Raw genomic sequence first — 115,343 nt, 5'->3', positions numbered from 1 at the left:
TGCGCGCGGTGCTGCCGACCGGTGACACCTTCCTCGCGCTGCTCGGGATCGCGGCGGTCGCGGCGGTGCTGTCCAACGTCGTCAACAACCTTCCCGCCGTGCTGGTCTTGCTGCCACTCGTCTCGGTATCAGGACCTGCCGGCATCCTCGCCGTCCTGATCGGCGTCAACATCGGCCCCAACTTGACCTACGCCGGTTCGCTGGCGAACCTGCTGTGGCGGCGGGTGGTGCGGCAGCACGAATTACCGGCTCCGATGGGCGAATTCAGCCGCATCGGGCTATGCACGACGCCGGTGACGGTGTTCGTCGCGGTGGCCGGGCTCTGGGCCGGGCTGCGGTTGTTCGGGGTGTGACCTTCAGCGCCTTCGCTGGCGGGCGATCTCGGCCAGCACCACACCCGCGGCCACCGAGGCGTTGAGCGACTCCGTCTTGCCTGCCATCGGAATCGACACGATCGCATCGCAGTTCTCCCGGACCAGGCGGGACAGGCCCTTGCCCTCCGACCCGACCACCACGACCATCGGCTGCGTGCCGTCGATCTCGTCGAGCTCGGTGTCACCCTCGGCGTCAAGGCCGACCACCTGCAACCCCGCGTCGGCCCAACTCTTCAGCGTCCGAGTCAGATTCGTCGCGCGCGCCACCCGCAGCCGGGCCGCCGCACCCGCGCTGGTGCGCCACGCGACCGCGGTGACCGAGGCCGACCGGCGCTGCGGTATCAGCACCCCGTGCCCGCCGAACGCCGCGACGGACCGGACGATCGCACCCAGATTGCGCGGATCGGAGATGTTGTCCAACGCCACCAGCAGTGCGGGCGCGTCCTCGGACTTTGCCGATCTCAGCATGTCGTCCGGGTGCGCATAGTCGTAGGGCGGCACCTGCAACGCGATGCCCTGATGCAGACCGTTGGTGCTCATCCGGTCCAGGTCGACGCGGGGCACCTCGAGGATCGCGATCCCGGAATCGGCTGCGCGGGTGACCGCTTCGGTCATCCGCTCGTCGGTCTCGGCGCCGAGCGCAACGTAGAGGGCGGTGGCGGGCACCCCTGCGCGCAGGCATTCCACCACCGGGTTGCGACCGAGAACCATCTCGGTCTCGTCGGTCTTGCGGACCTGCCTGCCGCGCGCCTGCTTGGCTGCCTTCGCCGCGCGCTTGGCGGCCGGGTGATGGGGCCGGGCGGCAGCGGGCGGCGTGGCGCCCTTGCCCTCCAGCCCGCGACGACGGACACCACCCGATCCGACGACCGGCCCCTTCTTGCTGCCGTCCTTGCGTACAGCGCCCCGGCGCTGAGAGTTGCCAGCCATCTATATGTCCCGTCGCTTCGCTCGCCCGATCATTTGGTGCCACCATCCAGCAGCGACCACTGTGGGCCATCCGCGGTATCAGTGACCTCGATGCCCGCTCGTTTGAGGCGGTCCCGGATCTGGTCGGCCTGTGCCCAGTCCCGCTGTTCGCGCGCCTCTGCGCGGCGGTCGATCTCGGCGTGTACCAGCACGTCGACGGCGGCCAGCGCTGCCGACGTCTCGTCGCGCGACACCCAGCGCTCGTCGAGCGGATCGCACCCGAGGATCGCCATCATGGCCCGGATCGACCGGGCGTGCAGCATCGCCGTCTCGTGGTCGCCCGCATCGAGCGCCCGGTTGCCCTCCGCCCTGGCGGCGTGCACCTCGGCCAGTGCCATCGGCACGGCGAGATCGTCGTCCAGCGCGGCGGCGAACTTCGGCGTCCACTCGCCGGGCACCACGGTGCCTACGCGGCTGCGCACCCGGTGCAGGAAGTCCTCGATTCCGGTGTACGCCTTCACGGCATCCTGCAGTGCCGTCTCGGAGAACTCGAGCATCGACCGGTAGTGCGCACTGCCCAGGTAGTAGCGCAGCTCCGCCGCCCTGACCCTGCCGAGCACGGCCGGAATCGCCAGCACGTTGCCGAGCGACTTGCTCATCTTCTCGCCGCCCATGGTGACCCAGCCGTTGTGCATCCAGTAGCGCGCGAAGCCGTCTCCAACGGCTTTCGCCTGGGCGATCTCGTTCTCGTGGTGTGGGAAGACGAGGTCCATGCCGCCGGCGTGGATGTCGAACTCCGCGCCGAGGTAGGCCTCGCACATCGCGACGCATTCGGTGTGCCAGCCCGGACGACCGGGACCCCATGGCGTCGGCCATGACGGCTCGCCGGGTTTGGCGCCCTTCCACAACGTGAAGTCACGCTGATCGCGCTTACCGGTGGCAACACCCTCGCCCTGGTGCACGTCGTCGACGCGGTGGCCGGAGAGTTGGCCGTATTGCGCGTAGCTCAGCACGTCGAAGTAGACGTCTCCGCCGCTGGCGTAGGCGTGCCCCGCGGCGATCAGCCGTTCGATGAGCTCGACGATCTGGGTGATGTGCCCGGTGGCCCGCGGCTCGGCCGACGGCGGCAGCACGCCAAGGGCGTCGTAGGCCTCCACGAATGCCCGCTCGAAGGTGGCAGCCCACTCCCACCACGGTCTGCCTGCGTCGGCGGCCTTGTTGAGGATCTTGTCGTCGATGTCGGTGACGTTGCGGACGAATGCGACGTCGTAGCCCTTTGCGGCGAGCCAGCGCCGCAGCACGTCGAACGCGACGCCGCTGCGCACATGGCCGATGTGGGGTAGCCCCTGAACGGTCGCCCCACACAGGTAGATCGACGCGTGGCCCTCGCGCAGCGGGACGAATTCGCGCACGGCACCGCTCATGGTGTCGTGCAGCCGCAGTCCGGCGCCGCGGCTGGATGTCGCCGCCAGCGCGGCTCCGTCGGTCACGACGGGCCAGCTTACCGGCCTATTCGCGCTCAACCGCCAACACCGGGCACATCCTCGATCACGAGAGCGGTCGCGATGGCCGCCAGACCCTCTCCGCGGCCGGTCAGCCCGAGGCCGTCGGTCGTGGTCGCCGAGACCGAAACCGGCGCGTCCAGCAGACCGGAGAGCACCTCTTGCGCCTCGGCGCGGCGCGGCCCGATCTTGGGTCGATTGCCGATCACCTGGACAGCGGCGTTGCCCACCCGGTAGCCCTCGGCGACCAGCAACGAATGGACGTGGCGCAACATGTCGGCGCCGCTGACACCGGCCCACTCGTCGCGGTCGGTGCCGAACACCGCGCCGAGATCACCGAGACCCGCTGCGCTCAGCAATGCATCGCACAACGCGTGTGCCGCGACGTCGCCGTCGGAATGACCGGCGCAGCCGTCAGCGTCGTCGAAAGACAGGCACAGCAACCAGCACGGACGTCCTGGTTCGATGGGATGTACGTCGGTACCAAGACCGATGCGGGGTACTGCACCCACGTCAGGAAGCGGCGGCAAGAACCTCGTCGAGAATGATCGAAGCCTTCTCGTCGTCGGTGTTCTCGGCCAGTGCCAATTCGCCGACCAGGATCTGCCGAGCCTTGGCCAGCATCCGCTTCTCGCCTGCAGACAGGCCACGCTCTTGATCACGGCGCCACAGGTCGCGGACGACCTCGGCCACCTTGTTCACATCGCCCGACGCCAGCTTCTCGAGGTTCGCCTTGTAGCGGCGCGACCAGTTGGTCGGCTCCTCGGTGTGTGGGGCGCGCAGAACCTGGAAGACCTTGTCCAGGCCCTCTTGACCAACCACGTCACGCACGCCGACGTATTCTGCGTTATCAGCGGGGACTCGAACGGTCAGATCGCCCTGGGCGACCTTGAGGACGAGATACTCTCGTTGCTCGCCCTTGATGGTTCGGGTTTCGATCGCCTCGATCAATGCGGCACCGTGGTGTGGATAGACAACGGTGTCTCCGACCTTGAAAATCATCAGATTAGAGCCCCTTTCACTGTTCAATCTTAGCACGGTGCCCTGACACGTGTAGAACAACAATGCAGGTCAGGGGCACTGCGGGTGAAGACCAGGGGTTGACATGGTGACGAATCCGTGCAACGCCCACGTGTGCCAGCGAACCCCGGCGGGCCTTTTCACAGGTGCCTTCGACCGCCGTTCGACACGCCGACGACACGCTCAGCAAGGCTCGCCGACGCACCATGCGTACGGGTTTCGGCCGCCGCGCGCCCTCGGCTACCGCGGCGAACCGTCACCTACTACTCTGCATAGTCGAACCACCCCGACGATGCCCCTGTCGTCGCGTGGGCCGAGCAGGAGGCTTTGAGTGAACCGCCAAAGATCGCGCGCCTTCGCCGTCACCTCGGGCCTGTCCGCCTGCGGACTGGCCGTAGCCGTCGTCCTGACCGGCTGCAGCGCGGGCCAGGTTTCTCAGATGGCCATCCAGGAACCCGCGGTCAACGGCACCAACGTCGTGGCAGGCGACCCCGTGACCGGAGTGGCGCTGCGGAACGTCCACCTGCGCGCTCCCCAGACCTCCGACTACGTCCAGCCCGGCAGCAAAGCCGAGCTGTTGTTCGTGGCGGTCAACGAGTCGCCTGCCGACTCCGATCGCCTGGTGTCCATCACCTCCGACGTCGGCTCGGTGGCGATCACCGGGAACGCGACCGTGCGTCCCTCGGGCACCCTCGTCGTCGGCACGCCCGACGGTCAGCTCAGCCCACTGGATGCGAGCGAGGACGCCAACACCGTCGAGGCCGCGGTAACGCTGACCAAGCCGATCAGCAACGGCCTCAACTACAACTTCACGTTCACGTTCGAACGGTCCGGTTCGGCCACCGTCGCGGTGCCGATCTCGGCGGGTGAGACTCCGCGGCGCGACAAGGAAGGTGCGTCCGAGGGCGACACCGCGGGTGCCGTCGAAGCCGAAGGCGGACACGGCTAGCTCGAGGCGGCTTTCTGTCGGCCACGACGGATAACGTCACGGTGTGGCTCGATCTGGTTCCAAGGCGCGTTCGCAGTATCGATGCTCGGAATGCGGCCACATCGCGGCCAAGTGGGTGGGCCGCTGCCCGGATTGCAACACCTGGGGCACGGTCAACGAGGTCGCAGTCCTCACATCGTTGAGCTCCGCACCCGGTCGTGCGCTCGCCCCCACCTCCCCCGCCGTCCCGATCAGCTCCATCGATCCAGGCGCGACGCGCCACTTTCACACGGGGATCAGCGAATTGGATCGCGTGTTGGGCGGCGGCCTCGTCCCCGGTTCGGTGACCCTTCTGGCCGGTGATCCGGGGGTCGGCAAGTCGACGCTGCTCCTCGAGGTCGCCCACCGCTGGGCAGAATCGGGCCGACGCGCGCTGTACCTGTCCGGTGAGGAGTCGGCCGGGCAGATCCGACTACGGGCCGAACGCACCGGATGCACCAACGACGAGGTGTTCCTTGCCGCCGAATCCGACCTTCAGACCGCGCTCGGCCACATCGAGGCGGTCAAGCCCACGCTCGTCGTGGTCGACTCGGTGCAGACCATGTCCACTGCCGAAGCCGACGGCGTCAGCGGCGGCGTCACCCAGGTGCGAGCAGTGACGACGGCGCTCACGATGGCGGCCAAGACCACCGGCATCGCGATGATCCTCGTCGGCCACGTCACCAAGGACGGAGCCATCGCTGGACCACGCTCGCTCGAGCACCTCGTCGACGTCGTACTGCACTTCGAGGGTGACCGCTCGTCGGCGTTGCGCATGGTCCGCGGCGTCAAGAACCGTTTCGGCGCTGCCGACGAGGTCGGCTGTTTCCTGTTGCACGACAACGGAATCGAGTGCGTTGCAGACCCTTCCGGACTGTTCCTGGATCAGCGCCCCGCCCCGGTCTCCGGCACCGCGGTCACGGTGACGCTCGACGGCAAGCGACCGATGCTCGGCGAGGTGCAGGCGCTGATCGGCACGGCGGCGACGGGTTCGCCACGGCGGGCAGTGAGTGGCATCGACTCCGCCCGCGCCGCGATGATCACCGCCGTGCTGGAGAAGCGCGCCCACCTGTCGGTCGGCACGCACGACATCTACCTGTCGACGGTCGGCGGCATGCGGCTGACCGACCCGTCGTCGGATCTGGCGGTGGCGATGGCCATCGCCTCGGCCTACGTCGACCTGCCGATGCCTGCCACCGTCGTGGCGATCGGCGAGGTGGGTCTTGCGGGCGATCTGCGTCGGGTCACCGGCATGGATCGCCGGCTCGCCGAGGCCGCCAGGTTGGGCTTCACGCGCGCCGTCGTGCCGCCTGGAGTGCCGTCAGGGCCTGCCGGGTTGCAGGTGATCAACGCGGACAATATCGGCGGGGCATTGCGGGTTCTGCGCAACATCGCGGACAATGGCGGCCGATCCTAGGAGACGAGATGGCCGTGAAGTCCACAGGTAGGACGGCCCGCAGCAATGTGGTGCAACTGTCGCGGCCCACGCTGCGCGAGACGCTGGGGCGGCTGGCCCCCGGCACCGCGCTGCGCGACGGCCTTGAGCGCATCCTGCGCGGGCGTACGGGGGCACTCATCCTGCTCGGCTACGACGACAGCGTCGAGTCCATCTGCGACGGCGGTTTCTCGCTTGACGTCGCCTACGCCCCGACCCGGCTGAGGGAACTGTCGAAGATGGACGGCGCCGTCGTGTTGTCCACCGACGGCACCCGCATCCTGCGGGCCAACGTCCAACTGGTGCCCGATGCGTCGATCCCCACCGAGGAGTCAGGTACCCGGCACCGCTCAGCCGAGCGCACTGCCGTACAGACCGGCTATCCGGTGGTGTCGGTGAGCCACTCGATGAGCATCGTCACGGTCTACGTCGCAGGTGAGCGCCATGTGGTACCCGATTCGGCGACCATCCTGTCGCGGACCAACCAGACCATCGCCACGCTGGAGCGCTACACGTCCCGGCTCGACGAGGTCAACCGGCAGTTGTCCACCGCAGAGATCGAAGACTTCGTGACGCTACGCGACGTGATGACGGTGGTGCAGCGCCTCGAGATGGTGCGCCGGATCAGCCTGGAGATCGACGCCGACGTAGTGGAGCTCGGCACCGACGGGCGTCAGCTCAAACTGCAGCTCGAGGAGCTGGTCGGCGACAACGACACGGCCCGCGAGCTGGTCGTGCGCGACTATCACGCCAACCCAGACCCGCCGGACACCACACAGGTGACGGTCACGCTCGATGAGCTCGACGGGCTTTCCGACAACGAGCTGCTCGACTTCACCGCGCTGGCGCGCGTGTTCGGCTACCCCTCCACGCTGGAGGCGCAGGACTCGGCGATGAGCTCGCGGGGTTACCGCGCGATGGCAGGCATTCCGCGGTTGCAGTTCGCGCACGTCGACCTCTTGGTGCGGTCCTTCGGATCGCTGCAGGGCGTCCTGGCGGCCAGCGCGAGCGACCTGCAGTCGGTGGACGGCATCGGGTCGATGTGGGCACGCCACATCCGGGAGGGACTGTCTGCGCTGGCTGAGTCGACGCTCTCCGACCAGCTGGCCTGAGCTCCTACGCTCCTGCATCGAGACGTACGTTTTGCAGGGGCGCTCTCGCACTTCCTCTGCAAAAGGTGCACTTCAAGAAATGTCGGAGGGTCCTGCCACAGTCGGCCAATGGGGGAAGTCTTCATTGGAAGCGAAGCGGTCTCGGCTGCCCGCTTGACGCGGTACGAGTTGCAGCGGTGGTATCGCCCGATCTTCCGCGGCGTGTACGTGCCCAAGAGCTCGACGCCGTCGCTGCGAGACCGCACCGTTGGCGCCTGGTTGGCGTCAGATCGTCAGGCAGTGATCGCAGGTGCAGCCGCATCCGCGTTGCATGACGCCCAATGGGTCGACGATGACATCCCAATCGAATTGATATCGAGGCGAGCTCGGCCACAACGCGGCCTGTTGGTACGGAACGAAACCCTCGGGGATGGCGAGATCACCAAGATCGCGGGCCTTCCCGTCACAACCCGTGCGCGCACGGCATTCGACCTGGGACGACACCTGCCGCGCGGGAAGGCTCTTGCGCGGCTCGACGCGCTGATGCGCGCACAGGTCTTCTCAATCGAGGACGTCCTCTTGCTTGCCAAACACCATCAGAGTCAGCGCGGATTGCGGCAACTGCGTGAGCTCCTTCCGCTCGTCGACGGCGGCGCCGCATCACCGAAGGAGACCTGGCTCCGGTTGTTGTTCATCGACGCCGGATTTCCCAGGCCCACCACCCAAATTCCTGTGGTAGACGAGCGCGGACGCCTCCTTCGCATACTCGACATGGGATGGGAGGAATTCATGGTCGGTACCGAGTACGACGGAGATCAGCATCGAACGAACCGCGTGCAGTACCTCAAGGATCTCCGCGTCTGGCCGAAGCTCGAGCGTTTGAGGTGGAAAGTCACCCGCGTGATCAAAGAGGACAGCGAGGACGACATCATCAGCCGCACGTGGTCAGCGATGGTGTCCAGAGGCTGGAAACCGTAGGCGCACGCGGTCTGCGCCGAAACGCACGTTTGCAGGGGCACTCTCGCACTTCTTCTGCAAAAGGTTCACTTGGGCGCAGGTGCGCCCTGAATCAGTTGCCGGGAGCCGGCGGTTCGCCCTCGGGTGGGGGCGGTGCGTCACCCGGCGCCGGTGCGGTGGGCTCTGCGAGGACGAACGGCACCGCAGCGGACCGCAGGTTGCCCAGCTGGACGACCAGGTTGTAGGTGCCAGGGCCGATCGGCTGGCGAGGCAGCGGGCAGTTCGGCGCGGAACCCATACCGGTCCAGGTGACCTCGGTGGTGACCTGCTCACCGGGGTTGAAGGTCTTGACCAGGGTCTCGTTGGACGGGGCGCAGTCCAGGTTCGACCACAGCCGGTCGTTGTTCAGCGAGTAGACGTAGGCCGCCAGCACGGCGGCACCGACGTCCCGCTTGCAGGCCACGAGGCCGATGTTGGTGACGACCATCGTGAACTTCGGCTGATCACCGACGACGAAGTCAGGCTGGTTGGTGATGCCCTTGACCGCGAGCGTGGAATCGGGGCAGTCGTCGCCCTCCTTCAGCACGGGAGGCGGCGTCACAGCTGCGGACGGCGTTGGCGTCGGCGGGGGCGCTAGTTGCGCCGGAGGCTGCACCGGGGTCTTGACCTCGGGGTTCTCCCCTGGCAGCGGGGTCGGAGCCGCCGCGCTCGACGTAGGCGTCTTGGTGTCACCCGTGCTGTTGCTCACCACCAGGATGGCGATTGCTGCGACGATGGCCACGACGACCACACCGATGCCGATCGCCAGCGCCCTACGCCGCCAGTAGATCTGGGTGGGCAGCGGGCCCTTCGGTTCGAGATCCAGCACGAGTCCACGGTAAGGCCAGGTCACGCCGAGTCGTCCGAGGTGACTCGGCGTGTCGCGGGCTATTCGCCGATATCGCCCACGTGATCGCGTAGCACCACGCGCCCGTCGGCCAGGTGGTAGGTGACCCCGGCGATCGCCACTTTGCCCTCGATGATCCGCTGAGCGATCGGCGCGGAGCGCACCCTCAGCTGCACGACCGTCTCGTTGACGTGGCGGGTCTCGAACTCGTCGACCCTGGTCAGCCCCGCATGACGACCCAACAGGATCGACGGCGTGACGCGTTCGACGATGTCACGGACGTAACCGCCGGGCACTTCGCCGTCCTCGAGTGCCGACAGCGTGGCCTTGACGGCGCCGCAGTTGTCGTGCCCGAGCACCACGATCAGCGGCACGTCGAGCACCGTGACGGCGTACTCGATGGACCCCAATACGGCCGAGTCGGCGACGTGACCGGCGGTGCGCACCACGAACATGTCACCGAGGCCCTGATCGAAGATGATCTCGGCGGCCACCCGGCTGTCCGAGCAGCCGAACAGCACCGCAGTGGGTTTCTGTCCGCGAGTCAGCCTGGCCCGGTCGGCGACACTCTGGCTGGGATGTTGCACCTGGCCGGAGACGAAGCGCTCGTTACCCTCCTTGAGTGCTTTCCATGCAGTCACTGGGCTGGTCCGAGGCATGGCGCCCATTGTGCAGGACCGGCGCTCGATGATCGATTCGGGAGAGCTGTTGACGTGGTACGCCCGCGAGCAACGCGACCTGCCGTGGCGACGCAAGGGCGTCACGGCATGGCAGATCCTGGTGAGCGAGTTCATGTTGCAGCAGACGCCGGTGGCGCGGGTCGAGCCGATCTGGCGCGAATGGGTGGCCCGGTGGCCGACGCCATCTGCCACCGCCGCCGCCAGCGCCGCCGACGTGTTGCGGGCCTGGGGCAAACTCGGCTATCCACGACGCGCCAAGCGGCTGCACGAGTGCGCCATCGAGATCGCGACCGAACACGGCGACGAGGTGCCCGACGACGTGGACACACTGCTGACGCTGCCGGGGATCGGCAGCTACACGGCGCGGGCCGTGGCCTGCTTCGCCTACGGCCGGCGGGTTCCCGTCGTCGACACGAACGTGCGTCGGGTGGTGGCAAGGGCGGTGCACGGTCGGGCGGATTCACCCGCCAGCGTCCGTGACCTCGTCGACGTGGCCGCGCTGTTGCCCAACGACCCTGACGCGCCGCGCTTTTCGGTGGCGTTGATGGAGCTCGGCGCGACGGTGTGCACGGCGCGGTCGCCGCGCTGCGGCCTGTGTCCGCTGAGCGTCTGCGCCTGGCGGTCGGCGGGCTACCCGCCAGGGACCGCTCCCGCCCGCAAGCCGCAACGTTATGCGGGAACCGATCGCCAGGTTCGGGGTCGACTTCTGGATGTGTTGCGCGACAACACGACTCCCGTCACCCGTAACCAGTTGGACCTGGCGTGGATGTCGGACACCGCGCAGCGCGACCGCGCCTTGGACTCGCTTCTGACCGACGGCCTCGTCGAGCAGACCCCGGACGGCCGGTTTGCGCTCGCGGGCGAGGGCGGCTGACTAGGCTGGTCGCCGTGGCGCAGGCACCGCGAACTCGCTACGCATCGCGTGGCGACTTGGACATCGCCTACCAGGTCATCGGCGACGGCCCGGTGGATCTGGTCGTAATGCCGGGCCCGTTCATCCCGATCGACTCGATCGACGACGAGCCGTCGATGTCCAGGTTCTATCGCCGTCTGGCGTCGTTCAGCCGGGTGATCCGATTCGACCATCGCGGCATGGGCATGTCGTCCAAGATCGCATCGGCCGACACCATCACCATGTCGTGCTGGGCTGAGGACGCCATTTCGGTGATGAACGCGCTCGGCTGCGAACGCGCGACCATCTTCGGCTCCGGGTTCTCAGCGATGAGTGCGCTGCTGCTGGCGGCCGACCACCCCGAGCGGGTGTCCAGTCTGGTGCTCGTCAACGCCTCGGCCCGCGCCTTGTGGGCACCCGACTACGACGCCGGTGTGCAGGTCAACGGGGCCAGTCCTTACACGACGGTGGCCCTCGAACCGGATGCAATCGACCGGGGTCTCGACGTTCTCGAGGCCGTTGCGCCGTCCGTCGCCACCGATCGCGCGTTCCGTACGTGGTGGGACGTCGCGGGCAACCGCGCCGCGTCGCCGAGCATGGCCCGCATGTCGAACCAAGTCCTTGCCGATGCGGACATGCGCGACAGGCTGCCTCACATCTCCGCGCCGACCCTGATCCTGCACCGTGCTGACTCCCAGTTCGTGACCGTCGGACACGGCCGATACCTGGCCAAGAACGTCGTGGGAGCCCGCTACGTCGAGTTGCCAGGGGCCGACACGCTGTACTGGGTCGGCGACACCACGGCAATCCTCGAGGAGGTCGAGGAGTTCGTCACCGGGGTGCGCGGCGGTTCGGACGCCGAACGCGTGCTCATCACCATTCTGTTCACCGACATCGTCGGCTCGACGGCGCGTGCCGCCACGCTCGGCGACGACCGTTGGCGCGACCTGCTCGACAACCACGACGCCGTCGTCCGCCATGAGCTCGCGCGGTTTCAGGGACTCGAGGTGAACACCGCGGGCGACGGCTTCGTCGCGACCTTCATCAGCCCCAGCGTCGCGCTGCGCTGCGCGGAGGCCATCGTCGACGCGGTCGCCGCACTCGGCATCGAGGTGCGGGTCGGAGTGCATTCGGGCGAGGTCGAGGTGCGCGGCGACGACATCGCGGGCATGGCCGTGCACATCGGCGCGCGCGTCTCCGGGTTGGCCGGGCCGAGCGAGGTCCTGGTCTCGTCAACCGTTCGCGAAATCGTCACCGGATCCCGGCGGGTCTTCGAAGATCGTGGCGAGCACGACCTCAAGGGCGTCCCTGGCCGCTGGCGGATCTACGCGTTGCAGCGCCAGAACCCGCGTTAAGCCGTTGCCGCGACACCGGAGTCGTCGCATGCGAACCGCCTGCGATAGTCCGACGGAGTGACGCCGATGACCCGACGGAAGTGATGTCGCAGCAGCGTGGCGGTGCCGAAACCGGACTTGTCGGCGACATGGTCGATGTCGAGGTCTGACTCCTCGAGCAGCCTGCGCGCATACAGCACCCGTTGGTCGGTCACCCACTGCATGGGCGTACGGCCGGTCTCCTCGACGAATCTGCGCGCAAAAGTGCGGGCCGACATGTTCGCCAGCTTGGCCAGGGTCGCGACGGTGTGCGGCTTGTCCAGGTTGGTCAGGATCCAATCCAGGTGGGGCGCAAACCCGTCCGAACATCGGACCGGGATCGGCTGGTCGATGTACTGGCGCTGCCCGCCGTCGCGCTGCGGCGGCACGACCATGCGGCGAGCGATCGTGTTCGTCACCTCGCTGCCGAGTTCCCGGCGGACCAGGTGCAGGCACGCGTCGATGCCCGCCGCTGTGCCCGCGCTGGTGATCAGGTTGCCGTCGTCGACGAAGAGCACGTTGCGGTCCACCTGCGCGGTGGGATACATCCGCGCCAATTCGTCGGCGTGCATCCAATGCGTGGTGCACGGCCGCCCGTCGAGCAGTCCGGCAGCGCCCGCGACGAACGCACCCGAGCAGACCGTCAGGACGATCGCGCCTGCGTCGACGGCCGCCCGGATGGCCTCGAGCGCCTCGGGCATGTAGCTGGCGCCAGAGATCGCGGGAATCGCCACCAGGTCCGCACCGACCAGCGAATCGAGGCCGTGATCGGGCGTGATGAACGCCCCGACCGACGTCCGTAGCGGACGCCCCGGTTCGGGGCCGCAGACCTTGAAGTCGAAGTTGGGCACCCCCTCGGCGGAACGGTCGACGCCGAACACCTCGCAGATGACGCCGAACTCGAACACCGCGAGCCCGTCGAGCACCAACACGGAGACACTTTTGATCATGGCAGTATCTTATCGTATGGGGGCACTTCTGCCACTGTTGGCGGAATATATTTCATCGAACAATTGCTGCCATGAGCGTGATACTTACCTTCCTGATCCTCATCGCACCGTTCGCACTTGCCGCGGCGTTGAGCTGGGCCGCCCACCGTGGGCAGCCCATGCGCACCTACCTGGCGGGCGTGAGCGAAGACCGTGACGACTACCGCGTCGAGCACGACATCGACGCCGTCCGGACGCGCTTCGAGCGGAACCCCATGTGGCCCGCTTCAGGCGCGATGGGTGAACGTCGCTAAAAACGCCTCGACGGCGCACCGATATTCCCGTGGCGCGTCGTCATGAACGAGATGACCGGCCCCAGGTACGCGTAAATACGTTGCCCGGCGGCCGGTCTCGTTCATTTGGTGCATCTGTCCCTGCGGGGTGACGGTGTTGCCCGCCTCGATGAGAAGCGCCGGCGCCCACACCGAACGCCACTGCGCCCAATAGTCCCTGGTGCCCCACTCCGCTGCGATCTCGATCCAGCGCTCGGGATGGCCGTGCAGCCGCCAACCCGTCTCGGTACGGTCGAACGCCTCCAGGAAGTACTGTCCGGCCACCTCACCGAATTCATCGAAAACCTCTTGCGCCGAGGCGAACTCGGCGGGTAGCGCATGCAGCCACGGCTCCCACGGACCCGTCGTGCGCCCGCGGAAATCCGGTGCCATGTCCTCAACCACCAAGGCCGTCACCAGCTCGGGCCGCTCCGCAGCCAGGCACCACGCGTGCAGGCCACCCATCGAATGCCCGATCAGCGTGGCGGGCCCACCGAGACCGGCCACCGCGTCGGCCAGATCGGATACGAACCGCTCGGTGCTGATCGGCTGGGCGTCTGCGACGTCCCGGCCGCGATGCCACGGCGCGTCGTAGGTGTACACCCGCCCGGCCTCAGTCAGCCACGGCAGCTGGCGCGACCACGTGCTGCCCCGCCCCATCAGACCGTGAACCAGCACGATGGGCTCTCCACGGCCGCCCCGGCTGGTCAACAGTTCGGTGCGCATCACGCCATCCTGCCTCGCCGAGGCGGTGTGGCCGGGCGGTAGCCTGATGCTCATGCCAGTGGTGAAGATCAACGCGATCGAGGTTCCAGCCGACGCAGGCCCGGAGTTGGAGAAGCGGTTCGCGAACCGTGCGCACGCCGTCGACAACCAGCCCGGTTTCCTGGGGTTCCAATTACTGCGCCCCGTCAAGGGCGAAGACCGCTACTTCGTGGTGACGCAGTGGGAGACCGAAGAGGCGTTCCAGGCCTGGGCGAGTGGCCCGGCCGTCGAGGCGCACGCAGGCCAGCGAGCCAACCCGGTGGCCACCGGAGCCTCGCTTCTGGAGTTCGAAGTTGTGTTGGACGTTCAGCGGGCTTGAGCGTAGCGACGCATAGCGCAAGCCGGGGGCGACGCCGCGCGGTCGGCTCGTGGGTCGCCGTCGCGCTCGTCGTCTCCCTGGCTTGCGGCTGCGCCCCTGCAGGCCCGCCTCCGGCGGACGCCGCGACCTACGGGGTGCACATCGACATCAACACCCCGCAGGGCCTGCACGCCAAGCAGACCCTGGACATGGTCAACTCCGACTGGCCCATCGGCCCCATCGGGGTACGCACGCTGGCCGTCCCGGCCCAGGTCGACAACGTCGTGGCTGCCCTTGACCGGCTGTGGTGGGACCGGCCCATCACCGTGGCGAGCATCGACGTCGGCGCAGGCGAGGCGACGCTGCACACGCTGACGTCATACGGGGCCGCTCAGGACATCGCACTGCGGACGAAGGACGGCGGTTTGGTGGACCGCTTCAAGGTCACCATCCAGCCGCCCCCCATTCACAAGTGGGCCGACATCGATGCGGAGCTGACGAAGTCCGGGGCCCGCTACTCGTACCAGGTGTCCAAGGTGACCGGCGGCAAGTGCACGACGTTGGCGGGCAGCAACCTCGACCAGTCGCTCCCGCTGGCGTCCATCTTCAAACTGTATGTGCTGCTTGCCGTTGCGGACGCCGTCAACGCAGGCACGTTGAGCTGGACCGATCGGTTGACCATCACCGCCGAGGACAAGGCCGTCGGTTCGGCGGGCTTCGATCACCTTGCGCCCGGTTCCTCGGTGTCGGTGCACGACGCCGCCCAGCAGATGATCTCGGCGAGCGACAACATGGCCACCGATCTGCTCATTGCCCGACTCGGTCCTGGCGCCGTCGATCGGGCCCTGGTCGCGGCAGGTCACCACGACCCCGCAAGCATGACGCCGTTCCCCACCGCGCACGAGTTGTTCGCCATCGGTTGGGGTGATCCCGACATCCGCGAGCAGTGGCAGACGGCCGTCGAGCACGGCGGGTCACAGGGCCGCGCGCGGATACTCGAGCTGACCAACAAGAACCCCTACGACCCCGACCCGTACCGAACCCACACGCCCGCTTCGGGATTCGGCGCCGAGTGGTACGGCAGCGCCGCCGACATCTGCCGGGTGCACGCCGCATTGCAGACGGCAGCGGTCGGGCCTGCGGCACCGGTCCGCGACATCCTCTCGGCAACGCCCGGCATCGATCTAAACCAATCGAACTGGCGCTACATCGGCGCCAAGGGCGGAAACCTGCCGGGAGACCTGACCTTCAGCTGGTACGCCGAGGACCGCACCGGACAGGCCTGGGTGGTGAGCTTTCAGCTGAACTGGCAGAAATACCGCAGCCTGGCGGCGGCCGAGTGGCTGCTGTCGATCGCGAAGCAGGCGTTCGGACTCGTCCCGGTCGGCTGATTCAGCCCGTTGACCGCAACGTCCACGCCTGCCCGCGGAAGTGCAGCACGGTGTGACTGGCCGGTCCAACGTCGATGCGCCAGAACGATCTTGGCGGCGCATCGAGCACCACCAGGATCGCCGCGCGGATAACCGAAGGGTGGGTGACGGCGACCAATCGGCCGCGGTGGCCGCTGACCGTGTCCAGCCAGCCGCGGACCCGACCGATCAGGTCGACCACCGACTCGCCGCCGTGCGGCGCCTGCGCGGGTTCGGTCAACCACACGGCAAGGTCGGCGGGCGGTACCCCGCCGAGGACGGCGCCGCGCCAGGCGCCGCAGTCGAGGTCCGCCAGCTGCGGATCGGTCCTGGCCCGCAGGCCGAGCAGTTCGGCGGTCTGGCGGGTCCGCTTCTCGGGTCCACACAGCGCCAAGTCGACGGGCCCGAGTTCGACGGTGGCGTCCACCTGGCGGTGGCCGACGGCGTTCACGGACTCGTCGATGGGAAATCGTCCAGCCGCCATGGCGTCCGTCATGGCATGCGACACCAGGGTCAGCCTGACGACTTCACTCACGCAGTGACGGTAGCCTCCGCCGCGTTTCGCCTGCCGTCCAGCATCTTCGAGATCAGCGCAGCGAACACCAGGCCGATGGTCGTCCAGATGATCAACTGCGTGGTGAACGTGTAGAGGCGGAACTCGTACATGTCGATCGCCGGGAACCCCGGGAACACGATTACTCCTGCGCCGTCGACGATGGGGCCAGGGGTTTCGCTAATCGTCGGCAGGATCAACATCACGACGAACACCGCGACGAGGTACGCCGCGCCGCCGACGAGCGTCGCGTTCCACGCGCCGAGTTTCGCGGCCAGTTGGCGCCCGAGGTACACCGCGGCGACCATCAGGATCGCGGAGAGGCCCACCATCAGCAGGTAGAGCAGCGAGCGTTGAAAGATGGTCGCGTCGTCACTCGTCGCAGGAGGATTCGGGGGGTACTTCAGGGCAGGCACGATCCACAGTGAGATCAGCATGCCTGCGGCCACCAGCACCGAAAGAACCCGTGCCGACACGTTGCCGACCCGGCCGTAGGCGACCGCGAAGACCACCGCGAACAACGCGCTCACCGCGATGCTGAAGAGCACAACGCCGAAGCCCATGCCAATGGTCGACTGAATGCCACGGCTGAACAGCTCACCGCCCTCAGCGTGACTGTGGCCGCCTGCGGCCATCTCCATGGCCTGGTGTGCAGCGGCCGTGCCATCCTCGAAATCGATGGCACGACCGATGACCGGCTCCAGGAAGATCTTGGCGAAGACGAACGCCAGAACGCCTGCGACGGCGCCGGCCAAGAGGCCGCGCCCGATTATTTGCTTTTCCATTTCGTTGGCTCCTCCGGCCGTCAGTGGCAGGGGAAGCCGAGGAGGTGGCGGGCGTCGTGAACGAACTCGTGGATGTACATGTTGTCGCCGAACACCGAGGTTGCACCCTGGTCCACGCCGACGAAGTACAGCACCAGCAGTGCTAGGAAGGCGGTGCCTGCTAACCAGATCGCGGCCTTGGTGGCCGACAGATCGAGGGCAGGAGCGGCGCTCCGCTGAGCGTCAGAAGTGGTCATGTCGATTCCTTTCGGGAATTCGCGTCCCGTATCAGATGGTGACGCCGTCGGGTCTGACTATTCACAGTGGCGCGACCGTTCTGGATTTCCACCAGGATTCCTGCGTGCGTCGATAACGCAAGCATCATAGGCAGAGCGGATCGACGAAGGTTAGGTTCCGCCGCCGTAGCCCAGCTGCTGGGCGGTGTACTTGGCACCATCGGTCACCGGCACGGCCTGCACCGCGGTGCCGTAGGCGCAGATCTCAGTCCACACGTCACCCAGTTCGGTGGTGTCGAACCGCATCGCCACGATCGCGTTTCCGCCGCGGGCACGGGCTTCGGTGATGAGCCTGCCCATCGCCTCGTTGCGGCTCTCCGCGAGGTTCTTCGTCATGCCCTGCAGTTCGCCGCCGAACATGGACTTGAACCCGGCGCCCATCTGCGCGAAGGCATTTCGCGATCGAACGGTCAGACCGAACACCTCGCCGCACACGCGCTGGATCTCCCAGCCGGGAAGGTCGTTGGTGGTTACTACCAGCATGATGCGGGCCCTTCTAGGGATTCGATGGGTTGCTCGGTGAGGATATCGCCCACGCAAAGGGCCCCCGACGAATGTCGGGGGCCTTCGCGTGTACTGCTGTTATTCGGTGGCCTGTTATTCGGTGGCCGTGGCCGTCGTCGTGCCAGCCGAGCCGGGCGCGCCGGCGAGGGCTGGGTCGGCACCCGCTTCGGCGTCCGCGGAGACGCGCTTGTTGCCAACGAACGTGAACACCGCATCCTCGATGTTGGCGGCCTCGCCGTCCCAGTTGTCCACGTCGACGGTGATGAGCTGACCCGCTCCGATCTCGTCGAACAGGATCTTCTCCGAGAGCGCGTCCTCGATCTCGCGCTGGATGGTCCGCCGCAGCGGGCGGGCACCCAGCACCGGGTCGAAGCCGCGCTTGGCCAGCAGCGCCTTCGCCTTGTCCGTCAGCTCCATGGTCATGTCCTTGGCCTTGAGCTGCTTGGACACCCGGCCGATCATCAGATCGACCATCGTGATGATCTCTTCGCGCGTCAACTGGTGGAAGACGATGATGTCGTCGATGCGGTTGAGGAACTCCGGCCTGAAGTGTTTCTTCAGCTCGTCGTTGACCTTCTGCTTCATCCGCTCGTAGTTGTTCTCGCCGCCGCCCTGGGTGAAGCCGAGCCCGACCGCCTTGCTGATGTCGGAGGTACCCAGGTTCGACGTGAAGATCAGCACGGTGTTCTTGAAGTCGACCGTGCGACCCTGACCGTCGGTGAGACGGCCGTCCTCGAGCACCTGCAACAGGCTGTTGTAGATCTCCTGGTGCGCCTTCTCGATCTCGTCGAACAGGACGACCGAGAACGGCTTGCGCCGCACCTTCTCGGTGAGCTGGCCACCCTCTTCGTAGCCGACGTACCCGGGAGGGGCGCCGAACAGCCGCGAAGCGGTGAAGCGGTCGTGGAACTCACCCATGTCGATCTGGATGAGGGCGTCGTCGTCGCCGAACAGGAACTCGGCGAGCGCCTTGGACAGCTCAGTCTTACCGACACCGGACGGGCCGGCGAAGATGAACGAGCCCGACGGTCGCTTCGGATCCTTCAGGCCTGCGCGCGTACGCCGGATGGCCTTCGAGACCGCCTTGACCGCGTCCTCCTGGCCGATGATGCGCTTGTGCAGCTCATCCTCCATGCGGAGCAGGCGCGTGGTCTCGGCCTCGGTCAGCTTGAACACGGGGATGCCGGTCCAATTGCCGAGCACCTCGGCGATCTGCTCGTCGTCGACCTCGGCGACCACGTCGAGATCGCCTGAGCGCCACTGCTTCTCCCGCTCGGCGCGCTGACCGACGAGGGTCTTCTCGCGGTCCCGAAGGTTGGCCGCCTTCTCGAAGTCCTGCGCGTCGATCGCGGATTCCTTCTCCCTGCGCGCGTCGGCGATCTTCTCGTCGAACTCGCGCAGGTCTGGCGGTGCGGTCATGCGGCGGATCCGCATCCTGGCGCCGGCCTCGTCGATCAGGTCGATCGCCTTGTCCGGCAGGAACCGGTCGTTGATGTACCGGTCGGCCAGGGTGGCCGCGGCCACGATCGCGCCGTCGGTGATGGACACCCGGTGGTGCGCCTCGTAGCGGTCGCGCAGACCCTTGAGGATCTCGATGGTGTGCTCTACGGTCGGCTCACCCACCTGGACGGGCTGGAAGCGTCGTTCCAGGGCGGCGTCCTTCTCGATGTACTTGCGGTACTCGTCGAGGGTGGTGGCACCGATGGTCTGCAGTTCGCCACGGGCGAGCTTGGGCTTGAGGATCGAGGCCGCGTCGATGGCGCCCTCAGCGGCTCCCGCGCCGACGAGCGTGTGCAGCTCGTCGATGAACAGGATGATGTCGCCGCGGGTGTTGATCTCCTTGAGCACCTTCTTGAGGCGCTCCTCGAAGTCACCGCGGTACCTCGAGCCGGCAACCAGCGAACCGAGGTCGAGGGTGTAGAGCTGCTTGTCCTTCAGCGTCTCCGGGACGTCACCGTGGACGATTGCCTGAGCGAGACCCTCGACGACGGCGGTCTTGCCGACGCCGGGCTCGCCGATCAGCACCGGGTTGTTCTTGGTGCGCCGGCTGAGCACCTGCATGACCCGCTCGATTTCCTTCTCGCGGCCGATGACGGGGTCGAGCTTGCCCTCCATTGCCGCCGCGGTCAGGTTGCGGCCGAACTGGTCGAGCACCAGCGACGTCGACGGGTTGCCCGCCTCGCCGCCACGGCCGCCGGTTCCCGCCTCGGCAGTCTCCTTGCCCTGGTAACCGCTCAGCAGCTGGATGACCTGCTGGCGCACCCGGGTCAGCTCGGCGCCCAGCTTGACGAGGACCTGGGCGGCGACGCCCTCACCCTCGCGAATCAGGCCGAGCAGAATGTGCTCGGTGCCGATGTAGTTGTGGCCGAGCTGCAGCGCCTCGCGCAGGCTCAGCTCGAGGACCTTCTTGGCCCGCGGGGTGAAGGGGATGTGGCCCGACGGCGCCTGCTGGCCCTGGCCGATGATCTCCTCGACCTGGCTGCGGACACCTTCGAGAGAGATGCCCAGCGACTCCAGCGACTTGGCGGCTACGCCTTCACCTTCGTGGATCAGCCCAAGGAGGATGTGCTCGGTGCCGATGTAGTTGTGGTTCAGCATCCTGGCTTCTTCTTGCGCCAGGACGACGACGCGACGTGCGCGGTCCGTGAAGCGTTCGAACATCGGTGGTTACCTGCTCTCCATAGGTAGCGCAGCTCTTGGAACAGCCCCGTACGGCGTACCGTGCTCTGCACCTGCCGTCCACTCTAATGGGCGGCGGCCCGGGGTGCGGCGCCTGTCCCTGGCTGATCCAGGGCCTCGGCGCCACGCATCCCACGCTGCAAAGAGACCAACGCCTGGTAGGCGTCAAACGTTTCCGCTGTGGACGCCAATGAGTTCGCCGCTAGCGAAAGCGCGTACCGACCCGGATTCGAACGCCGGGTCCTTGGCAACGTTTGCCTACGTTGCCGCGTGAAAGGCGTCGATGACGTCGGCCGGAATGCGCCCGCGGGTGGACACATTGTGTCCATTACGGCGTGCCCAGTCCCGAATGGCGGCGCTCTGCTCCCGGTCGATGGAGGCCCGGCCACGGCCGGAACCGGCTGATCGGCCTCTCCGGCGGCCACCGACGCGGCGGCCTGCCTCGACCCATTGCTTCAGTTCGTTTCGGAGCTTTGCGGCATTCTTGGACGAAAGGTCGATCTCGTAGCTCACGCCGTCGATCGAAAATTCAACGGTCTCGTCGGCAGCACCTTCACCGTCGAAATCGTCGACCAAGGTGACGGTCACTTTTTTCGCCATTACTTCACACTGACCCTTCTGCCTGGGAACGCAGTCGTTTTGATCCCGAACCCACCACAATGCTGACATAGGAACGCAAGCCATTCAACAAGTGATGCAATCTCGGGAGATCAGTTGCCGTGTCTGCGTACTATCGGGAACAATACCGTCTCTCTAATCGACAGTCCCGTCAGGGCCATCAACAAGCGGTCGATACCCATTCCCGTGCCCGTGGTCGGTGGCATCGCATACTCCAATGCGGCGAGAAAATCGTCGTCGAGAAGCATTGCCTCGTCATCACCGGCGGCTGCCGCGCGGGCTTGGGCTTCGAATCGTTCCCGTTGAATCACGGGGTCGATCAGTTCGGAATAGCCGGTGGCCAACTCGAACCGTCGCACATACAGATCCCACTTCTCGGTGACGCCGGGAATGCTGCGGTGCGATCGTGTGAGAGGCGTGGTCTCGATGGGGAAGTCGCGGACGAAGGTCGGCGCCCAGAGCGTCTCCCCCACGGTGTGTTCCCAGAGTTCCTCGATCAATTTTCCATGGCCATAACCGCGGTCGCGCGGAATCTCGACGCCCAATCGGTCTGCAATCGACCACAAGTGGTCGGCAGGTGTGTCGGGGGTGATCTCCTCACCCAGTGCCTGCGACAGTGAGGGATACATTTCGACGGTGGCCCATTCTCCGTCGAGATCGTAGGTGCTGCCGTCGGGCAGTGGCACCTCTCGCGTGCCAATCGCCTCGTCGGCGACCTCCTGAATTATCTCGCGCGTGACGATGGCGGAATCGTCGTAGGTTCCGTACGCCTGATATGTCTCCAGCATCGCGAATTCCGGAGAATGCGTGGAATCCGAACCCTCGTTTCTAAACACCCGATTCAACTCGAAGACCCTCTCGAAACCGCCCACCAAGCACCGCTTGAGGAACAACTCCGGTGCGATCCGAAGGAAGAGATCGGCATCGAGGGCATTGGAGTGCGTCACGAATGGCCTGGCGGCAGCACCGCCGGCGAGTGTCTGCAACATCGGAGTTTCGACTTCGAGGAAGCCCCGCCGCTCGTATGCCGAACGCACCGCGCGCACGACTGCAATCCGTTGACGTGCGATGGTCCTGGCCTCCGGTCGCACGATCAGGTCGACATACCGTTGCCGGACGCGCGATTCCTCGGTCATCTCCTTGTGCGCGACGGGAAGTGGTCGCAGTGCTTTCGAGATGATTTGCCAGGAATCGGCAAGCACAGACAATTCTCCGCGCCGCGAACTGATCACCTCACCGTGCACGAACACGATGTCGCCCAGGTCGACGTCGGCCTTCCAGGCGTCGAGTGATTCGGCGCCAACCTTGTCGAAACTGACCATCGCCTGCAGCTGGGTGCCGTCACCTTCCTGCAGCGTCGCGAAGCAGAGCTTGCCCGAGTTTCTGGCAAACACGACGCGGCCCGCGAGACCGACGCTCTGCCCGGTCTCCGTGCCTGCAGGCAGATCGGGGTAGTTCTTGCGGATCTCTGCGAGGGTGTGCGTGCGCGCCACCTCGACGGGATACGGGTCCTTGCCGTCGGCCAGCAGCCGCTCACGCTTGGCCTGGCGGATCCGGAACTGCTCGGGAAGGTCGGGGTCGGATGTCGCGGCCGGGGCCGCTCCATCTGATGTCGCGGCCGGGGCCGCTCCGGCGGCGGACGGCGTATCTGCTGAGCTCACGACGTGCCAGCTTAAATGAAGTTCACGTGTGCCGAATTCGCCGCGTCGCGCATGGCCACGCTTCTAATTCCGCGAGCAGACGGAAATGGCCCTGATCCGTGCCAGTTGAGGGCATTTTGTGTCTGCTCGCGGAAGAAGTTAGCGGGCTTGTTTGAGCTTGCCGCGCTGAATGTCGCGGTTGCGCTCGAACACCAGGCGCAGGCCGTTGAGCGTGAGGTGCTTGTCGTAGTGCTCGACGGTGCGCAGGTCGGGCAGCACCAGCGGCGCGGTGTGCCCGGTGGCCACCACTGCGACGTCGTCACCGCCGAAGCCGTCGACGTCCTCGCGCACTCGGCTCACCAGTCCGTCGACGAGGCCCGCGAAGCCGAACACCGCGCCGGCTTGCATGCACTCGACGGTGTTCTTGCCGATGACCGACCGCGGCCGGGTCAGCTCGACACGGCGCAGCGCCGCCGAGCGCGCCGCTGCGGCGTCCGACGACACCTGCACGCCTGGGGCGATCGCACCGCCGAGGAACTCGCCCTTGTGCGACACGACGTCCACGCAGATGGACGACCCGAAGTCGACGACGATCGCCGCCGAGTGAAACCGCTGGAACGCCGCGAGACAGTTCACGATGCGGTCGGCGCCGACTTCCTTGGGGTTGTCGACGAGCAGCGGGATCCCAGTCCGCACGCCGGGTTCGATGAGGACGTGCGGCACCGATGGCCAATACTGTTCGAGCATCACGCGGATCTCGTGCAGCACCGACGGCACCGTGGACAGACCGGTGGCGCCGGTCAGCCGCTCGGCGTCGTCGCCGATCAGTCCGTCGATGGTGAGGGCCAATTCGTCTGCGGTGACCTCGGATTCGGTGCGGATCCGCCAGTTCTGCACGACCTTGGCGTGGTCGCCGGAGCCCTCGACCAAGCCGACGACGGTGTGGGTGTTGCGGACGTCGATGGCTAGCAGCACGGCGTTACCGCGGCGACATCAGGTCGGCTGCATCAGCAGGTACGAAGGCGAGATCGTGACCGAAGTCGATCTGCCGATTCTGCCCGTCCACGAAGACCACCCTCGGCTGGTAGGCGCGGGCCTCGGCGTCCTCCATCGATGCGTACGCGATGAGGATGACCAGATCTCCTGGATGCACCAGATGCGCTGCCGCGCCGTTGATCCCGATCACACCACTGCCCCGCGCACCGGTGATGGCGTAGGTCACCAACCGGTTGCCGTTGTCGATGTCGACGATGGTCACCTGCTCACCCTCGAGCAGATCGGCGGCGTCCATCAGATCTGCGTCGATGGTGACCGAGCCGACGTAGTGCAGATCGGCCTGCGTCACCGTGGCCCGGTGGATCTTGGACTTCAACATGGTTCGCAACATCAATTCCTCCAAGGTAATTCGTGGTTCTGGTCCGACTCGACCCGGGAGTGCCCGTCGATGCCGGCCGATGCGCCGATGTCTATTGCGATGTTGTCGAGAAGCCTGGTCCGACCCAGACGCGCCGCCACCAGCAGCCGGGCCACTCCCTCGACGGGCGCCGGGCCCAGCCAGGTATCGCGGACCTCTAGATAGTCCACGTCGATGGCGGGTACCTCGACGAGCACCGCGCGTGCGGCCTCCAAGGCCTCGGACGCTCCCCGCGACGCTCCGTACATGCCTGCGAGCAGAGCGGCCGATAGCGCGCCTGCCTGTTCCCTCTGCACCTCGTCGAGGTACCGATTGCGCGACGACATGGCCAGGCCATCCGGTTCACGCACGATCGGCACGGCGACGATCTTCACGTCGACGTCGAGGTCGTCGACCATCTGCCGCACCAGCACCAGTTGCTGGTAGTCCTTCTCGCCGAAGAACGCGCGGTCGGGCTGGACGATCTGGAGCAGCTTGAGAACGACCGTCAGCATTCCGGCGAAATGCGTTGGCCGGGAACCACCTTCGAGTTCGGCTCCGAGCGGCCCCGGCATGACGGTGGTTCTCTGGCCGTGCGGGTACATGTCGGCGACGGTCGGCGCGAACACGACCTCCACGCCTTCGGTGCGCAACAGGGCCAGGTCGTCGTCGAGCGGGCGCGGGTACGCAGTGAGGTCCTCGCCCGCGCCGAACTGCAAGGGGTTGACGAAGATCGACACCACCACGACCGCACCCTGAACGCGCTTGGCCGCCCGTACCAGCGTCAGGTGGCCTTCGTGCAGCGCACCCATCGTCGGCACCAACACGACGCGCCGTCCAGTGGTCCGCAGCGCGCGCGACACGTCGGACACGTCCTTGGGACGCGTGTAGACGTTGAGCTCCCCCGCGGTGAACTTCGGTGGCCTGCGGGCGGTCACGGCTGCCCTCCTGACGTCGACGGTTCGGCCAACGCGGCGAACACGTCGGCTGGAGCGTGCGCGCGCTGGGCGGTACGCAATGAGTTGGTTCGATATGCCTGCGCCAGTTCGGGATCCAGTTCGCGAAGAGCCCGCAGGTGCGCGGTGACGGCGGCCGCGTCGCCCCTGGCGACGGGTCCGGTGAGGGCGGCCTGGCCGCGCCGCAATGCGTTCTCCACCGACGCGCGGGCCAGCGGGCCGATCACGCGCTCGGCGAGGCCACCCGGCTCGTCGCCGACCAACTCCTGGCCGAGCAGCCCCTGTCCCCTCAGCGCACCGCGCAGTGCCTCGACGGCGTCGAGCAGCACGGTGATCACGTGGTTGCCCGCGTGCGCAAGCGCCGCGTGGTACAGCGCACGGACATCCTCGGGTACCCGGAAGGGTTCGCCGCCGATCTCGAGCACTAGTGACTGCGCGATGGCGTACCCGACCTCGTCGGCGGCGGTGACGCCGAAGCACGCGTCGGACAGTCGGACGATGTCTTCGTCGGAACCGGTGAACGTCATCGCAGGGTGAATGGCCAGTGGCACGCAGCCCTGTTCGGTGAGCGGGTTCAGTACGGCGATGCCTGCGGCGCCCGCGGTGTGCGCGACGATGGCACCCGGCCGCACCGAGCGGGTCGCGGCCAGCCCGGACACCAGACCAGCGAGTTCGGTGTCGGGAACGGCCAGCAGCAACAAATCCGACCGGCGGGCGACCTCGTCCACCGCGAGCACCGGGGTGTCGGGCAGCCGGCGTTCGGCACGCTGGCGTGACGCCTGTGAGATGGCACTGCACGCAACCACGACGTGCTCGGCACGCTCCAATGCCAGACCAAGGGCCGTACCCACCCGACCGGCGGACACGATGCCGACGGCAAGCCGAGCCGGACGGAATCCGTTGGGGGTCCCCACTGCAGACGACCTCGCTGACGTCATGAGCTAATTCGTTCCAGTCCCGCGCTGCGGGTACCGGACGGTCGTCAAGAGATTAACTCATTCCTCGCGACGTCGACGCCGGCCGCCGCCCGTCGACCCGACCTGCAAACGTGCCAGCAATTCGGATAGTGGCTGGCCACCGATGTGCTGGCCGTCGTCCGGCTCCAGTTCTTCGAGCCCACGGTGACGTGCAGCACGTTCTGACTCGGACGGCTGAGGGGGCGGTGGCTGCGGCGCGGGTGGCGGGGCCAACGTCGGTGCGTGCTGGCGTCGGCCGGGGTCGACGTCGGCGGGCGCGGAGTGCCTCGCGCGCCGCGGGGCTTCGGTTTCGGTTGAGGCTGCGTCGGAGTGGCGACCTCGTGGCACCTCGGCGGGCGGCGGCGTCATCGCAGGCTCGGGCGTGGGCGCCTCGGGCGGCGGCTCCGGTGTGGCAGGTTCTGAATGCGCGGACGAGCCGTTCTCGGCCACCTCGGACAGCCAGTTGCTCCCGGGATTGCCCGCAGGGATGAACTGCCCCTCCGCGGGCGCCGGACGCCAATCCGGGTCACCGCCCAGGCTGTGGCGTCGGGCAGGCTCGGGCTCCTGCCACGGCTGCTGGGCAGGCGCCGCAGCTGGTGGCGGCGGCGGTGGCGGTGGCGGTGGCGGAGTCGGCCGGGGCGGCGACTCAGGCATCAACCACGGCGACTGGACCTCGGGCTCGGGGGCACGCGGCGGCTCGGGCGACGGCTGCCAGCCGCGCAGTGCGGGGTCCATCTCCGACGGTCTGCGGTGTGCACCGCCGGGAACGACCTGCGGCGCCCATTCGTGTTCCGGTGGATGCGGCTCTTCCGGCACGTCGATGATGGGGCTCTCTTCGGTGTTGGGATCGGTGTCGTCCCGGTCGTCGGTGTCGAGCCGGCTGCTGATCACCCTGCCTGGCCCCGGATCGCTGCGCTCCCGGCCTGCGGGCCCATCCTGGGCGTTCGACCAGTCCGGGAAGGTATGGACGCTGGTGCGTTCGGTCTCGATCGCCGGGCGATGCTGCAGGTCGGTGTCGAAGATGATCTCGAGGTTGGCGCGCAGCGCGGCCAACTCGGCACGCAGGCTGGCCACCTCGTCGGCCCGCTCGGCACGCAGCTCCGAACTGAGCTCCCGCCTGAGTTGAGATTCGACGGACAGTTCGTATTCGCGCCGCGCGGATATCTCGCGGTCGAGTTGCAAGTCGTAGACCAATTTGAGGTCCCGCGCCTTGGCCTGATCCACATCGGACTGACGCCGATAGATGAACGACACGAACGCCGCAGCCACCGCGGCCCATAGCGCGATGATGACGGCAAGCTTGAGTAACTCAACCCGATTGGTGAACACCAGGGCGGAGCTGGCCACGATCGCGAACACCAGCAACGTCGTCAGCAGAACCCATCCCGGCCTGCGGTTTCCACGCCGAGGGCGTGGTCCACGGGTCGGTTCGGTCATGGGCCGACTGTACCCGTCACAGGTCACCCAGCGTGTCGACCACCGCGGCGATTCGGCCTTCTACCGGCGGCGTTGGCTACTCGGGTACGCCGTCGGGGTTCTCCGGCTGGTCCTCGGGACCCTTGCAGCAATGCTGGAGCCAGAGGGCGGCGATCACCAGCGCCAGTGCACTCACCGCCGCCACCACTGCGCCCGCCGTGTTCTCCGCTGCGGCCTGCACGTCGAGCCGCGGGATCAGGTACGCCAACACTCCGAACCACCAGCCGAGCGCAAGCGCGCCCACCCACGCCGATGCCTTCGCGATCGTGACCGAACGCGCGACGGCCAGCGGATGCAGCCGGCCAGGACCAGGGCCGATCTTGCCGTTGTTGATCTTCGATCGGATGTAGAACGCCCAGCCCCCCTCGGCCGCGGCGACCGCAAGCAGAGACAACCCGGTAGCGACGGTGATCGGCGGGAACCATCGGTGAAGCCCGTACACCAGGACGTACCCGATGATCGCGGCGCCCACCGTCGCCGCCGTCAGATCACGTACCCGGGTCGGCTCCATCAGGTCACCAGTACCAGGTCGGTGCGACGCACCCCGTCGCGGTCGGCCGGGTCCAACGCGTCCAGCAGATCTGCGACGGATCGCGCCTGGCCGCCGACCGTGAGCGTGGCGGCGGCGTCCACCGCGAGCCACGGGACGAGGACGAAGGCGCGCTCGTGCGCGAACGGGTGCGGCAGGGTGAGCGCCTCGTCGTCGGACCGCACCTCGGTCGCGCCGGCATGGCAGGTGACCACGTCGACGTCGAGTGTGCGTGGGCCCCAACGCTTGTCGCGGACCCGCCCGCTGGCATTCTCGATTTCCTGGCCGCGTTCCAGCCAGCCGTGACAGTCAAGGGCGTCGTCGTCGGCCACGACGACCGCATTGAGGAACGGGCCCTGTTCGACCCCGCCCCACGCGTCCGTCTCGTAGACCGGTGACACCGACCGGACGGCATCGCCGAGCCCGTCGACCACCGACTGCAGCAGCGCCAGCCGATCGCCGAGGTTGGACCCGATCGACAAGACCACTCGACTCATGCGTCACTCCGGCCGCGCCGCGACCGCCGCGCGACGACGGCAACGTCGTTGAACGTCAAGGGGATCGGCGCGCTTGGCTTGTGCACGACGACCTCGACGGCGTGCACCCGCTCGTCGGTCATCGTGCCCTCGGCGATCTCGGCGGCCACGGTCTCGATCAGGTTGCGCGGCGGCCCAGCCACGACGTCGGCCGCCCGCTTGGCGAGTACTCCGTAGTCGAGCGTGTCGACGAGATCGTCGCTCGCCGCCGCAGCAGCGAGGTCGATCCACACCGTGATGTCGATGACGAAGTCCTGGCCGTCCCGTCGTTCGTGTTCGAACACGCCGTGATTGCCCCGAACAGTCAAGCCGCGCAATTCGATTCGATCAGTCACTAGCTTCACCGCCCCACGCCTCGACGACCTTGATCGCGTCGACGCTCGCCCCTACGTCGTGCACCCGCACACCCCACACCCCGTGTTGAGCGGCCAGTGCGGAGATCACCGCGGTGGCGGTTTCCCGGCCTGCCGGTTCCCGCGGCGTTCCGTCGGGGGCGGCCAGCAGCGCCCCGAGGAAGCGCTTGCGGGACGCACCGACCAGCACGGGGATCCCCGTCGCGACCAACTGCGGCAGCGCGCGTAGCAGCGACCAGTTGTGCTCGGCGTTCTTGGCGAAACCCAGTCCCGGATCGATGATCAGCTGAGCGGGGTCGACCCCGGCCGATATCGCGGCGTCCACGCTGCGCAAGAGTTCGGTGCGGACGTCGGCGACGACGTCGCCGTACTCGGGCGCCTGGTGCGGCCGAACATCCGCGCTGACCGAGCGCCAGTGCATCAACACCCATGGCACCCCCGCGTCGGCGAGCAACGGAGCCATCGCCGGATCGGCCATGCCACCGGAGACGTCGTTGACGATCCCAGCGCCGTTCTCAAGCGCGGCCCGTGCCACGTCTGCGTGCATCGTGTCGATGCTGACCGTGATCCCTTGCCCAGCAAGCTCTTTGATCACCGGTATCACCCGGGCCGTCTCGATGGCCGCGTCGACGCGGGTGGCACCGGGGCGGGTGGACTCACCGCCGACGTCGATGATCGCCGCACCGAGTGCCGCCAACGCCAGACCGTGCTCGACGGCGCGATCGCGGTCGAGGAAGAGCCCTCCGTCGGAGAAGGAGTCGTCGGTGACGTTGACGACCCCCATCACCAGCGTGGCGAGCGAAGCGACGGGGTTTGAGGTGGTCCGCGTCGGGCTCACCTCCGCAGGATGAGATCCAGCGCCTCGGATCGCAACGTCGAGTCGGTCTTGAATTGCCCACGCACCGCCGAGGTCGTGGTGGTGGCCCCCGGCTTGCGGACGCCTCGCATCGCCATGCAGAGGTGTTCGGCCTCGACGACGACGATGACGCCACGGGGATCGAGCTTGCGCATCATCGCATCGGCAACCTGCCCCGTCAGTCGCTCCTGCACCTGCGGCCGCTTGGCGTAAAGGTCCACCACCCTGGCGAGCTTGGACAGGCCTGTGATCCGGCCGTCCACCCCGGGGATGTAGCCGACGTGCGCCACACCGTGAAAGGACACCAGGTGGTGCTCGCACGTCGAGTACATCGGGATGTCCTTGACCAGCACCAGTTCGTCGTGCTCCTCGTCGAACGTCGTGTTGAGCACGTCGTCGGGATCGACGTAGAGGCCGGCGAACATCTCCCGGTACGCCCTTGCCACCCGCGCCGGGGTGTCGACCAAGCCTTGGCGCTCCGGGTTCTCTCCGATGGCGATCAGCAGCTCGCGCACGGCGGCTTCGGCTCTGACCTGGTCGAACTCGGGGAGGGTGAGCGTGGCCGGATCGATCTGCGACCGCGTCATCTGGTGGCTCCGTTCGTGTCAGCCAGGCGGCGGCGGGTTTTGGCGGTCGTCCGACCGGTCGCCGTGACCCTGTTCGTCATGCGGGGTGGCGGGTGCGCCACTCTGCGGGACATGATGCCCAGGCTGTGGGTATGGCTGCTGATAGGGCGGGTACGGGGCCTGCGGCTGCCAGCCCGACGGGGGCGGCGGTGGCGGCGGTGGCGGCGGGTACCAGTAACCCTGGGGGTGCTGACCGGGATGCTGAGGTGGCCAGCCGGGCGCGTGCCAGCCCGCGGGGGCGCCGTAGTCGGGCTGGGTGGGTCCGGCTCCTGGCGCCGCGTTGGGATGCCCGCCGCTGCCGTTGACCGGAGAACCGTTGCCGCCAACGCCATTCGAGCCGTTGTGCCGCGCTGCGGCCTCTGCGGCCTTGGTCGCGGCCGCGATGGCCACCTTGAAGGCGGGCTCGGGCGCCGGCTTCGGCCACTCCTCGCCGCGCTCGATGGCCAGCTCGCCGGGCGTCTTGATCGGCGGCTTGTCCGACGGCACGCGACCACCGAAGTCGTCGAACATGGTGAGCCGCGGCCGCTTCTTCACCTCGGAGAACAGAGCCTGAAGCTCGACGCGATGCAGCGTCTCCTTCTCCAGCAGTTCACCAGCCAGAGTGTCGAGCACGTCTCGGTACTCGGTGAGGATCTCCCACGCCTCGGTGTGAGCCGCCTCGATCAGCTTGCGGACCTCGTCGTCGATGATCTGGGCGACCTCGTGGCTGTAGTCGGCCTGGTTGCCCATGGTGCGGCCCAGGAACGGATCCCCGTGCTCGGTGCCGTACTTGACCGCACCGAGCTTGGAGCTCATGCCGTATTCGGTGACCATGGCGCGGGCGATCTTGGTGGCCTGATCGATGTCGGACACCGCGCCGGTGGTCGGCTCGCGGAACACCAGTTCCTCGGCGGCACGTCCGCCCATCGCGAAGACCAGACGCGCGATCATCTCCGAGCGGGTCATCAGACCCTTGTCGTCCTCGGGCACCGCGACGGCGTGACCGCCGGTGCGTCCGCGCGCCAGGATCGTGACCTTGTAGATCGGCTCGATGTCCGGCATCGCCCACGCGGCCAGCGTGTGCCCGCCTTCGTGGTAGGCGGTGATCTTCTTCTCGTGCTCGCTGATGATGCGGCCCTTGCGGCGCGGACCGCCGACGACCCGGTCGACGGCTTCCTCCAGCGCGGCCCCGGTGATGATGGTGCCGTTCTCGCGGGCGGTCAGCAGCGCGGCCTCGTTGATGACGTTGGCCAGGTCGGCGCCCGACATTCCGACGGTCCGCTTGGCCAGTCCGTCGAGGTCGGCGTCGGGTGCGATGGGCTTGCCCTGCGAGTGCACCCTCAGCACGGCGCGCCTGCCCGCGATGTCGGGGTTGGACACCGGAATCTGGCGGTCGAACCGACCGGGCCGCAGCAGGGCCGGGTCGAGGATGTCGGGCCGGTTGGTGGCCGCGATGAGGATGACGCCCTGGCGCTCGCCGAAGCCGTCCATCTCGACCAGCAGCTGGTTCAGCGTCTGCTCGCGTTCGTCGTGGCCACCGCCGAGGCCTGCGCCGCGTTGGCGGCCGACGGCGTCGATCTCGTCGACGAAGATGATGCAGGGACTGTTCTGCTTGGCCTGTTCGAACATGTCGCGGACGCGAGACGCGCCGACGCCGACGAACATCTCGACGAAGTCCGAACCCGAGATGGTGAAGAACGGCACGCCGGCCTCGCCCGCGACCGCGCGGGCCAACAGCGTCTTGCCGGTGCCTGGCGGGCCGTAGAGCAGCACGCCCTTCGGGATCTTGGCGCCCAACGCCTGGTACCGCGACGGGTTCTGTAGGAAGTCCTTGATCTCGTAGAGCTCCTCGACCGCCTCATCGACGCCTGCGACGTCGGCGAACGTGGTGCTGGGCATGTCCTTGCCGAGCTGCTTGGCCTTCGACTTGCCGAAGCCGAAGCCCATCCGGCCGCCGGACTGCATGCGGGAGAACATCACGAACAGCCCGACCAGCAGCAGCAGAGGCAGCAGATAGAACAGCAGCGACGTGAAGACGCTGTCCTGCTTGACCACGGTGTTGGTCTTGACGTTCTTGGCGCTGAGCGCGTTGAACAGATCCACGCCGTAGCCCGTCGGGTACTTGGTGAGGAGCTGCGTCTTGCCCTCGGTGTCGCCGTTACCGCTCTTGAGGTCGAGGCGAAGCTGCTGTTCGCTGTCGTCGATCTGCGCGGTCTTGACGTTGTCGGCGCTGATCTGGCTCATCGCCACCGAGGTGTCGACGGGCGTGTAGTTGCGGGTGTCGTCGCTGAAGTAGAGGAAAAACCAACCCAGGAGCAGGACCACCGTGACCGCGGTCAGGGTACGGATGACATTTTTTCGGTTCATCGAGCATCGGCCTTCGAGGGCCAGGTCCTTCCGATACGCACAGCTGGGTCAGTTCAGGCTACCGCTAGACCAACGTCGCACAGTTCCCGACGGCTTATTGAGCCGAGGGCGAAGCCGTGCAGACTGAGACGGTGATCACATCCACCGAACGGATAGTCAACACCAATGGCGTGCAGTTGCGGGTGACCGAGGCCGGCGACCGCGGCGCGCCCGTCGTGGTGCTGGCACACGGCTTCCCGGAGCTGGCCTACTCCTGGCGACACCAGATACCGGTCCTGGCCGATGCCGGCTACCACGTGCTGGCCCCCGATCAGCGCGGTTACGGCGGCTCGACCAAGCCGGATTCGGTCGACGCCTACGACATCGTGGCGCTGACGGGTGACATCGCCGGCTTGCTGGACGACGTCGGCGCCGAGAAGGCCGTGGTGATCGGGCACGACTGGGGCTCACCCGTCGTGACCAACTTTCCGCTGTTCCACCCGGACCGGGTGTCGGGCGTGGTCGCGCTCAGCGTGCCTCCGGTACCGAGAGCGCTTGCGCCGCCCACACAGATCTGGCGCGGCATCTTCGGCGAGAACTTCTTCTACATGCTGTACTTCCAGGAGCCCGGCGTCGCCGATGCGGAACTCGGCGGCGATCCGGCCAGAACGATTCGCCGGATGATCGGCGGGCTGCGATCGGATGCCGACGAGGCCGCTGCGGCGCGGATGTTCGCGCCGGGTCCAGAAGGCTTCATCGACCGGCTCCCGGAGCCCGTCGGCCCGCCGGATTGGATCAGCCAGGACGAGATCAACCACTACGTCGCCGAGTTCACCCGCACCGGCTTCACCGGACCGCTGAACTGGTACCGCAACTTCGACCGCAACTGGGAGCTGACCGAGAACACGCCCGCGTCCACCATCTCGGTGCCGACGCTGTTCATCGCAGGAACCGCGGACCCCGTGCTCGGCTTCACACCGCGCGACCGGATGTCCGACGTCGTGTCCGGCCCGTACCGCGAAGTTCTGCTCGACGGTGCCGGGCACTGGCTTCAGCAGGAGCGGCCGGACGAGGTCAACGCGGAACTGCTGAAGTTCCTCGCCGAATTGGAGGCGAAGTGAGCAAGCCACTGAACTTCGGGGTGTTCATCACCCCGTTCCATCCAGTCGGCCAATCCCCCACCAACGCACTGCAATACGACATGGGCCGGGTCGAGGCGCTGGACCGCCTCGGCTTCGACGAGGCCTGGTTCGGCGAGCACCATTCTGGTGGTTACGAGTTGATCGCCTGCCCCGAGGTGTTCATCGCGGCGGCCGCCGAGCGCACCAAGCACATCCGCTTCGGCACCGGCGTGGTGTCGCTGCCCTACCACCACCCGTTGATGGTGGCCGACCGATGGGTGCTGCTCGACCACCTCACACGCGGGCGGGTGATCTTCGGCACCGGCCCTGGAGCGCTGCCATCGGATGCCTACATGATGGGCATCGACCCGATGGACCAGCGGCCGATGATGCAGGAGTCGCTCGAGGCGATCCTCGCGCTCTTCCGTGCAGGCCCCGGCGAGCGGATCAGCAGGGAGACGGATTGGTTCACGCTGCGCGACGCCGCACTGCACATGCGGCCATACACCTGGCCGTACCCCGAAATCGCCTGCGCAGCAATGATCTCCCCGTCCGGTCCACGGCTGGCCGGGTCGCTCGGCACCTCGCTGCTCTCGCTGTCGATGTCGGTGCCCGGCGGTTTCGCCGCGCTGGAGACCACCTGGGACGTCGTCGGCGACCAGGCCGCCAAGTCGGGCCGCGACGCACCCGACCGCAAGGACTGGCGGGTGCTCGGCATCGTCCACCTGGCCGATACCAAGGACCAGGCGATCGACGACTGCACGTACGGCCTGCAGGACTTCGCGGAGTACTTCGGTGCCGCAGGCTTCGTACCACTCAACAACGAGGTCGAAGGCGGCCAGACGCCACGGGAGTTCGTCGAAGACTATGCGAGCAAGGGCAATTGCTGCATCGGCACGCCTGCCGAGGCGGTGACCTACATTCAGGATCTGCTGGACAGGTCCGGCGGGTTCGGGACCTTCCTGCTGCTCGGCCACGACTGGGCGTCGCCCGCTGCCACCTTCCATTCCTATGAGCTGTTCGCGCGAGAGGTGATGCCGCACTTCAAGGGTCAGCTCGGCGCGCCCCAAGAGTCGCACGAATGGGCAAAGGGCATCCGGGATCAGCTGTTCGGCCGGGCCGGCCAGGCGATCGTCAATGCGATCACCGAACACGTCGACGAGCAGACGGCCGCTGCTCAGCCGGCGGAGCGCACCTGATGCGCGGCTCGGTGCTGCGCGGCGGACGCATGGTCTACCGCGACGACCTGCCCGAGCCCGTCCCTGGGCCAGGCCAGGTGCTGGTCGACGTCAAGGCATGCGGGATCTGCGGGTCGGACCTGCACTTCGCCAAGCACGGGGACGACGTGCTCGCGGCGAGCGCCCAGTTGGAGGGTCTGCCCGCCGGGGTGGGTGTGTCGGTGGACCTCGGGGCCGACGTGTTCATGGGCCACGAGTTCAGCGCCGAGATCCTCGACGCCGGGCCGGGCACCGAGGCACCGCCGGCGGGCACCCTGGTCGCGTCGGTGCCGGTGCTGCTGTCGCAGGCAGGCGTGGAGATGATCGTCTACAGCAACACCACGCTCGGTGGTTATGCCGAACGGATGGTGTTGTCTGCGCCGCTGCTGCTGTCGGTGCCCAACGGGCTCGACGCCCGGCACGCCGCGCTCACCGAACCCATGGCGGTCGGCCTGCACGCGGTCAACAAGTCCGACATCACCCGCGGCGAGACGGCGTTGGTCATCGGGTGTGGACCGATCGGGATCGCGATCATCGCCGCACTGAAGGCTCGCGGTGTGGAAACGATTGTGGCGTCGGACTTCTCGGCGAAGCGTCGAGAGCTGGCGTTGGCCGTCGGGGCGCACCGCACCGTCGACCCGGCCGATGGTTCACCGTTCGAATCGACCTCGCCCGCCGTCGTCTTCGAGGCGGTCGGTGCGCCCGGCGTCATCGACGACGTGCTGCGCAGGGCGCCGAGCCGAACCCGGCTCGTCGTCGCGGGGGTCTGCATGCAGCCCGACGCGGTGCATCCGTTCTTCGGGATCGCCAAGGAGATCAACCTGCAGTTCGTGTTCGGCTATGACCCCGCCGAGTTCGCGAACTCGCTGCGATCGATCGCCGATGGCGAGGTGGACGTGGCCCCGATGATCACCGGCGAAGTGGGTCTGGACGCGGTCGGCGAGGCGTTCGACGAGCTGTCCGACCCGGACCGACATTGCAAGATTCTGGTCGAGCCGAATCTGTAGGGTGCCTGTATGCAGATCGCCGTACGGACGAAGACGCCCACCCGACTGCTCGTGCTCGCCGTGGCGGGGCTGGCGATGGTAGGGCTTTCGGCGTGCGATTCGTCGTCGGGACCACCGGCCGCGAGCGGCCCCGACTCCCACGTCCGGCAGGTCACCGTGGTGGGCTCTGGCAAGGTGGAGGGCACGCCCGACACCGTCACCATCGACGCCGCGATCGAGACCATCGCACCCGACGCCACGGCCGCGCTGAACCAGAGCAACGACCGCATGACGGCCGTGCTCGACGCGGTGAAGAGCCAGGGCATCGACGCCAAGGACATCGGCACCACCGGGGTCAACCTGCAGCCGCAGTACGGGGACAACTCCGTCATCACCGCATACCGGGCAAGCAACTCGATCGAGGTGAAGGTCCGCAAGTTCGACGCCGCCTCCGGGGTGATCACGGCGATTCAGACAGCGGGCGGCAACGCCACCAGGATCAATTCGGTGAACCTCTCCATCGAGGACGACTCGCAGTTGGTGAAGGACGCTCGTGCGCACGCCTTCAACGACGCCAAGGATCGCGCCCAGCAGTACGCGCAGTTGTCCGGACTGGAGCTGGGCAAGGTCATCTCGATTACCGAGGCGGGAGCCGCCGTCCCGCCCCCGACGCCGATGCCCAAGTTCGACGCCATGTCCGAGGCGGCCGTGCCGATCGAGCCGGGTCAGCAGACCGTCGGCTTCTCGGTGACGGTGGTTTTCGAGCTCAGCTAAACCGGACTGATCTCTACCGGGATCCCGTTCAACACCGCGGTTCCTGATAGCGGGTCCAGCGACGTCCCGTCGTTGAGCTGGTTGACGTTCACGCCCGGTTGGCCCTCGGCCACCGTCTGCCTGGTTCCGCCGCGGTCGTGCCCCCAGCCGTGCGGTAGCGAGACGACACCGCGCCTGATGTCGCCGGTGATCTCGACGGGTGCCTCCAGCTCACCTCCTGGCCCCTTGATGCGCGCCCTGTCGGTGACGCCGAGAGCGGCCGCGTCGTCCGGATGGATCCGCAGCGTGCAGCGGTTCGTGCCGCCGGCGAGGGCAGGCAGGTTGTGCATCCAGCTGTTGTTCGACCGTAGGTGACGGCGGCCGATCAGAACGAAGTCGTCGGCGTCACGATCGAGCGAGGCGTGCAACCTCTCCACGTCGGCCACCACCGGCTCTGGGGCGAGTTCGACCTTGCCAGAGGGCGTCCGCAACACCTCGGTCAGCCGTGGCCGCAACGGGCCGAAGTCGATGCCGTGCGGGGCGTCCTTGAGCCGATCCAGGGTCAGGCCATCGGGTTTCGCGCCGAAGGCGTCGCCGTACGGCCCCAGCCGCAGCATCATGTCGAGCCGGCGTTCGTAACCCGGCCCCTGCGGCAGCATGGCGGTCAACTCGTCCACCGCGCGGCCCGCCACCGGCGAATCGGGATCGGCGGTCTCCTTCGCCAACGTCGCCGCGATCACCTGTTCGTCGACCAGCGCAGGATCGGCGAACGGTCCAAGCCCATAGAGGATCAGCGCTATGCGGGAGAGAATCTCCGGTTCGTCGGGGCGGCCGGCGTCGAGCGGCAGCACCGGTAGCGAGTACCGCGCGTTGTTCCGCACCGACAGATTGCTCAGCGCGACGTCGAAGTGGGCGCTGCGTGAGGGCGGTGGCGGCGGAAGGATGACGTCGGCGTGCCGGGTGGTCTCGTTGAGGTAGGGGTCGATGCTGAGCATGAAGCCGACCCCGGCCAGGGCGCGGCTGAGCCGGTCGCCGTCGGGGGCGGACAGTACTGGGTTGCCCGCGACGGTGATCACGGCCTTGACCTGTCCTTCGCCCTCGGTATCGATCTCCTCGGGAAGTGCTGCGGTCGGAAGTTCGGAGAGCGCCTCGGGGTATCCGGAGACCCTGCTGTGCCATCTCCCGGTGCGGAATCCCCTGCCCGGCTTCGGCGGACGGGCGGCGGGCCCCACCGGTGACTGCGCGAACATCGCACCGCCCGGTCGGTCCAGATTGCCGGTGAGGACGTTGATGACGTCGACCAGCCAGCTGCCGACGGTGCCGAATTCGACTGTGGACGTTCCCATCCGGCCGTACACCGCGGCCGAGGGGGCCGCGGCGATTTCGCGCGCGATGGTCCGGATGTCGTCTGCCGACACTCCGCAGTGGGCGGCGACGTCCTCTGGCGCAAAACCGGCGGCCAGCGCACGGACGTCGTCGACGCCGGTGACGTGCTCTGCGAGGTCGCCAAGATCGACCAGCCCTTCGTCGAAGAGGGCGTGCACCACGGCGAAGAGCAGGGCGGCATCCGTACCGGGGCGCGGCGCGATGTGCCGATCGGCCATCGCTGCCGTGCGGGTGCGGGCCGGATCGATCACCACTAGTCGGCCACCGCGCTTGCGCAGCACCTTGAGCTTGCCACCGAAGTCGGCGGCAGTGGCCAGACTTCCGTTGGACACCAACGGATTCGCCCCGATGACGACGAGGTAGTCGGTGCGGTCGAGATCCGGAACGGTGAACGCCACGGGGTTGCCGAACATGTAGCCGAGCGAGACGTGCTTGGGCATCTGATCGAGCGTGCTCGCCGAGTAGACCTGATGGGTACCGAGCCCGCGGATGATCAGCGGTACGTACATCGAACCGGCGATGGTGTGCGCGTTCGGGTTGCCGAAGTAGACCGCCACCGACTCCCCGCCGCTCTCGCCGACGACGGCGGAAAGGCCAAGGGCTGCGGCCTCGAACGCCTCGTCCCAGCTGACTTCGACCAGCTCGCCGTCACGACGGACCAGTGGTCCGGTCAATCGGTCGGGGTCGCCGTCGAGTTCGCCGAAGCTGGCTCCCTTGGGGCAGATGAAACCGGCGCTGAAGACGTCGTCGCGGTCGCCGCGGGCCGCGGTCACCCGCGCGGCTTCGTCGTCGATCTCGAGGGTCAGTCCGCAGGTGGCTTCACAGAACGGGCAGATGCGCAGCGCTGGCCGGGTCACTCCCTCATCTTGCGCCTAAACCTCGGCTTCGTAGACCCTTGGGTCGAGAGTGCCGATGTAGGGCAGGTCACGGTAGCGCTCGGCGTAGTCGAGGCCGTAGCCGACGACGAACTCGTTGGGGATGTCGAATCCGATGTAGGCGATGTCGAGGTCCACCCGGATGGCTTCGGGTTTGCGAAGCAGCGTGCACACTTGCAGTGACCGCGGACGGCGCGTGGCGAGATTGCGGAGCAGCCACTTCAGGGTCAGGCCGGAGTCCACGATGTCCTCGACGATGAGCACGTCGCGGTCGTTGATGTCGCGGTCGAGGTCCTTGAGGATGCGCACCACACCCGATGACGAGGTCGACGACCCGTACGAGCTGACCGCCATGAACTCCAACTGGGTGGGCAGCGGGATGGCTCGGGCCAGGTCGGTGACGAACATGACCGCGCCCTTGAGCACCGTCACCAGCAGCAGATCCTGGCCATTCTCGGAAACGGCGTCCCGGTAGCGCTCGGCGAGCTCCGCACCCAGTTCGGCGACACGGAGCTGGATCTCGTCCTCGGAGAGCAGCACCGACTTGATGTCACCCGGGTACAGCTCGGCGGCACGATCTGCAGGCACGGCAACAGCGTGCCACGTCAGCGTGCCCGCGACCAAGACGGCCTGTGAGCGGGCTCAATCAGGCCGGCTCGCGATAGGTGATCAACACCCCGTCACGACGGCCCGCGAACAACCGTTCGTTGCGCAGCGGGGAGCCGACCGCGACGCCGCCCTGCCCGCGCCAGTCGGTGACGAGGCGGTCCACGCCGCGGATCTGGACGTCGGTGAGGTCGCTCGCGCCACTGGCGAGCAGCCAGGCCCTGATCACCCGGCGCCGGACTGCCGCGGGCAGGTCGGCCAGCCGCGCGACGGCGGGTCCGTCTCCGGGGATCATCCCCGCCGTGGCGTGTGCCGCCTGCTCGTCGAGGGCGTCGTTGTCCTCACGCAACGCGGTGGCCGTGCGGGCCAGCGCTTCGGCCACCCCGCCGCCGAGCACGTCCTCCAGCAGCGGCAGCACCTCGGCGCGCAGCCGAACGCGGGTGAACCGGGGGTCGACGTTGTGGGGGTCCTGCCACGGCGTCACCCCCAGTTCCACGCATGCGGCATGCGTGAGTGCGCGTCGCACGCCCAGAAGGGGCCGGAACCACGGCGGATCCCATGGGCGCATCCCGGCGATCGACCTGGCCCCCGACCCGCGGCCAAGGCCAAGCAGTACCGTCTCTGCCTGGTCGTCCAGCGTGTGCGCGAGCAGCACAGGCGCGCCGCCGCGGGCAGCGTCGAGGGCCGCGTAGCGGGCCATCCTGGCGGCGGACTCGGGGCCTCCTGCCGAGCCGACGTCCACGCAAAGCACTTGGACGTCAACGCAACCCATGCTCAACGCGTGCTCGCGGGCGGTGGCCGCGACGTCGGGTGATCCGGCTTGCAGCCCGTGGTCGACGATCAACGCCGTGGTGGGTCGAAGCCCCGCGGCGACGGCGGTCAAGGCAAGGGAGTCCGCACCCCCCGACAGCGCGACGCACCACCGCCCTTCGTCGGGAAGGTGAGCGCGGGCGAGCGCGGCGACCGCCCTGCGCAGCGTCGCTACAGAACCCTGTCGATCCATCGTTGCGGTTCGTCGACTTCTCTTGGCAGCGGCAGGGTTTCGGGGCTAGACCACACGGTGTTGAACCGTGCCATGCCGACGCCTGCCACGACGTGGTCGACGAAGGCCTTGCCGCGGGTGTACTGGCTGAGCTTCGCGTCGAAGCCGAGCAGCGTCCGCAGGACGCGTTGCAGCGGTGGCTGTTTGTGTTCGCGGCGCTCGTTGAACCGGCGCCGAATGGTGGCCACCGATGGCACCACTGCGGGGCCGACCGCGTCCATGACGTGGTCGGCGTGCCCCTCGAGGAGCGTGCCGAGCACCAACAACTGATCGAGCGCCTTGCGCTGGGGTTCCGACTGGATGGCCCGCAGAATGCCAAGCACACCTTCGGAATTCGGTTCGGGCGGTTCGTTATCGGTGCCGTTGCGACGGCTGCGGACCAACGCGAACAGCCGGTCGACGACCTGGGCCGGGTCCTGGTCTCCGTCGTCGGTGAGCACGGCAAGGCATCGGGCCATGTGTTCGGCCAGCCACGGGTTGGCCTTGAACTGAACCCGGTGGGTGACCTCGTGCAGGCAGACCCACAGGCGGAAGTCGGCAGGCGAGACGCGCAGTTGGCGCTCGACGGCGATCACGTTGGGGTACACCAGAAGTAGCTCGCCGCCGTTCGAAGCGAACGGATCGTACTGCCCGAGGATGCCCGACGAGATGAAGGCGAGCACGGCACCCGTCTGCGCGCCGGTGACGCGGCCGGTGATGAAGCCGCTGGACTTGCCTTCACCGCCGGTCATGACGCGCATCGATTCCGTTGCCGCGCGCACCCATTCGCCGCGGTCGATGACACGGGCCTCAGAATTACTGCGGATGGCGTCCTCCAGCTGCGTGACGTCGCGCACCGGAAGTTCGGCCCGGCGGGAGGATTCCGTCAGCTGCTCGATGGCCTGCTGGCGGGTGTAGTCGGTGACCGGTGGCGCGGGCCGGACCAGTTTGGTGCCGACGGATGCAGCGAAGCCCCAGTCGACGGTGCGCCCGACGGTGGGAGTCTCGGCCGGGCTCACGAGCCGCATCCGCAGGAGCGCAGGGTCGCGGCGAGCGCGTCGATCGCGGTGCGGCCGGTGGGGCCGGCGTTGTTGGACATCAGCGCGAACGTCAGAACGCGGCCGCTGGCATCGGTGACGACGCCCGCCAGCGTGTTGGTTCCGGTCAGCGAGCCGGTCTTGGCCCGAAGGAAGCCGGCGGCGGCACGGCCCGGGTCGGTGTCGAGGTAGCGGTTGGACAGCGTGCCGCTGCCCCCGGCGATCGGCAACAGGTCCAGCAGCGGGCGCAGTGCGGGCGTCTTGTCGCCCGCGGCGGCGCCGACCACCTCGTCGAGCGTCTCCGCGGTCAGCCTGTCGTCGATCGACAGCCCGCTGGAGTCAACCAGTGCGGCACCGGTGGTGTCGATCCCGGCACCGTCGAGTTGACCAAGCACGGCCTGCACGCCGCCGGGGAAGCTCTGCGGACGGCTCTTGGCCGCGGCGACTTCCCTGCCGATCGATTCGGCCATCACGTTGTCCGAGGCGTTCATCATCTCGTGCAGCCGTTCCATCAGCGGCGGAGACTGCACCGTCGCGATCGTCTTCGCGCCTGCCACCGGCGCGGTCACGAAGGTGACGGCTGGGGCATCGACGCCGAACGACGCGGCAAGCGCGCGGCCCGCATCGAGTGCCGGGGTGGCCGACCGCCGGGAGTCCACGCTGACCGGCTGGGTTCGGCCGCCGTCGAGCATCACCGCCTCCATCGGGGCGATGTCACCGTTCAGGATGTCCAGCGGATCCCACCCTGGCGCCATGGTCGGCCCGCTGAAGGCGGTGGCGTCGACCTGAACGGCGGTGACGGCGACCCCCGCGCGGCGCACCTGCTCGGCCAGGTCACTGATCCGTGCTGCGTCGCGGTACCACGTCGGCGTGGCAGGCGCCGCCGCCGACAACGTCGGGTCGCCGCCCCCCTTGAGGATGAGCAGCCCAGGGGTGTCCGGGTCGGTGAGCACCGTGGTGGTCAGTCGCGCGTCACGGTCGAGGGTCAGCAGCGCAGCGGCGGTGGTGAGCAGTTTGTTGACCGACGCAGGCTGCATCGGGATGCTCGCGCCCTGTGCCCACAATTGCGCTCCGGTCGTCGCATCGGTGATGCGGCCGGTGAAGGCGCCGAGGTTCGGGTCGGCGACGAACGGGGCAAGGGCCGCGGTGAGCTTGTCCGGCGTTGGCTTGGGCGCGGTCTCCGCAAGGGCGGTGACGCCCGGCGCGGCCAGTGCGGGCGCTGGCTGCGGTTTGACGGTCTTGGCCTCGCTGGTGGAGCGGCCACCCGAGGTGATGACGGCGGCCACGGCGACCACCGCTGCGGCGACGAGCAGCACCGCCACGCCGATCACCACGTGAGTGGATCGACGCCATCGAGCGGGCCGCATGAGTCTCCTGGGATCGGAGGGCTGCCGAGCAACCCGTGTAGTGCAGGATATCGCTCGTCTAAGCTGGCCCCGCGTCGTCACCCGACGACCCCCAGCAGATGTGAAGGAGCCGCGGCGGTGGAGTTCGACGTCGTCATCGAGATCCCTAAGGGTTCGCGCAACAAGTACGAGGTGGATCACGAGACCGGCCGGGTCAAGCTCGACCGCTACCTCTACACATCCATGGGCTATCCCGCCGACTACGGGTTCATCGAGAACACCCTCGGCGAGGACGGCGACCCGTTGGACGCGCTGGTCCTGCTGCCGGAGTCGGTGTTCCCCGGCGCCATCGTCGAGGCGCGCCCCGTGGCGATGTTCCAGATGACCGACGAGGCGGGCGGCGACGACAAGGTGCTGTGCGTGCCCGCCGGCGACGTGCGCTGGAATCACATCAACGAGCTCGCCGACGTGCCGTCGTTCGAGCTCGAGGTGATCAAGCACTTCTTCGTGCACTACAAGGACCTGGAGCCGAACAAGTTCGTGAAGGCCGCCGACTGGACGGGCCGCGCGGAGGCCGAGGCCGAGGTGCTGAGGTCGATCGAGCGGTTCAAGACCACGGGTCACTGATGAGCGCTTGCGCGAAGAAGCTCCAACACTGATTTATTGCTGCCGTAACACGTGGTAACCCGCACGTGTCTTCGGCCTTCGATCATGACGATGTGCTCTTGCATCAGGGGATCGGGCTCGACGCGTTCAACGCGCTGCCGGAACGCAAGGCCGTGTACGCGCTCTACGAATGCTGCAACAGTCTGGCGCTGGCCCGCGATCTAGCGCGCGGCCGCGCCTATGACGATCACGACGCGCTGTTTCGTCGCGCCGACTTCATGCTCTTCGCGCTGTCCGAGGCCACGGTCGACCAGATCCTCGACGCATGTCCGCACGTCGGCCGTCGGCCCCGCAGCGCGAAGTCGCGGGCCGAGCAGTGCGCGATCTGGGACGACGACGCCGAGGTGATGAACGGCCTGGCCGAGGCCGCCGGGCAGTACGCGAACAAGTTCGGGTTCGGGTTCGTCATGTACGTCGGCGGCCTGTGCGCATCCGACGTGCTTGGCACGGTGTCCGACCGCATGCACAACGACGTCGAGACCGAGCGCAAGGTGCTCCGCAACGAGCTGGCCAAGATCAATCGGACGCGCCTGGAGCGCATGCTGGGACCCGAAGGCGGCTACCACAACTGGTAGGAACGCCACGCTCGCTTAGGCTCGTCTAAGTGAGCACCACCCCTTCCGCGTCTCCGCGCTTCCTGTCGCTGCCCGATCTGGCCGCCCGCCCCGCCGGTGGGGCCGTGTTGTGGGCCAACGACGAGCTGTTCGCCGAGAAGGAAAACCTGATCAAGCCTGCGCCACCTGAGTTCCGGCCTGCGACCTTCGGGCACAAGGGCCAGGTGTACGACGGCTGGGAAACCAGGCGGCGCCGCGGAGCCACCGTCGACTCTTGCGACTCGGCGATCGTGCGGCTCGGCGTGCCGGGCATCGTGCGGGGCGTCGTGGTCGACACCGCCTGGTTCACCGGCAACTACCCCCCGCAGATCTCGATCGAAGCCGCCTACGTGCCGGGCCACCCGTCGGCCGACGAGCTGGTGGAGAAGGCCCAGTGGACGACCATCGTCGAGCGCAGCTCGGTCGACGGCGACACCCGCAACCCGTTCCAGGTGGACTCCGGGCGGCGCTGGTCGCACGTCCGGCTGTCGATGTACCCCGACGGTGGGATCGCGCGGTTCCGGGTGCACGGGGAGGCCCTGCTGGACCCGAGGTTCGTCGACGGGCTGCCGCTCGATCTGGCCGCGCTGGAGAGCGGTGGCCGGATCACGGCCTGCTCCAACATGTTCTACGGCTCGCCGAACAACCTGCTACTGCCCGGCGGGGCTCGCACCATGGGCGAGGGTTGGGAGACGTCGCGGCGGCGCGACGCCGGAAACGACTGGGTGCAGATGCATTTGGCGAGTCAGGGCGTTGTCATGGCGGCGGAGTTCGACACGTCCTACTTCATCGGCAACGCGCCGGGCTGGGCTCGCCTGACCGGGCGCGACGGCTCAGGCGACTGGTTCGAGCTCTTGCCGACAACGGAGTTGCAGCCCGACACCAGGCACCGCTTCCTGATCGACGACGACCGACCCGTCACCGAGGCCCGGCTCGACGTTCACCCCGACGGCGGCATGGCGCGGCTGCGGTTGTTCGGCAGGCTCACCCCCGACGGCCTGCAGCGGGTCAAGGACACCTGGGACGCTGGCCGCTAAACCCAGCCCTCGACGCGCGCGCCACTCCGGATGGCAGAGAATGTCGTTCTGCGGTCCGGGCACTTGGAGGGCGTATGTCGAAACCACTGACGCACGAGACGAAGAAGGTCATCGACGGGGGCGCGCCGTACCCGCTGGGCGCCACTCCCTCCGCCGATGGGGTGAACTTCGCGGTGTACTCCCGGAACGCCGCAGCGGCCTTCCTTCTGCTGTTCGACACGGCCGACGGCGATCCGACGGACGTCATCGAGTTGACGCTCCGTGACAAGTTCGTCTGGCACGCGTTCGTTCACGGTGTTGGACCAGGCCAGCTCTACGGGTACAAGATGCGTGGCGACTACAAGCCGGAGTGCGGACTGCGCTTCAACGACGCCAAGCTGCTGCTCGATCCGTATGCGAAGGCGGTGACGGGAAAGTTCCGCAACACCGACAATCTCCTGCTTGCCTACGATCCTGGCTCCGGTCGGGCAGATCTGGCGACCGACACCCGCGACAACTCGTCGATCGTGCCGAAGGCGGTCGTCGTCGACGACGCCTTCGACTGGCAGGGAACGACGGCTCCCGCGCTCGGTCTCGAGAAACTGATCATCTACGAGGTGCACGTGAAGGGATTCACGGCGCATCCGTCGTCATCCGTCGAAAACCCCGGCAGCTATTTGGGTTTCATCGAGAAGATTCCCTACCTGAAGGAACTGGGCGTCAACGCGGTCGAACTCCTACCGGTGCACGAATACTACGTCGACGACTTCCTGCACGACAGAGGCCTGACCAACTACTGGGGATACAACTCGATCGGGTTCTTCGCCCCAGAGTCGTCGTATGCGGCAGGCACGACACCCGGCTGCCAGGTCACCGAATTCAAGACCCTGGTCCGCGAGCTACACCGGGCTGACATCTTGGTCATCCTCGACGTCGTCTACAACCACACCGGCGAGGGCAACGAGATGGGACCGACGATGTCGTTTCGTGGCATCGACAACCCCTCGTACTACAGCCTGACCGGGCCACCCGAAGCGCCTGCGCGCTACTACATGAACTACACGGGCTGCGGCAACAGCCTGCGCTTCGACAGTTCGGCAGTCATCCGTCTGGCGATGGACTCACTGCGGTACTGGGTCGAGGTGATGGGGGTGGACGGCTTCCGCTTCGATCTGGCCTCGGTGCTCGGCCGCGAAGAAGGCGGAGGGTTCAGTGCGTCAGCAGCGTTCTTCGACGCGGTGGCCCAGGATCCCGTCCTCAACCGGCAGCGCACCATCCTGATCGCCGAACCGTGGGACGTCGGCACCTACCAAGTCGGCAACTTCCCCGTCGACTGGTCCGAATGGAACGGCAAGTTCCGAGACACCGTGCGCCGCTTCGTAAAGGGTGACGCCGCACAGGTAGCCGATCTCGGATCCCGCATCACGGGTTCCGACGATCTCTACGGCGACGACGGCCGATCTGCGTACAACAGTGTCAACCTCGTCACCTGCCACGACGGCTTCACCCTGCACGATCTGGTCTCATACGACCAGAAGCACAACGAGGCCAACGGCGAAGACAATCGGGACGGCTCCAGCGACAACAGTTCGTGGAACTGCGGTGCCGAAGGGGAGACCGACGATCCGGCGGTACTCGCCCTGCGCGGGCAGCAGATGAAGAACTTCTTCTGCGAATTGTTGTTGTCCTCGGGAACGCCGATGATTCTGGGCGGCGACGAGTTCGCGCGCACGCAACGAGGCAACAACAATGCCTACTGCCAGGACAACGAGATCAGCTGGTTCGACTGGAATCTGGTGCAGCGCAACCAAGATCAGGTCAACTTCGTGCGCAGGCTGATCGCGTTCACGCAGCGTTACCCCGTGCTGCAGCGGCGGAGATTCCTTCTCGGCAAGGACCTGGACGACGACGGAGTTGCCGACCTGACCTGGTTCAGTCCCGATCTGCGCACGCCAAACTGGAACGACGCAGAACTGCGGACGTTGTGCTGCCAGCTGGACACGGCGCAGGACGGTTCAACCGTCGACGCATCCCGGCTCTACGTGGTCCTCAATGCCCATTTCGAGTCAAAGTGGATCAGCCTCCCGTCGCTGCCTGCCGGCAGCCGGTGGTTCCGGGCCATCGACACCAGCCTGCGGGCGGACGAGGACTTCGTGACGGCAGGGGCGGAAGTGCCCATCGATCCGCCCGGCATCTACATCGCCAATCCGCGAAGCACGGTCGTGCTGCTGGCGAGGTGATTGCGGCCCAGAGCATGATGGCTCGATGGACAAAGTGGTTCACGGACACTGGGACGCCCGTTTCGACAAGGTCGCCGAGGCACTTGCCGACGAGATCACCACCGGTGGCGAGGTCGGCGCCGCCATCGCGATCGACATCGGCGGTGAGACCGTCGTCGACATGTGGGGTGGCCACGCGGACGCCGCCAAGACCAGGCCGTGGACGGCGGACACCATCGTCAACGTCTGGTCCTCCACCAAGACGGTGACCGCGCTCGCGGGCCTGATGGTGATCGATCGCGGTCTCATCGAGCCGAGCACGCGTGTCGCGAGTGTCTGGCCGGAGTTCGCCGCGAACGGCAAGGAAGAGGTCGAGTTCCGACATCTGCTCACCCATACGTCCGGCGTTTCGGGCTGGGACCAACCCGTCGTCATCGAGGACGTCTATGACTGGGAGAAATCCACGGCCATGCTCGCCGCGCAGGCGCCGTGGTGGGAGCCTGGTACGGCGTCGGGCTACCACGCCCTGACGCACGGTCACCTGATCGGTGAGGTGGTACGGCGTGTCACCGGTAAGACGCTCAAGCAGTTCGTCGCCGACGAGATCGCAGGCCCACTGGGCGCGGACTTCCAGATCGGTACCGCGCCCGAGGATTTCGCGCGGATCGCAGAGATCATCCCCGCGGCAGATCCGATGGAGGGCCTCCCACCGCTGGACCAGTGGACCGAGCAGATGCTGAAGACTTTCACCGGTCCCGCGCCGGACCCCACGGCCGCGAACACCCTGGAGTGGCGCGCCGCCGACATGGGTGCCGTCAATGGCCACACCAACGCGCGTGCGCTGGCGCGGATCCTGTCGTCTGTCTCGCTCGGCGGCGCGGTCGGCGGCGTGCGACTCCTTCGCCCCGAGACCATCGAGAAGATCTTCGAAGTGCAGTGCGACGGGCCCGACCTGGTGCTGGCCGGGCACCGCATCCGTTGGGGACTCGGCTTCGGATTACCTGCGCCGGAATCCATTCCGTTCGTGCCTGACGAGAAGATCTGCTTCTGGGGCGGTTGGGGTGGCTCATGGGAGACGATGAACCCCGATCGGCGTACGACGATCGCCTACGTGATGAACAAGATGGGCCCGGGTGTCGAGGGCTCCGCCCGGACCAATCGCTACTTCAACCTCGTCTACGACGCGCTGTCCTGAGAGGCCCTGGTCTAAACCGAGGCAGCAACGGACGCCATCACCGAACGACAACACGTTCGGCGAGTCGTTGCACATCAGCGACATGAACTCAGGATTGTAGTGTGCGCCGGTAGGCGGTTGGGCTGACCCCGACCCGCTGGCGGAAGGTGGTGGCGAAATGGCTGGGCGTCGAAAACCCGACCAGCACACTGATTTCGGTGACCGTGTGGGATCTCGATGCCAACATCGCGCGGGCTCTCTTCATCCGACGCTCAAGGACGAACTGGTGCGGTGTGGTGCCCAATGCCGCTGGGAACTCCCGCAGGAAGTCCGTCATCGACATCTGTGCGTGGCAGGCCATGTCGGCGACGCTAATCGGCGCGCCTAGATTGCCCTCGACGTAGTCCACCATCGACCGGCGCAGGTTCGCACTGTCCACGTCTACTCGCCGAGACCCACCGGTGGAGCCCAACGCGTACTTGTCACACAAGTGCAGCCTGACCAGGTCGCCGATGCCCTGCCGCATGAGTTCGGCGACGTCGTCGTCCCGCTGACCTAGGCCAGCCAACCGTTCGGTCATCGCGTACAACAGCCCGTCACGGTGGCCCAGCCGGGGCGCAATGGAGCGTCCGCCCAGCAGTGTCGTCGGAATCGTTATCTCGCAGAACCCGACCGTTTGTCCGTGGGCCAGAGCCGCATAGCGCTGCTCGGCGGGGATGACCCAAATGTCGCCGACTTTGGGCAGAATCTGACCCGACGGCCCGCTTTCGAACTCGCTGTCCATCGACGCGAGCACGCCGTTTCGGTGCACGACCATGACGTGGTGGTCCTCGTTGAAGCACCAGTCGGTCGGTTGGGAAATCGCTTCCTCGACAAACGAAAAGCCCACCCCGGCTGCCACAACTGTATTCCTCGCCAACACCGTCCTCGGCGAAGGGGCCCGCTGTTCATTGCGCAAACTCGTCACTGCCCGGGGGCCATCCCTCCACCTCGTGCGCGTCCGCTCCGCGCCACGGCTTTTCCGCAACCACTGTAGGTTTTCGAAAGCCGTCCCCGCCACCGGTAGCTATCATTTCGCGACACGACGATTGGGGGACTATGGCCGATCACACCATCGCTGGCAAGACCGTGCTCATCGCCGGCGGAGCAAAGAACCTCGGCGGGCTGATCGCACGCGATCTCGCCGAACACGGCGCCAAAGGGATCGCGGTGCACTACAACAGTGCCGCAACGCAATCGGATGCCGAGGAGACGGCAGCGGCGATCAAGGCTACCGGGGTCGACGCACATCTGTTGCAGGCCGACCTCACCACGGCCGCCGCGGTGGAGAAGCTGTTCGGAGACGCCAAAGAGGCGCTCGGCGGCTCGATCGACATCGCGATCAATACCACCGGCATGGTGATAAAGAAACCGATCGCGGCGGTCACCGAAGCGGACTACGACCGTATCTTTGCGATCAACGCCAAGACCGCGTTCTTCTTCATCCAGCAGGCTGGCACGCACGTGTCCGACGGCGGCAAGATCGCAACGGTGGTGACCTCCCTGGTGGCCGCATTCACCGGTTCGTACTCGATCTATGCCGGATCCAAGTCTCCGGTCGAACATTTCACCAGGGCGGCGTCCAAGGAGTTCGGGCAGCGCGGCATCTCGGTGACGGCGATTGCCCCTGGACCGATGGAGACTCCCTTCTTCTACGGTCAGGAAACGACCGAGTCCGCGACGTACAACCAGAACGCTGCTGATCTGTCCAAGTTCACCAAGACTGGGCTGACCGACCCCCAAGACATCGTCCCGGTGGTGCGGTTCCTGGTGAGCGACGGTTGGTGGATTACCGGGCAAACCATTCTCGCCAACGGCGGCTACACCACCCGATGACACTGTCGCCATCGTTCACCACCGACCCGTAATCAGGGCCTCGGCGAGGCACACGACGGTCAGCATCACGTCAGTCGAACAGGGTCCTACTTGCAATGCCTACTCCCGCCAATCGGTGCGCTGGCCGTGTTGATCACGGCTGGCGTCGCCGCCGATGACGTCGTCCGCCGGCGTGCCGATGTCTCCGTAACGAACGAAGGAATGCCGTGACCCCAGCGCTGCCACCAGCAGTCCGCAATGTGTTTGACGCCGCGAAGCTTCGCGACACCGACGCCTTCGTGGCGGCCTTCGTCCCGCATCTGGGAGTCGTGGACGATTGGGGACGCAAATTCCACGGCGGCGAGGCGATCCGACGATGGAGCGACCGCGAATTCATCGGAAAACACGTGACAGTGAGGGTGATTCACTTCTACCTCACTGATGACGCCGAGGTAGTCGTCATTGCCGACGTCGGCGGCGACGGCTTCAACGGTGCCAGCACGTTTACCTTCCGCGTCGATGATGATCGGGTGGCCGAGATGCGCATCACCGCCTAGCAGAACATCAGACCACCGCCGAGCGGCGGCAAGGAAACCCCGACTGGCACCGGAGTTTCGATCGCCCTGGCTCGGCTGACGACAGCCGGCGACGGGTCATCGGTCAGCGTCGTGGACGCACATTCCGTCGACGAACGTCATGTCGACGGAGGTGTGCCCGATCATGTCGATGGGCGCGGTGAAGGGGTCGCCGTTGAGAACGATGAGATCCGCGGCATCGCCCACGCGGATCACCCCGGTGTCGTCCCAGTGGTTCACGTAAGCCGAGCCCACTGTGTAGGCCGCGATGGCGGCCTCGAGGTCGATCCGCTGTTCGGGCAGGAATACCTCGCCGGGTGTGTCGATGTTACGGCGATTGACGGCGACGTGGATCGCTGCCCAGGGATTCGGGTCGCTGACCGGCCAGTCGCTACCCGCAGCGATGCTCGCGCCGGTGCTGGCCAGATCGGCGAACGGATACTGGCGGGCTGCCCGGTCGGCGCCGAGAAATGGGATCGTCAGCTGGTCCATCTGCGGCTCGTGTGTCGCCCACAGGGGTTGGATATTCGCGGTAGCACCCAACTGCGCGAAGCGGGGGATGTCGGCGGGGTCGACGACCTGTAGGTGTGCCAGGTGGTGGCGGTTGTCTGATACACCGTTGGCGTTCCGGGCCGCTTCGACGGCGTCGAGGGCTTCCCGCACCGCGCGATCGCCAAGGGCGTGGAAATGTACCTGGAAGCCCAACCGGTCGAGCTCGGTCACGTAGCCGCCCAGCTGCTCCGGGTCAACGAAGCTCAGCCCGGAGTTACCCGTCTGGTGGCCGCAGCAATCGAAGTACGGTGTGAGCATCCCCGCGGTGAAGTTCTCGGCAATGCCGTCCTGCATGATTTTCACGGTGCCGGTGTTTAACCCCAACTGCCCGTGGTGATCTCGGCGTTGCACGAGTTCATCGATCTGTTCGGCACCGCGAGTTCGGTCCCACCAGAGGGCACCCACCACTTTCGCGGTCAAGAGCTGACCGGTGATCGCGTCGAGGTAGGCGTCGGAGACGTTGGCCATGAGCGGCGAGTCGCCTAGTAATGCGTCCTGCCAGCCGATGATGCCGTAGCGGTGCAGTGTTTGTTGGGCTGCCAGCAGCCCGGCCAACCCCTCCTGTGGGGTTAGCGGCGGAATACGCTGGGAGACAAGGCCCATCGCGCCCTCTTGGAGCATGCCGGTGGGCGTTCCCGTGTCGTCACGTTCGATGCGGCCGTCACGCGGGTCGGGCGTGATGCTGTCGATCGTTGCGCGTTTCAGCGCCAACGAATTGACCCACGCGCCGTGGTGATCGCGGTTGGTCAGATACACGGGGCGGTCCGCCACTACTTGATCGAGAAGCGCGCGAGTCGGTGTCCCTTGGTCGAACAGTTCCATTGACCATCCGCCGCCGGTAATCCACTCCCGCTGGGGATGGGCCTGTGCGTAGGCGTTGACTGTGTCGAGACATTCCTCGACCGTGCGGGCGGCGGTGAGATCGACCTGGGTACTTTCCACTCCGGCCACGACGGGATGGATGTGGGCGTCGATGAAGCCGGGCAGGACTATCCGGCCGTCCAGGTCAATCACCTCGGTGCCGGCGCCGCGCGCTGCGGTGGCCGCCTCGCTGAGGGCGGTGATGCGGCCCGCGGTTACCGCTACGGCGGTGTGCCAGGGGTCTTGGGGGTTCATGGTCCGCACCTGGCCGTTGACGAACAGCAGGTCCGCAGCCGGTGTGGCTGTCATGGCGCGCCTATCACGAGTCGAATCCCAAGCCTGCCGCGTCCAGGGCTTTCAGGAACAGGTTGCGTTTGCCTTCGCGATGGTCTGCACGGTTGAGTGACCATCGGGCTGCACCAATCCCCAACGCCGCGAGCGGTTCCGGAGGAAACGGCACCGGCGTCGTTGACACCATCTTGAGTCGGGTCCGCTCGGTCGGGGTTCCATCAAGGCGGTCCAGCATGACATCGGCAGCGAACCGAGCGGCCCCCACACCCAAGCCGGTGAAGCCCGCTGCGTAGGCGACCCGGCCGCCGCGCGCGGAGCCGAAGAAGGCGCAGAAGCGCGTCGAGGTGTCGATCACCCCTGCCCACCGGTGTGTGAAAGCGACATCTTCGAGTTGCGGGAACGTCGTGAAAAAATGTGCAGCCAGGCGCCGGTAGGTGACTTCGCGGTTTTCGTAGCTTGATCTGATGGCTCCGCCGAAGTGGTACACCGCGTCGTAGCCGCCCCACAGAATCCGGTTGTCGCCGGTCAGTCGGTAATAGTGGAACTGATTCGACATATCCGAAATGCCCTGACGACGGTGCCAACCGATCTCCCGCAGGTGAATGGCGCTCAACGGCTCGGTCACCAGCACGTAGTCATACACCGGGACGGTGTGAAACCGATACCGACGCAGCAACGAGGGAAAGGCGTTGGTCGCCAAAATGATGCGGTCACCCCGCACCGATCCGTCTTCGGTGCGGATCTCCATGGTAGCGCCGGGGCGGCGGCGTTCGATGGCCACGGCTCTGGTGTGCTCGAATATTTCGACACCGAGATCGGTGGCGGCGCGGGCCAACTCGGTGACCAGTTTCGCGGGATGCACCAGGGCGGAACTGTTCGTCGACCACAGCCCGGCGCGGTAGGTCGGTGAGTTCACCTCGCCGCGGACAGCGCTCTGGTCGAGATACCGGGTACCGGGTACATCGGCCGTTCTAGCCAGTTCTTCTGCCTGATAGTGCTCCACCGCGACCGCGATCGACCCGCTGCGTTCGAACTCGCAGTCCAGGCCCAGCGACCTGACAGTGTCCTCGATACCGTCGAGGTTGCCGACGCCGAGATCCTCGAGGCGCTCGATCTCATCAGGCCAACGGCGGCCTCCGTTGTAGGTGCCGTGGGTCAGGCTCGCTTCGACGAATCCACCATTGCGCCCCGACGCCGCCGAACCGATCGTGTTGGCTTCGATCACCGCCACCGTGATGCCCGGGTTGCGTTGCTTGGCGCGCAGCGCCGACCACAGGCCGGTGTAGCCCGCGCCGACGATCACGAGATCGAAGCGGCGCGTTGGCGCTCCCGCCAACCGTGCATAAATAGCCGTGTCCGGCAGGTCATCGAGCCAGAACGGAGTCAGTACCGAGTCCGCCAACGAGCGGTCGACAAGAGCGGGCGCAGGTGGCTGGCGTTCGAATATCGTCTGCACGATGTCTGGCCTCAGCTGCTCTCTGCAAGCGTTCCCGAGACCCCCCGCTCGGGAACGCTTGCAGAGAGCACGATTGCGTCGCCGTCGGTACCCGCGGACCCGTGGAAGTACGGCGACCGGCGGGCCCACTTCGACCATGCCGACACCACCAGACCGGCCACGATGACCGCGGCTGGTACGGCGACGAGGAACTTGCCGTTCTCGGGATCGAAAGCGAAGTGCGCGTCCTGCACCCAATATTGCTCGGCGAGATAGCCGCCTAGCCCGAACAGTGTTAGCGCCGACACGGCAGGGATGATCACCGATTTCACTGCGGCGGCCAGGTTGGTCCGCAGGTCACCACGGAAGCGGACGGCACAGGCGATACCCCCCAGTCCGTAGTACAGCGATACCAGGAGGCCCACCGAGGTGACGGCGGCGACGACGATGGTGCTCAGGGTGCCGATTGAGACGGACAGCCCGGCGAGCAGCGCCGCGAACGTCATGATCAGTAGTGTGCCGACAGCAGGTGTCGCGTACTTCGGGTGCAGCCGGGCCCACACCCGGCCCAGCGTCTGGTCGCGGCCCATCGCCAGTGTTGCCCGTGCGGTTGGAAGGACACCAGCCTGCAGCGAGGCGACCGTCGAGAACAGCAGCGCAAGCAACGCCAGCCCGGCGATCGGCTGTTCGGCGAGCTTGCTCGCGAAGTAGCTCAGGCCCTGTGGGCCCTGCTCGACGATCTCGTCGGGGGTCAGCACGCGCTGAAAGGCGATCGCGGCGAGCACGAACATTCCCGCCATCAGGGCCAATGCCAGGAAGCCACCCCTGCTGGCATCGCGCGGGTTCTTGGTCTCCTCGGTGACGCAGAACGCGGCGTCCCATCCCCAGTAAAAATAGACGGCCACAACCATGCCTGCGGCAAGCACTTTCGGGGATCCGACGCTCATGGGGGACAGCCACGCCCACTCGAACGGATGCGCGCCTACGAAAATGGCGTAGACGCAGAACCCGATCAGGACGACGTATTCGAAGATGATCAGGTAGCGCTGCACAGCGGCGGCGATATCGGCGCCGCGAATGGCGGCCAGGGTCACCAAGACCAGAACCGCCAGCCCGACGGCGGTGGTCAGCGCCACCGACGTGGGGTCGAGCGCCAGTCCGCCCATCGAGGTCCATTCGACCTCATTGAGGAACTGCAGGATCACCGCGCCACACACCTGGCTTCCGTAGGCGAGGAAGATCGTGGTGCCCACGACGGCTACCCAGCCCGCCTGAAAGCCCAGCCATGGGCCTAGCGAACGGCCTACCCACACATAGCCGTTGCCGCAGTTGCGCTCCACCTCGTTGAGCCGTGAGTAGGCCAGGGCGATGCCGAGGATCGGCAACAGTGCCAGCAGGAACATGGCGGGGATTGCGGGGCCGACGACGGCGCCGATGACGCCCAGTCCGATGCCGATGCTCATGGTCGGCGCGGTGCTCGACATTGCGATGGCGGCGCTGTCGACCGAACCGAGGACCTTGGGCAACTGCCTTGGTCCGGTGTCGCTGGTGCCGGGTTTGATCTCCGAACCCATGGCTGCTCCTTGGTGTCGTGGTTTGACACATCCAAGACGACATCGGAAGATAACGTCAACGGTGTTGACATAAGGAGTTCTGGTGCAGGCTGAATCGGGGCGAAGTCGCCGGGCGACGGAAGGGCGCCGGCGACGCTGGACGGCCGGCGGATTTCAGCTGACTGCGGAGCGGATCGTCGATGCGGCAACGAACCTGCTCGAGCGTCGCGGCCCCGACGCACTGAGCGCACGCAAGCTCGGCCAGGCCCTCGGTGCCGACCCGACGGCGATCTACCGCTACTTCACAGGCATGGATGACATCGTGCTAGCGGTGGCGGACCGGCTCCTCGGCCACGCGATGGCCAGCTTCGTTCCCGACACCGACTGGCGCGTCGCTCTGCGCGATCTCGCATGCCGAGTCCACACCGTCTATGTCGCCCATCCCCATGTCGCGCAGGTGGCGTTCTGTCGGGTGACGCGACGGCCGCACGAGATGGCATTCGTGGAAACCGTGCTCAAGATTCTGCACGAGGCCGGATTCACCACCGCCGAAGCAGTCCTGCGCTACCGGGCATTGGCCGACACCATGCTCAGCTTCGCAGGCCAGGACTCCGGCGCGGAGATACTGCCGCCCGAGGTGCTCGAAGGCGACGATCTGGCGTGGGAAGCTGCCTACCGAGAGCTGGCGTCGGATACCCATCCAGAGATCAAGAAAGCGCAGGAACTGCTCGCCGCGCAGATGACGATGAGTTCTTTCACTACCGCACTGGATTTCCTATTGGTCGGGTTCGGTGAACCCAGGCGCGACCCAACGAAAGCCGGGTCACGCTGATCTACGACGCGCTGTCCTGAGCGAGCGGCGCGGGTGCGGGCTTCGCGACGCTTGCCTTCTTCTTGGCGCGCAGGCGCTTTGCGTAGTTCATCCCCGGTTTCTCGACGCCGTAGTAGGTCACGGTCGCCGCGAGGATCGTGCAGGTGAGAAGGAGCACGATGTTGCGGAGCATTCCCGGAAGGGTGTCGCCCGCCATCCAGCCGATCCGGCCAAGCAGGAGCAGCATCGGGAAGTGCCATAGGTAGGCGGACAGCGAGACCTCGCCGACGTACCGAATCGGTCGGATGTCGAGCCACACCGCCAGTTTGGTCTTCTGCCCACGTCCGAGCGGAGCCACGACGATGAGGATCATCAACGCGGCGACGACGCTGACGCCCAGGGTGGCGTACTGGTTCGCGACGACCAGCAGCACTCCGGACAGCAGGAACACCGGCAGGATCGCCACCGCGCTGAACATCCGGACTCGCTTGGCGATCTGCTCGCGCAGGGCACCGTGCTCGAGCGCGACGAACACGACCGCGGCGAACATGCCGAACGCGAAGTTGTCGGCGTTGGTCAGGAAGCTCTTCGCGAACACCGCGGACCAATTCGGGCCCCAGTTGAGCAAGATGAAGTCGGTCGTGCTCGAGTTCGCGTACACCAGGGGCGTCAGCGACCGACCCACGAACCCGATGACGAGCAGGATGAGCGGCGCGACCGCGGCCAGCACGAACGGATTCCTCGTCGACTTCTTGCGCATTCTGAAAAGGAGGAAGCCCAGCAGCGGTAGCGAGGTGTAGAAGGCGTACTCCAGCGTGAGCGACCAGGACGGGTTGATGCCCGTCTGGATGTAGGCGGGGAAGTACGTCTGCATCAGCGTGAGGTTCGCGATCAGCTGACCCGGGTCGGTGATCATGCCGGTGCCGTCGTCGGTGCCGACCGGCTGAATGGCCGGGTTTTGGATGTACGCGATCTGCAGGACGTAGTTGACGAACAGAAAGATCACCAAATAGCAGGGAACGATCCTGGCGAACCGATGGACGACGTAATCCGTGACGTCGGGCATCCCGGAGCGCTCATCGACGAGATTGCGGACATACGGCAAAAACAACAGAAAGCCACTCAGTACGAAGAAGTACACCAGGGAGAACCCGAAGAGACCGGTCTGCCAGGTCGCCGCGGTTTTCGGCGAATAATGCGTCGTCACGTGCGTGATGGCAATCATTAGGCACAGCAGCCCGCGCACGCCGTCCAAACCGATGATGCGCACCCGCTTGCGGCGCACAGGGCTCGCTGGTTCCTGCGCTGGCCCTGCGCTGGTGCTGATTGCGTCCTGGGTCATTCGTACTGGTCCTCTATGTGTTTCGTAGTCACGTCCCAGGCAAGCTGCGCTCCCTGGCCGGAGCCTTGCGCGTCCGGTCACTGCCGCACCCGTTGGCAACATAGTTGATTCAGTTGTAAATCTATCCGCACATCGTTGCGCGGGGCCAAACTTTGAGCAGTTCGTAAGCTTCGCGTCTGGCAATTAGGCGCACTAAGGAAGAATAGCCGCTGGCCGCCCGGTTCGCAGCTGGGAAATCCTCACCGGCAAACATTGTCGGCCACAGAAGAGCATTCGGCGTGTTTCACAGCGACCGCTGGTGATGCTGGTTACTTCGAATGGGTGTGACGAACCCGTTAAATCGTGCGATTACTTCCCGTTTGCGATTATTTGGCAATCAACGAATGACGACGTTGCGTAGGATCTCACCGCGCGCGAGCCTGCCGATGTTGGCGGCGATGTCGTCGGCGCGGCCGCCGAACGTGTCCGTGGTGACCCCCGACGAGTGCGGCGTCATCAGCACGTTGTCCAGTTCGCCGAACGGAAGCGTGGCGGGAGCCGTCGTCTCGCCTGGCCGCGCCGGGTAGCGGTACCAGACGTCGATCGCGGCACCGCGGACGTCACCGTTGCGAAGCGCGTCGAACAGCGCCCGTTCGTTCACCAGGAGTCCGCGGCCGACGTTGATCAGCACACCGTCGGGCCCGAGCGCCCGCAGTTGGTCGGCGCCGATCATGCCCTCCGTCGCCGGGGTCAGCGGCGCCGACACCACCACGACGTCGGACTCGCGCAGGAGGTCGTCGAGCCGGGCGACGTCACCCACCCAGGACAGGCCGTGTGCGGTGGCGTCCACCCGGCCCGATCCGGTGACGGCGATCCCCGTCGAACCGAAGGCGCGGAACAGATCCCAGGCGAATTGGCCGATGTGTCCGAAGCCGACCAGGCCGACGCACGCGTCGCGCAACGTCTTGGCCTGCGGGATCGCCTCGTCGTACACCGCAGTCGCCCACATGTCGCGGCGCAGCGACCGGTCCTGGGTGAAGAAGCCCCTGCGCATCATGATGGCGGCGGCCAGCACGTACTCGGCGATCGACCGTTCGTGATGAAAGGTGTTGGCCACCAACACATCGCCCGCGAGTGCGTCGAAGTTGATCCGGTCGGTGCCCGCTCCCGCGACGTGGATGAGTCGCAGCTTCTCGGCAACGCCGGCCATCTCGGCGGTGAACTGCCCGCCGACGTACACCTGCGCATCACGCAGCTCGTCGCGCAGGTCCGCGGGCCCGGTGCGCCACAATGGCGTGGCGCCTGCGGGAAGGGCGGCCTCGAACCGCTCCCGGTGCGGCACCAGGCTGCGGTCGGCGACGACGATCAACACGTGAACTAATTTACTTGCAGTGCTGGGCGTTTGGCGTCGAACGTCCAGCCGGGAATCAGATACTGCATGGCGACGGCGTCGTCGCGGACGCCGAGTCCCTCGGACAGGTAGAGCTGGTGAGCGGCAGCCACCGCGTCCTCGTCGAGTTCGACGCCGAGCCCTGGTGTTTCCGGGACGTCGAGATAGCCGTCGACGATCTGGAACGGCCGCTTGGTGATGCGCTGGCCGTCCTGCCAGATCCAGTGCGTGTCGATGGCTGTGATGGCGCCCGGCGCGGCGGCGGCCACGTGGGTGAACATCGCCAGCGATACGTCGAAGTGGTTGTTGGAGTGCGACCCCCAGGTCAATCCCCACGCGTCGCACAACTGGGCTACGCGCACCGATCCGCTCATGGTCCAGAAGTGCGGGTCGGCGAGGGGGATGTCGACCGCTCCGGCGCGGATGGCGTGGCCCAGTTCGCGCCAGTCGGTGGCGATCATGTTGGTGGCGGTGAGCAAGCCGGTGGCCCGCTTGAATTCGGCCATCACCTCCCGGCCGGAGAAACGGCCTTCTGGTCCGACGGGATCCTCGGCGTAGGCCAATACCTCGGTCAGTTCGCAACACGTCGTGATGGCGTCCGCGAGCAGCCAGCCGCCGTTGGGGTCCAGCGTGATTCGGGCATCGGGGAACCGGTCGGCCAGTGCAATGACGGCCTTGGCCTCGTCAGGCGCGGGCAGCACGCCGCCCTTGAGCTTGAAGTCGCGGAAGCCATAGCGTTCCCGCGCGGCCTCGGCCAGGCGCACGACGGCATCCGGTGTCAGGGCTTCGTCGTGTCGGATGCGAAGCCACTCGTCGGCGTCTGGTGCCTCGTCGGCCGCGGAACGGTAGGCGAGGTCGGTCTTGGTGCGGTCGCCGACGAAGAACAGGTAACCAAGCGCCTGCACCCGGTCGCGCTGCCGACCGTCGCCGAGCAGTGCAGCGACCGGCACCCCGAGATGCTGGCCGAGCAGGTCGAGGAGCGCCGACTCGACCGCGGTGACCGCGTGCACGGTGACGCGCAGATCGAAGGTCTGGGCGCCGCGGCCGCCTGCGTCACGGTCGCCGAACGTCCGCCGGATGTCGGCAAGCACGGCGTGGTAGGCACCCATGCTGCGGCCTTCGACGATCTGGCGGGCGTCTTCCAGCGTGCGCTGAATGGGCGCGCCGCCGGGTACCTCACCGACGCCGGTGTTGCCGTCGGAGTCCTTCAGGATCACCAGGTTTCGCGTGAAGAACGGGGCGTGCGCGCCGCTGAGGTTCAGCAGCATGCCGTCGTGTCCCGCGATCGGGATCACCCGCATCTCCTCGACGATCGGGGTGGGACTCATGCCATCAGCCTACGAACGCTGACCTATGCGCGTCCAACACTGATATCGCATGGATTGATGCCTCCGACGTATCGGTCAACCGTGGAGTCGACGTCACTGCGCGAACCACTTGTCGCCGTTCGCCACCGGCCGCAACACCCGGCTCACCTTGTCCCCCACGCTGCGCAGCGCCTCGATCACCTCGCACTCCCGTTCAGCGGTCAGCCTGGCAATCGGGATGGACGCACTGATCGCGTCCTGCGCAGGCGTCGCGTAACGCAATGCCACGGCGAAGCACCGTAGGCCGACGGTGTTCTCCTCGTCGTCGGTGGCGTAGCCGCGGACCCGTGCGACTTCCAGGGCCTCCTCGAGCTCGGCCCGGTCGGTCACGGTGTGCGGCGTGATCGGGGCCAGGTCGGTCGGGATGTGGACGTCGCGGTCCGCACCGAACCGGTCGGCCAGCAGCGCCTTGCCCAACGCGGTGGTGAACGCAGGCAGCCGTCGCCCGACCCGGCTGGCCGCGCGTCGATACTGCCGCGACTCGCGGGTGGCGAGATAGACCACGTCTGGCCCGTCGAGGCGACCCACGTGAAACGTCTCGTCGAGTTCCTGGCGCAGATCCTCGAGGAACGGCGTGATCATCGGCAGGTACGGATCGCTGTCCAGGTAGCTCGTTCCGACGAGCAGTGCGCGGATGCCGATTCCGTACAGCGTGCCGGAATCGTCGGAGCGCACCCAGCCCTGCCCCATCAGAGTCCGCAACAGCGCGTGGGCACTGCTGCGCGGCATGTCGAGTGCCGCGCTGATCTCTCGGATGCGCGCTGGCCGGTCCTGCCGCGCGGCGAGGTACTCGAGCAGCTCGACGGTCCGGACGGCCGACTTCACCTTGCGCACTGCGACATCCGATGGCTCCTTGGGCGTCACAGCAGACCCACCTGCTGGATGGCGAGCACCGCGGCACCGGTGCCGGAGACGGCGATGGCGGCCCACCGCTGCCGCTGGGGGTTGAGCAGGCGGTTGGCACCCCGGGACAGCGCGTACCCGGCCACGGTGGCGGGAATCAGCACCGCGAACGCCTGGAAGGTGTGTGCGTCGACGGCACCGGTCAGCGCCAGCATCACGATCGACATCACCGATCCGATCAGGAAGAACCCGCTCATGGTGCCGCGCAGTCGCGCGCCGCTGTTGCCCTGCCACACGAGCGCCATCGGCGGCCCCCCGATCGACGTCGCCGTGCCGAGTACACCGGAGGTGGCGCCGGCCAGCATCAGGTTTCGCCTGTGCGGCACGGGAATCCAGCCGACGCTTGTCAGCACCACACCGAAGAGCACCACGCCCGCGATCAGGATGGACAGTGCGCGTTGAGGTATCGCTGCCAGCAGCAGGGCGCCTGCGATGGTGCCGGGTACCCGTCCGACCAGCGCCCAGCCGGTCCCAGACACGTCGATCGCGGTGCGCTCCCGAATCACCACCATGAGGGTAACCATTGCCGCAAGCATGATCAGCGTGCCGGGGATCAGTGCCGGATCCACCAGCGCGACGACGGGCGCCGCGAGCATGCCCATGCCGAAGCCGATCGAGGCCTGCAGGCATGACGCGAGCAGGACCGCGACCGCGATGACGGTGTAGTCGGCGATCGTCACGGGCAGGCGCTCACGCGCTGCGGGACAGGGCCGACTGCTCGGCGAGCAACGGGTGGTGGCACTCTGCGGTGTGATCGGCGACCTGCAGATCGAGTGCGACGGGTGGCCTTTCGTTGGCGCAGACATCGGCGGCCCGCGGGCATCTGGTCCGGAACCGGCAGCCCGACGGCGGGTTCAGCGGCGAGGGCACCTCACCCTTGAGCAGTATGCGCTCGCCGCGTTGCGCAGCGTCCAGCTTGGGTGCCGCCGACATCAGCGCCGCGGTGTACGGATGATTCGGGCGGTCGAAAACGGCTTCGGTTGTTCCGGTTTCGATGATGCGACCCAGGTACATGACTGCCACCCGGTCTGCGACGTGGCGGACCACGGACAGGTCGTGGGAGATGAAGACATAGGAGATTTGCAGTTGCTGCTGCAGATCGTTGAGCAGGTTGAGCACCTGCGCCTGTACCGAAAGGTCGAGAGCCGACACGGGTTCGTCGCAGATGATGACGTCGGGGTTCAGCGCGAGCGCCCGTGCGATGCCGATGCGTTGACGCTGTCCGCCGGAGAACTCCTGCGGGTACTTGTTCATGGCCTTCGCGCCGAGCCCGACGAGGTCCAGCAGTCCCCGCACCCGCGTATCGCGTTCGTGCTTCGCCCGGTGCAGTGTCCGGTGGGTGCGCCACGGCTCGGCGATGATGTCGCCTGCCGTCATCCGGGAGTTCAACGAGGCGTAGGGGTCCTGGAAGACCATCTGCACACGGCGCCGGAACTTCAGCAGTTCCTTGCCCCGCAGGCTGAACGGGTCGGTGCCGTCGAAGCTGACGGTGCCGGAGTCCGGGCGTTCGAGCATCAGCAGGGTGCGGGCCAGGGTGGACTTGCCGCAGCCGGATTCGCCGACCAGGCCAAGGGTTTCGCCGCGGGCCAGGTCCAGGTTGATGCCGTCGAGCGCCCGCAAGTCGGCCTTGCCCCTACGTGCGCCGGGCACCCGGAACGTCTTGCACAGGTCGCGGACCGCGAGCAGTTGGTCAGGCGCCGTTTGATCAGACATTCTTGACCTCCTCGGGGAAGTGACATGCGGACTTCCGCCGTGCGCCGACGGTTTGCAGCGCAGGCCGCGTGGTGCGGCAGATCTCGCGGGCCAGCGGGCAGCGCGCCTGGTACACGCACCCGTCCGGGATCGAGTGCAGGTCCGGCGGCGACCCGCCGATCGACGTCAGTTCCGCGCCGCGCACGGCGTTCACCGGTACCGAGTCGAGCAGACCCTTGGTGTAGGGGTGCAACGGAGCGGCGAATACCTCGGCGACAGAGCCGGTTTCGACGACGGTGCCTGCGTACATCACCGCGACGCGGTCGGCCTCCTCGGCGACCAGCGCCAGGTCGTGCGTGATCAGCACGACGGCCATGTCGAACTCGGTGCGCAGGCTCTTCAGCAGCGCCATGATCTGCGCCTGCACCGTGACGTCCAGTGCGGTGGTCGGCTCGTCGGCGATCAGCACCCGTGGGTTCAGCGCGACGGCCATCGCGATGAGCAGCCGCTGGCGCATGCCTCCCGAGAACTGGTGCGGATAGGACTTCATCCGGTCCTGCGGTTGCGGAATCCCCACCCGCGCCATCAGTTCGACGGCCTTGCGCTTGGCTTCTTTCGCCTTCATCCCGTGGTGGATCCGGAACGGCTCGGCCAGCTGGGTGCCGACGGTGTAGAGCGGGTTGAGCGCGGTGAGTGCGTCCTGGAAGACGATGGCCAGTTCGGGGCCCGCCAGCTTGCGGCGGGTCTTGCGGTCAACGGCCAGGATGTCGACGTCCGCGAGCCTGGCCGTGCCTTCGACTACCTCGGCGACGGGTTCCAGTAGCCCCACCAACGCCGTTGCGGTCATGGACTTTCCGCAGCCCGACTCGCCGAGCAGTGCCAGGGTCTCACCGCGATGGGCGGCGAAGGACACCTTGTCGACGGCGCGCACGGTGCCCGTGATGGTGCGGATGTCGACGGTGAGCCCCTCGACGCGCAGCGCGGGGTCGGCATCGGAGTGCTGGGCCGCGGGCGGCAACTCTGCGACGGCGGTCATCTAGAGGGCCTTTCCGGTCTTGGTGAAGCGGGACAGGCGTTTCTGCGGAACGGTGAGCCGCCAGCGTTGCGCGGGGTCTCCTGCGATGCGCGCCCATGCGGCGAGGATGGTGGCCGAGACGGTGGTGATGACGATGGCCAGGCCGGGGAAGAACGACAGCCACCAGGCGGTGTGCAGGTAGGAGCGGCCCTGCGAAACCATCAGGCCCCAACTCACGTCGGGCGGCTGGATGCCGATGCCGAGGAAGCTCAAGGAGCTCTCCGCGAGCATGACGTAGCAGAAGTCCAGGGTGGCGACCGTGAGCAGCGTCGGCAACACGATGGGCAGGACGTGCCTGGTGATGATGGACCGTCCGCTGGCGCCGAACGTGCGTGCGGCGTCGACGAACACCCGGCTGGACAGCTCGGCCGATTCGGCCCGGGCGGTGCGCAGGTAAACCGGGATGCGGGTGATGGCAAGGACTGCAACGATGTTCGCCGCGCTCGGCGAGAACACGTACAGCACGACGACGGCCAGCAGGAGCGAGGGGAAGCTCATGATCACGTCGGCGACGCGCATCGCGACGGTCTCACGCCACCCGCGGTAGAAGCCTGCCCACATGCCGATCACCGACCCGACGACCGCGGAGATCACCACCGCGGGAACGGCGACCGACAAGGTGGTGCGGCAGGCCACGATGAGCCTGCCGAGCATGCTGCGGCCCAACGGGTCGGTGCCGAGCACGTTGGCCCAGCCGTGCGCAAGGGTGAACGGCGCCTGGTTGGAGTTGTCCAGGTCGATGTGGGTGGCCATGTCGCCAACCAGCATCGGGCCGAAGATCGCGGTCAGGAACACCAGCCCGAGGACCGCGGCCGCGGCGGCGGCGACGCGATCGTTCACCAGCATCCGGAACCAGACCGAGCGGCCGGGGCGGCGGCCCGCGTCGGGTTCGCCGACGATGGCGGTGGTCGGCTTGACCGGCACCATCTCGATTTGAGTGCTCATGTGCGTTGTCCTCCAGTCCTTCTCAGACCTTGGCCGGTTCCCGCACGCGGGCGTCGAGCAGGGCGTAGCAGGCGTCGATGGCGATGTTCAGGACGAAGATGCTGACCGCGGTGAGCAGCACGGCGGCCTGTAGCACGGCGAAGTCACGCTGCAGGATGGCATCGATCATCAGCTTGCCGATGCCGGGCCAGCCGAAGATCGCCTCGACCACCACCGCGCCGTTGATCAGGCCGACGGCGAGATCGCCCGCGACGGTCAGGGCAGGCGCGGCCGCGTTGCGAAGGGCATGGTGGGAGACGACGCGAAAGTCGCTGGCCCCCTTACTTCGTGCCAACCGGACGTAGGGCGCGGAGAGCGACGACACCATGGCTCCGCGGACTACCTGGGTGAGCACGCCGAGGGGCCGGATCATCAGGGTGGCGATGGGCAGGATCCAGGACAGCGCGCCGTCGGTGCCCGAGGTCGGAAGGACGCCGAGCAGCACGGCAAAGAGCCACACGCCGGTGATGGCGAACCAGAAGTCGGGGATGCTGGCGGCCGTCATGGACAGCAGGCTGGAGAACCGGTCGGCCAGTGAGTTGGGCCGGTAGGCGGCCCAACAGCCGATGATCACGGCGCCGACGATCGCGAGGATCATCGTGGTGACGGCGAGCTGCAGGGTGGCGGGAAAGGCGCGCAGGGCCATGTCCGACGCCGACTCCCCCGTGCGCAGCGACGTGCCGAAGTCGAAGTGCAGCACTCCCTTGAAGTAGTCGATCAGCTGGGTGAGGATCGGCTGGTCGAAGCCGTTCTTCTCCGCGAACGCCGCGCGCTGTGCCTCGGTGGCCGATTCGGGAAGGTAGAGGTTGGTCGGGTCACCGGTGAGGCGGGCGAGAAGGAACACGCCGAGTAGCACGATGACCAATGGCAGTGCGCTGGTGTACATCCGGCGCCGGACGAACGGGAACATGTGCTGGGTGTCTCCTGGTCTCAGGACTGGTCGGTGCGGGCGGTCTGGGCGACGGTCATCTCGGACAGCCGCATCTCATCACCGGTGGCGGAGTTGGGCGTGTACTCGACGCGGGGCGACTTGCCGAGGATGCCCTTCATGTGGGCGATGTAGGCCATCTGCGTGATCTGCTGCGGCTCCTCGGCGAACAGTTTGGCGAACGCGTCTTGGCGGGCCTGGCCGGTCAGGGCTTCCGCGGCACGGATCTGGCGATCGAAGTCCGCTGTGCCATAAGCACTCTGCGGGCCGTTGCTGAGCATGTACTGGTCCATGGTGAACGCCGCGTCACCGGCCTGGTTGCCGTGCATGATCATCAGCACGTACGGCCCGGCGTTCTCCGGGAAGGGCCGCAGTTGGTACTGCAATTGGCCGGCGGTGTCCATCATCTCGATCTTGACGTTGAGGCCGATCTCGGTGAACTCGCTCTGCAGCACCTCGATGGTCTCGCTGATCTTCGGGAACTGCGCGGTGCGACCGATCAGGCGGATCTGCCGGTCCACCGGAACGCCTGCGGCCTTCGCCTCTGCGACGAGCTGCTTGGCCTTCTCGGTGTCGTGCGGCCACAGCGCCAGTTGGTCGTTGTATCCGACGACGCCCTTGGGGATCAGTTGAGAGGCAGGCTCACCGAGGCCGCGGAACAGCGCCTTGACGATGCCGGTGCGGTTGACCGAATAGTTGATGGCCTGGCGCACCCGGATGTCGTTGAGGGGTGCTTCGGTCGCCTGCATCCGCAGCGCGGTGGTCTCGTTGTTCTGGAACGGGACGCCCAAGGCGCCGGCTCCATCCTCAGGGCCCAGGCCGACCGCGATGTCGGTCTCGTCGTTGGTGATCATCGCGGCGCGGACGCTGCCCTCGCTGCGCCACTGGTACTCGGCACGGGCGAAGGCGGGCTTGGTGCCCCAGTACCGGTCGTTGCGGGCCAGGATGAGCTTCTGGCCGTACTCCCAGTCGGCGATGGCGTACGGACCGGTACCGATGGGCTCGCGCACCTTCTCGATGGTGCTGGTGGTCCGCGGAACGATCTCGACGAACGAGATGCGCAGTGGCAGAATCGGATCGGGCGACTCGGTACCGACGATCAGCGTGGTATCGTTCGGCGCGGACAGCTTGAGCTTCTCGTCGCCGAACACGTAACCGTCCACGTTGCACTGCAGTTCGGAGTTCACCGCACGGTCGATGGCGAACGCCGCGTCGGTGGCGGTGAAGGGTGATCCGTCGGAGAAGGTGACGCCCTTGCGGATGTCGAAGGTCCATTCGGTCGGCGAGGTCTGGCGCCACCCGGTGGAGAGCAGCGGTTGCAGCTCGCCGGTATCGGGCTCGCGTTCGATCAGCGGTTCGGTGATGTTGGAGCGCACCACGATGCCCGTCGAGGTCAGTGAACTCTCGCAGGGCTCGAGCGTCGGCGGTTCCTGGGACAGGACGATTCGCAGCGTGTTCGGGTCGTACCCGCCGTGGCCGGAGTTGGCGACGGTGCAACCGGTGGCAGCCACGGTGATGCCCGCGATCGCGACGGCCAGTGCTCGACGTCGTGTCGTGATGCGTGGGGCGGGGCTCATGAAGTTCTCCCGGGAGCTGCTTGATGTGACGTCCACGTATGTGGATGCACCGTGTGATCGCAGCCACACCGTAAGGAGCGTGTTCGAACAGCGTCAACCCCAGCTGAACCGCCTGTAGGGGGGCGAAATTAGGGTGACCTGACATCGCCGAATCCGCTCCGAAACGGCGCTGAACAGGACATTCACGGCCCGGTCACTCGCGTCGATACCGTGCTGGCACCGGGAATCGACAAGCCATGCAGCTTGGGCATGAGTTGATGCTATTTCGGGGTTGGACGGGTATCCGCAGGTCGCCGTAGCGTGGTGACCATCATGAGCACCGAGCATCACTCCCCCGACGTCCGGACCGTGTTGCAGGTCGGACCGCTGAAACCGTCGTTGACACGAACGCTTGCCGACAGTTACGCCGCGTACGCGCTGCCCGACGAGTCCGCAGCGCGCGAGGAGTTCCTGGCCCTACACGGGGCCGACATCACCGCCGTGGTGACGTCGGGGCGCAGCGGTGTCGACGCCGATCTGATGAGGGCGCTGCCGCGTCTTGGTGCCGTGGTGAACTTCGGCGTCGGCTACGACACCACCGACGTCGACTCCGCAGCGGAGCGCGGGATCGGAGTGAGCAACACCCCCGACGTCCTGACCGACTGCGTTGCCGATACCGCGGTCGGTCTGATGATCGACACGTTGAGGCAGTTCTCGGCGGCGGACCGCTACGTGCGCGCAGGCCGCTGGACGGCAACTAGCAACTACCCGCTGACTCGCCAGGTGAGCCAGAGCCGGGTGGGGATCATCGGACTCGGCCGGATCGGCACGGCAATAGCCAAGCGGCTCAGCGCATTCGGCTGCTCCATCTCATACCACAATCGGCATGTCGTCGACGATTCGCCGTATGAGTACGTTTCCTCGCCTGCGGAGTTGGCCAGGAACGTCGACGTGTTGATCGTGGCCGCGGCCGGCGGTTCGGGGTCACGGCAGCTGGTCGGCCGAGAGGTGCTCGACGCGCTCGGTGCCGACGGCTATCTGGTCAACATCGCGCGCGGCAGCGTGGTCGACGAGGACGCGTTGGTCGAGGCACTGACGGTCGGCCGGCTGGCAGGAGCGGGCCTTGACGTGTTCGCCGACGAACCGAACGTGCCCGAGGCTCTGCTGTCGCTGGACAACGTGGTGCTGCTGCCGCACGTCGGCAGCGGGACCGTTCAGACGCGCGCGGCGATGGAGCAATTGACCCTGCGCAATCTCGACGAGTTCCTGCGCAGCGGGCGCCTGGTGACGCCGGTTGTGGAGCCGACCGTCCGCGTTTAGCTCACCGACATCTGCACGCGGGTCGTGCGCGCCCGAATTGCGCAGCCCTCGCGCAGAACTCGGCGACCAGGATTGGCATTGGCTGGCGTAGCGCATGTGAGCTAGGCCCGCGGCTCCCATCCGAGAGCTAGGATTCCGCGGCATGATCGATGAGGCGCGAGCCCGCGAGCTGGCAAAAGCCGCGTTCGAGTCCGACGACGTTGTCCTTGGCGCCGCCCGTGAACTCAATGAAGGCTGGTTCTTCCCGTGCATAGCCAAGCGAAGCCAACTCTTCACTGGCGTCATCGTCAACAAGGAGACCGGCCGACCTCTCCGGATCATGAGGTGTAGTCCCATGGAGCGCGACCCGGCCCTCTATGACCGTGGCTACCAGTTCGAGAGGTACGACCTGGTCATCCTGACCATCGAGGACCTAGAGGAAACCGTGCGCACGCTGCTCGTCTTGGGTGAAGTGACCGTGGACACGTACTACAAGTACGGCCGGGTCTGGCGCGTCGGGCGCAAGGTGACCGAGGCCGAGATCCGCGAACGCCTTTCAACGCTGCCCGCCGTCTTCAACGGCAGCCTGGTCTTCGAACTGGAACGCATCGAGCAGGCCCGCGAGGCACGATGGTTCGAGTTCAAGCTCCTGGAGTATCGCGGCCGAGAGGACCGTGACTAACCCACTACGTCTTCGAGCAGCACATCGGTGGTCCACTCCCGTTGCGGCAGGACGTCGCGCAGCACGCGCAATAGTGCCGGGTTGGTGCTGTCGCCGCGCCACGCGGCGTCGAGTTCCACCGGGCGTTCGCGGAACGCGCCGATCGACCGGAACACCACCCCTTCGGGATGCAGCGTCGCCGCCGAGGCGGGCACCAGCGCGATCCCGATACCGGAGCGCACCAGCACCAGCATGGTGTGCACCTGCGTGACGAACTGGACGTAATGGGGCGTGGCGCCAGCGATGGTGAAGGTGCTGATCAGCAGTTCGTTGAAGTACCGCGCCTGGACGGGCGAGTACATCACGACGTCTTGGCCATCGAGATCGTTGAGGGTCAGCTGCCGCGTCTGCCCCACCAGCGGGTGAGCAGTCGGCAGCGCGGCGACGAGTTGCTCGTGCAGCAGCGGCCGCGACACGATGCCGGGCCGCTTCAACGGTGGCCTTGCCATCCCCAGATCGATCTCACCGCTCATCAACGCCTCGATCTGGACGGCCGAAACCATCTCGCGCAGTTCGAGTTTGACGTCGGGCAGCTGCTCGCGCGTCCGCTCAAGCAGACGGGGAAGGACGGCGTGCGCGGACGCGGCGGTGAACCCCACCACGACGGTGCCGAGATCACCCGCTGGCACCCGCTTGACCGTCAAGGACGCACTCTCGGCAAGTTGCAGGATCCGCCGCGCATCGGGCAGGAACGCCACCCCGGCCGGGGTGAGCGTCACCGACCGGGTGGTCCTGTCGATCAGCTGGACGCCGAGTTCGGCCTCCAGCTGCTGGATCTGCCTGCTCAACGGCGGCTGGGTCATGTGCAGACGTTCGGCGGCCCGGCCGAAGTGCAGTTCCTCCGCGACGGCGATGAAGCACGACAGCCGCGCGAGAGAGAACACCTATGCACTCCTAGCATCACTATGGCCGCCGGCGGCGACAGTAGTGAATCAGTGTAGGGCGGTGGTCGTCACCAGCGAGGGCTGACTGCGCGAAAACCCGGAACGACGCTCTGCATGTAGCCGGTGTCATCGCGGTCGCGGATCCCGCACCGGACGTATTGCTCGTGCAGTGCGCCGAGCGCGTCCTCGTCGATCTCGATGCCCAGTCCCGGCGTGCTCGGCACCGCGACGGCGCCATCGCGAAACTCCAGTACCCCTGGCTTGACGACGTCCCCGGTCTTCCACGGCCAGTGCGTGTCGCAGGCATAGGTGAGATTCGGTGTGGCGGCTGCCAGGTGCACCATCGCGGCCAGGCTGATGCCAAGGTGCGAGTTGGAGTGCATGGACAACCCGAGCCCGAAGGTGTCGCAGATGCCAGCGAGCAGCCGTGAGCGTTGCAGGCCGCCCCAGTAGTGGTGATCCGAGAGCACCACGCCGACCGACTGTTTCGCGACCGCGGGCGCGAGATGGTCGAAGGCGACGACGCACATGTTGGTCGCGAGCGGCATCGGTGACTGCCTTGCCACCTCGGCCATGCCGTCAAGGCCGGGGGTCGGGTCCTCCAGGTACTCGAGGACGCCAGCCAGTCCGGCGGCTACCTTGACCGACGTCTGCGGGGTCCACGCGGCATTCGGGTCCAACCGCAGCGGGTGTTCGGGGAACGCCTCGTGCAGCGCCTCGATCGCCTTCATCTCCTCCTCGGGCGGGAACACCCCACCCTTGAGTTTGATTGCGCTGAAGCCGTATTCGTCGATCAGGCGGCCAGCCTGTGCCACGATGCCCGACGGATCGAGCGCCTCCCCCCACGCGTCGGGCTCGGCCCCAGGATGCCCGGCCCACTTGTAGAACAGGTAGGCGCTGAAGGGCACCGCGTCACGGACCCTGCCGCCGAGCAGGTCGGACACCGGCCTTCCGGTGGCGTGCCCCTGTACGTCGAGGCAGGCCACCTCGAACGGCGAGAACACCTGGTCGACGGCGCTGGCCGTGGTGATCATGCCTGCCGTGCCGACGGCACGGGAGTCTCCGGCGAGCCGATCGGCGATGGCGGCGCGAATTGCATTGAGCGCGAACACGTCCAGGCCGGCGATGGCCGCCGCGGCCGCCCGCAGGCGGTCGAGGTGTGCGGAGTCGGCGTACGTCTCGCCCAACCCGACCAACCCAGCGTCGGTATCGAGCTGGATGATCGCGCGCAGCGCGAACGGCTCGTGCACGCCGACGGTATTGAGCAGCGGCGCGTCGACGAAGGCGACCGGGGTGATGCGGGCGCCCGTGATGGCGATCCGGGCGGAAGTCATCAGCGTCCTCTGTTCTTCGCGCAAGCGCTCATCACCGCGCGGCGGCTAGTTCGTCGGCGATCACGGCGCGGCCTGCCTCGATGATCCGGCCGAGCTCGGCGAGGGCCTCCGGCGACGGCATGGTCAGCGGCGCCCGCACCGGGCCTGCGTCGAGGCCTTCCATGGTGACGCCCGCCTTGATGAGGGACACCGCGTAGCCGGGCACGGTGTCCCGCAACCGGACCAGCGGGTGGAAGAACTCGCGCAGCAGTGCGGCGACGAGATCGTCGTCCCCGCGCTCCAGCGCCTGATAGAACGCAAGCGCCAGTTCGGGGGCGAACGCGAACGTGGCCGACGAGTACAGGGTGACGCCGATGGCGCGGTAGGCCTGTTGCGAAACCTCCGCGGTGGGTAGGCCGTTGAAGAACTGGAACGGCTTGCCGTCCTGCGCCAGCGCGTCGGTGACCGCGCGGACGATGCGCGCCACCAGGTCGACGTCGCCGGTGCCGTCCTTGAACCCGACGACGTTGGGCAGACGGGCGACCTCGACGGCGGAAGCCTCGTTGTAGCGGGCGTTTCCGCGGTTGTAGACGATCAGCGGCAGGTCGGTGGCCGCGGCTACCTCGCGAGTGTAGGCGACCAATCCGTCCTGCGGCATCTGCACCAGGTACGGCGGCAGCAACAGCAGCCCGTCGGCACCGGCCTCGGCGGCCGCCCTTGCGAAGAGCTTGGCCTGGGCGACGGATCCGCCTGCACCGGCGTAGACCGGCACCCGTCCGGCGGTCGCCTCGACTGCGGTGCGCACGATGCCTGCGAACTCGCCGGTCTCCAGCGCGTGGAATTCGCCTGTGCCGCAGGCGATGAAGACGCCGCCGGGGCCTGCATCGACACCCGTGGCGACGTGCTCGGCGAGCTTTCGCAGATCGACCTCACCGGATTCGGTGAAGGGTGTGACGGGAAAGAAAAGTACGCCGTCAAGCATGTCGGAATCTCCTAGCTGGGTGGTTCGGTCAGTCTTGAACGAGGCGGCCGTCGATGCGCCGCAGGAGGCCGTCCGGATTGCCGTCGGCAATCACGCTGGGCAGCAATGACTTCGGCACGTCCTGATAGCAGACCGGTCGCAGGAATCGTTCGATCGCGCGGGCGCCGACCGAGGTGGTGCGGGAGTCCGACGTCGCGGGGTACGGTCCGCCGTGCACCATGGCGTAGCCGACCTCGACGCCGGTCGGCCAGCCGTTGAACAAGATTCGCCCTGCCTTGGTCTCCAACGTCGGCAGCAATCTGGCGGCCTCGTCGTGATCGGACTCGTCGGCGTGCACGGTCGCGGTCAGCTGCCCCTCGAGACCCGCTGCCACCGAACTCATCTCGGCAGCATCGGCACAGCGGACCACCATGCTCGAGGCGCCGAACACCTCGGCCTGCAGCACCTCGGAGTCTTGGAAGTTCGCGGCGTCCGTGGCGAACAGGGCGGCCTGACAGGCGGTCGGGCTGTCGGCGGCGGCGCCGCGGGCAACGAGATCGGCCTTGGCGCTGAGCGTATCCACGCCGTTGGCGTAGTTCGCGGCGATCGTGGGCGTGAGCATCGGGGTGGCCGCGGCCTGTGTCAGCGCGTCCCGTGCCGAGGCGATGAAGTCGTCGAGGCCGGGGCCGTCGACGGCGATCACCAGGCCGGGATTGGTGCAGAACTGGCCCGATCCCATGGTCAGGGAGGCGACGAACGCGCGGCCGAGGTCGGCACCACGGGCCGAAAGGGCGCCGTCGAGCAGGAACACGGGGTTGATCGAGCTCATCTCGGCGTAGACCGGGATCGGCTCGGGCCGTGCGGCGGCCGCGGCGACCAGAGCCGTTCCGCCGGAACGGGATCCGGTGAAGCCGACGGCCTTGATCCGCGGATCGGTGACCAGTGCGGCGCCGAGCCCTGGCCCCGTTCCGAACAGCAGCGAGAACGTGCCCTTGGGCAGACCCGCGGCGGCCACGGCGTCGGTGATGGCGCGGGCGACGAGCTCCGAGGTGCCGGGATGTGCGTCGTGCGCCTTGACCACCACGGGGCAGCCTGCCGCCAACGCCGACGCGGTGTCGCCGCCTGCCACCGAGAAGGCCAGCGGGAAGTTGCTCGCGCCGAATACGGCTACCGGGCCCAGTGCGACGGCGCGCTGGCGGATGTCCGGGCGCGGCAACGGGGTTCGGTCGGGCAGGGCGGGGTCGATGCGGGCGCCGGTCCAGCTGCCCTCCCGCACGACGGCCGCGAACAGGCGAAGTTGTCCAGTGGTACGTCCGACTTCGCCTGCGATGCGGCCCTCGGGAAGGCCGGACTCGGTAACGGCACGCGCGACGAGGGCAGCCTTGATGGCGTCGAGGTTGTCCGCAATGCCCTCGAGGAACTGCGCGCGCCGTTCGGACGTGGTCGCCCGGTAGACCCCGAACGCCTCCGCAGCGGCCGCGCACGCCGCGGCGACGTGACTGGCGTCGCCATAGCGGTAGCCGGGTTCGATGGCGGCGCCCTTGGCGGGGTCGAATCCGCGGATCTCCTCACCGGTTCCGGTGACGAGCGCCCCGGCGATGATCATCTGTCCGGTCAGTTGCGTGGGGTCGGCGATCGTTGCGGTCACGCGACCAACGCTATGGCCCCAACCGATTCATGTCCAAGACCGATTTGGCGTCGACTAATCCAGTAGTTGGATCAGTTGGGGGCGAGCGAAGCGACCCGGGGCGTGTGCGTAGGGGCGAGCGAAGCGACCCGGGGCGTGTGCGTAGGGGCGAGCGAAGCGACCCGGGGCGTGTGCGTAGGGGCGAGCGAAGCGACGGGGGGTGTACCCAGTCAGGCGCTGGCCCGCCCGCGCATGGCCAGCCTGCCGAGCACGTCGTGCCCCAGCCGACGCAGGTCTTGGCGGGGCAGACCGGCCGCCGGGATCAACGCGACGCCGTCGGCGACGTCGGCCGAATCGATGTCGGCGATCAGCCCGGTCAGACCGTCGACCGTGCCCGCGTAGCGGACCGTCCCGTCGTCGCCGACCGCGCGGAAATCCCCAGGCACCGCAACGGCGAGGTCGAGGATGACCGCCACGTCACCGCCGCCTGCGCGCAGACGTGCCGCACTGCGCTGGGCGCGCTGCAGGTCGGGCGCGGTGAACCGCACCACGGGCCCACCACCCGACGTCAACTCGGTGAGGTCGCCGCCCGTCTCGTCTGCCACGAATAGCCGCACGTCGGCCAGGGTAGGCGCCGGTGCCGGTTCCGCCGAGGGTTGCGATCAGCGAGAATTCTGCGGAATGACCGACACCCAGCTGCCCGGCGTCTTCGGTGACGTCCAGCCGATCCTCGAGCACTACGGCTACCTCGCGGTCGGCGGATTCGTCCTGCTGGAGGACTTCGGGGTGCCAGTGCCCGGCGAGGTCCTACTGATCTCGGCGGCCATCTTCGCAGGTGCAGGCCACATGAACATCGCCGTGGTGATCCTCGTCGCGGTGCTCGGCGCCATCATCGGAGACAACATCGGCTACGCGGTGGGCCGGCTCGGCGGGCGCCCACTTGCCGAACGATGGGGCCGCTTCGTGTTCCTCACCCCGGCGCGGCTCGACAAGGCCGAGGCCTACTTCGATGCCCACGGCGGCAAGATCGTCACCATCGCCCGGTTCATCGAAGGCCTGCGACAGGTCAACGGTCTGATCGCCGGAATCGTCGGGATGCACTGGCTGAAGTTCCTCGGATTCAACGCCCTTGGCGCAGTGCTCTGGGTCGGTACGTGGGCCGGATTGGGCTTCCTGACCGGCGCGCACATGGTCACCATCTACGCGACGTTCGAACGGTACAAGTGGTATGGGATCGGTGCCCTCATCATCGCCATCGCAATTGTCATCACAATCCGCGTGCGGCGTGGCAGGGCGGAGCGCGGCGCTTAGTAGTTTGTAACCGTGACAGCCGCTTCTGGACCCAGCATTCCCGCCCAGTACGTGCTGTCGTCGTCCGCTCCCGAGCCGCGGACCCTGATCGACATCCTGTACGAGACCGCCGAACGTCATCCCGACTCGCCTGCCATCGACGACGGCCAGGTTCAGCTCACCTACGCCGAGCTGGTCCTCGACATCGAGGAGAGCGTCGAATGGCTCGCCGCGCGTGGGATCGGCCGCGGCGACCGCATCGGAATCCGCATGCCGTCGGGCAGTTACGCGCTCTACGTCGCGATCCTGTCGACGCTGGCCGCCGGTGCGGCCTACGTGCCGGTCGACGCCGACGACCCGGACGAACGCGCCGCGCTGGTGTTCGGCGAGGCAGGTGTCGTCGGCGTCATCACCGAGAAGGGCCTGGTCCGCGGCCATGGCTCGTCGCGTGGATGGCGCGCAGGCAAGCCGTTGGCCCGCGACGACGCATGGATCATCTTCACGTCGGGTTCGACCGGTACGCCCAAGGGAGTCGCCGTCACCCACCGCAACGCCGCGGCCTTCGTCGACGCCGAGGCGCAGATCTTCTTGAAGGACAACCCGATTGGACCCAATGACCGGGTCCTCGCCGGGCTGTCGGTCGCGTTCGACGCGTCGTGCGAGGAGATGTGGCTGGCCTGGCGCAACGGCGCGTGCCTGGTGCCCGCGCCCCGCTCGCTGGTCCGCAGCGGAATGGACCTGGGGCCGTGGCTGGTATCCCGCGACATCACCGCGGTGTCGACGGTGCCAACGCTGGCGGCGCTCTGGCCCGCCGAGGCCCTCGAGGCGGTGCGCCTGCTGATCTTCGGCGGCGAGGCGTGCCCGCCCGAACTCGGTGAACGGCTCGCCGTGGACGGACGCGAGGTCTGGAACACCTACGGCCCCACCGAGGCAACGGTCGTGGCCTGTGCGGCTCCGCTCGACGGCAAGGGCCCGGTGAGCATCGGCCTTCCGTTGCCCGGCTGGGACCTTGCCGTCGTCGACAAGCACGGCAACCCGGTCGCCCTGGGTGAGGTCGGCGAACTGGTGATCGGCGGCGTCGGCCTTGCGCGCTACCTGGATCCCGAGAAGGACGCCGAGAAGTACGCGCCGATGCCGACCCTGGAATGGGCACGTGCTTACCGCAGCGGCGACCTCGTTCGCCTGGAAGCCGACGGCCTCTACTTCATGGGGCGCGCCGACGACCAGGTCAAGGTCGGTGGTCGCAGGATCGAGCTCGGCGAGGTCGACTCGGCGCTGGTGAATCTGCCTGGCGTCAGCGGCGGCGCCGCAGCCGTTCGCCGCACCGCAAGCGGCACCCCGCTTCTGGTCGGCTACATCGCCAGTGCCGATCCCGAGTTCGACGTTGCGGCCGCACGTGCCGCCTTGAGCGAAGCGCTGCCCGCCGCCCTGGTGCCGCGGCTCGTCCTCGTCGACGAACTGCCCACCCGCACGTCGGGCAAGGTCGATCGCAACGCGCTGCCGTGGCCGATCGACGGCGCCAGCGGATCCGACGGCCCCGACCTCGGCGGCACGACGGGCTGGCTGGCCGGGCTGTGGCGCGACGTCCTTGCCGCGCCGATCGACGGGCCCGAGGCCGACTTCTTCGCCCTCGGCGGCGGATCGTTGTCGGCGGCGCAATTGGTCGCGGCACTGCGCGCAAAGCATCCGCAGGTGACGGTGGCCGACCTGTACGACCATCCTCGGCTCGGGTCGTTGGCCGGTTACCTCGACGAGCTCGATCCGCCGCCTCGGGTCGAAACCCGAACGGTGAAACCGGTTTCGCGGCTCACCGAGCTGGCGCAGGTGCTTCTCTCGCTCCCGCTGGCCACCCTGACCGGGATGCAGTGGGTGGTGTGGCTGGCGCTTCTCAACAACGTCGCCGCCGCGTTGACCCTGCTGCCGTGGGCGGTGCCAGTGAACTGGTGGTGGATCGCGGCGGGCTTCGTCGTCTTCGTCACGCCGGTCGGGCGGATGGGCATCGCGGTACTCGCCGCGCGGATGCTGCTCGGCGGGCTCGAGCCCGGCACCTATCGTCGCGGCGGACCCGTGCACCTGCGGATCTGGCTCGCCGAACGACTCGGCGAGGCCAGCGGCGCCGAGAACCTGGCAGGCGCGCCCTGGCTGGTCTACTACGCCAGGGCATTGGGCAACAAGGTCGGCAAGGGCGTCGACCTGCACTCGTCTCCCCCCGTCACCGGCATGCTGACGCTCGGGCACCGGTGTTCGATCGAGCCCGAGGTCGACCTGACCGGGCACTGGATCGACGGCGACCAGTTCCACGTCGGCCGCATCGAGGTCGGCACCGACGCCACCGTCGGCGCGCGGACGACGCTGCTACCCGGCGCCGTGATTGGCAAGAACGCCGACGTGGCACCGGGTTCCGCCGTAATCGGCAAGGTGAAGTCCGGCCAGTACTGGAAGGGCTCGCCCGCCGCGAAGTCCGGCAAGGCCCGGCATCCGTGGCCAGACGAGCGGCCGCGCCGCGCCCCGCTGTGGGTGGCGATGTTCGGCGTGACGTCGGTGTTGCTCGGCAGCCTGCCGTTGGTGGCGCTGGCCGCTGGCCTCGCGGTGCTGGGATGGGCGGTGCGCCACACCGCAACGCTGTCCGACGCGCTGGTTCCCGCGGCGCTGTGGACGCCTGCGGCGACGCTGACGGCAGTGGTGGTCTACGCATTGCTGACGGTGATCGGCGTGCGGGTGCTTTCGCTCGGCCTGCACGAGGGATATCACCCGGTGCGCAGTCGGGTCGGATGGCAGGTGTGGGCCACCGAACGCCTGATGGACGCCGCCCGCAACTACCTGTTCCCGATCTACGCGAGCCTGCTCACCCCGGCGTGGCTGCGGTTGCTCGGCGCGAAAATCGGTCGCGGAACCGAGATCTCGACGGCTCTGCTGACCCCGAAGTTCACCGTCGTCGAGGACGGCGCCTTCCTCGCCGACGACACCATGGTGGCGTCCTACGAGCTCGGCGGCGGCTGGATCCACGTCGCCACGGCCACCATCGGCAAGCGCGCGTTCCTCGGCAACTCCGGTATCACCCAGCCGGGTCGGCGCGTGCCGGACGACGGTCTGGTGGCCGTGCTGAGCGCGACGCCGCACAAGGCGAAGGCCGGATCGTCGTGGCTGGGCAGCCCGCCGATCAGGCTGCGCCGCCAGCCGACGGCAGCCGACGCGCTGCGCACCTTCCACCCGTCGCTGCGGTTGAAGATCTTGCGCGGTCTGGTCGAGACGTGCCGGCTGTTGCCGTTGATCGTCACGTTCGCGATCGGTGTGGCGGTGCTTGGCACCCTGCAGTTCCTGACGGGCGAATTCGGTTATCTGTGGGCAGCATTGGCGGGCGGGGTCCTGCTGCTCGTCACGGGCGCGGTGGCAGGCGGCATCGCCGTGGTGGCGAAGTGGCTGTGGGTCGGCCGCATTCGGGCCGTCGAGCATCCCCTGTGGTCGTCGTTCGTGTGGCGCAACGAGGTATCCGACACGTTCGTCGAGACGGTCGCCGCGCCGTGGTTCGCCAGGGCCGCGAGCGGTACGCCGGTGATGAACCTGTGGCTGCGGGCGCTCGGCGCCAAGATCGGTCGCGGCGTGTGGTGCGAAACGTATTGGCTGCCAGAGGCCGACCTCGTCACCCTCGGCAGGGGCGCCACCGTCAACCGGGGCTGCGTGGTGCAGACCCATCTGTTCCACGACCGGATCATGCGTATGGACACGGTGGTGCTGGAGGACGGCGCGACGCTCGGCCCGCACTGCGTGGCGTTGCCCGCCGCGCGAATCGGCGCGGGCGCCACGGTCGGGCCGGCGTCGTTGGTCATGCGCGGGGACGAGGTGCCCGCGTCGAGCCGCTGGCAGGGCAATCCGATCGCGCCGTGGAATGCGTTGCGCAAGAAGCGGAGCGAGCGGTCCGACAAGCCGTCCAAGACGGCTGGAGTCTCTGCCGCGTGACGCGATCGCACAAAAAGGCCACCAACCGAACACCTCCCGTCATCGACCCCTACATTCCCGCCAACGGCAACTTCGGCTACCGGGTGTCCCGCTACGAACTCGACCTCGAGTACAAGGTGAACATCAACCGGCTGTCCGGCACCGCCACCATCACCGCGGCCACCCTGGCGTCGTTGAAGACGTTCACCCTGGACCTGTCCGATGCCCTGACGGTGTCCAAGGTCTCGGTCAACGGGCACAGGCCCCAGTCGTTCAACCATTCACACGGCAAGCTGAGCGTCACGTTGTCGACGGCACTTCCTGCGGGAGCGGCGATGTCGATCATCGTGCGCTATGCAGGCACGCCCCGGCCGCTCCGAACCGTTTGGGGCGAAGTCGGTTTCGAGGAGCTGACCAACGGTGCGCTGGTGGCCGGGCAACCGAACGGCGCGGCGTCGTGGTTTCCCTGCGACGACCACCCGAGCAGCAAGGCCAGCTACCGGATCGTGATCAGCACCGAGAACCCGTACCGCGCGGTGGCCAACGGTGAGCTGGTGTCGAAGCGGACGCGCGCGGCGATGACCGCCTGGACCTACGAGCAGGCCGAACCCACGTCGACGTATCTGATCACCCTGCAGATCGGCGACTACGAGACGCACCGATTGACGAAGACACCGGTGCCGATGAACGCCGTTCTGCCGCACCGGTTGAAGCATGACTTCGAGTACGACTTCGGCCGTCAACCGCAGATGATGAAGCTCTTCGTCAAGCTGTTCGGACCGTACCCGCTCTCGACCGGCTACACCGTCGTCGTGACCGACGACGATTTGGAGATTCCCCTTGAGGCGCAAGGCATCTCGATCTTCGGTGCCAACCACTGCGACGGGGAGCGCACTGCCGAGCGCCTGATCGCCCACGAGCTCGCTCACCAGTGGTTCGGCAACTCGGTGACCGCGCGACGCTGGCGCGACATCTGGCTGCACGAGGGTTTCGCCTGTTACGCCGAATGGCTGTGGTCGGAGGACTCGGGTGGCCGCAGCGCCGATGACTGGGCCAGGTACTACCACGGCAAGCTCGCCAGCTCGCGGCAAGACCTGCTGCTGTCCGACCCCGGTCCGCGCGACATGTTCGACGATCGGGTCTACAAGCGGGGTGCGCTGACGTTGCACGTGCTGCGCCGGACCATCGGCGACGACGGCTTCTTCGACCTGCTCCGCGACTGGACCACCCGGCATCGCCACGGCACCGCCGTCACCGATGACTTCACCGGACTGGCCGCCAACTATTCGGACGAGTCACTGCGGCCGTTGTGGCAGGCCTGGCTGTATTCGAAGGACGTCCCCGACCTGTGACCGACGGCGCGTCGACCGTCCCCTCACAGGGACCGGTGACCAGGGGCAGCTTCGCCAGGGTCGGGGCGGCGACGGTGGTCAGTGCGCTCTTCGGCTATGCCGTGCTCTACCTCGCTGCGCGTGACCTCGAGCCTGCCGGCTTCTCGGTGTTCGCCGTGTTCTGGGGCGCGTTCGGACTTCTCGCAGGCGCAGCGAACGGCCTGCTTCAGGAGTCCACCCGCGAAGTGCGACAGACACAGCAGGTTCCCGTGGTTGACGGAGCCGCTCCGGCGGCGACATCGGACGCCGGAGCCGCTCCGGCGGCGACATCGGACAAAGCCCCCCGGATCCACCCGATTCGGGTGGCCGTTCTGGTCGGGGTGGTCTCCGCGGCGGTCGTCGTCGGCACCTCGCCCTTGTGGTCGAGCCACGTCTTCGTCGAGTCGCGGCTGCTCAGCGTCGCCCTCCTGAGCGCAGGGATCGCCGGGTTCTGCCTGCACGCGACGCTGCTTGGCGTGCTGGCCGGGGTAGACCGCTGGGGCGAGTACGGGGCACTCATCGTCGGCGACGCGACGATGCGGGTGGCGGTGGCGACGGCCACCTTCCTGATCGGCTGGGGTTTGGTGGGCTATTTGTGGGCCACCGTGGCGGGGTCGATCGCCTGGCTGGCGCTGCTGTTGGCGTCGCCTGCCACGCGTGCGGCCGCGCGACTGCTCACCCCAGGCACCACCGCGACGTTCCTGCGGGGCGCGTCGCACTCGATCGCGGCGGCGGGGGCCAGCGCCGTCCTCATCATGGGTTTCCCGGTGCTGCTGAAGGCGACGTCGCAGGACCTCGGCGCGGCAGGCGGCGTCGTGATCCTCGCGGTGACGCTGACCCGCGCACCGCTGCTGGTGCCACTGACCGCGATGCAGGGCAACCTGATCGCCCACTTCGTCGACCAGCGCGCGGCGCGGCTGCGGGCCCTGGTGATGCCCGCGCTGGTGGTGGTGGGGCTCGGCGTGGTGGCGGTCCTCATCGCGGGGCTGGCCGGGCCGTGGCTGCTGCGGTTCGCGTTCGGACCCGAGTACGAGGCCGGCGGTGCCCTGCTTGCCTGGTTCACCGCGGCGGCCATCGCGATCGCCCTGCTCACGCTCACCGGCGCCGCGACGGTCGCGGCGGCGCTGCACCGCGCGTACGCCGCGGGCTGGATCGGGGCAACGCTGGTGTCGGCCCTTCTACTGCTGCTGCCGGTGGCGCTGGAGACGCGCACCGTCGTGGCGCTGATGTGCGGACCGCTGGTGGGAATCGTCGTGCACCTCGGCGCTCTGAGCAGGATTCCCGCACCATGAGCGTGTAGTTTGGTCGCCATCACCATGCCTGACACTCGCTACCACGACGTGTGGATCGTCATCCCCGCCTTCAACGAGGCGAGCGTCATCGGCGACGTCATCGCCGACGTTCGCTCCGTCTTCGGCAACGTCGTGTGCGTCGACGACGGCAGCCGGGACGACACCAGTGACCGTGCCCATCGCGCAGGCGCCCACGTGGTGCGCCACCCGGTCAACCTCGGACAGGGCGCGGCCATTCAGACCGGCGTCGAGTATGCCCGCAGCAGGCCCGGCGCCAATGTGTTCGCGACGTTCGACGCCGACGGCCAGCACCGGGTCAAGGACGTCGTCAGGATGATCGACCGGCTCACCGCCGAAGACCTCGACATCGTGATCGGCACCCGCTTCGGCGACCGCGCGCCCGAGCGGATGCCGAAGTTGAAGCGGCTGCTGCTGCCGATCGTCGCCAAGCTCAGCCCGGCCAGCCGCAAGCTCGGCCTGACCGATGCGCACAACGGGCTGCGGGTGTTCAACAGGACCGTCGCCGACGGGCTGAACCTCACGATGAACGGGATGGCGCACGCCAGCGAGTTCATCGCCCTGATCGTCGAGAACCATTGGCGGGTGGCCGAAGAACCCGTCGAGATCCTCTACACCGACTACTCGATGTCCAAGGGGCAACCTCTGGTCAACGGCGTCAACATCATCTTCGACGGCCTGCTGCGCGGAAGGATGCGCCGATGAACTGGATTCAGGTTCTGCTGATCGCGGCGATCGTGGTGCTGCTGGTGTACTTGCTGCGGTCCCGGCGCAGCGCGAAGTCCAGGGCGTGGGTGAAGCTCGGCTACGTGCTGTTCGTGATCGGGGCGATCTACGCGGTGATCCGGCCCGACGACACCACCGTGGTCGCGAACTGGCTCGGCGTCGACCGCGGCGCCGACCTCATCGAGTACTCACTGGTGATCGCGTTCCTGTTCACCACGCTCAGCGCCTACATGCGGTTCAAGGATCTGGAACTGCGCTACGCCCAACTGGCCCGCGCGGTCGCACTGGAAGGTGCACGGGCCCCCGAGGAGCGTTAGCTCCGGATTGCCGTCAGCTTCTCCCGGATCGGTCGGTGAGCAGTTCGGTCAGCAGCGCAATCCTGGCATCTTCGATCTCGGGCAGCGGCAACACCGCTCGGACGATCTCCGCGCCGTCGAAGACGTTCGTCAGCGTTGCCACCAACGCGCCGAACGTCTCCGGCGGGTACCGGTCCGTCCCTGGCAACGCGCGGGCGACGTCGTGGATGTTCGCCGCGTACTCCACCAAAACGGCCTGCAGGGTGACCTTCAGCTTCTCGTCGGTACGTGCGGCAATCAGGAGTTCGTACATCACGGTGTTGGTGTCGTTGCCCGTGACGTCGCGCAGAATGCCAAGTGCGGCTTCGAATGCTGGTTTGTCGGGCGGTATCTCGGCGACCCGCTTGGTGAACAGCTCCAGCTGACGTCGCATGACTTCGAGCGCGGTGGCCGCCATGAAGTCGCCCATGGTGGCGAAGTGTCGGAACAGCGCGCCGTCGGACACCTGGGCGCGCTTGGCGATCACCGCAGCCGACGCCCGCGCATACCCGACCTCGACGATCGTGTCGATGCATGCGTCGAGAAGGCGCGCCACCGTCTCCTCGCGGCGCTGCTGCTGGGTTCTTGCCATGTCAGACACGGACCTTCGGGGTGAGACGGGTATCGGCCCGAAGGAAGTGACCCGACTTCACGGTCGTCCCGTAACCCTCGCGGAACTCGCCGTTGCGGTACACGACGGTCCCGCCGACGCCCGTCGCGACCACTGCGGCGTCGTTGCGGTTGACCATCCGGCTCAGGCCGCCATAGAACGGGACCTTCTCCTCGTGGTAACCGTCGACCGACGCGTCGAGGCCTTCCGGGTTGATCACGACGAAGTCGGCGCGGTCACCTTGACGCAAGGTGCCCGCGTCGAGGCCGAACCACTCGGCGACCTCGGCGGTGAGGCGATGAATCGCCCGCTGGGTGGTGAGGAACGGATGCCCGGCGCGGTCGGCGTCACGCACTCGCTTGAGCAGACGCAGCGAGAAGTTGTAGAAGGCCATGTTGCGAAGGTGCGCACCGGCATCCGAGAAGCCCATGTGGATGGACGGTTCGGCGGCCAGCTTGTCGAGGTGCTTGGACCGGTGATTCGCGACGATGGTGGTCCAGCGGACGTTGCGCTCCCCGTTGTCGACGAGCACGTCCAGGAAGGTGTCGAGCGGGTGCAGCCCGCGCTCGACCGCGATCTGGCCGAAGCTCTTGCCGATCAACGTCTCGTCCGGGCATTCGACGATGACCGCATCGTGAAAGTCGCGGTGCCACAGCGATGGACCGAGCTTCTTGCGGTCGAACGAGCGCCGGAACCGGCGGCGGTACTCCTTGTCGGCGAGCAGTTCGTTGCGCTCCAATTGATCGCGCAGATGCAGCGCGGCGGTCCCTGCGCCGAACTCCTCGAAGACGGGCAAATCGATTCCGTCGGAGTACAACTCGAACGGAACCGGCAGATGCTGGAAGCGCACCAACGATCCGAACAGCTTGTTGATCAGCCGGACACCAGGGCCGAACACGTGAACCGCGGCGGGCGCCGACTTGGCGTCGGCCGACACCAGCAGGCTCATCCGGACACCGGGGCGGCGTCCGAACATGCGGCTACTGGAGAGAAAGAAGTTCAGTGCCGACATCGGGTTCTTCACGTCGGGGGCACTTTGCAGGATCCTGCGGTGCTTGCGCAGCACGGCGATCAGCTTGCGCCGTTCCCGCCAGGTCGCGAAGGTCGACGGCAGTGCGCGTGAGCGGAAGCGGTCGCCGTCGAGCTTGTCGATCGCCGCATCCATCCCGGACATCCCGAGAAGCCCTGCGTCGAGTGCCTTTTCGAGCATCGTGGCCATCTGGTCGAGCTCGGCGTCGGTCGGGTTCACGCCATCGGTCGTTGCGCGGTCGAGGCCGAGGACGGCGGTACGCAGGTCCGAGTGCCCGAGCATCGAGCTGACGTTCGGGCCCAGCGGCAGGTCGTCGAGCGCCGCGACGTACTCCGCGGGCGTGGTCCAGGTCTTCTTGGCGTCGAGCGCCCCGAGGACGAACTTGCGCGGCACCGCCTCGACCCTGCTGAACAGGTCGGCGGTGTCCTCGGTGCTGGCGTACACCGCCGAGAGCGAGCAGTTGCCGAGCAGCACGGTGGTGACGCCGTGCCGCACCGATTCCCGCAGACCCGGATCGAGCAGTACCTCGGCGTCGTAGTGCGTGTGCACGTCGACGAAGCCGGGGACGATCCACTTCCCGGACGCGTCGATCACGTCGGGGCAACCCGTCTCGTCCAGGGGGCCGACGGACACCGTGTCGACGATGCCGTCCCGGATGCCGAGGGTGCGGATCCGCGGGGCGCTACCGGTCCCGTCGAACCAGAGTCCGTTGCGGATGATCACGTCGTAGGTCATGGCGTCTACCAATCGTCGGGTTGTCGCCACCGTACAATAAAATGCGAGTACTCACAATCTTTTCTTACGACCATACGTCGAAACTGCGCACAGATCGCAATTTGCGAAGATCTTGCGATCTCCCAGCAGTCTCGGCGAGGGATCAGTCGGCAGCGCGGAAGAAGTCCACGGTCCGCGCCACACCGTCGTCGAGCACGACCTTCGGCGTCCAGCCGAGGACGGCATTGGCCCGACCGCTGTCCAGGCACGACCGCCTCAGATCACCGAGCCGGGGCGGGTGCATCTCGGGCTCATCGGGCGCCCCCGCCGCCGCGGCGATCGCCGAATGTAGTTGGCGCGTGGACGTTTCCACCCCGGTGCCGACGTTGAAGCGCTGCCCTCCCCCGGTCTCGCCAGAGGCCCGCACGAACGCGTCGACCACGTCGTCGACGAACACGTAGTCGCGGGTGTCGGTGCCGTCGCCGAAGATCTTCGTCGGCTTTCCCGCCAACAACGCCTTGGAGAAGATCGCGACCACGCCCGCCTCGCCGTGGGGGTCCTGGCGGGGCCCGTACACGTTGGCAGGCGCGATGTGCGAGCAGTCCAGGTCATACAGATTGCGGAACATGTTGAGGTACACCTCACCGCAGACCTTGCTCGCGGCGTACGGCGAGGCCGGGTTGATGGGCGTCTCCTCATTGGTCGGGTAGACCGGCGGCGTGCCGTACACCGACCCACCCGAGGAGGTGTGGACGATCTTGCGCACCCCAGCCTTGCGCGCGGCCTCGGCGAGTCGGACGGTGCCGACGACGTTGACGCTCGAATCGAACTGGGCGTCGTCCACCGAGCGGCTGACCGAGATCTGCGCGGCGAGGTGGAAGATCACCTCGGGCCTGGTCTCGGCGACCAAACCGACCAGATCGGCGTCGACGATGTCGGCCTTGGCGAACTCGTAAGTGCCGTGCCTCTCGGCGCCGACGATGTTGACGCTGTTCCCCGAACTGAGGTCGTCCACGCCGATGACGCTGTGGCCATCCGCCAGCAGGCGGTCTACCAGCGTCGATCCGATGAATCCGGCTGCTCCCGTGACCAGTGTCCGCACCGGCTCACCATACCGATGCCCGCCGAATTCCTCCCCGTAGAGTTGCGAGGAGTGAATTGGGTCTTCCGGCGGGCAGGAGCGAAGCGACCAGGGGATTGGGTCTGGATGACCGCCGTCGCGCTGATCGCGCTTCAGCTGGTCCTTCGGGCGGTGCTGGCGTTCCAGGGCTACTTCTACTGGGATGACCTGATCCTCACCGGGCGCGCGGGCACGCAGAGCCTGGTGTCGCCGTCCTACCTGTTCGATGACCACGACGGGCACGTCATGCCTGCGGCGTTCCTGATCGCCGGGACCATCACTCGACTGGCGCCGCTGAACTGGATCGGCCCTGCGATCAGCCTCGTCGTGCTGCAGTTGGTGGTGTCGCTGGCGTTGTTGCGCGCGCTGCGGGTCATCCTCGGCTGGCGGCCCGTGCTGCTGGTGCCGCTGACCTTCGCGTTGTTCGTCCCGCTGGGCGTGCCCGCGTTTGCGTGGTGGGCATCCGCGCTGAACTCGTTGCCGATGATCACCGCCCTGGCATGGGTGTGCGGCGATGCCATCCTGCTGGTGCGGACCGGGCTGCAGCGCTACGCGCTGAGTGGGGCGCTGGTGTTCCTTGGCGGTCTGCTGTTCTTCGAGAAGGCGGCGGTGATTCCGTTCGTCGCGTTCGCGGTGACCGCGCTGCTGGCCCACGTGACGGGCGAACGTGCTGCCGTGCTGACGGTGTGGCGTCGCGGGCTGCGGTTGTGGGTGGCGTCGCTGGCGGTGACGGCGGCGTGGATCGGGGTGTATCTCGTCGTCGTCGACCAGCAGCGCTGGAGCTTCGACCTCGGCATGACCTGGGACCTGCTGCGTCGATCGGTGACGCACGGGATCGTGCCCGGCCTGGCAGGCGGGCCATGGGACTGGCAGCGCTGGGCACCCGCTTCACCCTGGGCGACACCACCTTTGGTGGTGATGATCCTGGGGTGGGTCGTGCTGGCGGCGGTGCTCGTGGTGTCGCTGGTCCGCAAGGAACGCGTCGGCGCGGTGTGGCTGGTGGCCGTCGGCTACGCCGTCGCATGTCAGGTTCCGATCTATCTGATGCGCTCGTCGCGGTTCACCGCTCTGGAGTTGGCCCAGACATTGCGCTATCTGCCCGACCTCGTGGTGGTGCTGGCCTTGTTGGCCGCGGTCGGATTCTGCGCCCCGAACCGGCCGCAGTCGGCGTGGTTGGACGCGTCACGCGTCCGCACTGCCATGATCACCGCCTGCGCCCTGCTTTTCGTGGTCAGCAGCGTGTACTCGACGGTGACGTTCACCCGCATCTGGCGCGACAACCCGACCCGGCAGTATCTGCTGACCGCCGAAGCCAGCCTGGCGCAGGCGTACAACACCTCCAGCGCACCCATGCTCGACCAGGAAGTCGACCCGCTCGTCCTGCAACGCGTCGCCTGGCCGGAACACCTGGCCAGCCACGTCTTCGCGCTGCTGCCCCGCCGGCCCGAATTCGATTCGAGCACAACGGATCTACGAATGCTCGACATGAACGGAAGACTGCTTCCCGCCAAGGTCACGTGGGTGCGGTCGATCGTGCCGGGCCCGGATCCCAAATGTGGGTATCTCGTTCAGCCCGATGCTCCGGTCCGGATGCCGCTGGACGGCCCGCTGCTGCCGTCGGACTGGACGGCCGAGATCAACTACCTGGCCAACAGCGACGGCTCGATGACGTTGTCACTGCCCGAGGGGGTCGAGTCGAAGGTCCGGGTACGGCCCGGTCTGAACCGCGTCTACGTGCGGTTGTCCGGCGCCGGTGACTCGATCCTGGCCAAGGCCAACACCTCCGCCTTGTCGGTGTGCCTAGCCGCGGGGCCCGTCGGATATCTGGCACCGAGGTAGCTGGGCACTGATCCGTTTAGCACTGGCCCACAACGGCAATGGACAAGAGTGTGCAGTTCACCTCCGCACCCATCCGCCATCGGAGAACGACCGTCGACGGGATCGACGCGTTCTACCGGGAAGCCGGACCGGCAGATGCCCCGGTCGTGTTGCTGCCGCATGGCTACCCAGCATCGTCGTTCGTCTATCGCAACCTGATGGCCGCACTGGGAGACCGCTACCGCCTCATCGCTCCCGACCTTCCCGGGTTCGGTTACAGCGCAACACCTTCATCGGACGATTTCGGTTACACCTTCGACGCGTACGCTGCGTTCCTGCAGGCCTTCGTCGGCGCACTGAACCTGAACCGGTACGTCATCTGGTTGCACGACTACGGCTCGCAGTTCGGCTTTCGCCTGGCTCTGTCCGCACCGGACCGCGTTGCGGGCCTGGTCATCCAGAACGGCGACATCTACGAAGATGCCTTCGGCCCCATGTACGACTTCCTCAAGGAGTCGTGGGAGAACCCCGGACCCGCCGCCAGACGCAAGATCGCGGAGCACGTCACCCTGAAGGGCTTCGAGAGCGAGTTCCGTGGCGAACTCCCCGACGACGTGGCCACCCGGATCAGCCCCGACCTGTGGACGCTGCACTGGTCGCTGATGTCCACGCCGGCCCGTATCGCCAACCTCATCCGCCTCCTTGAGGACCAGCCGTCGACGTTGGACTGGTTCGCACGCGAACAGGCCTATCTGGGGGAGCATCGACCGCCGACGTTCATCGTGTGGGGACCTCACGACGGCTACATGCCCGAGAAGTCGGCGCGTGCATACCTGCGCGACCTGCCCGACGCACCGATCCACCTGCTCGGCGGTGGGCACTGGCTGCTGGAGACCCACCTGGATGAGGTCCTGCCCCTGGTGGATGGGTTCCTGGCGCGGGTCTACGCGCCGAGCGTGCCGTGACGGCGACGAAAGTCGCGATCCGTCGCCGTGGGTGCACACCCGCGGGGACGAAGCCGAGGCAAAAGGGAGCCACCTCGGGGAATCGAACCCCGGACCTTCTCATTACGAGTGAGACGCTCTACCGACTGAGCTAAGGCGGCGTGCCCGATCTGACATCCGGGCGGGACGAGTCTACGACAGCAGCCCGCGCGCGCCCAAGTTGCGCCAAGCCTCAGCTGCGCAGCGCCTGCCCGACGGTCGCCACCATGGCGTCGACCGCGAACTTCGGCTTCACGTTCACCGCAAGCGCCTCCCGGCACTCAAGCACCGCCTCGATGCAGCGCAGCAGCCGGTCGGGAGGCACGACCGCCGCCATCGAAGCGACCTTGTCGGCCATGTCGGGGTGGTTGGCCGCTACCGCGCCTGCACCCGAGGACACCAGGAGCGCGTCGCGGAAGTAGGTGGCGAGGTCGATCAGCGCCCGGTCGAGGGCATCGCGCGACGCCCGGGTGTGGCGTGACTTCTGCCGCTTCTCAAGGTCTTTCAGCGCGCCCGTCGCTCCGCGCAGGGCTCCGGCCGTGCCCTTGCCCGTGCCGCCCGCCCCCAGCGCCGTGCGCAGCTCCTCCGTCTCGGACTCGTTGCGGTCGCCAGTCAGCGACTTCGCCTCGTCCTCCGCGGTCGCGACCAGCTCCTCGGCGGCGGCATACGCCCGGGTCGGCGTTGCCGCGTCGCGGGCCAGCCCCAGCGCACGCTCCCGACGCCTGCGCGCCTGCTCGTCGGTGGCCAGTCGGCGCGCCCGGCCCACGTGCCCACCGCTGACGGACGCCGCCCACCGGGCGTCGGCATCCGACAGTCCGTCGGTGTCGATCAGCACCTGGGCGATCGCGTCCACCCGGGGCGTCACCAACGCGATGTGGCGGCAGCGCGAGCGCAGGGTGATCGCGATGTCCTCCGGATCCACCGACGGTGCACACAGCAGGAAGACCGTCGACGGCGGTGGCTCCTCGACCACCTTGAGCAGTGCGTTCGCCGCACCTTCTGTCAACCGGTCGGCGTCTTCGACCACCACGACCTGCCAGCGTCCCGTTCCTGGCCTGCGCGAGGCGATCTGCACGATGTTGCGCATCTCGTCCACCCCGATCGACAGGCCCTCGGGAATGATGCGGCGCACGTCGCCGTGCGTGCCCGCCATCGTCGTCGTACAGGCCTGGCACTCCCCGCAGCCCGGTACGCCATCCGACGTGCACTGCAGCGCCGCTGCGAAACACAGCGCGGCGATCGACCGCCCGGAACCCGGCGGGCCGGTGATCAACCACGCATGGGTCATGTTGCCGGTCGTCATTGCGCTGTGAGTGGAATCACCGCGGGCCGCCGTCGCTGCAGCCACCAACTCCGCTTCGACGGCGTCCTGGCCCACCAGACGCGAGAAAACACCGCTCATCGGGACCCAACACTAGTGTCCGAACCCGACACGAGCTTTCAGACAGGGGCGATACACGTCCCCGTCGCCCGATACGGTTGTCGGGTGACCGAGGCGATACGGATTGGGCGAATCACCGCGCTCGTCCGTTGGGTCGCGCGTACGCCGTGGCCGGTCTTCTTGCTGGGCATGCTGCAGGCCGACATCATCGGCGCGTTGCTGGTGTTCGGCTTCCTGCGCTTCGGGCTGCCCCCAGAGGACCGTGTCCAGCTGCAGGACCTGCCTGCATTCAACCTGGCGGTCTTCCTGGCCTACCTGTTCGTGTCCTTCACCGTCGGCTGCTGGCTGACCTTGCGCCTGCTGGTCCCGGTGATCCGCTGGCAACGCCGCGACACGCTGCTGGTGGACGGCGACACGGACATCACCGAGCTGGCGCGCGTGCGGGCCTTGAAGATGCCGTTCTACCGGTCGGTGATCAGCGTCTCGAACTGGCTCCTCGGCTCCGTGGTGTTCATCGTCGCCAGCTGGCCCGTCGCCAGCCACTCCGCCCCGGTCGTTGCCGTCGCCAGCGCCCTCGGTGCCACGGCCACGGCGATCATCGGCTACCTACAGTCCGAACGCGTGCTGCGCCCCGTCGCCGTCGCGGCGCTGCGGGGCGGCGTCCCCGAGGCCTTCAAGGCTCCCGGCGTGATCCAGCGGCAGGTGCTGACCTGGGTGCTGTCCACCGCAGTGCCGGTGCTGGCGATCGTCCTGGCCCTGGTCGCGAGCAAGTTCGAAATCCTGACCGCACCGGCCGAGCGGCTCAACACCCCGATCCTGCTGCTGTCCATCACCGCCCTGGTGATCGGGCTGGCAGGCACGGTGCTCGTCGCGATGTCGATCGCCGACCCGCTTCGCCAATTGCGCTGGGCGCTCGGCGAAGTCCAGCGCGGCAACTACAACGCGCACATGCAGATCTACGACGCCAGCGAGCTGGGCTTGCTACAGGCCGGATTCAACGACATGGTCCGCGATCTGGCCGAGCGACAAAGGCTTCGGGACCTGTTCGGCCGCTACGTCGGCGAGGACGTCGCCCGCCGCGCGCTCGAACGCGGTACCGAACTCGGTGGCCAGGAGCGCGACGTCGCGGTGTTGTTCGTCGACCTGGTCGGCTCGACGGAACTCGCATCCACCAAGCCGGCCTCCGAGGTCGTCAGCCTTCTCAACGAGTTCTTCCAGATCATCGTCGACACCGTGAACCGGCACGGCGGGTTCGTCAACAAGTTCCAGGGCGATGCGGCACTGGCCATCTTCGGTGCGCCCATCGAGCATCCCGACGCGTCGGGCGCGGCACTCGCGGCGTCCCGCGAACTGCACGACGACCTCGTTGAGGTGTTGGGCCAGACGGACTTCGGCATCGGCGTCTCGGCAGGCCGTGCCATCGCAGGCCACATCGGTGCGCAGGCCCGCTTCGAGTACACCGTGATCGGCGACCCCGTCAACGAGGCGGCCAGGCTGACGGAGCTGGCCAAGCTGGAACAGGGCCACGTGCTGGCATCGGCGATCGCGGTCAGCGGTGCACTGGACGCCGAGGCGCTGTGCTGGGACGTCGGCGAGATCGTCGAACTGCGTGGCCGCCTCGCACCAACCCAGTTGGCGAGGCCAGTGACTCTGGCTGCGCCGGACGAAGTTCCGAGCGAATTGCAGCGCGAGAGCTAGCTCTTCTTGACGGCCTTCTTGGCGGGCGCCTTCTTGGCCGGTGCCTTCTTCGCGGCCGCCTTCTTCGCCGTCTTCTTGGCGGGTCCGCGGGCACGACGATCGGCGAGCAACTCCGATGCTCTGCCGTCGGTGATCGACAGGACGTCGTCACCCTTGCGCAGGCTGGCGTTGGTCTCACCGTCGGTGACGTACGGGCCGAATCGGCCGTCCTTGATCACCATCGGCTTCTCCGAAACGGGATCGGTGCCGAGCTCGCGCAGAGGCGGGGTGGCCGCGCCCTGCCCGCCGCGCCGCTTGGGCTCGGCATAGATCTTCAACGCCTCTTCGAGGGTGACCGTGAACATCTGGTCTTCGTTGGCCAGCGAGCGAGAGTCGGTGCCGCGCTTGAGGTATGGGCCGTAGCGCCCGTTCTGCGCGGTGATCTCCTCATTGTTCGCCGGGTCGACCCCGACCACGCGCGGCAGCGACAGCAGCTTCAGCGCGTCCTCGAGCGTGACCGTCTCCAGGTCCATGGAGCGCAGCAGGGATCCGGTGCGCGGCTTGGGGCCGGTCGGCTTCTTGGCCTTCTTGGCGCCAACACCCGCGTCGGGGTCCTCTGGCGGTTCGGGCTCGGGAAGCACCTCGGTCACGTACGGGCCGTACCGGCCGTCCTTGGCGACGACCTCGTGCCCGCTCTCGGGGTCGACGCCGAGCGAACGCCCTTCCTGCGGTGTGGAGAACAGTTTCTCGGCGAGCTCGATGGTGAGCTCGTCGGGCGTCAGGTCGTCCTTGAGGTTGGCGCGCTGCGGGGTGGGCTCGCCGTCATCACCGGTGATCATCCGCTCCAGGTAGGGACCGTTGCGGCCGACGCGGACGTTGATGGCGCGCCCCTGGTCGTCGTCGAACAGCTTGATGGAGTTGACTTCCCGCGCGTCGATGCCCTCGAGGTTGCCGCCGACGAGCTTCTTCAGACCGCCTGAGCGGGCGATGGAGCCGTCGACGCCGTGCTCGCCACCGAAGTAGAAGTTGTTGAGCCAGTTGGTCCTTCGCTCGTTACCGGAGGCGATCTCGTCGAGCTCGTCCTCCATGGCAGCGGTGAAGTCGTAGTCGACCAACCGGCCGAAGTGCTGCTCAAGCAGACCCGTCACCGCGAACGCCACCCACGACGGGACCAGCGCGCTGCCCTTCTTGTGGACGTAGCCACGGTCCTGGATGGTCTTGATGATCGACGAGTACGTCGACGGCCGCCCGATGCCGAGCTCCTCGAGCGACTTGATCAGCGATGCCTCGGTGTAGCGCGCTGGCGGGCTGGTGGTGTGCCCGTCGGCGGTCAGGTCGGCGGCGTCGACGCGCTGCCCCTGGGTCAGGTTCGGCAGCCGGCTCTCAGCGTCGTCGGCCTCACCACCGGCCTGCTCGTCGAGGCTCTCGACGTAGGCCTTCAGGAAGCCGGCAAACGTAATGGTGCGGCCGCTGGCGCTGAACACGACCTGCTCGCCCGAGCGGGCGGTTCCGGAGATCCGCAACGACAGCGTGGTGCCGCGCGCGTCGGCCATCTGGGAGGCGACGGTGCGCTGCCAGATCAACTCGTAGAGCCGGAACTCGTCGGTGTCGAGCTGTGCGTGCAGCTGGCCAGGCGTCTGGAACACGTCACCGGCCGGCCTGATGGCCTCGTGCGCCTCCTGGGCGTTCTTCACCTTGCGGGTGTACTGCCGCGGCGTCGGGTGGACGTACTCCTCGCCATAGAGCTGCCTGGCCTGGTTACGGGCCGCTTCAATGGCTGTGGCCGACAAATTCGTCGAGTCGGTACGCATATAGGTGATGTAGCCGTTCTCGTACAGCCGCTGCGCGATGCTCATGCAGCGCTCGGAGGAGAACCGCAGCTTGCGGCCCGCCTCCTGCTGCAGCGTCGAGGTCATGAACGGGGCGTACGGCTTGCGGGTGTACGGCTTCTGCTCGACCGACGACACGGTCATCTGGGCGCCGCGCAGGCCGGTGGCCAGCGCGCCTGCCGCGGCCTCGTCGAGGACCAGCACCTCGTCGGGCTTCTTGAGCCCGCCCAACGAGTCGAAGTCGCGCCCGGCCGCCACGCGGCGTCCGTCGACCTGATTGAGCTTCGCCGTGAACCTCGGCGGCGACGCCTGGGCGTCCGACACGCTGGCGTCGAGTTCGGCGGTGACGTCCCAGTAGCCGGCGCTGCGGAACGCCATGCGCTCGCGTTCGCGCTGGACGATGATCCGGGTCGCCACCGACTGCACGCGACCCGCCGACAACTTGGGGGCCACCTTCTTCCACAGCACGGGGCTGACCTCGTAGCCGTAGAGGCGATCGAGGATGCGGCGCGTCTCCTGCGCGTCGACCAGGTCGATGTCCAGGTCGCGGGGGTTCTCCGCGGCGCTCAGGATCGCGGGCTCGGTGATCTCGTGGAACACCATGCGCTTGACCGGGACGCTGGGCTTGAGCGTCTCCAGCAGGTGCCAGGCGATCGCTTCACCCTCGCGGTCACCGTCCGTGGCCAGGTAGAGCTCGTCGACGTCCTTGAGCAGGCCCTTGAGCTCGGTGACCGTGCTCTTCTTCTCGGGGCTGATGATGTAGAGCGGTTCGAAGTCGGCGTCGACGTTCACGCCAAGCCGGGCCCATGGCTCGGACTTGTACTTGGCTGGCACGTCCGCGGCGGCCCTTGGCAGGTCGCGAATGTGGCCGCGGGAGGACTCCACGATGTAGTTGGCGCCTAGGTAACCAGCGATTTTGCGTGCTTTGGTGGGCGACTCGACTATGACGAGTCGCCGCACGATCCGGCCCGCGGCCGCACGCCCACCTGGCGCACTGCCGTTCTCGCCGCCCTCCTGGTCAGCCAACTCTTCCTACACTCCACTCTTGTGCCGCGGGCCGTGCGCCGGACGTTGAGCGTCCATGGTCGCAGTGGCTCCCGGCAACGATAACCGCAGCCAACTTCGCATTCCGCGCGCGCCGACGCAAACTGGATTCCCCCGTACTGGACCTCAGGTCCGTGGCCATTGCGAGAACGCCTCCGTATCGCCCGGTGGTTCCCCCACGTTCTCTACCAGGCGTAACAGTCTCCTGCGACCGCTGATCCGCAGTGCGGGATGGCTCCCGCGAGTGCCGATCAAGGTCGGTGCGATTCCTACCCTCATCATCGCCGATGCGAGGGCAGTATGCGTGTCCGGTGCATGCGGGTCGAGTCCGAGCAGGTAGCGGTCGGATGCCTCAGGGGTGCCCGCGGCCAACGTCCATGCCCTCAGTTCCCTCGGCCCTGGCAACCATTGCGGAGGGACGGTCTTCACCGCGCCACGGGTCCAGGCCGCCGCCATCACCGTCAACCGGCGGTCGACCGCGGTGCGGACCAGCGGGGTGTTCTCGTCGGTGCGGCCGATCTCGGGTGCGAGCCCGGTCTCGGCGATCATCTCGGCAAGCGCCTCGGCGCGCCACAATCGATCGACCACCACCGACAAGCGCGCCCCCTGCTGCGCACCGCTACCGACCAGCACGACCTGGCCCGCCGCAGCGAGAATCCCGGTCAAGTCGGCCACCGCGGGCGGCATCGACTCAGCCGAGAAGAACGACAGCTGACTCACGAAATCGACACTAGGCCAGCAGCGCACCCACGAGGTGTCACCGGGCCGCATGACGCGACTGGGAACACCGAAAAGGAAAAACCCCCACATACCCGTCAGAGGGACATGCGGAGGTTTCCTTCAGATCGTCGCCGAGTCAGACGGGCTTGACGCTGAGCGCCTGCGGGCCCTTGGGGCTCTGCTCGATCTCGAACTCGACCTTTTGATTCTCCTCGAGGGTGCGGAACCCGTTGGACTGAATCTGCTTGTAATGGACGAAGACGTCGCCGCCGCCGTCTTCCTGCTCGATGAACCCGTAGCCCTTTTCCGGGTTGAACCACTTAACAGTTCCCTGAGGCATCTGTACTTCTTTCCTTCTACTACTGCGGGTGCGGTCCACCGCCTTCGGTGAGCCGGGCCCGTTCCGACCGCCATACCTTCGTGGAAGCGCCGGAACAGACCGACCTACAACCCTCGCAGGAACCGCGGCCGCAACGACGTTCCTGCGAGTGCTGACACACGAACACAGAAGCTGCGACCACGATAAGTGAATCATGTCCGGGGGCTTCGCGACAGTCTTGTTGTGATCATGTGGTTAACAATTCGGGCGGGGAACGCGGGCACGAGATAAGGAGGCGAAACAGTGTCGGATCGGGCGTCGGACTTCGGTCGCGAGCTGCTCGCCTGCGCCGTCGACGGCACCAACTCCTCGGAGCATCCGCTACGCCACGTCGCGGATCTGGCACCGCGCCACGCCCGCGCCCAATCGTGGCCCCGCTGGGCCGAATCCGACGTGGTAGCGGCCTTCGTCGAGCGCGGTATCACCGAACCCTGGTCGCATCAGGTATCCGCCGCCGACCTCGCGCACTCGGGCCGCCACGTGGTGCTCAGCACCGGCACCGCATCGGGCAAGTCGCTCGCCTACCAGCTGCCGATCGCGTCGGCCCTTGCGGCCGATCCGCGCGCCAGGGCGTTGTACCTATCCCCCACCAAGGCACTCGGTCACGATCAGCTGCGCGCCGCGCAGGGGTTGTCCGACGCCGTCGCGCGCCTTTCGACGGTCGGACCGAGCGCTTATGACGGTGACAGCTCCCAGGAGGCGCGGCGGTTCACCAGGGAGAGCTCGCGGTGGATCTTCTCCAACCCCGACATGATCCATCTGTCGATGCTGCGCAATCACGCAAGGTGGGCCGTGTTCCTGCGCAACCTCCGGTTCATCGTGGTCGATGAATGTCATTACTACCGCGGCATCTTCGGCTCGAACGTCGCGATGGTGCTGCGCCGGTTGATGCGGTTGTGTGCGCGTTATGGGGGTGACGGACCGGGGCCGACGGTGATCTTCGCCAGCGCGACGACGGCATCTCCCGCGGCGACCGCCTCGGAGTTGCTCGGGCAGACGGTCGTCGAGGTGACCGACGACGGCTCACCGCAGGGTGGGCGCACGGTGGCGCTGTGGGAACCAGCGCTGCTGGCCGATCTGATGGGCGAGAACGGCGCTCCGGTACGACGATCGGCTGGAGCGGAGGCCTCCCGTGTGATGGCCGACCTGATGGCCGAGGGCGCGAGGACGTTGACCTTCGTCCGCTCGCGGCGTGGCGCCGAACTCACCGCGCTCGGTGCGCGGGCCCGGCTCGAGGACGTCGCACCGGAACTAGCCGACCTGGTCGCCTCCTACCGCGCCGGCTACCTCGCCGAGGACCGCCGCAGCCTGGAGAGCGCGCTGGCCGACGGCCGGTTGCGCGGACTGGCCACCACCAATGCCCTCGAACTGGGTGTCGACATCGCGGGCCTGGACGCCGTGGTGCTGGCCGGGTTCCCCGGCACGGTGGCCTCCTTCTGGCAGCAGGCAGGCCGGGCGGGACGGCGGGGGCAGAGCGCCTTGATCGTCATGATCGCGCGCGACGACCCGCTCGACACCTATCTCGTCAACAATCCCGGCGCGCTCCTGGACAAGCCGATCGAGCGCGTCGTGATCGACCCGGTCAACCCGTACGTGCTCGGGCCCCAACTGCTCTGTGCAGCAAGCGAACTACCCCTGACCGGCGCCGAGGTGCGGATGTGGAACGCCGAAGCCGTTGCCGAGACGTTGGTCGACGACGGGCTGCTGCGGCGACGGCCCACCGGCTACTTCCCCGCGCCGGGCGTCGACCCGCATCCGGCGGTGGACATCCGGGGGTCGTCGGGCGGGCAGATCGCGATCCTCGAGACCGGCACCGGCCGGATGCTCGGCAGCACGGGCGCGGGCCAGGCACCCGCGTCGGTGCATCCGGGCGCGGTCTACCTGCACCAGGGCGAGAGTTATCTGGTCGACTCGCTGGACTTCGAGGACGGCGTCGCGTTCGTCCGACCGGAAGATCCCGGATACACGACGTCGGCGCGCGACGTCACCGACATCGTCGTCACCGGGCCGGGGACGCGTCGTACCTTCGGGCCCGTCACCATCGGCTTGGTGCCCGTGTCGGTATCGCACACGGTGGTCGGCTACCTACGTCGCCGACTCAACGGCGAGGTGATCGACTTCGTCGACCTCGACATGCCCACCCAGACGCTGGACACCATGGCGGCGATGTGCACGATCACACCGGAAGCATTGCAGGACAACGGCATCAACCCACTTCGCGTACCGGGTTCATTGCACGCGGCCGAACACGCGGCGATCGGATTGCTACCTCTGGTGGCCAGCTGCGATCGCGGCGACGTCGGCGGTGTGTCGATGGCGGTCGGCCCTGAGGACGGCATGCCGACGATCTTCGTCTACGACGGGTACCCGGGCGGTGCAGGCTTCGCCGACCGCGGCTTCGGCGAGATCGTCACGTGGTGGGGGGCCACCGCGGCGGCCATCGACGCCTGCGAGTGCCCAAACGGTTGCCCGTCGTGCGTGCAGTCGCCGAAGTGCGGAAATGGCAACGACCCGCTGGACAAACGGGGTGCGGTCGCGGTGCTGCGTCTGGTGCTCGGCGAGTTGGCGCGTCACGGTGGGTGACGGCCCGCTGGACGACCTACCCCTCGACGGTCGTCTTCACGGATCGGTGGCTGGGCCTCGATCAAGGCTCGCCGAACACACAGACGATGCGAGGAACGGCCGGACAACGCGATCCGTTCTCAATCCCGGCGGTACCGGGTGCTCACGCAAAATACCGCCTGGCATGGGTGCGCGCAAACCCATTTCGACCGTTCTCGGAGCTCACCGCGTGCCCGGGGCGCGACAATACCTACGGATTTCGTTGCGCGTTTGGCTCCCGGCCCGCTGTTAGCTGACCGGTACTATTCCGCCATGACACCGGATTGGCTCCTCGTGGAAACACTTGGTGCCGAGCCGACCGTGGTGGCACAGGGCCAGCAGACCAAGAATCTCGTCCCCATCAGCGCCTTCCTGCGCCGGAACCCGAACCTGATGGCGATTCGAACGGCCATCGGCGAGACCGTTCGGGCGGGCCTGCCACTGAGCAGCATCACGCCGAAGAACGACCGCGTGATTCGCACCGAGGTCGTGCAGATGTCGGACGGCCGCATTCACGGCGTCCACGTATGGGTGGGCCCACCCGACGTCGATCCGCCGCCGCGCGGCATCCCAGGACCGCTGAAATGGGACCTGACCAATCGAATCGCCACGGACACTCCGGAATCGCTCTACAACAGCGGGCTAGACCCGTCCGTCGAGGAAACCCATGGCCGCGCCTTCGCCGAGGATCTGCCCACCCGCGATCTCAACCCCAGCGAGGCGGAAGTGCTGTCGGCCGTGATCAAGCCCGAGCCTGGCCGCACCTTCTGCAGCACCTGGGACATCAGCGACCACGCGGGCAATCCGATCACCGTGGGTTTCACCGCCCGCGTCATGGTCGAGCGCGATGACGCCGGCCACGACCTGTTGGTCTGTCGCGCGATGAACTGGCGCAGTGCGCGCGTCGAGGTGGTGGTGGCACCGAATGACCTCGCGCAGCGAATTCTGAACGGCCTTGCCCAACCTGGTGTTCATCGCGCGCTCGTCGATCTTTCGTCGTGGACCCTACTCAAGTGGCTCGACGATCCGTGCCCGTTCTACGACTGGCGCGCCAGCGAGAAGGGCGCGCCGATGGTGCATCCCGACGATGAAGTCGAGATGACGTCGATGACAACGGATTTCGAGGACGGGTCAGCATCCCGCGTGTTGCGGTTGCGCGCGCGCGACGGTGGCTGGACGCCCATCCACGTCACCGCGCACCGCGTCGAACTCGAGGAGAACACCTTCGCTGGACTGCTCTCGCTGCGCCTGCCCACCGACGACGAACTCGCCGTCGCCGCCGAAGCTCCGCAGTCCCGCGGCACCCGCAAGGGGCGAGCTGGCAAGAAGAAGGCAGGCCGTACCTAAGCGCGGATTCCCCTGCTACTGAGTCACATCAACCCGGTCCCGCCCGCGCGGCGGCCCGCGCCGTACCCAACCCCCACCGCCCGAGCGCCGCATCCACGTCGACACTGACCACGACGTCGAGTGCCTCCACCGCGCATGCGGTAACGCGTGCGTTCATCCGATCGGCGACCGAGACCGCCCACTCGCACGCCGTGTTCTGCCCCGCGGCGAGCCTGCCCGCCGCGGCCAGCGCGGCGAGGTCGGCGGCCGACTGCGCGCGGTGTCTGGCGATCATCGCCGACCCGACCACCATCGCGGCACCAACTGCGGCAAGGATCACCGCCATCATCGCCACCGCCAGCAGCGTGGACGAACCCCGGTCACTGCGATCCGGGTTCGATCGCCGCGACTGCTTCGGCCGCGATGGTGATCCCCGGCAGCAGTGGCGATCTCGCGGCGACCCGCGCGATGACGCGGCCGCCGCTGCGGCGCACCTCCAAACCCGCCCCGGCCGGGCCGACCGTGCGCGCCACCTCGGAGGCACCACGCTGGTCACCCCGCGCCGCCAGCCTCGCGGCCTCTCGCGCCGCGTCCACGCACCGCACCTGCATGGCCACGGCCGTGAGCCCAGCGAGGCACAACACCAGGACCACGACGAGTGCCGCGACGGCGAACGCCGCCTCGACCGTGACACCGCCCGCATCGTCTCTCAGACGTTGGTATTGAGCGCCCGGGTGATGATGTTGGTCAGCGCACTCACGATCGAGTCGCCGGTCACCACGGTGTAGAGGATGGCGCCGAACGCCGCGGCGGCGATCGTCCCGATGGCATATTCGACCGTGGACATCCCGGACTCGTCGATCACGAGCATCGTCAACCGAACCTTCAACTGCCGAAAGACGTTCAACTGCCGAAAGACATTGTTCATCTTCGTGTTTCCCCCTCATTCGTCCTCCCACTCGCGGCACGTCCGCGAAGCGACAACCCGGCAGGCCCGCTCACCACACACCTGACCGCAACACGTCACCGGCCAGGCCCACGACCACTGGCACGATGCCCAAGCAGAGGAAGGCAGGCAGATAACAGAGGCCGAGTGGCCCGGCGATCAGGACCGCAGCACGCTCGGAGGCGGCCTGTGCTGCGTCACCGGCATCGAGCCTGGATTGCTCGGCCAGCTCACTCACGCCCTGCGCCAGCGCCGTGCCCGACGCCGCCGACCGTCGCGCCAGGCGAAGGAGCGCCTCGATCCGTTGATCCGCAGGCCTGCCGACATCCGTCCATGCGGTGGCAGGGTCAGCACCGAGCGTCAGCAGATCCGCTGCCCGCACCAGCACCCCGGCCAACGGGTGCGGGGCGGACGGTCCCGTCGCGGCGGCTGCTGTGGCCACGGCCATGCCCGAGGTCAGACAGGCTGCGAAGACGTCGAGGCTGGATGCGACGGCAAGCGGGTCGCGGGACCGCTCGGATGCCGGTGGCCGCGGAAGGGACGCACCCTTCGCCCGGTCGAGCAACTGCCCGGCCCGCGCGGAGTTACCCCCGATCAGCAGCGCCGCGGCCAGCAGCATTGCGGCCCAACTCATGTCAGCACCCGGTTGGTGATGCGGTCCGACCACGCCAGCCCGCAGCACGCCAGGACGACGCCGATGACGAGCAGCCAGCCACCGAGACCGGCGGACAGGAGGAAGCGCACCGGGTCGGCACCGATCAGTTCACCGAGGCCGATGCCCAGCAGCGGGAGCCCGGCCAGGATCACCGCCGTAGCGCGGGCCCCCGCCATGCCCGCACTCACCCTGGACGCATAGCGATCCCGTTCGACGATGTCGCGGTGTGCGGTGCGCATCAGTGTCGCGATCGCCAGGCCGTGCGCCTGGGCCAGCTGCCAGCACACCGCCAGACGCTCCCACTGTGCTGGCAGCATCGATTGTGCTGCAACATCTCTCAGCCCTGCCCCGACGTCGGCACCCAACCGCGCCCGCGCCGCCACCTCGTTCAACCTGGTGGCGACGGGACCGTCCACCTCGGCCGCTGCCGTCTCGAAGGCGGCGATCGGGTGGGCGCCGACCCGTAGTTCACCGACCAGAACGGAGAGTGCCCCCTGCAGCGCATCGGATTCCGCGGCACGCCGAGCGCTCAGGACGGCCCGCCGTCGCCGTGCGGCCAACGTCAGCGCCAGGATCGCGAAGGCCACGACCACCGTGATCGGCACGACGAGGATTAGAGCGATGACGCACAGAACGCCGGCGAGTATCCACGCGGGGCGTCGCGCTGGTCTCGGGACGTCCCGCAACCCGAGTCGTCGCCGCGGCGGACCCGGCGCGATCAACAGGGCCAGCGCGAGGCTGACGGCGGCCACACTCACGCCCGCCCCCGCGCCACGAGACTGCTCAAATCCGCCATGCCGTCGGCGAATCCGCGTTCGGAATGCCAAGCGGTGAGCGCGCTCACCAATCCGTCCGACCCGCGCCGCAGCACGGCGACCTCGGCCAGGTGCCTGCGCCCGCCGCGGTCCCGGCTCACGTGCAGAAGCACCTGGACCGCGGCGGCGAGCTGGCTGTGCAGCGCCGACCGGTCCAGACCTCCGAGTGCGGCGAGGGCTTCGAGGCGGGACGGCACCTCGGCGGGACTGTTTGCGTGCACGGTACAGGCGCCCCCGTCGTGGCCGGTGTTCAGTGCGGCCAGGAGATCGACTACTTCGCCGCCGCGCACCTCACCGACCACGATCCGGTCGGGGCGCATCCGCAGGGCCTGCTTGACCAGGTCCCGCACCGTCACCTCCCCGATGCCCTCGACGTTCGCGCACCGCGCGACCAACCGGACTAGGTGCGGATGCCGCGGCGCCAATTCCGGTGCGTCCTCGACGCATACGATGCGTTCATCGGGCGGCATGGTGCCCATCGCGGCGGACAACAACGTGGTCTTGCCCGCGCCCGTGCCGCCAGAGACCAGGAATGCCAATCGCGCACCGATGATCTCGGCGAGCAGCCCGCGTGCGTCCGCGGCGATGGCGCCCGCTCCGACCAGCGCGTCGAGATTCTGGGTGGCCGGCCGCAGCACCCGCAACGACAGGCACGTGCCGCCGCCCGCGATCGGAGGGAGCACTGCATGCAGCCGCACCACGAGGTCGCCGATGCCAAGACCGGTCAACTGCCCATCGACCCACGGTTGTGCCTCGTCGAGTCGCCGCCCGACCGACAGTGCGAGACGCTGTGCCAGGCGCTGGACCGCGGCGTCATCGGCGAAACGGATCGTAGTGCGACGCAATCCGTTTCCGTCGTCGACCCATACCGCGTCGGGTGCGGTGACCAGCACGTCGGTGGTGCCGTCGGCGCGCAACAGCGGCTCGAGGATTCCCGCCCCCGTCAGTTCGGTTTGCAGGACCCGCAGGTTGCTCAATACCTCGGTATCACCCAGCACGCCACCGGATTCCGCGCGGATGGCGGCGGCGACCACGTTCGGCCGAAGCGACGCCGACTCGGCGGCCAGCCGCTCCCTGACCCGGTCGATGAGAGAAGTATTCACGCCGCCCCCACCCGCTGGGGCAGCACCGTGAGCACCCGTCGGGCCGCCGACGCCAGCGGCGAACGGCGACGCAGGCGCAACCCGCCGTGCTCGAGCATGGCCGCCACGCCAGGTTGTGTCCGCATCGCGGCCAGCGGTGGCAGCCCAACGATCTGCGCGACGTCGGCCGAGCTCAATCCTCCCGGCGACGGCCCGCGGACCACGAGACCGACGTTCGGGTTGGAGGCCACCAACCATTGCGCGGTGGCCGCTGCGGCGGCGCACGACCGAACGTCTGCGGGGGTCAGGAGAACCACCAGATCGGCTGCGTCCAACGCGGCTTCGACGACGGTGGTGGCTCGTCGAGGAAGGTCGCAGACGACGGTGGTGCCGCCGCGACGGCCGGCGTCGATGACCGCGCCGAGTGCGATCGCGTCGACCTCGCTGGGCGCGCGGCCTGCGGAGAGCACCGTCACGCCGTCGCGGGTCGGGAGTGCGTCGTGTAGGGCCGCGTAGTCGAGCCGGCCACCCTGCAACGCCAGGTCGGGCCAGCGCAGCCCGGCCTCTGCTTCCCCACCGACCGCCAAATCGATGCCACCGCCCCACGGATCCACGTCGACCAGCAGCGCCGTCGGTGCGGCGAAGGCGAGTGCCGTTGCGAACACCGATGCTCCGGCACCGCCGCGCCCGCCGATGACCGCGAGGACGGCACCGTGACGCTCGGCCCGTCGCGACTCCACCGCATCCGCGAGCTCGGCGACCAGATCGGCCTCTTGGCCCGGCAGGACCAGCACCCGCGCAACCCCAACGGCGATCGCCGCTTCCCACTGCCCTTGCCGCGGCTCGGAACGTCCGACGAGGAAGACGCGACCGCGACGCGGCATGGCGAGTTCAGCACAGCGGCAGGCGGTTTCAACGTCGAGGACGACGGCCGAAGCGGCTTCCCACACCTTGCGGCTGGACGGTTCGGACGCGTGCACGACCCGGATCCCGACGGCCGCGCCGACGCGGTCGACCTCGTTGCGCAGGTCCGCATCCGCGACCAATGCGAGGATCCCGCCACTGGTGTTCATCACCCCACTCTGAGCGAGCGTGACGACGAATCGCTACGCCAGCGAAGCCATCTGTGGACGAAATCGGATCTGTGTACAAAGGCCTCAACGGCGAAGTTTGCCGGCGGCGCGGCTCGGCGAGTGCGCTCGAGCGGAAGAAAAAGACCCCAGAAAAGGGACGACCCCCGCCAGGGGGGGAGGAGGCGGAGGTCGTCGTGTATCAGCCCCGGGGGGTCGGGCTGATGCACACCCGGCATAAGCCGAGTAATGCTCACTATACACACGCTTACTTGGAGGGTGGCAAGTCCTGCTTTCACACGCAACAACCCTGTGACCTGGAAAGTTGCAGCAACGGCCACGTGACATTGACTGCCACTTGAGCGGAGCCGCCAACCCCCGTCATGCCCGCGGCACCTATGCTGAGACTGTGAGCGCATCCGACCAAGCGGCGGACGGCTTGCTGGCGGATCCGACCAAGCTGGGAAGCGGCACCACGACGGGCCTGCCCGTCCGGACCGCCGCCTTCTTCGATCTCGACAAGACGGTCATCGCCAAGTCGAGCACGTTGGCCTTCAGCAGACCCTTCTTCGATCAAGGGCTAATAAATCGACAGACGGTCCTGAAATCCGCGTACGCGCAGTTCCTGTTCCTGATGTCGGGCGCCGACCACGAACAGATGGACCGGATGCGCTCCTACATCACCAACATGTGCACCGGATGGAACGTCGAACAGGTGAAGTCGATCGTCGGCGAGACGATGCACGAAATCGTCGACCCGCTGGTGTTCGCGGAAGCCGCAAATCTGATTGCCGACCACAAGCTGTGCGGCCGCGACGTCGTCGTCGTGTCGGCATCGGGCGAGGAGATCGTCGCGCCGATTGCCCGCGCGCTCGGCGCGACCCATGCGATGGCCACCCGAATGGTGGTGGAGGACGGCAAGTACACCGGCGAGGTGGCGTTCTACTGCTACGGCGAGGGCAAGGTCGAGGCGATCAAGGAGCTCGCCGCCCGCGAAGGCTATGCACTCGAACACTGCTATGCGTACTCGGACTCGATCACCGATCTGCCGATGCTGGAATCCGTCGGTCATCCGACGGCGGTCAATCCCGACCGCGCGCTGCGCAAGGAAGCGGCAGCGCGTGACTGGCCGACGCAGACGTTCTCCCGGCCGGTCTCGCTGCGCGACCGCCTTCCCGGCGCGCCGTCGGGCGCCGCCGTCGCGACCACCGTGGCCGTCAGCGTGAGCGCACTGGCGGCAGGCGCCCTGACGTACTCGCTGCTGCGGCGTTTCGCCCCCTGACGCGTCCCGCACCTACCGGAAGGTAGCTGAGCTAGGCGTCGTAACGATCCGGCGACACCACCGAATTGGCACTTGATGTGACCGCGGTCACGGAGTACAAAGGAAGCACGGAAGCCGGGCAAGGCCAAGGTCGAGCCGGAAGAGAAGGCGCGAACTCCCGAGCCAGGCAACCCAGCACGGAACCCGGCACCCACGCGGAGCAAAAGCCGCGATAATGGCAAAAGTGTTGCGGGCCTGCGTAATTGCGAAAAGCGGAGTACGAGGATGACCCTTTGGGTGGGGTTGCACGTATAGCGCATTGCAAGAACGCCGAGGTCGTCCCACGCAACCCACCAAGCACGCTTGGTAACCGGAGTCCGTGCTAGCGGGCGACGAGCCGAACTATTTTCGGAGCGTCGCCCGCTTCATTTTGCTGACGGGTCATTCCGAAGCCGCCTGGGCTATCGCCAACGCCTCCCGTGCGCCCGCGTGGAATGCCGTGCAACTGGCGAGGATCCACGCCGTCAGGCCGGCGGGGGTACCGGACTCGAACCCCCGTGCGGCGGCGCGATAGTCACCGGACTGACGCATCCAATAGACCTCGGGAACGCCGAGGCCGTGCGGATCCAATCCGCTGGTGATGGTGATCAGCCGCGAGACGGCGCGGGCCACCACACCGTCGGCGACCCCGAACGGTGCCAGCGTGAGCAGCTCACCGTGCGCCACGGCGGCCAGCACCGGAGCCGGAACCCGCGCGCCGGCGATGATGTCTCCGAGCAGTTCAAGACGACGCCCGACGTCGGCGTCCGGCCGTGGCCTGCCCAGCCGGTCGTCGTCGGTCAGATCGGCGGCGGCCAACGCATGCAGCCGCGCGATCGCCTGCATGGGCGCCCGCTGCCACACGCCGACCAGCGCGGTGGCGCCACCCTCGAGCGCCTCGGCCACCCGCAGCGCACCAGCCAGCACGGGGTCTGCGCGCACATCTCCCGTCGCTTCGCTCCCCTTGCCATCCCCGGTGCCGATCGTCAGCGATCCGCCGTCCAGCACCGACGACGCGCGCGCCGCCCGCATCGCGGCCTCCGCAGCCGTCGTCGGCCAGCCCCGAAGGTTGAACCGGTGCCGATGCGCCCTGCCGAGCGCCTCTCTGGCTTCGTCGCACGCTTCGGCCACGCCGGGCAACTCGGCCAGCGGGGCTAGCGGATCCGTCACGGCAGCACACGCTAGCCGACCGTTGGGCCCGGGTTCCTTGACGTTCGTCGCAGCAGACGTGCCGCCCGCAGGCATCGCCGTGAGCTGCCAACGTTCACGCAACGTCGGGTGACTACGCTCACAGCCATGTCGGAGACGCACACCGAAGCTCAGTCTGCCTACCCACCGCCTGGTGACTTCGCTGCCAACGCGAACGCGACCGTCGACCTGTATCACCAGGCCGAACAGGACCGTTTGGCGTTCTGGGGCACACAGGCCGAACGGCTGTCATGGGAGACCCCGTACACCGAGGTGCTCGACTGGTCCGACGCACCGTTCGCCAAGTGGTTCGTCGGCGGCAAGCTCAACGTCGCCTACAACTGCGTCGACCGCCACGTCGAGGCCGGCAACGGTGACCGCGTGGCCATTCACTGGGAGGGCGAGCCGGTCGGCGACAGCCGCACCCTGACCTACTCCGAGCTGCTGGCCGAGGTCAGCAAGGCTGCGAACGCACTCACGGACCTGGGCCTGGTGGCCGGCGATCGTGCCGCCATCTACATGCCGATGGTGCCCGAGGCGATCGTCGCGATGCTGGCCTGCGCGCGGCTTGGCGTCATGCACTCGGTGGTGTTCGCCGGCTATTCCGCGACCGCGCTGAAGGCCCGCATCGAGGATGCCGAGGCCAAGCTGGTCATCACCACCGACGGGCAGTACCGGCGCGGAAAGGCGGTATCCCTGAAGGAAGCCGTCGACGAGGCCGTGTCGGCGGACGGCACGGTCGAACACGTCCTGGTGGTGCGGCGCACCGGGATCGACGTGGAGTGGACCGAGGGGCGCGACCTGTGGTGGCACGAGGTGGTCGACGCCGCGTCCGCCGAGCACACGCCCGAAGCGTTCGACGCCGAGCATCCGCTGTTCCTGCTCTACACGTCGGGCACCACCGGCAAGCCAAAGGGCATCGTGCACTCCAGCGGCGGATACCTGACGCAGTCCAGCTACACCCACTTCAACGTCTTCGACGTCAAGCCGGACACTGACGTGTTTTGGTGCACGGCTGACATCGGCTGGGTCACCGGGCACACCTACATCGTCTACGGTCCGCTGTCCAACGGCGTGACGCAGGTGGTCTACGAGGGCACGCCGACCTCACCCACCGAACATCGGCACTTCGAGATCATCGAAAAATACGGCGTCACAATCTATTACACGGCACCCACCCTGGTCCGCACGTTCATGAAGCTGGGGCGTCAGATCCCCGCCGCACACGACCTGACCAGCCTGCGCCTGCTCGGCTCGGTCGGCGAGCCGATCAACCCCGAAGCGTGGCGGTGGTACCGGGATGCCTTCGGCGGCAACAAGACTCCGATCGTCGACACGTGGTGGCAGACCGAGACCGGTTCGATCATGATCTCGCCGCTACCCGGCGTCACGGCCGCCAAGCCAGGATCGGCGATGACCCCGCTGCCCGGCATCTCGGCCAAGATCGTCGACGACGACGGCAACCAACTCGATCCCGGCGCCGATCACGGCGAGCAGCCAAGCGGATACCTCGTCCTCGACAAGCCGTGGCCGTCGATGCTGCGCGGCATCTGGGGAGATCCCGAGCGGTTCAAGGAGACCTACTGGTCGCGGTTCGCCGAGCAGGGCTGGTACTTCGCGGGCGACGGCGCGCGCTACGACGCCGAAGGAAACATCTGGGTGCTCGGCCGCATCGACGACGTGATGAACGTGTCCGGGCACCGCATCTCGACGGCTGAGGTGGAGTCCGCGCTCGTCGGGCACTCGGGGGTGGCTGAGGCCGCCGTGGTGGGAGCCAGCGACGACACCACCGGTCAGGCGATCTGCGCGTTCGTCATCCTCAAGGCCTCTGCAGCGGCGGCTGCAGAAGATCGGGAGAACATGATCGACGAGTTGCGCAAGCAAGTCGCCACCGAGATCTCGCCGATCGCCCGTCCACGCGAGATCCACGTCGTGCCCGAACTGCCGAAGACCCGCAGCGGCAAGATCATGCGCCGCCTGCTGCGCGACGTCGCGGAGGGTCGTGAACTCGGCGACACCTCGACGCTGGTCGACCCCAGCGTGTTCGAGGCGATCAGGGCGACGAAGTAGGGGCGCCTGCCTTCAGGCGGCAGGGCTTCAGGCGGCAGAGGGGACCGGCACGAATCCCGAGCCGGGCCTGCTCTTGGCGGTGATGTCGGCGAGGACGGCGTTGATCGACACCGTCACCGCGGGGGTGTGCAGCGGCACGAACTTCACCACGCAGGTCGGCAGGTCCTCGCTGAACGCTCCGTGGATCATCCCGACGAGACGGTTGTCCACGGTCACCGGCGCCCCCGAGTCGCCCGGCTGCCCGCACACCTGGTTGACGATGGTGCCTGGCGTGTCGCCAGGCCCCCACGTGACGCCGCAGGAGTAGCCGGTGGTGCGGCCCAGCTTGCACGCCACTTGGCCGAACACCGGGTCGGGTCCGATGCCGTCGATGCGGAAGCCGTTTACCTCGGCGACCGGTCGCACCAGCGTCGGGTCGAACTGGATGACCGCGTAGTCGAGGCCTTCGTTGCCCGCCACCATGGTGCCGAGCACGCCGTGGTCCTCGGCGCCTTCGGCGGCGACCTTGGCGCCGGGCCCGCCGCAGTGTGCGGACGTGAACCCGATGAGATTGCCCTTGTTGTCGTTGCCGATCGCGGTGAGCGTGCAGAACGTATCGCCGTCGATCACGATGCCGGAGCCACCGCCAAGCGCAACGGGGTCAACGGCGCCGGCGAACGGCGCGGTCAGGACCAATAACGCGACGGTCAGGGCTGCCGCGACGACGACTGCAATGGCAGTGTCGTGCCAGCGATGTCTCAACACCACCTCCGTCGACTGCCCCGTCCGAATTCTCGCCAAACCCCGTGAGTCTAACGTCGGCCGGGGAGGTCGAGCCGGGCGCGACATGGCAACATGAACGCACTGCACATCCCAATTTGGTCTCGACGCGGGGAGGACTCGTCCGTGAGCACAGGCGACCGTAGGAACGGCGTGCCGACCACAGTCACTTCGATTCCGCTGGTGGATCCACACGCGTCGGTACCCGATCCCTCGATCGGCGACCTCGTCAAGGACGCCACCACGCAGGTGTCGACACTGGTGCGTGCCGAAGTCGAACTCGCCAAGGCCGAGATCACCCGTGACGTGAAGAAGGGCCTCACCGGCAGCGTCTACTTCATCCTGGCGCTCGTCGTGTTGTTCTACTCGACGTTCTTCTTCTTCTTCTTCGCCGCCGAACTCCTCGACACGTGGCTGTGGCGGTGGGTCGCGTTCCTGATCGTGTTCGCCGTCATGGTGTTGACCGCCGCGGCGTTCGCCGTGCTGGGGTATTTGAAGGTGCGCCGAATCCGCGGGCCCCAGCAGACCATCGAATCGGTCAAGGAGACACGGGCGGCCCTGACCCCCGGCGGCGACAAGCCCGGCAAGGCGATCACTTCGACCAACGGCGCGTCGACCGCAGATCCATCAGGCTGGTAGTGCCCCCTCCCGATCCGTCGATGACGCATATCGACGGTCCATGGCGTCATCTCGACGTGCACGCCAACGGGATTCGCTTCCACGTCGTCGAAGCGCTACCCACCGAGAACCGTCCCGCCGAGTCCGCCGAGCGACCGTTGGTGATACTCCTGCACGGGTTCGCCTCGTTCTGGTGGTCGTGGCGCCACCAACTGCGCGGCCTGACCGGAGCGCGCGTGGTGGCCGTCGACCTGCGGGGCTACGGCGGCAGCGACAAACCCCCGCGCGGCTACGACGGCTGGACGCTGGCCGGCGACACCGCGGGCCTGGTGCGCGCACTCGGACACAGCACCGCAACGCTGATCGGTCACGCCGACGGTGGGCTGGTGTGCTGGGCGACGTCGGTGCTGCATCCGCGGTCGGTGCGCGCGATCGCGGTGGTCAGTTCGCCGCACCCGGTGGCGTTGCGGGCCTCGGCGCTGACTCGACGCGACCAGGGTCTTGCCCTTCTGCCAGGGATGCTGCGCTACCAGGTGCCGTTCTGGCCGGAGCGAAAGCTGACCCGCCACGACGCAGCCGAACTCGAACTGCTCGTCCGCAGCCGATCGAGTGGCAAATGGCAAGCCTCAGAAGACTTCTCGGAGACGATTGGCCATCTGCGGAGGGCCGTGCGGATCCCGTCGGCAGCGCATTCCGCACTGGAGTACCAACGCTGGGCGTTGCGCAGCCAACTGCGTGCCGAGGGCCGACGTTTCATGAAGTCGATGAAGCGCCCACTGAACGTTCCCGTGCTGCACATGCGCGGCGACGCCGACCCCTACGTGCTGGCCGATCCGGTGTACAAAACCCAGCACTACGCTCCGCACGGCCGGTACGTATCCATTGCGGGCGCAGGGCATTTCGCGCACGAAGAGGCACCGACCGAAGTCAACGAACAGCTGTCGCGGTTCCTCGCGCAGGTGCACCGCACCTAACTCAGGAGATGCAGGCCCCGGTTTGCACCCGTTGGGTGCTGCCCACCTTGGCCATCTGCCTGGCCACCTCGTCGGCGGTCAACACGAACCCGGTGTCCGCGTCGTCCACCGCGGCGCCGAAGACGACGCCGAGCACTGCGCCGCCCTTGTCGATCAACGGACCGCCCGAATTACCTTGCCGGACCGTGCCTCTGATGGTGTAGACCTCACGGGTGACCGTCGTGGTGTGGTAGATGTCGGGCCCGTTGAGCCGGATGACCTCCCGGATCCGTGCCGGGGTGGCGGTGAAGTCGCCGCCGCCGGGATAGCCCATCACCACGGCGTCGGTACCTGACTTCGCTTCCTGCATGTCGAACTGCAGCGGCGGCGCAGGCAGATTGGGCACGTCCAGGATGGAGATGTCGGCGCTGGGGTCGTAGGACACCACACCGGCGTCGTAGGTCTGGCCGTCGACCTCGACGGTGACGCTCTCCGAGCCCGCGACGACGTGCGCGTTGGACATCACCCTGTTCGGCGCGACGACGAAACCACTGCCCTCGAGCACCTTTTGGCAACTCGGCGCGACGCCGCGGATCTTGAGCACGCTGGGCCGGGTGGCCGCGACCACCGGATCGCCGGCCAACGTGGCGTCGGGGATCTCGACGTTGACGATCGGCGTCCGGCCGAACTGCGGCAGCACCTCGGGCAACCCGGAGGTGTTCAGCAGTGCCTTCATCCGTTGCGGCACCGGCTTCAGCCAGCTCGGCGCCAAATCGTCGACCTGGGTCAGCACACGTGAACCGCGTACGGCCGCCGCCAGATTCGGCTGATCCGCCGAAGTGAGCAGGGACCCCAGCAGCCATGCGGCAACCAGCACGGCGACGAGCTGCAGCCCGACCCCGACGACCGAGTCGAACGTCCGAACGGTCCGGTTGCGGATGGCGCCGCGCACCGCGCGACCCAGCACGACACCGGCGATCTCGCCGATCACCACCAGTCCGAGGATGAGGAACAACGTCGCGAACAGCTGGGTGCGGCCACCGCTGATGTAGGTGACCACATGCGGTGCGAGCAGCACCCCCGCGACGAGGCCGAGCACCACACCTATAAGTGCGAACAGCGAGCCAACCGCCCCGGAGCGCCAGCCGGAGACGGCGGCGACGAAGGCGACGGCGAGGATGGCCAGATCAAGCCATTGAGACGATGTCATTGTTGGCCATCACCGTAGTCGCTGACGCCGCCGACTAGCGCCATTGCCGCATCGAGTTCGCGGACGTCGTCGCTGTTCCACGGCTCGGCCCACCCGGCGACGTCCAGCAGCGCCGAGATCACCTGGCCGGTGAAACCCCACACCAACATCTGGTTGAGCAGGAACGCGGGACCTGCGAAGCGGCGGGTGTTCTGCTCGCGGTAGACCATCAACCTGTTCTTCGGGTTGATGAATGCGCGCACCGGGACGCGCGCGACGATCGCCGTCTCGGCAGGGTCGACCACGCCCACCGGGCCGGGATCGGACGAGTAGGCCAGCACCGGAACCACGTGGAAGCCCGACGGCGGGATGAACATTCGCTCGAGAGTGACCAACGGCTGCAGCCTGCTGGTGTCGATGCCGGTTTCCTCGCGGGCCTCGCGCAGCGCGGTGAACACGGCGCCGCTGTCGTCGGGATCGGAGGCCCCTCCTGGGAAGGCCGCCTGGCCGGCATGCTGGCGGAGGGTCGACGCGCGCACGGTGACCAACAGGTCCGCATCGTCGGGAAGGCCGCCCGACGGCGCGTCCCACGGGCCGGAGAACAGCACCAGCACTGCAGCGTCGCGCTTGGTGCGGGTCAAGGTCGCGGCGGCGTTGGCAGCGGTGATCGCGGCCAGCACGTCGGCGGGCAGCCGTCGCCGGTAGGCACTCGGCACCGAGCCCACGTTGTCGACCAGGGGCTTCATCCAAGCCGGAGCGGCCGCGGGATCGAGGGGGACGGGCCCGCTCCCGTCGCGCTCGGAGTTGATTCCAGCGCTCAACCCGGCTCTCCTGTGTTCTGGCCGATCTTCGGATCCACCGCCGCCGCGATCTCGTCGGCGGTGGCGAACGAGCGGGGCAGGACTTCGGCAACGCTACCGTCCGATCGCAGTACGACGGTCGCGGGCATCACGTTGGGAACCTTGAGTGCGGCGGCGACGAGACGGCGCCCGTCCTGCAGGGTAGGCAGGTGCACGCCGAGTTCGGCCAGCCGGGTCAAGGCGGCCGTCTCGTTCTCGTCCTGATGCACGGTCAGCACCGTCACCGCAGGCCCCATCCGTCTCTGGTATTCGGCCATCGCGGGTAACTCGTCGGCGCACGGCCCGCACCAGTAGGCCCACAGGTTCAGCACGACCGTGCGCCCCGCCACGGCTCGCGCGACGTCCACCATCGAGCCGTCCCCCGCGCACTCGAGCGTGATGTCGCGCAGTGCCTCTGGGCCTGGGCCCTGCCCTTGGGAGGGGCACGGCGGCAGATCGGCGCGCGCCCGAGGGCCGGCCAGCGCCTTAGGCGTATCCACATCCCGGTGGTCGCGGGCCGTGCCGGGACTGGTCGACGAGGCAGGCGAAGCTCCCTCCCCCCGGTCCCCAAGTTCACGCCAGAACGCGACCCCGATCGCGACGATGACGACCAGCACGGCGACGGTCCAGCGCGCCGTCCTGCTCATGGAGTGGTCACGCTGAGGTCAGAGACCGGCCAAGGCCAGCAGATGCTCGGTCTCCGGTCCCTTGACCAACGCAGCGGCCGTCAGCGGGTCCGTCGGCCCCGTGCCATAGGACGGACAATCCTTGGCCAGCACGCAGACCCCGCACGCGGGCTTCTTGGCGTGACACAC

At 67.4% G+C, this 115,343-nt stretch carries 107 protein-coding genes, 1 tRNA gene and 2 pseudogenes (2 of these 110 running past the window's edge); 39 read left to right on the top strand and 71 right to left on the bottom strand.

Going from position 1 to position 115,343, the window contains the following annotated elements; translation table 11 throughout:
* Positions 1-353: the 3' portion of an SLC13 family permease gene (locus HNP02_RS25530; protein WP_184443502.1), read on the top strand. 898 nt of this gene lie to the left of the window's left edge; only the last 353 of its 1,251 coding nucleotides appear in the window; its start codon lies off the left edge, out of view; it ends in the stop codon at positions 351-353.
* 3 nt (positions 354-356) lie between these two features.
* On the opposite strand, the gene rlmB is transcribed toward HNP02_RS25530, so the two are convergent.
* From rlmB to carD, 4 genes are read right to left on the bottom strand one after another with little or no spacing between them, the layout of a single operon-like run.
* Entirely contained in the window at positions 357-1,301 is a 945-nt protein-coding gene (gene rlmB, locus HNP02_RS25525; protein ID WP_184443321.1) for a 23S rRNA (guanosine(2251)-2'-O)-methyltransferase RlmB, read from the bottom strand.
* A 29-nt stretch (positions 1,302-1,330) separates the two neighbouring features.
* On the bottom strand, positions 1,331-2,752 hold the full coding sequence (cysS, locus tag HNP02_RS25520; RefSeq protein ID WP_255506951.1) for a cysteine--tRNA ligase: 1,422 nt from the start codon (positions 2,750-2,752) through the stop codon (positions 1,331-1,333).
* Positions 2,753-2,799: 47 nt separating this feature from the next.
* A complete protein-coding gene (gene ispF, locus HNP02_RS25515; protein WP_184443319.1) occupies positions 2,800-3,294 on the bottom strand; it encodes a 2-C-methyl-D-erythritol 2,4-cyclodiphosphate synthase in 495 nt (164 codons plus the stop codon).
* Position 3,295: 1 nt separating this feature from the next.
* Positions 3,296-3,784, bottom strand: a complete 489-nt coding sequence (carD, locus tag HNP02_RS25510) for an RNA polymerase-binding transcription factor CarD (RefSeq protein ID WP_149370684.1) — start codon at positions 3,782-3,784, stop codon at positions 3,296-3,298.
* A 349-nt stretch (positions 3,785-4,133) separates the two neighbouring features.
* Here carD and HNP02_RS25505 point away from each other — a divergent pair, with 349 nt between their 5' ends.
* The 4 genes from HNP02_RS25505 to HNP02_RS25490 all read left to right on the top strand — a co-directional run bounded on the left by HNP02_RS25505 (position 4,134) and on the right by HNP02_RS25490 (position 8,273).
* Positions 4,134-4,751, top strand: coding sequence for a hypothetical protein (locus HNP02_RS25505; RefSeq protein WP_184443314.1), 618 nt, complete (start codon positions 4,134-4,136; stop codon positions 4,749-4,751).
* A gap of 43 nt (positions 4,752-4,794) precedes the next feature.
* Entirely contained in the window at positions 4,795-6,186 is a 1,392-nt protein-coding gene (gene radA, locus HNP02_RS25500; RefSeq protein WP_184443312.1) for a DNA repair protein RadA, read from the top strand.
* A gap of 8 nt (positions 6,187-6,194) precedes the next feature.
* On the top strand, positions 6,195-7,316 hold the full coding sequence (gene disA, locus HNP02_RS25495; protein WP_221317971.1) for a DNA integrity scanning diadenylate cyclase DisA: 1,122 nt from the start codon (positions 6,195-6,197) through the stop codon (positions 7,314-7,316).
* A 108-nt stretch (positions 7,317-7,424) separates the two neighbouring features.
* The gene (locus HNP02_RS25490; protein WP_184443311.1) at positions 7,425-8,273 is read left to right on the top strand and encodes a hypothetical protein; all 849 of its coding nucleotides are present in this window, start codon (positions 7,425-7,427) and stop codon (positions 8,271-8,273) included.
* Positions 8,274-8,364: 91 nt separating this feature from the next.
* On the opposite strand, the gene HNP02_RS25485 is transcribed toward HNP02_RS25490, so the two are convergent.
* Both HNP02_RS25485 and HNP02_RS25480 read right to left on the bottom strand, forming a co-directional pair.
* Complete coding sequence (locus HNP02_RS25485; protein WP_184443309.1) at positions 8,365-9,120, bottom strand: hypothetical protein; 756 nt, start codon at positions 9,118-9,120, stop codon at positions 8,365-8,367.
* 59 nt (positions 9,121-9,179) lie between these two features.
* The gene (locus HNP02_RS25480; protein WP_184443307.1) at positions 9,180-9,797 is read right to left on the bottom strand and encodes a carbonic anhydrase; all 618 of its coding nucleotides are present in this window, start codon (positions 9,795-9,797) and stop codon (positions 9,180-9,182) included.
* A 28-nt stretch (positions 9,798-9,825) separates the two neighbouring features.
* Between HNP02_RS25480 and HNP02_RS25475 the strand changes: the two genes are divergently transcribed.
* Together HNP02_RS25475 and HNP02_RS25470 are read left to right on the top strand one after the other, a co-directional pair.
* A complete protein-coding gene (locus HNP02_RS25475; RefSeq protein ID WP_184443499.1) occupies positions 9,826-10,692 on the top strand; it encodes an A/G-specific adenine glycosylase in 867 nt (288 codons plus the stop codon).
* A gap of 14 nt (positions 10,693-10,706) precedes the next feature.
* On the top strand, positions 10,707-12,065 hold the full coding sequence (locus tag HNP02_RS25470; protein WP_184443304.1) for an adenylate/guanylate cyclase domain-containing protein: 1,359 nt from the start codon (positions 10,707-10,709) through the stop codon (positions 12,063-12,065).
* Here the strand turns inward: HNP02_RS25470 and HNP02_RS25465 are convergent.
* Positions 12,062-13,033, bottom strand: coding sequence for a helix-turn-helix domain-containing protein (locus HNP02_RS25465; RefSeq protein ID WP_184443302.1), 972 nt, complete (start codon positions 13,031-13,033; stop codon positions 12,062-12,064). The two genes, HNP02_RS25470 and HNP02_RS25465, sit on opposite strands and share 4 nt — an antisense overlap.
* Before the next feature lie 71 nt (positions 13,034-13,104).
* On the opposite strand from HNP02_RS25465, the gene HNP02_RS25460 reads away from it, so the two are divergent.
* Positions 13,105-13,326, top strand: a complete 222-nt coding sequence (locus tag HNP02_RS25460) for a hypothetical protein (protein WP_184443300.1) — start codon at positions 13,105-13,107, stop codon at positions 13,324-13,326.
* Here the strand turns inward: HNP02_RS25460 and HNP02_RS25455 are convergent.
* Positions 13,300-14,070, bottom strand: a complete 771-nt coding sequence (locus HNP02_RS25455) for an alpha/beta fold hydrolase (protein ID WP_184443498.1) — start codon at positions 14,068-14,070, stop codon at positions 13,300-13,302. The genes HNP02_RS25460 and HNP02_RS25455 overlap by 27 nt on opposite strands.
* A 52-nt stretch (positions 14,071-14,122) precedes the next feature.
* Here HNP02_RS25455 and mhuD point away from each other — a divergent pair, with 52 nt between their 5' ends.
* Entirely contained in the window at positions 14,123-14,428 is a 306-nt protein-coding gene (gene mhuD / locus HNP02_RS25450) for a mycobilin-forming heme oxygenase MhuD (RefSeq protein ID WP_184443298.1), read from the top strand.
* Positions 14,425-15,798, top strand: a complete 1,374-nt coding sequence (locus HNP02_RS25445; RefSeq protein ID WP_184443296.1) for a serine hydrolase — start codon at positions 14,425-14,427, stop codon at positions 15,796-15,798. The genes mhuD and HNP02_RS25445 overlap by 4 nt, the downstream gene beginning before the upstream one ends.
* Before the next feature lies 1 nt (position 15,799).
* On the opposite strand, the gene HNP02_RS25440 is transcribed toward HNP02_RS25445, so the two are convergent.
* The 18 genes from HNP02_RS25440 to ftsH form a co-directional block, all read right to left on the bottom strand.
* On the bottom strand, positions 15,800-16,351 hold the full coding sequence (locus HNP02_RS25440) for a histidine phosphatase family protein (RefSeq protein ID WP_184443295.1): 552 nt from the start codon (positions 16,349-16,351) through the stop codon (positions 15,800-15,802).
* Complete coding sequence (locus HNP02_RS25435) at positions 16,348-17,154, bottom strand: CbtA family protein (protein WP_184443293.1); 807 nt, start codon at positions 17,152-17,154, stop codon at positions 16,348-16,350. Before HNP02_RS25435 ends, HNP02_RS25440 begins: the two co-directional genes overlap by 4 nt.
* 20 nt (positions 17,155-17,174) lie before the next feature.
* Entirely contained in the window at positions 17,175-17,390 is a 216-nt protein-coding gene (locus tag HNP02_RS25430; RefSeq protein ID WP_184443291.1) for a CbtB-domain containing protein, read from the bottom strand.
* Between the two features lie 150 nt (positions 17,391-17,540).
* Positions 17,541-17,912 carry a YbjQ family protein gene (locus HNP02_RS25425; RefSeq protein ID WP_184443290.1) on the bottom strand — a complete coding sequence of 124 codons (372 nt, stop codon included), beginning with the start codon at positions 17,910-17,912 and terminating at the stop codon, positions 17,541-17,543.
* 114 nt (positions 17,913-18,026) lie between these two features.
* On the bottom strand, positions 18,027-20,594 hold the full coding sequence (locus HNP02_RS25420; RefSeq protein ID WP_184443288.1) for an ATP-dependent Clp protease ATP-binding subunit: 2,568 nt from the start codon (positions 20,592-20,594) through the stop codon (positions 18,027-18,029).
* Between the two features lie 276 nt (positions 20,595-20,870).
* A complete protein-coding gene (lsr2, locus tag HNP02_RS25415; protein ID WP_184443497.1) occupies positions 20,871-21,212 on the bottom strand; it encodes a histone-like nucleoid-structuring protein Lsr2 in 342 nt (113 codons plus the stop codon).
* Between the two features lie 110 nt (positions 21,213-21,322).
* The gene (lysS, locus tag HNP02_RS25410; RefSeq protein WP_309241694.1) at positions 21,323-22,783 is read right to left on the bottom strand and encodes a lysine--tRNA ligase; all 1,461 of its coding nucleotides are present in this window, start codon (positions 22,781-22,783) and stop codon (positions 21,323-21,325) included.
* A 246-nt stretch (positions 22,784-23,029) separates the two neighbouring features.
* Positions 23,030-23,845 carry a type III pantothenate kinase gene (locus HNP02_RS25405; protein WP_184443284.1) on the bottom strand — a complete coding sequence of 272 codons (816 nt, stop codon included), beginning with the start codon at positions 23,843-23,845 and terminating at the stop codon, positions 23,030-23,032.
* A 4-nt stretch (positions 23,846-23,849) separates the two neighbouring features.
* A complete protein-coding gene (panD, locus tag HNP02_RS25400; protein WP_184443283.1) occupies positions 23,850-24,257 on the bottom strand; it encodes an aspartate 1-decarboxylase in 408 nt (135 codons plus the stop codon).
* Positions 24,257-25,201: a pantoate--beta-alanine ligase gene (panC, locus tag HNP02_RS25395; RefSeq protein ID WP_184443281.1), complete on the bottom strand. Its 945-nt coding sequence runs from the start codon at positions 25,199-25,201 to the stop codon at positions 24,257-24,259. The genes panD and panC overlap by 1 nt, the downstream gene beginning before the upstream one ends.
* Positions 25,198-26,157, bottom strand: a complete 960-nt coding sequence (locus HNP02_RS25390; protein WP_184443279.1) for a DUF2520 domain-containing protein — start codon at positions 26,155-26,157, stop codon at positions 25,198-25,200. The genes panC and HNP02_RS25390 overlap by 4 nt, the downstream gene beginning before the upstream one ends.
* A 57-nt stretch (positions 26,158-26,214) precedes the next feature.
* A complete protein-coding gene (locus HNP02_RS25385) occupies positions 26,215-27,612 on the bottom strand; it encodes a DUF6779 domain-containing protein (protein ID WP_184443277.1) in 1,398 nt (465 codons plus the stop codon).
* A 76-nt stretch (positions 27,613-27,688) separates the two neighbouring features.
* Positions 27,689-28,162 carry a DUF3180 domain-containing protein gene (locus tag HNP02_RS25380; RefSeq protein WP_184443275.1) on the bottom strand — a complete coding sequence of 158 codons (474 nt, stop codon included), beginning with the start codon at positions 28,160-28,162 and terminating at the stop codon, positions 27,689-27,691.
* Positions 28,162-28,677 (bottom strand): 2-amino-4-hydroxy-6-hydroxymethyldihydropteridine diphosphokinase, encoded by a 516-nt coding sequence (folK, locus tag HNP02_RS25375; protein WP_184443273.1) that lies wholly within the window; start codon positions 28,675-28,677, stop codon positions 28,162-28,164. Before folK ends, HNP02_RS25380 begins: the two co-directional genes overlap by 1 nt.
* Positions 28,674-29,051, bottom strand: coding sequence for a dihydroneopterin aldolase (folB, locus tag HNP02_RS25370; RefSeq protein WP_184443271.1), 378 nt, complete (start codon positions 29,049-29,051; stop codon positions 28,674-28,676). Before folB ends, folK begins: the two co-directional genes overlap by 4 nt.
* The gene (gene folP / locus HNP02_RS25365) at positions 29,044-29,853 is read right to left on the bottom strand and encodes a dihydropteroate synthase (protein WP_184443496.1); all 810 of its coding nucleotides are present in this window, start codon (positions 29,851-29,853) and stop codon (positions 29,044-29,046) included. Before folP ends, folB begins: the two co-directional genes overlap by 8 nt.
* 50 nt (positions 29,854-29,903) lie before the next feature.
* Positions 29,904-30,512: a GTP cyclohydrolase I FolE gene (gene folE, locus HNP02_RS25360; RefSeq protein ID WP_184443270.1), complete on the bottom strand. Its 609-nt coding sequence runs from the start codon at positions 30,510-30,512 to the stop codon at positions 29,904-29,906.
* An 18-nt stretch (positions 30,513-30,530) separates the two neighbouring features.
* Positions 30,531-32,897, bottom strand: coding sequence for an ATP-dependent zinc metalloprotease FtsH (gene ftsH, locus HNP02_RS25355; protein ID WP_184443268.1), 2,367 nt, complete (start codon positions 32,895-32,897; stop codon positions 30,531-30,533).
* 131 nt (positions 32,898-33,028) lie between these two features.
* Here ftsH and HNP02_RS25350 point away from each other — a divergent pair, with 131 nt between their 5' ends.
* The 4 genes from HNP02_RS25350 to HNP02_RS25335 are packed head-to-tail and all read left to right on the top strand — an operon-like array spanning position 33,029 to position 36,974.
* Positions 33,029-33,997 (top strand): alpha/beta fold hydrolase, encoded by a 969-nt coding sequence (locus HNP02_RS25350; RefSeq protein WP_184443266.1) that lies wholly within the window; start codon positions 33,029-33,031, stop codon positions 33,995-33,997.
* Positions 33,994-35,196: an LLM class flavin-dependent oxidoreductase gene (locus HNP02_RS25345; protein ID WP_184443264.1), complete on the top strand. Its 1,203-nt coding sequence runs from the start codon at positions 33,994-33,996 to the stop codon at positions 35,194-35,196. Before HNP02_RS25350 ends, HNP02_RS25345 begins: the two co-directional genes overlap by 4 nt.
* Entirely contained in the window at positions 35,196-36,221 is a 1,026-nt protein-coding gene (locus tag HNP02_RS25340; protein WP_184443262.1) for a zinc-binding dehydrogenase, read from the top strand. Before HNP02_RS25345 ends, HNP02_RS25340 begins: the two co-directional genes overlap by 1 nt.
* A 9-nt stretch (positions 36,222-36,230) precedes the next feature.
* The gene (locus HNP02_RS25335; RefSeq protein ID WP_184443260.1) at positions 36,231-36,974 is read left to right on the top strand and encodes an SIMPL domain-containing protein; all 744 of its coding nucleotides are present in this window, start codon (positions 36,231-36,233) and stop codon (positions 36,972-36,974) included.
* Here the strand turns inward: HNP02_RS25335 and HNP02_RS25330 are convergent.
* Genes HNP02_RS25330 through dacB form a run of 5 tightly spaced genes read right to left on the bottom strand, consistent with a single transcriptional unit; the run spans position 36,971 to position 43,245 of the window.
* Positions 36,971-39,196: a molybdopterin oxidoreductase family protein gene (locus HNP02_RS25330; RefSeq protein ID WP_184443259.1), complete on the bottom strand. Its 2,226-nt coding sequence runs from the start codon at positions 39,194-39,196 to the stop codon at positions 36,971-36,973. The two genes, HNP02_RS25335 and HNP02_RS25330, sit on opposite strands and share 4 nt — an antisense overlap.
* A gap of 15 nt (positions 39,197-39,211) precedes the next feature.
* Positions 39,212-39,838: a hypoxanthine phosphoribosyltransferase gene (hpt, locus tag HNP02_RS25325; RefSeq protein WP_184443257.1), complete on the bottom strand. Its 627-nt coding sequence runs from the start codon at positions 39,836-39,838 to the stop codon at positions 39,212-39,214.
* A gap of 22 nt (positions 39,839-39,860) precedes the next feature.
* Positions 39,861-40,823, bottom strand: coding sequence for a tRNA lysidine(34) synthetase TilS (gene tilS, locus HNP02_RS25320; RefSeq protein ID WP_184443254.1), 963 nt, complete (start codon positions 40,821-40,823; stop codon positions 39,861-39,863).
* Complete coding sequence (locus HNP02_RS25315; protein WP_184443252.1) at positions 40,802-41,869, bottom strand: zinc-dependent metalloprotease; 1,068 nt, start codon at positions 41,867-41,869, stop codon at positions 40,802-40,804. The genes tilS and HNP02_RS25315 overlap by 22 nt, the downstream gene beginning before the upstream one ends.
* Positions 41,857-43,245, bottom strand: coding sequence for a D-alanyl-D-alanine carboxypeptidase/D-alanyl-D-alanine-endopeptidase (dacB, locus tag HNP02_RS25310; RefSeq protein WP_184443250.1), 1,389 nt, complete (start codon positions 43,243-43,245; stop codon positions 41,857-41,859). Before dacB ends, HNP02_RS25315 begins: the two co-directional genes overlap by 13 nt.
* A 117-nt stretch (positions 43,246-43,362) precedes the next feature.
* Here dacB and HNP02_RS25305 point away from each other — a divergent pair, with 117 nt between their 5' ends.
* From HNP02_RS25305 to HNP02_RS25285, 5 genes are all read left to right on the top strand, one after another.
* Positions 43,363-43,851, top strand: a complete 489-nt coding sequence (locus HNP02_RS25305; protein WP_184443248.1) for an inorganic diphosphatase — start codon at positions 43,363-43,365, stop codon at positions 43,849-43,851.
* A 92-nt stretch (positions 43,852-43,943) separates the two neighbouring features.
* Entirely contained in the window at positions 43,944-44,465 is a 522-nt protein-coding gene (locus HNP02_RS25300; protein ID WP_184443246.1) for a 2-oxo-4-hydroxy-4-carboxy-5-ureidoimidazoline decarboxylase, read from the top strand.
* Between the two features lie 29 nt (positions 44,466-44,494).
* The gene (gene alc, locus HNP02_RS25295) at positions 44,495-45,520 is read left to right on the top strand and encodes an allantoicase (protein WP_184443245.1); all 1,026 of its coding nucleotides are present in this window, start codon (positions 44,495-44,497) and stop codon (positions 45,518-45,520) included.
* A 74-nt stretch (positions 45,521-45,594) separates the two neighbouring features.
* Positions 45,595-47,739: a glycogen debranching protein GlgX gene (glgX, locus tag HNP02_RS25290; RefSeq protein WP_184443243.1), complete on the top strand. Its 2,145-nt coding sequence runs from the start codon at positions 45,595-45,597 to the stop codon at positions 47,737-47,739.
* 25 nt (positions 47,740-47,764) lie between these two features.
* Positions 47,765-48,913 (top strand): serine hydrolase, encoded by a 1,149-nt coding sequence (locus tag HNP02_RS25285; protein ID WP_184443241.1) that lies wholly within the window; start codon positions 47,765-47,767, stop codon positions 48,911-48,913.
* 88 nt (positions 48,914-49,001) lie between these two features.
* On the opposite strand, the gene HNP02_RS25280 is transcribed toward HNP02_RS25285, so the two are convergent.
* On the bottom strand, positions 49,002-49,793 hold the full coding sequence (locus tag HNP02_RS25280) for an AraC family transcriptional regulator (RefSeq protein ID WP_309241683.1): 792 nt from the start codon (positions 49,791-49,793) through the stop codon (positions 49,002-49,004).
* A 197-nt stretch (positions 49,794-49,990) separates the two neighbouring features.
* Here HNP02_RS25280 and HNP02_RS25275 point away from each other — a divergent pair, with 197 nt between their 5' ends.
* Positions 49,991-50,767, top strand: a complete 777-nt coding sequence (locus tag HNP02_RS25275) for an SDR family oxidoreductase (RefSeq protein ID WP_184443237.1) — start codon at positions 49,991-49,993, stop codon at positions 50,765-50,767.
* 206 nt (positions 50,768-50,973) lie between these two features.
* A complete protein-coding gene (locus HNP02_RS25270; protein ID WP_184443235.1) occupies positions 50,974-51,303 on the top strand; it encodes a nuclear transport factor 2 family protein in 330 nt (109 codons plus the stop codon).
* 96 nt (positions 51,304-51,399) lie between these two features.
* Here the strand turns inward: HNP02_RS25270 and HNP02_RS25265 are convergent, their stop codons facing one another.
* From HNP02_RS25265 to HNP02_RS25255, 3 genes are read right to left on the bottom strand one after another with little or no spacing between them, the layout of a single operon-like run.
* Positions 51,400-53,043 (bottom strand): amidohydrolase, encoded by a 1,644-nt coding sequence (locus HNP02_RS25265; protein ID WP_184443233.1) that lies wholly within the window; start codon positions 53,041-53,043, stop codon positions 51,400-51,402.
* Positions 53,044-53,053: 10 nt separating this feature from the next.
* A complete protein-coding gene (locus HNP02_RS25260; protein ID WP_184443495.1) occupies positions 53,054-54,484 on the bottom strand; it encodes an FAD-binding oxidoreductase in 1,431 nt (476 codons plus the stop codon).
* An 8-nt stretch (positions 54,485-54,492) separates the two neighbouring features.
* Positions 54,493-56,034: an APC family permease gene (locus HNP02_RS25255; RefSeq protein ID WP_184443231.1), complete on the bottom strand. Its 1,542-nt coding sequence runs from the start codon at positions 56,032-56,034 to the stop codon at positions 54,493-54,495.
* Between the two features lie 82 nt (positions 56,035-56,116).
* Between HNP02_RS25255 and HNP02_RS25250 the strand changes: the two genes are divergently transcribed.
* Positions 56,117-56,845, top strand: a complete 729-nt coding sequence (locus HNP02_RS25250) for a TetR/AcrR family transcriptional regulator (RefSeq protein WP_184443229.1) — start codon at positions 56,117-56,119, stop codon at positions 56,843-56,845.
* Between the two features lies 1 nt (position 56,846).
* On the opposite strand, the gene HNP02_RS25245 is transcribed toward HNP02_RS25250, so the two are convergent.
* The 10 genes from HNP02_RS25245 to HNP02_RS25200 all read right to left on the bottom strand — a co-directional run bounded on the left by HNP02_RS25245 (position 56,847) and on the right by HNP02_RS25200 (position 68,061).
* Positions 56,847-58,166, bottom strand: a complete 1,320-nt coding sequence (locus HNP02_RS25245; RefSeq protein WP_184443227.1) for an acyltransferase — start codon at positions 58,164-58,166, stop codon at positions 56,847-56,849.
* A gap of 376 nt (positions 58,167-58,542) precedes the next feature.
* Positions 58,543-59,517 carry a 2-hydroxyacid dehydrogenase gene (locus HNP02_RS25240; RefSeq protein ID WP_184443225.1) on the bottom strand — a complete coding sequence of 325 codons (975 nt, stop codon included), beginning with the start codon at positions 59,515-59,517 and terminating at the stop codon, positions 58,543-58,545.
* 5 nt (positions 59,518-59,522) lie between these two features.
* Positions 59,523-60,863, bottom strand: a complete 1,341-nt coding sequence (locus tag HNP02_RS25235; RefSeq protein WP_184443223.1) for an enolase C-terminal domain-like protein — start codon at positions 60,861-60,863, stop codon at positions 59,523-59,525.
* 93 nt (positions 60,864-60,956) lie between these two features.
* Positions 60,957-61,766 (bottom strand): IclR family transcriptional regulator, encoded by an 810-nt coding sequence (locus HNP02_RS25230; protein ID WP_309241682.1) that lies wholly within the window; start codon positions 61,764-61,766, stop codon positions 60,957-60,959.
* A complete protein-coding gene (locus HNP02_RS25225; RefSeq protein WP_184443221.1) occupies positions 61,763-62,485 on the bottom strand; it encodes a sulfite exporter TauE/SafE family protein in 723 nt (240 codons plus the stop codon). Before HNP02_RS25225 ends, HNP02_RS25230 begins: the two co-directional genes overlap by 4 nt.
* 10 nt (positions 62,486-62,495) lie before the next feature.
* Positions 62,496-63,518 (bottom strand): ABC transporter ATP-binding protein, encoded by a 1,023-nt coding sequence (locus HNP02_RS25220; protein WP_184443219.1) that lies wholly within the window; start codon positions 63,516-63,518, stop codon positions 62,496-62,498.
* On the bottom strand, positions 63,511-64,533 hold the full coding sequence (locus HNP02_RS25215; protein WP_184443217.1) for an ABC transporter ATP-binding protein: 1,023 nt from the start codon (positions 64,531-64,533) through the stop codon (positions 63,511-63,513). The genes HNP02_RS25220 and HNP02_RS25215 overlap by 8 nt, the downstream gene beginning before the upstream one ends.
* On the bottom strand, positions 64,534-65,517 hold the full coding sequence (locus HNP02_RS25210) for an ABC transporter permease (protein ID WP_184443215.1): 984 nt from the start codon (positions 65,515-65,517) through the stop codon (positions 64,534-64,536).
* Positions 65,518-65,539: 22 nt separating this feature from the next.
* Complete coding sequence (locus HNP02_RS25205; RefSeq protein ID WP_184443214.1) at positions 65,540-66,466, bottom strand: ABC transporter permease; 927 nt, start codon at positions 66,464-66,466, stop codon at positions 65,540-65,542.
* A gap of 20 nt (positions 66,467-66,486) precedes the next feature.
* A complete protein-coding gene (locus tag HNP02_RS25200) occupies positions 66,487-68,061 on the bottom strand; it encodes an ABC transporter substrate-binding protein (protein WP_184443212.1) in 1,575 nt (524 codons plus the stop codon).
* Positions 68,062-68,373: 312 nt separating this feature from the next.
* Here HNP02_RS25200 and HNP02_RS25195 point away from each other — a divergent pair, with 312 nt between their 5' ends.
* Together HNP02_RS25195 and HNP02_RS25190 are read left to right on the top strand one after the other, a co-directional pair.
* Positions 68,374-69,360: a 2-hydroxyacid dehydrogenase gene (locus HNP02_RS25195; protein ID WP_184443210.1), complete on the top strand. Its 987-nt coding sequence runs from the start codon at positions 68,374-68,376 to the stop codon at positions 69,358-69,360.
* Positions 69,361-69,502: 142 nt separating this feature from the next.
* On the top strand, positions 69,503-70,021 hold the full coding sequence (locus HNP02_RS25190) for a hypothetical protein (protein WP_184443208.1): 519 nt from the start codon (positions 69,503-69,505) through the stop codon (positions 70,019-70,021).
* Here HNP02_RS25190 and HNP02_RS25185 read toward each other — a convergent pair.
* The 5 genes from HNP02_RS25185 to HNP02_RS25165 all read right to left on the bottom strand — a co-directional run bounded on the left by HNP02_RS25185 (position 70,018) and on the right by HNP02_RS25165 (position 75,471).
* The gene (locus HNP02_RS25185; RefSeq protein WP_184443206.1) at positions 70,018-70,944 is read right to left on the bottom strand and encodes a LysR substrate-binding domain-containing protein; all 927 of its coding nucleotides are present in this window, start codon (positions 70,942-70,944) and stop codon (positions 70,018-70,020) included. The genes HNP02_RS25190 and HNP02_RS25185 overlap by 4 nt on opposite strands.
* Positions 70,945-71,012: 68 nt before the next feature.
* Positions 71,013-72,278 carry a glucarate dehydratase family protein gene (locus HNP02_RS25180; protein WP_184443204.1) on the bottom strand — a complete coding sequence of 422 codons (1,266 nt, stop codon included), beginning with the start codon at positions 72,276-72,278 and terminating at the stop codon, positions 71,013-71,015.
* A 31-nt stretch (positions 72,279-72,309) separates the two neighbouring features.
* Complete coding sequence (locus tag HNP02_RS25175; RefSeq protein WP_184443202.1) at positions 72,310-73,239, bottom strand: 5-dehydro-4-deoxyglucarate dehydratase; 930 nt, start codon at positions 73,237-73,239, stop codon at positions 72,310-72,312.
* A 28-nt stretch (positions 73,240-73,267) separates the two neighbouring features.
* Positions 73,268-74,824: an aldehyde dehydrogenase (NADP(+)) gene (locus HNP02_RS25170; RefSeq protein ID WP_221318019.1), complete on the bottom strand. Its 1,557-nt coding sequence runs from the start codon at positions 74,822-74,824 to the stop codon at positions 73,268-73,270.
* Between the two features lie 251 nt (positions 74,825-75,075).
* Positions 75,076-75,471 (bottom strand): hypothetical protein, encoded by a 396-nt coding sequence (locus HNP02_RS25165; protein WP_184443493.1) that lies wholly within the window; start codon positions 75,469-75,471, stop codon positions 75,076-75,078.
* 55 nt (positions 75,472-75,526) lie between these two features.
* Here HNP02_RS25165 and HNP02_RS25160 point away from each other — a divergent pair, with 55 nt between their 5' ends.
* Genes HNP02_RS25160 through HNP02_RS25135 form a run of 6 tightly spaced genes read left to right on the top strand, consistent with a single transcriptional unit; the run spans position 75,527 to position 83,794 of the window.
* Positions 75,527-76,156, top strand: coding sequence for a DedA family protein (locus HNP02_RS25160; protein ID WP_184443200.1), 630 nt, complete (start codon positions 75,527-75,529; stop codon positions 76,154-76,156).
* A 12-nt stretch (positions 76,157-76,168) separates the two neighbouring features.
* Positions 76,169-80,092 (top strand): Pls/PosA family non-ribosomal peptide synthetase, encoded by a 3,924-nt coding sequence (locus HNP02_RS25155; RefSeq protein WP_184443199.1) that lies wholly within the window; start codon positions 76,169-76,171, stop codon positions 80,090-80,092.
* A complete protein-coding gene (locus HNP02_RS25150; RefSeq protein WP_184443198.1) occupies positions 80,089-81,423 on the top strand; it encodes a M1 family metallopeptidase in 1,335 nt (444 codons plus the stop codon). The genes HNP02_RS25155 and HNP02_RS25150 overlap by 4 nt, the downstream gene beginning before the upstream one ends.
* Positions 81,420-82,733, top strand: a complete 1,314-nt coding sequence (locus HNP02_RS25145; protein ID WP_184443197.1) for a hypothetical protein — start codon at positions 81,420-81,422, stop codon at positions 82,731-82,733. Before HNP02_RS25150 ends, HNP02_RS25145 begins: the two co-directional genes overlap by 4 nt.
* A 24-nt stretch (positions 82,734-82,757) precedes the next feature.
* Entirely contained in the window at positions 82,758-83,456 is a 699-nt protein-coding gene (locus tag HNP02_RS25140) for a glycosyltransferase family 2 protein (protein ID WP_184443196.1), read from the top strand.
* Positions 83,453-83,794 carry a DUF2304 domain-containing protein gene (locus tag HNP02_RS25135; RefSeq protein WP_184443195.1) on the top strand — a complete coding sequence of 114 codons (342 nt, stop codon included), beginning with the start codon at positions 83,453-83,455 and terminating at the stop codon, positions 83,792-83,794. Before HNP02_RS25140 ends, HNP02_RS25135 begins: the two co-directional genes overlap by 4 nt.
* A gap of 13 nt (positions 83,795-83,807) precedes the next feature.
* Here HNP02_RS25135 and HNP02_RS25130 read toward each other — a convergent pair whose 3' ends face one another.
* The 3 genes and pseudogenes from HNP02_RS25130 to HNP02_RS25120 all read right to left on the bottom strand — a co-directional run bounded on the left by HNP02_RS25130 (position 83,808) and on the right by HNP02_RS25120 (position 87,268).
* Positions 83,808-84,404, bottom strand: a complete 597-nt coding sequence (locus HNP02_RS25130; protein WP_184443194.1) for a TetR/AcrR family transcriptional regulator — start codon at positions 84,402-84,404, stop codon at positions 83,808-83,810.
* Position 84,405: 1 nt separating this feature from the next.
* Positions 84,406-86,225: pseudogene (locus HNP02_RS25125) on the bottom strand (amidohydrolase family protein).
* A 104-nt stretch (positions 86,226-86,329) separates the two neighbouring features.
* Entirely contained in the window at positions 86,330-87,268 is a 939-nt protein-coding gene (locus HNP02_RS25120; RefSeq protein WP_184443192.1) for an NAD-dependent epimerase/dehydratase family protein, read from the bottom strand.
* Between the two features lie 105 nt (positions 87,269-87,373).
* Between HNP02_RS25120 and HNP02_RS25115 the strand changes: the two genes are divergently transcribed.
* Both HNP02_RS25115 and HNP02_RS25110 read left to right on the top strand, forming a co-directional pair.
* Entirely contained in the window at positions 87,374-89,125 is a 1,752-nt protein-coding gene (locus HNP02_RS25115; protein ID WP_184443191.1) for a hypothetical protein, read from the top strand.
* A gap of 38 nt (positions 89,126-89,163) precedes the next feature.
* Entirely contained in the window at positions 89,164-90,069 is a 906-nt protein-coding gene (locus tag HNP02_RS25110; protein WP_184443190.1) for an alpha/beta fold hydrolase, read from the top strand.
* A 67-nt stretch (positions 90,070-90,136) separates the two neighbouring features.
* Here the strand turns inward: HNP02_RS25110 and HNP02_RS25105 are convergent.
* Positions 90,137-90,209, bottom strand: a tRNA-Thr gene (locus tag HNP02_RS25105).
* Positions 90,210-90,280: 71 nt separating this feature from the next.
* The gene (locus tag HNP02_RS25100; RefSeq protein WP_184443189.1) at positions 90,281-91,489 is read right to left on the bottom strand and encodes a DNA polymerase III subunit delta'; all 1,209 of its coding nucleotides are present in this window, start codon (positions 91,487-91,489) and stop codon (positions 90,281-90,283) included.
* An 84-nt stretch (positions 91,490-91,573) separates the two neighbouring features.
* Here HNP02_RS25100 and HNP02_RS25095 point away from each other — a divergent pair, with 84 nt between their 5' ends.
* The gene (locus HNP02_RS25095; RefSeq protein ID WP_309241681.1) at positions 91,574-93,166 is read left to right on the top strand and encodes an adenylate/guanylate cyclase domain-containing protein; all 1,593 of its coding nucleotides are present in this window, start codon (positions 91,574-91,576) and stop codon (positions 93,164-93,166) included.
* Here the strand turns inward: HNP02_RS25095 and topA are convergent.
* From topA to HNP02_RS25080, 3 genes are all read right to left on the bottom strand, one after another.
* A complete protein-coding gene (gene topA, locus HNP02_RS25090; RefSeq protein WP_184443491.1) occupies positions 93,163-95,937 on the bottom strand; it encodes a type I DNA topoisomerase in 2,775 nt (924 codons plus the stop codon). The genes HNP02_RS25095 and topA overlap by 4 nt on opposite strands.
* A 207-nt stretch (positions 95,938-96,144) precedes the next feature.
* Positions 96,145-96,738: a hypothetical protein gene (locus tag HNP02_RS25085; RefSeq protein ID WP_184443188.1), complete on the bottom strand. Its 594-nt coding sequence runs from the start codon at positions 96,736-96,738 to the stop codon at positions 96,145-96,147.
* A 136-nt stretch (positions 96,739-96,874) separates the two neighbouring features.
* Positions 96,875-97,078, bottom strand: a complete 204-nt coding sequence (locus HNP02_RS25080) for a cold-shock protein (RefSeq protein ID WP_149370616.1) — start codon at positions 97,076-97,078, stop codon at positions 96,875-96,877.
* Positions 97,079-97,360: 282 nt separating this feature from the next.
* Between HNP02_RS25080 and HNP02_RS25075 the strand changes: the two genes are divergently transcribed.
* Positions 97,361-99,700 carry a DEAD/DEAH box helicase gene (locus HNP02_RS25075; RefSeq protein ID WP_184443187.1) on the top strand — a complete coding sequence of 780 codons (2,340 nt, stop codon included), beginning with the start codon at positions 97,361-97,363 and terminating at the stop codon, positions 99,698-99,700.
* A 291-nt stretch (positions 99,701-99,991) separates the two neighbouring features.
* On the top strand, positions 99,992-101,065 hold the full coding sequence (locus tag HNP02_RS25070) for a PAS domain-containing protein (protein ID WP_184443186.1): 1,074 nt from the start codon (positions 99,992-99,994) through the stop codon (positions 101,063-101,065).
* 28 nt (positions 101,066-101,093) lie between these two features.
* Here the strand turns inward: HNP02_RS25070 and HNP02_RS42965 are convergent, their stop codons facing one another.
* The 7 genes and pseudogenes from HNP02_RS42965 to ssd form a co-directional block, all read right to left on the bottom strand.
* Positions 101,094-101,588, bottom strand: coding sequence for an Rv3654c family TadE-like protein (locus HNP02_RS42965; protein ID WP_309241693.1), 495 nt, complete (start codon positions 101,586-101,588; stop codon positions 101,094-101,096).
* Positions 101,497-101,688, bottom strand: a pseudogene (locus HNP02_RS43805) (TadE family type IV pilus minor pilin); the annotation flags it as partial. The gene HNP02_RS42965 and the pseudogene HNP02_RS43805, both read right to left, overlap by 92 nt.
* A 65-nt stretch (positions 101,689-101,753) precedes the next feature.
* Positions 101,754-101,972: a DUF4244 domain-containing protein gene (locus HNP02_RS25060; RefSeq protein WP_184443184.1), complete on the bottom strand. Its 219-nt coding sequence runs from the start codon at positions 101,970-101,972 to the stop codon at positions 101,754-101,756.
* A 70-nt stretch (positions 101,973-102,042) separates the two neighbouring features.
* On the bottom strand, positions 102,043-102,624 hold the full coding sequence (locus tag HNP02_RS25055) for a type II secretion system F family protein (RefSeq protein ID WP_184443183.1): 582 nt from the start codon (positions 102,622-102,624) through the stop codon (positions 102,043-102,045).
* Positions 102,621-103,403, bottom strand: a complete 783-nt coding sequence (locus tag HNP02_RS25050) for a type II secretion system F family protein (RefSeq protein WP_184443182.1) — start codon at positions 103,401-103,403, stop codon at positions 102,621-102,623. The genes HNP02_RS25055 and HNP02_RS25050 overlap by 4 nt, the downstream gene beginning before the upstream one ends.
* The gene (locus HNP02_RS25045; RefSeq protein WP_184443181.1) at positions 103,400-104,563 is read right to left on the bottom strand and encodes a TadA family conjugal transfer-associated ATPase; all 1,164 of its coding nucleotides are present in this window, start codon (positions 104,561-104,563) and stop codon (positions 103,400-103,402) included. The genes HNP02_RS25050 and HNP02_RS25045 overlap by 4 nt, the downstream gene beginning before the upstream one ends.
* Positions 104,560-105,615: a septum site-determining protein Ssd gene (gene ssd / locus HNP02_RS25040; RefSeq protein WP_304611013.1), complete on the bottom strand. Its 1,056-nt coding sequence runs from the start codon at positions 105,613-105,615 to the stop codon at positions 104,560-104,562. Before ssd ends, HNP02_RS25045 begins: the two co-directional genes overlap by 4 nt.
* A gap of 436 nt (positions 105,616-106,051) precedes the next feature.
* Here ssd and HNP02_RS25035 point away from each other — a divergent pair, with 436 nt between their 5' ends.
* Positions 106,052-106,894, top strand: coding sequence for an HAD-IB family hydrolase (locus tag HNP02_RS25035; protein WP_221318012.1), 843 nt, complete (start codon positions 106,052-106,054; stop codon positions 106,892-106,894).
* A gap of 420 nt (positions 106,895-107,314) precedes the next feature.
* Here HNP02_RS25035 and HNP02_RS25030 read toward each other — a convergent pair whose 3' ends face one another.
* On the bottom strand, positions 107,315-108,082 hold the full coding sequence (locus tag HNP02_RS25030; RefSeq protein WP_184443179.1) for an oxidoreductase: 768 nt from the start codon (positions 108,080-108,082) through the stop codon (positions 107,315-107,317).
* Positions 108,083-108,208: 126 nt separating this feature from the next.
* Here HNP02_RS25030 and acs point away from each other — a divergent pair, with 126 nt between their 5' ends.
* Positions 108,209-110,170, top strand: a complete 1,962-nt coding sequence (gene acs, locus HNP02_RS25025) for an acetate--CoA ligase (protein ID WP_184443178.1) — start codon at positions 108,209-108,211, stop codon at positions 110,168-110,170.
* 27 nt (positions 110,171-110,197) lie between these two features.
* Here acs and HNP02_RS25020 read toward each other — a convergent pair whose 3' ends face one another.
* Positions 110,198-110,860 carry a S1 family peptidase gene (locus tag HNP02_RS25020; RefSeq protein WP_184443489.1) on the bottom strand — a complete coding sequence of 221 codons (663 nt, stop codon included), beginning with the start codon at positions 110,858-110,860 and terminating at the stop codon, positions 110,198-110,200.
* Between the two features lie 195 nt (positions 110,861-111,055).
* Here HNP02_RS25020 and HNP02_RS25015 point away from each other — a divergent pair, with 195 nt between their 5' ends.
* Together HNP02_RS25015 and HNP02_RS25010 are read left to right on the top strand one after the other, a co-directional pair.
* On the top strand, positions 111,056-111,568 hold the full coding sequence (locus HNP02_RS25015) for a phage holin family protein (RefSeq protein WP_184443177.1): 513 nt from the start codon (positions 111,056-111,058) through the stop codon (positions 111,566-111,568).
* On the top strand, positions 111,568-112,521 hold the full coding sequence (locus HNP02_RS25010; RefSeq protein WP_184443176.1) for an alpha/beta fold hydrolase: 954 nt from the start codon (positions 111,568-111,570) through the stop codon (positions 112,519-112,521). Before HNP02_RS25015 ends, HNP02_RS25010 begins: the two co-directional genes overlap by 1 nt.
* A 1-nt stretch (position 112,522) precedes the next feature.
* Here the strand turns inward: HNP02_RS25010 and marP are convergent, their stop codons facing one another.
* From marP to nth, 4 genes are all read right to left on the bottom strand, one after another.
* On the bottom strand, positions 112,523-113,710 hold the full coding sequence (gene marP / locus HNP02_RS25005; protein WP_184443175.1) for an acid resistance serine protease MarP: 1,188 nt from the start codon (positions 113,708-113,710) through the stop codon (positions 112,523-112,525).
* Positions 113,707-114,435, bottom strand: a complete 729-nt coding sequence (locus tag HNP02_RS25000; protein WP_184443488.1) for a CoA pyrophosphatase — start codon at positions 114,433-114,435, stop codon at positions 113,707-113,709. Before HNP02_RS25000 ends, marP begins: the two co-directional genes overlap by 4 nt.
* Positions 114,436-114,506: 71 nt before the next feature.
* Positions 114,507-115,175: a TlpA disulfide reductase family protein gene (locus tag HNP02_RS24995; protein WP_184443174.1), complete on the bottom strand. Its 669-nt coding sequence runs from the start codon at positions 115,173-115,175 to the stop codon at positions 114,507-114,509.
* An 18-nt stretch (positions 115,176-115,193) separates the two neighbouring features.
* A protein-coding gene (gene nth / locus HNP02_RS24990; RefSeq protein WP_184443487.1) for an endonuclease III crosses the window boundary here: on the bottom strand, positions 115,194-115,343 show its final stretch. 531 nt of this gene lie beyond the right edge of the window; 150 of the gene's 681 nt are visible here — the last part of the coding sequence; the start codon falls outside the window, past its right edge; it ends in the stop codon at positions 115,194-115,196.

Origin of the sequence: Mycobacterium sp. AZCC_0083 (assembly GCF_014202335.1) — a bacterium.
In the GTDB taxonomy this organism is placed as follows: Bacteria; Actinomycetota; Actinomycetes; order Mycobacteriales; family Mycobacteriaceae; genus Mycobacterium.
The sequence above is the reverse complement of the archived record's forward strand: the minus strand, read 5'-3'. Positions and strand labels throughout refer to the sequence as shown.

What these genes read in the sequence shown, in the direction of transcription:
- HNP02_RS25055 (WP_184443183.1), bottom strand. Translation starts at nt 102,624, where the DNA reads ATGAGTTGGGCCGCAATGCTGCTGGCCGCGGCGCTGCTGATCGGGGGT.
- lsr2 (WP_184443497.1), bottom strand. Translation starts at nt 21,212, where the DNA reads ATGGCGAAAAAAGTGACCGTCACCTTGGTCGACGATTTCGACGGTGAA.
- HNP02_RS25245 (WP_184443227.1), bottom strand. Translation starts at nt 58,166, where the DNA reads ATGACCCAGGACGCAATCAGCACCAGCGCAGGGCCAGCGCAGGAACCA.
- HNP02_RS25135 (WP_184443195.1), top strand. Translation starts at nt 83,453, where the DNA reads ATGAACTGGATTCAGGTTCTGCTGATCGCGGCGATCGTGGTGCTGCTG.
- HNP02_RS25455 (WP_184443498.1), bottom strand. Translation starts at nt 14,070, where the DNA reads ATGCGCACCGAACTGTTGACCAGCCGGGGCGGCCGTGGAGAGCCCATC.
- HNP02_RS25220 (WP_184443219.1), bottom strand. Translation starts at nt 63,518, where the DNA reads ATGTCTGATCAAACGGCGCCTGACCAACTGCTCGCGGTCCGCGACCTG.
- HNP02_RS25385 (WP_184443277.1), bottom strand. Translation starts at nt 27,612, where the DNA reads ATGACCGAACCGACCCGTGGACCACGCCCTCGGCGTGGAAACCGCAGG.
- HNP02_RS25480 (WP_184443307.1), bottom strand. Translation starts at nt 9,797, where the DNA reads ATGCCTCGGACCAGCCCAGTGACTGCATGGAAAGCACTCAAGGAGGGT.
- HNP02_RS25475 (WP_184443499.1), top strand. Translation starts at nt 9,826, where the DNA reads ATGATCGATTCGGGAGAGCTGTTGACGTGGTACGCCCGCGAGCAACGC.
- HNP02_RS25060 (WP_184443184.1), bottom strand. Translation starts at nt 101,972, where the DNA reads ATGAACAATGTCTTTCGGCAGTTGAACGTCTTTCGGCAGTTGAAGGTT.
- panD (WP_184443283.1), bottom strand. Translation starts at nt 24,257, where the DNA reads ATGTTGCGAACCATGTTGAAGTCCAAGATCCACCGGGCCACGGTGACG.
- acs (WP_184443178.1), top strand. Translation starts at nt 108,209, where the DNA reads ATGTCGGAGACGCACACCGAAGCTCAGTCTGCCTACCCACCGCCTGGT.
- HNP02_RS25430 (WP_184443291.1), bottom strand. Translation starts at nt 17,390, where the DNA reads ATGACCACTTCTGACGCTCAGCGGAGCGCCGCTCCTGCCCTCGATCTG.
- HNP02_RS25460 (WP_184443300.1), top strand. Translation starts at nt 13,105, where the DNA reads ATGAGCGTGATACTTACCTTCCTGATCCTCATCGCACCGTTCGCACTT.
- HNP02_RS25315 (WP_184443252.1), bottom strand. Translation starts at nt 41,869, where the DNA reads ATGCGGCTCGTGAGCCCGGCCGAGACTCCCACCGTCGGGCGCACCGTC.
- HNP02_RS25100 (WP_184443189.1), bottom strand. Translation starts at nt 91,489, where the DNA reads ATGAGCGGTGTTTTCTCGCGTCTGGTGGGCCAGGACGCCGTCGAAGCG.
- HNP02_RS25285 (WP_184443241.1), top strand. Translation starts at nt 47,765, where the DNA reads ATGGACAAAGTGGTTCACGGACACTGGGACGCCCGTTTCGACAAGGTC.
- rlmB (WP_184443321.1), bottom strand. Translation starts at nt 1,301, where the DNA reads ATGGCTGGCAACTCTCAGCGCCGGGGCGCTGTACGCAAGGACGGCAGC.
- HNP02_RS25275 (WP_184443237.1), top strand. Translation starts at nt 49,991, where the DNA reads ATGGCCGATCACACCATCGCTGGCAAGACCGTGCTCATCGCCGGCGGA.
- HNP02_RS25070 (WP_184443186.1), top strand. Translation starts at nt 99,992, where the DNA reads ATGACACCGGATTGGCTCCTCGTGGAAACACTTGGTGCCGAGCCGACC.
- marP (WP_184443175.1), bottom strand. Translation starts at nt 113,710, where the DNA reads ATGACATCGTCTCAATGGCTTGATCTGGCCATCCTCGCCGTCGCCTTC.
- dacB (WP_184443250.1), bottom strand. Translation starts at nt 43,245, where the DNA reads ATGCGGCCCGCTCGATGGCGTCGATCCACTCACGTGGTGATCGGCGTG.
- tilS (WP_184443254.1), bottom strand. Translation starts at nt 40,823, where the DNA reads ATGGATCGACAGGGTTCTGTAGCGACGCTGCGCAGGGCGGTCGCCGCG.
- folP (WP_184443496.1), bottom strand. Translation starts at nt 29,853, where the DNA reads ATGGGGGTCGTCAACGTCACCGACGACTCCTTCTCCGACGGAGGGCTC.
- HNP02_RS25335 (WP_184443260.1), top strand. Translation starts at nt 36,231, where the DNA reads ATGCAGATCGCCGTACGGACGAAGACGCCCACCCGACTGCTCGTGCTC.
- folK (WP_184443273.1), bottom strand. Translation starts at nt 28,677, where the DNA reads ATGAGTCGAGTGGTCTTGTCGATCGGGTCCAACCTCGGCGATCGGCTG.
- HNP02_RS25435 (WP_184443293.1), bottom strand. Translation starts at nt 17,154, where the DNA reads ATGGAAAAGCAAATAATCGGGCGCGGCCTCTTGGCCGGCGCCGTCGCA.
- HNP02_RS25080 (WP_149370616.1), bottom strand. Translation starts at nt 97,078, where the DNA reads ATGCCTCAGGGAACTGTTAAGTGGTTCAACCCGGAAAAGGGCTACGGG.
- HNP02_RS25255 (WP_184443231.1), bottom strand. Translation starts at nt 56,034, where the DNA reads ATGGGTTCGGAGATCAAACCCGGCACCAGCGACACCGGACCAAGGCAG.
- HNP02_RS25140 (WP_184443196.1), top strand. Translation starts at nt 82,758, where the DNA reads ATGCCTGACACTCGCTACCACGACGTGTGGATCGTCATCCCCGCCTTC.
- HNP02_RS25215 (WP_184443217.1), bottom strand. Translation starts at nt 64,533, where the DNA reads ATGACCGCCGTCGCAGAGTTGCCGCCCGCGGCCCAGCACTCCGATGCC.
- HNP02_RS25130 (WP_184443194.1), bottom strand. Translation starts at nt 84,404, where the DNA reads ATGGCAAGAACCCAGCAGCAGCGCCGCGAGGAGACGGTGGCGCGCCTT.
- folE (WP_184443270.1), bottom strand. Translation starts at nt 30,512, where the DNA reads ATGACGCGGTCGCAGATCGATCCGGCCACGCTCACCCTCCCCGAGTTC.
- HNP02_RS25195 (WP_184443210.1), top strand. Translation starts at nt 68,374, where the DNA reads ATGAGCACCGAGCATCACTCCCCCGACGTCCGGACCGTGTTGCAGGTC.
- HNP02_RS25205 (WP_184443214.1), bottom strand. Translation starts at nt 66,466, where the DNA reads ATGTTCCCGTTCGTCCGGCGCCGGATGTACACCAGCGCACTGCCATTG.
- carD (WP_149370684.1), bottom strand. Translation starts at nt 3,784, where the DNA reads ATGATTTTCAAGGTCGGAGACACCGTTGTCTATCCACACCACGGTGCC.
- HNP02_RS25465 (WP_184443302.1), bottom strand. Translation starts at nt 13,033, where the DNA reads ATGATCAAAAGTGTCTCCGTGTTGGTGCTCGACGGGCTCGCGGTGTTC.
- HNP02_RS25380 (WP_184443275.1), bottom strand. Translation starts at nt 28,162, where the DNA reads ATGGAGCCGACCCGGGTACGTGATCTGACGGCGGCGACGGTGGGCGCC.
- HNP02_RS25160 (WP_184443200.1), top strand. Translation starts at nt 75,527, where the DNA reads ATGACCGACACCCAGCTGCCCGGCGTCTTCGGTGACGTCCAGCCGATC.
- HNP02_RS25235 (WP_184443223.1), bottom strand. Translation starts at nt 60,863, where the DNA reads ATGAGTCCCACCCCGATCGTCGAGGAGATGCGGGTGATCCCGATCGCG.
- HNP02_RS25340 (WP_184443262.1), top strand. Translation starts at nt 35,196, where the DNA reads ATGCGCGGCTCGGTGCTGCGCGGCGGACGCATGGTCTACCGCGACGAC.
- glgX (WP_184443243.1), top strand. Translation starts at nt 45,595, where the DNA reads ATGTCGAAACCACTGACGCACGAGACGAAGAAGGTCATCGACGGGGGC.
- HNP02_RS25170 (WP_221318019.1), bottom strand. Translation starts at nt 74,824, where the DNA reads ATGATCATCGCCGGGGCGCTCGTCACCGGAACCGGTGAGGAGATCCGC.
- HNP02_RS25180 (WP_184443204.1), bottom strand. Translation starts at nt 72,278, where the DNA reads ATGACTTCCGCCCGGATCGCCATCACGGGCGCCCGCATCACCCCGGTC.
- HNP02_RS25420 (WP_184443288.1), bottom strand. Translation starts at nt 20,594, where the DNA reads ATGTTCGAACGCTTCACGGACCGCGCACGTCGCGTCGTCGTCCTGGCG.
- HNP02_RS25115 (WP_184443191.1), top strand. Translation starts at nt 87,374, where the DNA reads ATGACCGCCGTCGCGCTGATCGCGCTTCAGCTGGTCCTTCGGGCGGTG.
- HNP02_RS25425 (WP_184443290.1), bottom strand. Translation starts at nt 17,912, where the DNA reads ATGCTGGTAGTAACCACCAACGACCTTCCCGGCTGGGAGATCCAGCGC.
- HNP02_RS25200 (WP_184443212.1), bottom strand. Translation starts at nt 68,061, where the DNA reads ATGAGCCCCGCCCCACGCATCACGACACGACGTCGAGCACTGGCCGTC.
- HNP02_RS25110 (WP_184443190.1), top strand. Translation starts at nt 89,164, where the DNA reads ATGGACAAGAGTGTGCAGTTCACCTCCGCACCCATCCGCCATCGGAGA.
- HNP02_RS25190 (WP_184443208.1), top strand. Translation starts at nt 69,503, where the DNA reads ATGATCGATGAGGCGCGAGCCCGCGAGCTGGCAAAAGCCGCGTTCGAG.
- HNP02_RS24995 (WP_184443174.1), bottom strand. Translation starts at nt 115,175, where the DNA reads ATGAGCAGGACGGCGCGCTGGACCGTCGCCGTGCTGGTCGTCATCGTC.
- HNP02_RS25490 (WP_184443311.1), top strand. Translation starts at nt 7,425, where the DNA reads ATGGGGGAAGTCTTCATTGGAAGCGAAGCGGTCTCGGCTGCCCGCTTG.
- HNP02_RS25175 (WP_184443202.1), bottom strand. Translation starts at nt 73,239, where the DNA reads ATGCTTGACGGCGTACTTTTCTTTCCCGTCACACCCTTCACCGAATCC.
- HNP02_RS25265 (WP_184443233.1), bottom strand. Translation starts at nt 53,043, where the DNA reads ATGACAGCCACACCGGCTGCGGACCTGCTGTTCGTCAACGGCCAGGTG.
- HNP02_RS25210 (WP_184443215.1), bottom strand. Translation starts at nt 65,517, where the DNA reads ATGAGCACTCAAATCGAGATGGTGCCGGTCAAGCCGACCACCGCCATC.
- ssd (WP_304611013.1), bottom strand. Translation starts at nt 105,615, where the DNA reads ATGAACACCAGTGGCGGGATCCTCGCATTGGTCGCGGATGCGGACCTG.
- disA (WP_221317971.1), top strand. Translation starts at nt 6,195, where the DNA reads ATGGCCGTGAAGTCCACAGGTAGGACGGCCCGCAGCAATGTGGTGCAA.
- ftsH (WP_184443268.1), bottom strand. Translation starts at nt 32,897, where the DNA reads ATGAACCGAAAAAATGTCATCCGTACCCTGACCGCGGTCACGGTGGTC.
- HNP02_RS25390 (WP_184443279.1), bottom strand. Translation starts at nt 26,157, where the DNA reads ATGACGTCAGCGAGGTCGTCTGCAGTGGGGACCCCCAACGGATTCCGT.
- HNP02_RS25000 (WP_184443488.1), bottom strand. Translation starts at nt 114,435, where the DNA reads ATGAAGCCCCTGGTCGACAACGTGGGCTCGGTGCCGAGTGCCTACCGG.
- mhuD (WP_184443298.1), top strand. Translation starts at nt 14,123, where the DNA reads ATGCCAGTGGTGAAGATCAACGCGATCGAGGTTCCAGCCGACGCAGGC.